This window comes from Pseudomonas sp. GW821-FHT07B01 (genome assembly GCF_059419065.1).
The window spans coordinates 57,101-151,025 of sequence record NZ_JBWKRA010000015.1 but is presented as its reverse complement, the minus strand read 5'-3'; the positions used below and the strand labels follow the sequence as shown (position 1 = coordinate 151,025).

Here is a 93,925-nt window from a genome sequence, read left to right as displayed (position 1 = left end):
TTCGCGCCCCAGCGGGAGCAAGCTCCCTCGCCACAGTTGCCGATTCTGTCTTAACTGACTGGCATTAGGGCTTGCCCACCGCTATCACAGGCAAGCCAGCTGCCACAGTTGATTGCATTTCGAATGTAGATCGCAAAAAAAACGCCAACCCTAGGGTTGGCGTTTTCGTGCAGCGCTTAGCGCATCACTGCGGCTTCTTGCGGCCAAAACCAGGACGCTGGCCGGAACCGGCCGGGGCGCCACGGCGCTTGCCCGAAGGCTCGTCCGCGACCAGTTTCGGGCCAGGGCGCTTGTTCGCCGCTGGCTTGGCTGGACGCTTGGTGCTGGCGTTGTCGGCCGGGCGATCCGCTTCACCACGGTTGCTGCGACCACCCGCCGGAGCAGGACGCGGCGTACGTGGCGCACGCTCGCCTTCCTGACGCGATGGCGTGGTGGGGCGGCGTTCACCTTCAATGTGCGGCTGACGCGAGATACGACCGCCGGTGGCCGGTGCATCCAGCGCAGGGCGCAGGGTGCGGGCAACACGTTCGGTACGTGGCACTGGGCGCGACGATTTGCGCTGCATACGCTCAAGCTTGTCTTTGCTCTTGGCGTTCATCTGCGGCATGGCAACCGGCGTCAGGCCCACTTCGGCGCTGAGGATATCGACTTCGTACTGGCTCATTTCGCGCCAGCGGCCCATCGGCAGGTCGGAGTTCAGGAACACCGGGCCAAAACGCACGCGCTTGAGGCGGCTGACCACCAGGCCCTGGGACTCCCACAGGCGACGCACTTCACGGTTACGGCCTTCCATCACCACGCAGTGGTACCAGTGGTTGAAACCTTCGCCACCCGGCGCCTGCTTGATGTCGGTGAACTTGGCCGGGCCGTCTTCGAGCACCACGCCCGCCTTGAGGCGTTCGATCATCTCGTCATCGACTTCACCACGTACACGCACGGCGTATTCACGGTCCATCTCGTAGGACGGGTGCATCAGGCGGTTGGCCAACTCACCGTCAGTGGTGAACATCAGCAAGCCGGTGGTGTTGATGTCCAGGCGACCGATGTTGATCCAGCGGCCTTCTTTAGGCTTGGGCATCTTGTCGAACACGGTCGGACGGCCTTCCGGGTCGTCACGGGTGCAGATCTCGCCGTCGGGCTTGTTGTACATGATCACGCGGCGCACCGATTCGGCGGCCTCTTCACGCTTGATGACCTTGCCATCAATGGTGATTGCATCGTGCAGGTCGACGCGCTGGCCGAGGGTTGCCTCGACGCCGTTGACCTTGATGCGCTTCTGGGTGATCCAGGCTTCGACGTCGCGGCGCGAGCCCACACCGATACGCGCCAGCACTTTTTGCAGTTTTTCGCCTGCTGGGCCGATTTCCTGGTCTTTCTGGTCTTGGTCATTCATCGTAAGCACCTCCCGGTGGGTCGATTCAGGCGTGGCCTGAGGGTATTGAAAGCGGGGCCTTGGCCAAATAGCTCGGCAAGGGGTCGCGAATCATACGCGCATGGCGCGTGTTGCGCATCACAGACTAGTCGATAACGCCCAGCTCATTTGCTTTTCCGCCGACCGGTGGCCCCCAGGGCCAGCAATCGCAGCTCGGCTTCGGCCAGCACCGTGCGCTTGTCGACTTTATCGAGTTTCTTCCAGGCGCGGATTTCACGCTTGCTGCGGCCACAGCCGACGCAGATGTCGTCGCTGAATTTGCAGATGCTGATGCACGGGTCTTTCAGGGCACTCATGGTCGATCCTCTGTGGGAGCTGGCTTGCCTGCGATGGCATCACCTCCTTGCATCTGAGAGACCGAGGTGTCTGCATCGCAGGCAAGCCAGCTCACACATGGGTGGCGCGGTGAAAGTCAGAGCCGGTCAGTCTTCGAGCTGGCGGCGTTCGTTCTCGATGGCCTCGGCCAGCGCCCGGGCTTCGTCTTCTTCGTCACTCAGGGGCGGCTGTTCGAGGGCGGCGACCGCGGCCAAGAGCTTTTCCCGGGCTAGGGCCACGCCAAGCACATCGTCTTCGGCTTCGACCTCAGGCTCGGATTCAACGTTCACCTGGGTTTCTGGCTCCGCCGCACCATCACGCAGCAAATCGTCGAAGTCGGTCTTGATCCCCTGCTCCATGTCGTCCAGCTCCAGCAACAACGTATGGAAACTGGTTTCGTCCTTGGGCTCCTCCGGCTCGGCGCTGGCGTCGGCCAGTTCCTGCAGGCTTTGCGGCACCGGCGCGTCGTCGAAGTCGAGCACCGGCTCGGCCTCCATTTCGCGCAGCTCGGCCAGGGGTGGCAGGTCGTCGAGGTTTTTCAGGTTGAAATGATCGAGGAACACCTTGGTGGTGGCGAACATGGCTGGTTTGCCCGGCACATCGCGGTAGCCAACAATGCGGATCCACTCACGCTCAAGCAGGGTCTTGACGATATGGCTGTTGACCGCCACACCACGCACGTCTTCGATCTCGCCCCGGGTGATGGGCTGGCGATAGGCGATCAGCGCCATGGTCTCCAGCATCGCCCTCGAGTAGCGCTGCGGGCGCTCTTCCCACAAACGCCCGACCCACGGTGAAAACTTCTCACGGATCTGCAGGCGATAACCCGACGCCACTTCGCGCAGCTCAAAGGCACGGCCCTCGCAGGATTTGCGCAGGATCTCCAAGGCCTTCTTGAAGACCGGCGGCTCCGGGCGTTCGGCCTCTTCAAAGAGTTCGAACAGGCGCTCCAGAGATTGCGGTTTGCCCGAGGCCAAAAGAAAGGCCTCCAGCAAAGGGGCCAGTTCGCGGGGTTCAGTCAGATTCATCGATTCAGCTCGTTATTCGGCTCGCGCCCGCACGTGGATAGCCGCAAAAGGCTCATTCTGCACCAGCTCGACCAAGGATTCCTTGACCAGCTCAAGGATCGCCATAAAGGTCACCACCACGCCCAGTCGGCCCTCTTCGGCAGTAAACAACTCGACAAAGGGCACAAACCCACCTCCCTTGAGACGTTCCAGCACATCGCTCATGCGCTCGCGGGTGGACAGCGCTTCACGGCTGACCTGGTGGCTCTCGAACATATCGCCGCGGCGCAGTACTTCGGCCATGGACATCAGCAATTCTTCCAGACTCACGTCCGGCAGCAACTTGCGCGCGCGCGCCTCGGGAGCGTCGAGCTTGGGCACCACCACATCACGGCCCACACGGCTCAGGCCGTCGATGCCTTCGGCGGCGGCCTTGAAGCGTTCGTACTCCTGCAGGCGGCGGATCAGCTCGGCGCGCGGGTCATCCTCTTCGGCTTCCACCGTCTCCGAACGCGGCAACAGCATGCGCGACTTGATCTCGGCGAGCATGGCGGCCATGACCAGGTACTCGGCGGCCAGTTCCAGGCGCACCGACTGCATCAGCTCGACATAGCCCATGTATTGGCGGGTAATTTCTGCCACCGGAATGTCAAGGATGTTGATGTTCTGCTTGCGGATCAGGTACAGCAGCAAGTCCAGCGGGCCTTCGAAGGCTTCAAGGAACACCTCCAGGGCGTCCGGCGGGATGTACAGGTCCAGGGGCATTTCCATGACCGCCTGGCCATACACCATGGCAAACGGCAGTTCCTGCTGGGCGCCAGCCTGGGGATCAGCGGCTTCCACGGCTGACATTCAGGCCTCGACCATGAACGGAGCCGGATCGCCACAACCCACACGCACCACTTCTGGTTCGCCATCGGCCAGGTTGATCACCGTGGAGGCCTTGTTGCCGCCGTAGCCGCCGTCGATGATCAGGTCGACGTGCTTTTCCAGCAAACGGCGCATTTCGTACGGGTCGTACAACGGCTCGGTTTCGCCGGGCAGGATCAACGACACGCTCATCAGCGGTTCGCCCAACTCGGCCAGCAGCGCCAGGGCAATCGGGTGTTCCGGTACGCGCAGGCCAATGGTGCGTTTCTTCGGGTGCAGCAACAGGCGCGGCACTTCGCGGGTGGCGTTGAGGATGAAGGTGTAGGGCCCAGGCGTGTGGGCCTTGAGCAGGCGGAACGTGCCGGTGTCGACCTTGGCGAACAGCCCGAGCTGGGACAAGTCGCTGCAGATCAGCGCAAAGTTATGCTTGTCGTCGAGTTGGCGCAGGCGTCTTACCCGCTCGACCGCGCCCTTGTCGCCGATCTGGCAGCCAATGGCGTAGGACGAATCAGTCGGATAGATCACCACGCCACCGGCGCGGATGATCTCTACGGCCTGCTTGATCAGGCGCGCCTGAGGGTTTTCCGGATGAATCTGGAAGAATTGGCTCACGTGCTCTACCTGTTCAGACGGTGGCAATAATGGGGTCATGCTTGAATCGCCCCCACAACAGCGGCAGATCTTCCGGGACCTGGCGATATTCGCCAATCTCGGACCAGCCGCCTGGGCCATGAAAATCACTGCCGGCACTGACCAGCAGACCAAATTCGCGGGCGAGGATCGCCAGGCTGCCGACCTGTTCCGCCGGTTGATGCCCGTTGACCACTTCGATGGCGTGGCCACCCGCACCAATATAGTCGCTGATCAGCTTGCGGCGCTTGCTGCGGGTGAAATCGTAATGCCAGGGATGCGCCAGGCTCACCCAGGCCCCGGAGGCCCGCAGGGTCTGGACGGTGTCTTCCAGGGTTGGCCAGTGCAGCTTCACATCGCCCAACTTGCCGGCGCCCAGCCATTTGCGAAAGGCCTCGGCGCGATCCTTCACATAGCCTTCGCGCACCATCCAGTCGGCAAAGTGCGGACGGGCCGGTGCGTTGCCGCTGTCGCCCAGTTCCTGCTGGATAGCACGGGCACCGTCGAGGGCACCTGGCATGCCTTTAAGGCTGAGCTTGCGGCTTATTTCTTCGGACCGCAGCCAGCGGCCATCGTGCAATTGGGCAATCGCCGCCACCAAGGGCGGGGCCTTTTGATCAAAACCGTAGCCCAGCACGTGGATGGTGGCGCCGCCCCAGGTGCAGGACAATTCCACGCCGTTGACCAGCTGCATATCCAGGGAGTGCGCGGCCTGGCGGGCTTCGTCGAGGCCTTCAAGGGTGTCATGGTCGGTCAATGCCAAAACTCGCACGCCTTTTTCGAACGCACGCGCAACCAGTACAGCGGGCGCCAGGGCGCCGTCGGAGGCCGTGCTGTGGCAGTGCAAATCAACATTCACGGGGGTGTGTAACCTCAAGTCAGCTGGCGCTATCGCAACCAAGGATGTTTGTTATTATGCCGACACATCCAGCTTCTGGCTCTTACTGTGAAACAATTCATCGACTTCATCCCGCTGTTGCTGTTTTTCATCGTTACCAAACTCGACCCCAGGGTCATCGAAATCGCCGGCCACGAGCTGTCGTTCGGGGGCATCTACAGTGCCACTGCCGTACTGATCATCAGCTCTATCGTAGTGTACGGCGCCATCTTCATCTCGCAGCGCAAGCTGGAAAAAAGCCAATGGCTCACCCTCGTCGCCTGCCTGGTGTTCGGCGGCCTGACCCTGGCCTTCCATAGCGAAACCTTCCTTAAATGGAAAGCCCCGGTGGTCAACTGGCTGTTCGCCCTGGTGTTTATCGGCAGCCACTTCATCGGTGACCGCCTGCTGATCAAGCGGATCATGGGGCATGCGCTGACCTTGCCGGAGCCGGTGTGGGTGCGCCTGAACGTGGCCTGGATCGTGTTCTTCCTGTTCTGCGGCGCCGCCAACCTGTTCGTGGCCTTCACCTTCCAGGACTACTGGGTCGACTTCAAAGTGTTTGGCAGCCTGGGCATGACCGTATTGTTTTTGATCGGCCAGGGCATCTACCTGTCACGCCACCTGCATGACACCACACCGAAAACCGAGGACTGACATGCTCTACGCCATCATTGCCACCGACATTGCCAACTCGTTGGAAAAACGCCTGAGCGTACGCCCGGCCCACGTCGAGCGCCTCAAACAGCTGCAAGCCGAAGGCCGCATGGTACTGGCCGGCCCGCACCCGGCCGTCGACAGCAACGACCCGGGCGACGCAGGTTTCAGCGGAAGCCTGATCGTCGCCGAGTTCGCCTCCCTGGCCGACGCCCAGGCCTGGGCCCAGGCTGACCCTTATGTCGCAGCAGGCGTCTACGCCGATGTGGTGATCAAGCCGTTCAAGCAAGTCTTGCCTTGAGCGCGGCTGCGTCGAACCTAATCGTTTCGGCGCACTCCTAATGGCTCACGGCGTCACCGGTGGGGCCTTCGCCGCCGACAATGGCTAAATTGAGTGAGTCATGAGCGAGCTGTTACTGATAGATGATGACCAGGAGCTCTGTGAGCTGCTGACCAGTTGGTTGAGCCAGGAAGGTTTCCAGGTACGCGCCTGCCATGACGGTTCGAGTGCCCGAAAAGCCCTGGCGGACAGTGCGCCGGCGGCCGTCGTACTGGATGTTATGCTGCCCGACGGCAGCGGCCTGGAGCTGCTCAAGCAATTGCGCAACGACCACCCGGAGCTGCCGGTGCTGATGCTCTCGGCCCGAGGCGAACCCCTGGACCGCATCCTCGGCCTGGAACTGGGCGCCGACGACTACCTGGCCAAGCCTTGCGACCCACGCGAGCTGACGGCGCGCCTGCGCGCCGTGTTACGCCGTAGCCACCCGGCCGCGGTATCGACCCAGCTGGAACTGGGCGACCTGTGCTTCAGCCCGGTGCGCGGCGTTGTCAGCATCGATGAACAGGAGTTCGCCCTCACCGTCTCCGAAAGCCGCCTGCTCGAAGCATTGCTGCGTCAGCCCGGCGAGCCCCTGGATAAACAGGAACTGGCGCAGATCGCCCTGGGCCGCAAGCTGACCCTGTATGACCGCAGCCTGGACATGCACGTCAGCAACCTGCGTAAAAAGATCGGCCCACACCCCGATGGCCGGCCACGGATCGTGGCGCTGCGTAGTCGTGGTTACTACTACAGCCTCTAAACATCACGCTCAACCCTGTGGGAGCTGGCTTGCCTGCGATAGTGGTGGGCCACTTAGCATGAGGGTGACTGACACACCGCTATCGCAGGCAAGCCAGCTCCCACCCGCGTTCTCATCAGCCTCGAGGGTTTTGTCAGTTCCTATCAAACTCGTCTTTACCGAAGCTTTACCCTCCCCTGACCGCCGCTGACCTTGCGCTGCGTAACCTACTCACATCCGGACTCACCGGAATAGAGACAGGAGAATCACCATGCGCAAGACCCTTATCGCTTTGATGCTCGCCACTGCCCTGCCCACCGTTGCCATGGCAATGCCGGAAGGCCCAGGCCCGATGGGTGGTCCTGAAAGCCACATGATGGGCGGCCCAGGCCACGGTGAACACGGTCCGCGTGGCAAAGGCGGCCCGTTCAGCCAGCTGGACTTGAGCAAGGAACAGCGCGAGCAGATCCGCAAGCTGATGGGTGACCAATGGCACGCCCGCAAAGACCTGGTCAAAAAGTACCTGGACAAACTGCCAGCTGCTGACCAGAAGGCGATGCAGGACGAAATCGCCGCCGGCAAGCAGAAAACCCAGACTGATATCCGTGCCGTGCTCAAGCCCGACCAGCAGAAGAAGTACGACGAAATCGTCAAGAAACAAGCCGAGCGCCGCGCCGAATGGAAAGAGTTCCAGGCCTGGAAAGCCCAGCAAGCGCAAAAAGCGCAATAATGACCTAGCTTCACCTCAGCCCAGTGGTTCGCGCCGCTGGGCTTTTCCTGTTTGAGGGTTTCCTGTGCGTTCATTGTTCTGGCGTATCCTGGCGAGTTTCTGGCTGGCCATCGCCCTGGTTGCCGGTTTGTCGATCCTGCTTGGGCACATGCTCAACCAGGACGCCTGGATTCTCAGCCGCCACCCTGGCCTCAACAACCTGGCCCAAGAGTGGACGCAGCTCTACGAAACCCAGGGCGAAGACGCCGCCCAGGAGTTGCTGCAGCAGCGCAAACGCCAGTACCACATCGACGTGCAAGTGCTTAACGAAAGCGGCGAGCCAGTGGTGCGCGGTACCTTCCCGCGCCGCGCCGCCGCCTTCGAAGCCCGCCAGAACGACAGCCAGGACGGCCACCTGCCGTGGCGACGCCTGACCGCCGAATACACCAGCGATAAAACCGGCGATACCTACCTGCTGATCTACCGTATTCCTCACCCGGAGCTGGACGCCTGGCACCGCAGCAGCCTGCTGTGGCCGCTCAGTGCATTGGCGATTACCCTGGTGGTGCTGACCCTGTTCAGCCTGCTGGTGACCTTGTCCATCACCCGCCCACTCAGCCGTTTGCGCGGCGCGGTGCATGATCTGGGGCAAACCACTTATCAACAGAACAGCCTGGCGCAACTGGCCAACAGGCGCGATGAATTCGGCGTACTGGCCAACGACTTCAACCGCATGGGCGCACGCCTGCAAAGCCTGATCGGCAGCCAGCGCCAGTTGCTGCGCGACGTCTCCCACGAACTGCGCTCGCCGTTGGCGCGCTTGCGTATCGCCCTGGCCCTGGCCGAACGCGCCAGCCCCGAAGAACGGGAAAAACTCTGGCCGCGCCTGACCCGCGAATGCGACCGCCTGGAAGCCTTGATCAGCGAGATCCTGGTGTTGGCACGGGTCGACGCCGACAACGCCAGCGCCGAAGACATCGACCTCACCTCGTTGCTTAAAACGCTGCAAAAGGACGCCCAACTCAGTGCCCCCGAGCAAGTGGTGCAACTGACGACTGCCAATGACTTGCAGCTTAAAGGCTGGCCGACCATGATCGAACGCGCCGTGGACAACCTGCTGCGCAATGCCCAGCGCTTCAACCCGGTGGGCGAACCGATTGAATTGCAGGCCCAGCATCAAGGCGGGCGCATTTTGATCAGCGTACGCGACCACGGCCCCGGCGTTGAAGCCGAGCACCTGAGCCAATTGGGCGAGCCGTTCTACCGGGCGCCAGGCCAGACCGCCCAAGGCCATGGCCTGGGCCTGGCCATCGCCCGTCGCGCCGCCGAGCGCCATGGCGGTAACCTAATCCTGGCCAACCATCCCGATGGCGGCTTTATCGCCAGCATCGAACTGCCCTTGATCCCTGGGGTTGCCACACCGGTGGGATGATCTTCTATAGTGGGCCTTCTCTTACGGAGGGCCTTTGATGACAGACCTGCTGACTCCCATCCAAGCCGCACTCGCTTTACCGCACGCCCCACTGCCCCAGACCCAGGCCGGCGCCTTGCCCTCGACCTTCGCCGTGACAGACCTGGCGGCCGCCAGCATCGGCGCCGCGGGCCAGGCTATCGCCCAGTTGATTGAGCAACAAACCGGGCGCCTGCCCAGCGTCAGCGTGGATCGGCGCCTGGCCTCGTTGTGGTTCTCCTCGTCGATTCGCCCCGTGGGGTGGCAAGTGCCGCCTTTGTGGGACCCGGTAGCGGGTGATTACGCCAGCGCCGATGGCTGGATCCGTCTGCACACCAACGCGCCCCATCACCGCGCAGCGGCCGAGCGGGTATTGGGGCCTGCCGCTGATCGCGCCGCCATGGAGAGTAGAGTCGCGACCTGGAAAGCCGCCGAACTGGAACAGGCGGTTGTCGATGCGGGCGGTTGTGCCGCGCAAATGCGTAGCTGGCAAGCCTGGCAGCAGCATCCCCAAGGCTTGGCGGTAAACGCCGAAGCGTTGATCCAGCGTCAGGTCTTCGAACCCGGCATCGACAAACCCTGGCTTGGCTCAGCCGCTCGCCCACTGGCCGGCATCAAGGTGCTGGATTTGACCCGGGTGCTAGCCGGCCCGGTGGCCAGTCGTTTCCTCGCAGGCTTAGGCGCCGACGTACTGCGCATCGACTCGCCCACCTGGAACGAACCTGGCGTCGTCCCGGAAATGACCCTGGGTAAACGCTGCGCCCGCCTGGATCTAACGAGCCACGACGACCGGCAAGTGTTCGAAGCGTTGCTCAAGGACGCCGACATCCTGTTCCACGGTTACCGCGCCGATGCCCTGGAGCAACTCGGTTATACCCTTGGCGAACGACAGCACATCGCCCCCGGACTGATCGACGTCAGCCTCAACGCCTACGGCTGGAGCGGCCCATGGCGTAATCGTCGTGGCTTTGACAGCCTGGTGCAGATGAGCAGCGGGATTGCCGAGGCCGGCATGGCCTGGAAACAGACGGATAAACCGCTGCCGCTACCGGTGCAGGCGCTGGATCACGCCACCGGCTATTTGATGGCCGCCAGCGCGATCCGAGCTTTGGCCGAGCGCCTGGACTCCGGACGCGGCGGTTCGGCGCGCTTGTCGTTGGCGCGTACGGCGAAGTTGCTGGTGGCGGCCGGGCAAGTGCCACAGCAAGCGGCATTGCGCGAAGAAGATATCAATGACCAAGGCCTGGTGGTGGAGCAGACAGCCTGGGGTCAGGCCCACCGGCTACTGGCGCCGCTGAGCATCAGTGGCACGCCGTTGCAGTGGGATTTACCGGCGGTGGAGTTAGGGTCACACCGACCTCAGTGGTGACCTGGGCACCGCTATCGCAGGCAAGCCAGCTCCCACTGGATCAGTGTGGGAGCCGGGCTTGCCCGCGATGGGGCCATCACCGTCGCTATCAATCCCCGCGGTTCAACGACGTCCACAAATGCTGCGCCGCATACGCCCTCAACGGCCGCCACGCCTCGGCCCGCGCCAATAACTGCCGCGCCGACACCGGCCCACCTTCCAAGGCTGCCAAAGCATTGATCAGCCCGATATCCCCCGACGCAAATGCATCCACCTCGCGCAACTGGCGCATGGCGATGTACTGCGCGGTCCACTCTCCAATCCCCGGCAACGCAACCAGCTGTGCAACGCCGTCCTGGAGGCTGGCCTTGGGTTCGAAAAGCTGAGGATCATCCAACAGCGCCTGGGCCACACCGGACAGAGTACGGCCCCGCGCCTTGGGCATGCCCAAGGTGGCTAGGTCTGCCGCCGCCAGCACTTCAGGTGTCGGAAACAGGTGGGTAATACCGGCGTGCGGGGTTTGCAGGGTCTGGCCATACTGCGCCACCAACTTGCCCGCCAGGCGAATCGCCGCCACCACGGTGATCTGCTGGCCCAGCACTGCACGAATCGCCAGTTCCAACCCGTCCCAGGTGCCTGGCAACCGCAGGCCAGGGCGGGCCGCAACCAGTTGCGCCATCAGGGGGTCTTGCGACAATTGCGCGTTGATCACCTCAGGCACCGCATCCAGATCAAACATCCTGCGCAAGCGCCGCTCGATCTCAGGCATCGCTGCAGGCTCGGGAAAGTCGACCGTCACCTCCAGCCAATCCCCCACGCCCGGTTCGAGGCTGACCCAGCCATGTCGGCCCGCCACACTGATACTGCGCCGATACACCCCGGCGACCACGGTTTCCAACCCGGTAATCGCCCGCGCCGATAGGAACCCCAGCATCGCCGCCCAGTCGTAGGGCGGTTGATACGCCAGTCTCACAGTGACAATACCCCGCTATACAGCCCATACGCGGCTAACCCGGCGCCCGCGATCACGCCGCTGAAAATGCCTTTTTCCACGGTGGTAAACAAGGGTTGGCCCTGCTCGCGCTTGGCCAGGGCAAACAGGATCACACCCGGTGCGTACAGCAACGCCGACAGCAGCAAGTACTTCAAGCCCCCCGCATACAGCAGCCAGATCGCATAACCGAGGGCAACCAGCCCCACCAGCAGATCTTTCATGCGCCGGCGCTGCCAGCCTGCATAGGTTTCGCCGCGCGCGCTCAACAGCACCGCATAGGCCGCCGACCACAAATAAGGCACCAGGATCATTGAGGAAGCCAGGTAGATCAGGGTGGTGTAGGTGCTGGCGGAAAACAGCGTGATCACCAGGAATGCCTGGATCATCACGTTGGTCAGCCATAAGGCATTGACCGGCACCTGATTGGCGTTTTCCTTCTTCAGGAACGCCGGCATGGTCTTGTCCTGGGCGGTGGCATAGAGGATTTCCGCGCACAGCAGCGCCCAGGAGAGCAACGCGCCGAGCAGCGAAACCGCCAGGCCGATACTGATCAATACCGCGCCCCAAGGCCCGACGATATGCTCCAACACACCGGCCAGGGACGGGTTCTGCAATTGCGCCAGCTCCGGCTGGCTCATGATGCCCAGGGACAACACATTCACCAGCACCAGCAAGGCCAGCACGCCCACGAAACCAATCACCGTGGCGCGCCCCACGTCCGAGCGTTTCTGCGCCCGCGCCGAATACACACTGGCGCCTTCGATCCCGATAAACACAAACACCGTGACCAGCATCATGTGGCGCACCTGCTCGACCACGCTGCCCATCTGCGGGTTACCCATTCCCCAGATATCGCGGGTGAAAATATCCGCCTTGAATGCAACGGCGGCGATCACGATAAACATCAGCAGCGGCACGATCTTCGCCACCGTCGTCACCTGATTGATGAACGCTGCCTCTTTGATCCCGCGCATCACCAGAAAATGTACGGCCCACAGCAACAGCGACGCGCAGCCGATGGCAAGCGGCGTATTGCCCTGGCCGAACGCCGGAAAAAAGTAGCCGAGGGTGCTAAATAGCAAGACGAAATAACCGACATTGCCCATCCACGCACTGATCCAGTAACCCCAGGCGGATGAAAAGCCCATGTAATCGCCAAAACCCGCCTTGGCGTAGGCATACACCCCGGAGTCCAGTTCGGGCTTACGGTTCGCCAACGTCTGGAACACAAAGGCCAGGGTCAGCATGCCGATGGCGGTGATCGCCCAGCCGATCAAGATGGCCCCCACTTCGGCACGGGCAGCCATGTTCTGCGGCAATGAAAAGATGCCGCCGCCAATCATCGAGCCCACCACCAGGGCAATCAGGGCACTGAGCCGAAGTTTCTGGGCGGGTTGGGACATGCAGCTTCCTCGAAATAAACGGTTGTGCGACAACTGCGCACATAAGTAATTCAGATTAATGACGTTGTCATAACATAAGGATATGTAAAGGTAGGAAGTTTAGGCTTATTTAGAATTTAAATACGTCAATTATGAAGCGATAGTCAAACAACGTACAAAAAATTTGCACATTCGCAAATACGAACTAGCGTCAACACCCATGTCCTCGACCAAATGATTAACCACAAAGCAAAGAGCGCTCTATCAAGCGCCTTTGCGGGACTTGTTCGCCCGCAAAAACCTCACCCTAAGTCGTTAATTCACAATGGAATGTGCCAATGAAGTGATCTGAGTCAGCTGTTTGATTAGCGCACGGAATTATTCTGTGGTCTCTCTTCTCCTGCATTGGAGTCATGCAATGTCTGAAACTCCCGGAAAACTTCGACTAGGCGCCCTGGTCGCACTTGTCGTCGGCTCGATGATTGGCGGCGGTATCTTTTCATTGCCACAAAACATGGCCGCCAGCGCCGATGTCGGTGCGGTGTTGATCGGCTGGGTGATTACCGCCATCGGCATGTTGACCCTCGCCTTCGTGTTCCAGACCCTCGCCAACCGCAAGCCTGACCTCGACGGCGGGGTCTACGCCTACGCCAAGGCCGGTTTCGGCGACTACATGGGCTTTTCATCCGCCTGGGGCTACTGGATCAGCGCCTGGCTGGGCAACGTCGGCTACTTCGTGTTGCTGTTCAGCACCTTGGGCTATTTCTTCCCGGTCTTTGGCGAGGGCAATACCCCGACGGCGGTGATCGCTGCGTCAGTGCTGTTATGGGCCGTGCATTTCCTGGTGCTGCGCGGGATCAAGGAAGCGGCGTTCATCAACCTGGTGACCACCGTCGCCAAAGTGGTGCCGCTACTGCTGTTCGTGCTCATCGCCCTGTTCGCGTTCAAGCTGGACATCTTCACCGCTGACATCTGGGGCGTTAAAAACCCGGACCTGGGCAGTGTGATGAACCAGGTGCGCAACATGATGCTCGTCACCGTGTGGGTGTTTATCGGCATCGAAGGCGCGAGCATCTTCTCGTCCCGTGCCGAGAAACGCAGTGACGTGGGCAAGGCCACCGTGATCGGCTTTATCACTGTGCTGCTGTTCCTGATGCTGGTGAACGTGCTGTCCCTAGGGATCATGACCCAGCCGGAACTGGCCAAACTGCAAAACCCGTCGATGGCCGCCGTGCTGGAGCATGTGGTGGGCCACTGGGGCGCGGTGCTGATCAGCGTGGGCTTAATCATCTCCCTGCTCGGCGCGCTGCTGTCCTGGGTGCTGCTGTGTGCGGAGATCATGTTCGCCGCCGCCAAGGACCACACCATGCCGGAGTTCCTGCGCAAGGAAAACGCCAACCATGTGCCGGTCAACGCCCTGTGGCTGACCAACGCAATGGTGCAGATATTCCTGGTGATCACGCTGTTTTCCGCCAGCACCTACCTGTCACTGATCTACCTCGCCACCTCGATGATCCTAGTGCCTTACCTGTGGTCGGCGGCCTACGCCCTGTTGCTGGCGGTGCGCGGCGAGACCTACGAGAACGCCCTCAAAGAGCGCAGGAAAGACCTGTTCATCGGCGCTATCGCCCTGATCTATGCGATCTGGCTGCTCTACGCCGGCGGCACCAAATACCTGCTGCTCTCCGCCCTGCTCTATGCCCCTGGCGCGATCCTGTTCGCCAAAGCCAAGCGTGAACTGGGCAAACCGATTTTCACCCCCGTCGAGAAGCTGATTTTCGCCGCAGTGGTCATTGGCGCCCTGGTGGCGGCCTATGGGCTCTACGACGGCTTCCTGACCCTGTAATTGTTGTTCACTGGAGGATCTGTAATGACCACGGAAAAAGTGAAGTACGGCGTACATTCCGAAGCCGGCAAACTGCGCAAAGTCATGGTGTGCTCCCCAGGTTTGGCCCACCAGCGGCTGACCCCCAACAACTGCGACGAGCTGCTGTTCGATGACGTGCTGTGGGTGGCCCAGGCCAAGCGCGACCACTTCGACTTCGTGACCAAGATGCGCGAGCGGGACATTGATGTGCTGGAAATGCACAACCTGCTCACCGACATCGTCGCCAACCCCGAAGCGCTGGACTGGATTCTGGAACGCAAGATCACCGCCAACACCGTAGGCCTGGGCCTGGTCGATGAAGTCGGTTCGTGGCTGCGCAGCCTGGAGCCGCGCAAAATCAGCGAGTACCTGATTGGCGGCGTATCGGCCGACGACCTGCCGAGCAGCTTCGGTGGCAAGACCATCGAGATGTTCCGCGATTTTCTCGGCCACGCCAGTTTCATCCTGCCGCCGCTGCCCAATACCCAGTTCACCCGCGACACCACCTGCTGGATCTACGGCGGCGTGACGCTCAACCCGATGTACTGGCCGGCGCGCCGCCAGGAAACCCTGCTGACCAGCGCCATCTATAAATTCCACCCTGAGTTCACCAACGCGGACTTCCAGATCTGGTACGGCGACCCCGACCAGGAACATGGCGCCGCGACGCTGGAAGGCGGCGACGTGATGCCGATTGGCAACGGCGTGGTATTGATCGGCATGGGCGAACGCTCGTCCCACCAGGCCATCGGCCAACTGGCGCGTAACCTGTTCCAGAACAAAGCCGTGGAACGCGTCATCGTTGCCGGCCTACCCAAATCCCGCGCCGCGATGCACCTGGACACCGTGTTCAGCTTCTGCGACCGCGACCTGGTCACCGTCTTCCCCGAAGTGGTCAACCAGATCGTGCCTTTCACCCTGCGCCCTGACGAGAGCAAGCCCCACGGCATCGACATTCAGCGCGAGAAAACCAACTTCCTCGAAACCGTGGCCGCAGCGCTCAACCTCAAGGCCCTGCGCGTCGTCGAGACCGGCGGCAACAGCTTCGCCGCCGAACGCGAGCAATGGGATGACGGCAACAACGTGGTGGCCGTGGAACCGGGCGTGGTGATTGGCTACGACCGCAACACCTACACCAACACCCTGCTGCGCAAGGCCGGTGTGGAAGTGATCACCATCAGCGCCGGTGAACTCGGCCGAGGCCGTGGTGGCGGCCACTGCATGACCTGCCCGATCATCCGCGACCCTATCGACTATTAAGGAGATTCCATCATGGCTTTCAATATGCGCAACCGCAGCCTGCTGTCGCTGATGCACCACACCACTCGCGAGCTGCATTACCTGCTGGACCTGTCCCGCGATCTCAAACGCGCCAAATACACCGGCACCGAGCGTCCGCACCTGCAAGGCAAGAACATCGCGCTGATCTTCGAAAAGACCTCGACCCGCACTCGCTGTGCCTTCGAAGTCGCGGCCCATGACCAAGGCGCCCACGTCACCTATATCGACCCGGTGTCGTCGCAGATCGGCCACAAAGAAAGCATGAAAGACACCGCCCGCGTACTGGGCCGGATGTTCGATGCCATTGAATACCGTGGCTTTGAGCAGGAAATCGTCGAAGAGCTGGCCAAGTTCGCCGGTGTGCCGGTGTTCAACGGCCTCACCGCCGAATTCCACCCGACCCAGATGATCGCCGACACCCTGACCATGCGTGAACACAGCGACAAGCCGCTGCATGACATCAGCTACGCTTACCTCGGGGACGCCCGCTACAACATGGGCAACTCGCTGCTGATGATCGGCGCCAAGCTGGGCATGGACGTGCGCATCGGCGCGCCCAAAGCGCTGTGGCCCCATGAAGATTTCATCAAGCAATGCCAGGCCTTTGCCGAGGAAAGCGGCGCACGCATCACCATCACCGAAGACCCGAAAGAAGCCGTGAAAGGTGTGGACTTCATCCACACCGATATCTGGGTGTCCATGGGCGAACCGGTGGAAGCGTGGGACGAGCGCATCGAGCAACTGCTGCCGTACCAGGTCAACGCCAAGATGATGAAAGCCTCGGGCAACCCTCGGGTGAAATTCATGCATTGCCTGCCGGCGTTCCACAACAGTGAAACCAAGGTCGGCAAGGACATCGCGGCACGCTATCCGCACCTGGCCAATGGCGTGGAAGTGACCGAAGAGGTGTTCGAGTCGCCGGCCAATATCGCCTTCGAGCAGGCGGAAAACCGCATGCATACCATCAAGGCGATTCTGGTGTCGGCGTTGGCGGATATCTAACACCACTCTGATCGTTCCCACGCTCCGCGTGGGAATGCAGCCAGTGGCGCTCTGCGCCACAAGAGCGGACGCAGAGCGTCCGGGGGGGCATTCCCACGCAGAGCGTGGGAACGATCATTCTAGAAGGACATTCTGTATGCGCATCGTCGTAGCCCTGGGCGGCAACGCCCTCCTGCGTCGTGGTGAACCCATGACCGCAGACAACCAACGCGCCAATATCCGCATCGCCACCGAACAGATCGCCAAGATCCACCCCGGCAACGAGTTGGTGATCGCCCACGGCAATGGCCCGCAAGTGGGCCTGCTGTCATTGCAGGCGGCGGCCTACACCAGCGTCTCGCCCTATCCGTTGGACGTGCTGGGCGCCGAGACAGAGGGCATGATCGGCTACATCATCGAACAGGAACTGGGCAACCTGCTGGACTTTGAAGTGCCGTTCGCCACCCTGCTCACCCAGGTCGAAGTGGACGCCAAGGACCCGGCCTTCCAGAACCCTACCAAGCCCATCGGCCCGGTGTATGCCAAAGCCGAAGCCGAGAAACTCGCCGCCGAGAAAGGTTGGGCCATCGCGCCCGATGGCGACAAATACCGCCGCGTGGTCGCCAGCCCGCGCCCCAAACGCATCTTTGAAATTCGCCCGATCAAATGGCTGCTGGAGAAAAAAGCCATCGTGATCTGCGCCGGTGGCGGCGGCATCCCGACGATGTATGGCGAAGACGGCAAGCTGCGCGGCATTGAAGCCGTGATCGACAAAGACCTGTGTTCCTCCTTGCTGGCCACGCAACTGGAGGCCGATTTGCTGGTGATCGCCACCGACGTCAACGCCGCCTTTATCGACTTCGGCAAGCCCACCCAGAAGGCCATCGGCCAGGCCCACCCCGACGACATGGAAAAACTCGGCTTCGCCGCCGGCTCCATGGGGCCCAAGGTCCAAGCCGCCTGCGAGTTCGCCCGCCAGACTGGCAAAACTGCGGTGATCGGTTCACTCTCGGACATCGAAGCCATCGTCCAGGGCAGCGCCGGCACACGCATCAGCACGGCCAAACCTGGCATCACCTACCTGTGAAGTTGAGGAGAAACGCCTATGGCTATCTTTGAACCCGGCCACCTGCATATCGAGCGACACGCGCTTAACAAGGACGATGTCAGCTACGACCTGTGCCTGGACTACGAAGTCGTCACGGATGACCGCGAAGGCAAAGGCATGCAGTTCACCCTGCATGGCAGCATCCAGGGCAAGGGCATGAAGGAAACCTTTTTCCTGCCCAAGGACCAGGCCTATAACTTCGCCAGCAATGTGACCAAGATTGTCGAAAAATACGGCATTCCCAAGACCCATAGCAGCGTCGGTTCACAGCACAAGCATTACGATCTGATGTTTGAGGATGTGCGCCACCAGTTGGATATGAAATCCGGCGACCCGGTCAAACCCGAACACCTGGAATAACCTGCCCCCCCAATCGAATGTGGGAGCTGGCTTGCCTGCGATAGCGACGTGTCAGACGATATTTTCGGTAACTGACCCACCGCCATCGCAGGCAAGCCAGCTCCCACATTTTGATCTCCACCGGCTCCAAGGCATACTGGCCACCCTCAGCACTCCAGAATCAAGATCCGCCCCATGCGTATCCACGTCAGCTTCATCGACCGCGTCGGCATCACCCAGGAAGTCCTGGCCTTGCTCGGTGGGCGCAATCTCAATCTGGATGCGGTGGAAATGGTGCCGCCCAATGTCTATATCGATGCGCCGACCCTCAGCGCCGAGGTGCTTGAAGAACTGCGCGATGCGTTGTTCAGCGTGCACGGCGTGCAGGCGGTAAAGGTCGTCGACATCCTTCCGGGCCAGCGTCGCCACTTGCAACTCGACGCCCTGCTGGCGGCCATGACCGACCCGGTGCTGGCCCTGGACAGTGCAGGCAAGATCCTGCTGGCCAATCCGGCGCTGATCGCCTTGTACGGGCGTGAACCGGCCGGTGAGAGCATCGCCGAGCTGTTCGAGGATCCGGCCTTGCTGGAAACCTTGCTGGACCAGGGCTTTCGATTGCCGTTGCGCGAGATCAGCGTCAACGGCCAGACCCTGCTGCTGGGCGCCACGCCAATCACCGACGCCGGCGCCCTGCTTACCCTCTACCAGCCCAACCGCATCGGCGAACAACTGTCGGCGCTGCACCATGACCATGCCGAAGGGTTTGATGCGCTGCTGGGCGAGTCCCCGGCGATCCGCACGCTCAAGGCGCGGGCGCAACGGGTGGCGGCGCTGGATGCACCGCTGCTGATCCAGGGCGAAACCGGTACCGGCAAAGAACTGGTGGCCCGCGCCTGCCACGCCATCAGTGCGCGCCACAGTGCGCCGTTTCTGGCACTGAACTGCGCGGCACTGCCGGAGAACCTCGCCGAAAGCGAATTGTTCGGCTATGCCCCTGGCGCCTTTACCGGCGCGCAACGCGGTGGCAAACCAGGGCTGATGGAGCTGGCCAACCAGGGCACGGTGTTCCTCGATGAGATCGGTGAGATGTCGCCGTACCTGCAAGCCAAGCTGCTGCGTTTTCTCAATGACGGCAGCTTTCGCCGCGTGGGTGGTGACCGCGAAGTGAAGGTCAATGTGCGCATCCTCAGCGCCACCCACCGCGACCTGGAAAAGATGGTCAGCGAAGGCACCTTTCGCGAAGACCTGTTTTACCGCCTCAACGTGCTCAACGTCGCCGTGCCGCCCTTGCGTGAACGCGGCCAGGACATCCTGCTGCTGGCGCGCTACTTCATGCAGCAAGCCTGCGCGCAGATCCAGCGCCCGGTCTGCCGCCTGGCGCCGGGTACCTATCCAGCCCTGCTGGGCAACCACTGGCCGGGCAACGTGCGGCAGTTGCAAAACGTGATCTTCCGCGCTGCCGCCATCTGCGAAAGCAGCCTGGTGGACATCGGCGACCTGGACATCGCCGGCACCTCCGTGGCGCGCCAGAGCGATGGTGAAGTCGACAGCCTGGAACAGGCCGTGGAAGATTTCGAGCGCAGCCTGCTGGAAAGCCTCTACAGCCGCTACCCCTCGACCCGCCAACTGGCCAGCCGGCTACAAACCTCCCACACGGCTATCGCCCATCGCCTGCGCAAATACGGCATTCCCAACAAACCCTGACGGAATAAACTCGGTTCAACTGTGGGAGCTGGCTTGCCTGCGATAGCGTCGGGTCATCCAACTCCTTAGTGACGGGTAGACCGCTATCGCAGGCAAGCCCCCACAGAAACCGCATTACAGATTTGGTCTGAGAACGACATTCCGTGTACTGAAAGCGCTACAGCGTAACGATATCGCTACAACCCTGTTTTTTGCGCGCCATGCAAGGCTTTGATCCACATAGGCTTTTTTTCACGCACTCGACTGTAGCGAAAACGCTACAGCACATTCGATTAAGCCTATGGCTGAATTTATTAACTCTTTGATCTATAACGACTTAATAACGTTGGCCGCGATATTGCTAAGCAACTCCTCATTATTCCAATCCCGTCCACCAGACGATTCTGGCCCTGAGGAGTTTCCATGAGCGAGTTGCGTTTCACTGAAGATCACGAATGGCTGCGCGCCGAAGCCGATGGCAGCGTCACCGTGGGTATCACCGCTTTTGCGCAGAACGCGCTGGGTGACGTGGTTTTCGTGCAACTGCCGGAGTTGCAGGCTTATACCAAGGGCGCCGAAGCCTCCACGGTGGAGTCGGTAAAAGCTGCCAGTGGTGTGTACATGCCGTTGGACGGTGAAGTCCTCGAAGTCAACGACAAGCTCGATGGCAGCCCGGAACTGGTCAACGAAGACCCGATGGGCGAAGGCTGGTTCTTCCGTTTTAAACCCGCCGATGCCGATGCAGTGGCTAAGCTGTTGGATCAGGATGCGTACGACCGCCTGATCAAAGCCAACGCTGAAGCCTGAGGAGCGCGCCATGACCGTTAATTTGACCACCGCCAACGAATTCATCGCCCGCCACATCGGCCCGCGCCAGGAAGATGAGCAGCAAATGCTCGCCAGCCTGGGGTTTGATTCCCTCGAAGCCCTGAGCGCCAGCGTCATCCCGGAAAGCATCAAGGGCACCAGCGTGCTCGGCCTGGAAGACGGCCTGAGCGAAGCCGAGGCCCTGGCCAAGATCAAGGCCATCGCCAGCCAGAACCAACTGTTCAAGACCTACATCGGCCAGGGCTATTACAACTGCCACACGCCGTCGCCGATCCTGCGCAACCTGCTGGAAAACCCGGCCTGGTACACCGCCTACACGCCGTATCAACCCGAGATTTCCCAAGGCCGCCTGGAAGCCCTGCTGAATTTCCAGACCCTGATCAGCGACCTCACCGGCCTGCCGATTGCCAACGCCTCCCTGCTTGACGAAGCCACCGCCGCTGCTGAAGCCATGACCTTCTGCAAGCGCCTGAGCAAGAACAAAGGCAGCCACGCGTTCTTCGCGTCGGTGCACAGCCACCCGCAAACCCTCGACGTATTGCGCACCCGTGCTGAACCTTTGGGCATCGATGTGGTGGTCGGCGATGAGCGTGAACTGACCGACGTCAGCGCGTTCTTCGGTGCCCTGCTGCAATACCCGGCCAGTAACGGCGATGTATTCGATTACCGCGAGCTGACCGAGCGCTTCCACGCCGCCAACGCCCTGGTCGCCGTAGCCGCCGACCTGATGGCCCTGACCCTGCTGACGCCGCCGGGTGAATTCGGTGCCGACGTCGCCATTGGCAGCGCACAACGCTTTGGCGTGCCACTGGGCTTCGGTGGCCCGCACGCGGCGTACTTCTCCACCAAGGATGCGTTCAAGCGCGACATGCCAGGCCGTCTGGTCGGTGTTTCCGTCGACCGCTTCGGCAAGCCGGCCCTGCGCCTGGCCATGCAAACCCGCGAGCAACATATCCGCCGCGAGAAAGCCACCAGCAACATCTGCACCGCGCAAGTGCTGCTGGCCAATATCGCCAGCATGTACGCCGTGTACCACGGCCCCAAGGGCCTGACGCAGATCGCCCAGCGCATTCACCAGCTGACCGCGATCCTGGCCAAGGGTTTGACGGCCCTGGGCCAGAAAGTCGAGCAGGCACACTTCTTCGACACCCTGACAATCCACACCGGCGCCCACACCGCAGCCCTGCACGACAAGGCCCGCGCCCAGCGCATCAACCTGCGTGTGGTAGATGGCGAGCGCGTAGGCCTGTCGGTCGACGAAACCACCACCCAGGCCGATATCCAAGCCTTGTGGGCCATCTTCGCCGACGGCAAAACCCTGCCACCCTTTGCTGCAACCGAAAGCACCCTGCCAAGCGCATTGCTGCGTCAGTCGCCGATCCTCAGCCACCCGGTGTTCAACCGTTATCACTCGGAAACCGAGCTGATGCGCTACCTGCGCAAGCTGGCCGACAAGGACCTGGCCCTGGACCGCACCATGATCCCGCTGGGCTCGTGCACCATGAAGCTCAACGCCGCCAGCGAAATGATCCCGGTGACCTGGGCCGAATTCGGTGCCCTGCACCCGTTCGCCCCCGCCGCGCAAAGCGCCGGCTACCAGCAACTGACCAGCGAACTGGAAGCCATGCTCTGCGCGGCCACCGGTTACGACGCGATCTCCCTGCAACCCAACGCCGGTTCCCAGGGTGAGTACGCCGGCCTCTTGGCCATCCGTGCCTATCACCAGAGCCGTGGCGAAGAACGTCGCGACATCTGCCTGATCCCGTCGTCAGCCCACGGTACCAACCCTGCGACCGCCAACATGGCCGGCATGCGCGTGGTGGTCACCGCTTGCGATGCACGCGGCAACGTCGATATCGAAGACCTGCGCGCCAAGGCCATCGAGCACCGCGAGCACCTCGCAGCACTGATGATCACCTACCCCTCTACCCACGGCGTGTTCGAGGAAGGTATTCGCGAAATCTGCGGGATCATTCATGACAACGGCGGCCAGGTGTACATCGACGGCGCCAACATGAACGCCATGGTCGGCCTGTGCGCACCGGGCAAGTTCGGCGGCGATGTGTCCCACCTGAACCTGCACAAAACCTTCTGCATTCCCCACGGCGGTGGCGGCCCGGGCGTTGGCCCGATTGGCGTCAAATCGCACCTCACGCCATTCCTGCCCGGCCACGCAGCCATGGAACGCAAGGAAGGCGCGGTGTGCGCTGCGCCGTTCGGCAGCGCGAGCATTCTGCCGATCACCTGGATGTACATCAGCATGATGGGCGGCGCCGGCCTCAAGCGTGCGTCGCAGTTGGCGATCCTGAATGCCAACTACATTTCCCGTCGCCTGGAAGAGCACTACCCGGTGCTGTACACCGGCAGCAATGGCCTGGTGGCCCACGAATGCATCCTGGACCTGCGCCCATTGAAAGACAGCAGCGGCATCAGCGTGGACGACGTGGCCAAGCGCCTGATCGATTTTGGTTTCCATGCGCCGACCATGTCGTTCCCGGTGGCCGGCACCTTGATGATCGAGCCGACCGAAAGTGAATCCAAGGAAGAGCTGGACCGCTTCTGCGACGCCATGATCGCCATCCGCGAAGAGATTCGCGCAGTAGAAAACGGCACCCTCGATAAAGACGACAACCCACTCAAGAACGCACCGCACACGGCAGCCGAACTGGTGGGCGAATGGAGCCACCCATACAGCCGTGAACAAGCGGTGTACCCGGTGGCTTCATTGATCGAAGGCAAGTACTGGCCGCCGGTTGGCCGGGTCGACAACGTGTTTGGCGATCGCAACCTGGTGTGTGCGTGCCCTTCTATCGAGAGCTACGCCTGATCTGACGGGAGATACGCGGCCAGTGTGGGAGCTGGCTTGCCTGCGATAGCGGTGTATCAGCCGACAGTGATGTTGCCTGACCCACCGTTATCGCGGGCAAGCCCGGCTCCCACATTGACCGAGTCGGCTTTCAGAAAATAATAAGAAACCGGAGAACAACCATGTCCCTTAGCGTGTTCGACCTGTTCAAGATTGGCATCGGCCCCTCCAGCTCCCACACCGTCGGCCCGATGCGTGCCGCCGCTCGATTCGTCGAGGGGCTCAAGCGTGACAACCTGCTGGAGGCCACCACAGGCATCAAGGTGGAACTCTACGGATCACTGGGCGCCACCGGCAAAGGCCACGGTAGTGACAAGGCCGTGTTGCTGGGCCTGGAAGGCGAACACCCGGACACCGTGAATACCGAAACCGTGGCAGCACGCCTGGCGCAGATGCGCAGCGACGGGCGCCTCAACCTGCTCGGCGAACACAGCATTGCGTTCAACGAGAAAGAACACCTGGCGATGATTCGCAAGCCCCTTGCCTATCATCCCAACGGCATGATCTTTCGTGCCTTTGACGCCGCCGGCATCCAGACCCGCAGCCGCGAGTACTACTCGGTCGGTGGCGGTTTCGTGGTGGATGAAGACGCGGCGGGCGCCGACCGTATCGTCGAAGATGCCACACCCCTGACCTTCCCGTTCAAACACGCCAAGGACTTGCTCGGCCACTGCACCACCTATGGCCTGTCTATCAGCCAGGTGATGCTGACCAATGAAAGCGCCTGGCGCCCGGAAGCGGAAACCCGCAGCGGTTTGTTGAAGATTTGGCAAGTCATGCAGGATTGCGTCGATGCCGGCTGTCGCAACGAAGGCATCTTGCCCGGAGGCTTGAAGGTCAAGCGCCGGGCTGCAGCCTTGCACAGGCAGTTGTGCAAGAACCCGGAGTCGGCGCTGCGCGACCCGCTGTCGGTGCTCGATTGGGTCAACCTGTATGCGCTGGCGGTCAACGAAGAAAACGCCAATGGCGGCCGCGTGGTCACTGCGCCCACCAATGGCGCGGCCGGGATCATTCCCGCCGTGCTGCACTACTACATGCGCTTCATCCCCGGCGCGAACGAAGACGGTGTGGTGCGCTTTTTGCTCACAGCCGCCGCCATCGGCATTTTGTACAAGGAAAACGCTTCGATCTCAGGCGCCGAAGTCGGTTGCCAGGGCGAAGTCGGCGTGGCCTGTTCCATGGCCGCAGGCGCACTCTGCGAAGTGCTGGGCGGCAGCGTGTCCCAAGTGGAAAACGCCGCCGAGATCGGCATGGAACACAACCTCGGCCTGACCTGCGACCCAATTGGCGGGCTGGTGCAGGTGCCGTGCATCGAGCGCAATGCCATGGGCTCGGTGAAGGCGATCAATGCGGTGCGCATGGCCCTGCGTGGCGACGGGCAGCACTTTGTGTCCCTCGACAAGGTCATCCGCACCATGCGCCAGACGGGCGCCGACATGAAAAGCAAATACAAGGAAACCGCCCGTGGCGGTTTGGCGGTCAACATTATCGAGTGCTGACGCCCACAAGCGCGTCGGCACGTTTTTCAGGAGCTGAATATGTCCACCGAAACCCTGTTGAAAACCCCATTGCATGCCCTGCACCTGGAACTGGGCGCACGCATGGTGCCCTTCGCCGGCTACGACATGCCGGTGCAGTATCCATTGGGCGTGATGAAGGAACACCTGCATACCCGTGAACAGGCCGGGTTGTTCGACGTCTCCCACATGGGCCAGATTCGTCTCACTGGCGCGAATGCCGCCAAGGCTCTGGAGACCCTGGTGCCCGTCGATATCATCGACCTGCCAGTAGGCATGCAGCGCTATGCGATGTTCACCAATGAGCAAGGCGGCATCCTCGACGACCTGATGGTCGCCAACCTGGGCAACGACGAATTGTTCCTGGTGGTCAACGCCGCCTGCAAGGACCAGGACCTGGCGCACCTGCGTACACATATCGGCGACCAATGCACCATCGAACCGCTGTTCGAAGAACGCGCCCTGCTGGCCCTGCAAGGCCCGGCGGCAGTGAAAGTATTGGCGCGCCTGGCCCCTGAAGTCACTCAGATGACCTTCATGCAATTCGCCACCCTGCGTTTGCTGGGCGTGGACTGCTACGTCAGCCGCTCCGGCTACACCGGTGAAGACGGTTTTGAAATCTCCGTGCCGGCCGCCAATGCCGAGAGCCTGGCCCGCAGCCTGCTGGCCGAAACCGAAGTGCAGGCCATCGGCCTGGGCGCTCGCGATTCGCTACGCCTGGAAGCCGGCTTGTGTTTGTACGGCCACGACATGAACACCGACACCACGCCAATCGAAGCCAGCCTGCTGTGGGCGATTTCCAAGGCTCGGCGTGCCGATGGCGCACGGGCCGGCGGCTTCCCGGGCGCCGACCGCATCTTCACTCAACAGCAAACCGGTGTGGCGCGCAAACGCGTAGGCCTGCTGCCGCAGGAGCGTACCCCGGTGCGTGAAGGCGCTGAAATTGTCGATGCGCAAGGTACGGTTATCGGCAGCGTCTGCAGCGGAGGCTTTGGTCCAACCTTGGGCGGCCCTCTGGCAATGGGTTACCTGGACAGCGCATTTGTCGCACTGGATACCGAAGTTTGCGCAATGGTACGTGGGAAAAAGGTGCCACTGCGTGTAAGTAAAATGCCATTCGTTCCGCAACGTTACTACCGTGGCTGATTGACTGTTTCTATAAGTAACGCGGTTGCGTTAATGTGCACTAAACTGTAACGCAACCGCCATAAAACAGTGCATTCACGATAGGCTTTTTATAGCTGACGCCCTATAACAAGTGAATAACTCTATCGAATAAGCCAGTATCAGAACATTCAACAAAGTGTCATGAGCCCCAGTAAAATCAGGGCCTGCACAAGGGCTTGTTTTTTTCATATTAGTTGGCGTAGAGTTTGCCCACTGTGTTTGCATGGGTCGCTTGGAACCTGGACCTGGGCAGTAGCTCAAGTAGTTGCTACAACCCGTTCGACGTCTCTTACTTTCCTGCAACCCAGCCCAGTACTCTTTCGTTTGAAAGGGGCTGTCATTAATTTTTAGCGTCAAAGGAAAGAAGAAAATGGCTGAGCGTCAGAGCGGTACCGTCAAGTGGTTCAACGACGAAAAAGGCTTTGGTTTTATCACTCCTGAAAGCGGCCCGGATCTGTTCGTGCATTTCCGCGCAATTCAGGGCAATGGCTTCAAGAGCCTGAAGGAAGGCCAGAAAGTGACTTTCGTTGCCGTGCAAGGCCAGAAAGGCATGCAGGCTGACGAAGTAAACGCAGAAGGCTGATCCTTTCTGCGACAAAAAGCCCCTGATATGACATCAGGGGCTTTTTTATGGGCGCCATTGCGTAAACTGCGTGCTTTCTCCAGAGAGCCCTGCCATGTCCAAACCCCTGTTGAGCCCCCAGGGCGAATTCCCCGCCGTTGGCCTGGGCCGTCGCCTGGCAGCGATGTTCTACGATTTCCTGCTGTGCACCGCCCTGCTGATCGTCACCGCGTTTATCTACAAGCTGGTGTGGATCGCCTTCGTGGGCGAAGCGAAGATGCGCACGCTCACCGAGTCCGGCGCGCTGGACGGTGACCCGTTGCTGTCGACTCTGCTGCTGTTCGTGCTGTTCGGGTTCTTCGCCAAGTTCTGGACCCATTCGGGGCAAACCCTGGGCATGCAGGTGTGGGGCGTGCGCGTGCAGAACGCTGACGGCTCGCGGATCAGCCTGTGGCAGGCACTGTTGCGTTTTGTGGTGTCGATTGCGTCATGGCTGTGCGTGGGGTTGGGGTTTATCTGGTCGTTGTTCGATAAACACAAACGCAGCTGGCATGACATCTATTCGGATACCCAGCTGGTGCAGATCCCGAAGCCAAAGAAGTAACTCAAGCGCATCACAGATCAACTGTGGGAGCTGGCTCCCACATTTTGATTTGTCTCAGCCTGAGGATCAGGCGTTGCCGGCCAGTTTCAACCGTGCTGCCTGGGTAAAGTCGAGCATGCGCTTGAGCGGCCGTACCGCCTGCGGAATCACCGCCGGTTCCACGAAGATCTCATTACTGCCCTCACGCAGGCATTGCAACGTGCGCTCCAGCGTATTCATCGCCATCCACGGGCAGTGCGCGCAACTGCGACAGGCTGCACCGTTACCGGCGGTAGGCGCTTCGACGAAGACTTTGTCCGGGCACAGCTGCTGCATCTTGTAGAAGATGCCGCGGTCGGTGGCGACGATAAAGGTTTTGTTCGGCAAGCGTTGCGCTGCGGCGATCAGCTGGCTGGTGGAACCCACCGCGTCCGCCAGTTCGATCACCGAAGTCGGTGACTCCGGGTGCACCAGGATTGCCGCATCCGGGTACAGCGCCTTCATGTCTTCGAGCTGCTTGGACTTGAACTCTTCGTGGACGATACAGGCACCGTCCCACAGCAGCATATCGGCACCGGTCTGGCGCTGGATGTAGGTGCCCAGATGTTTGTCCGGGCCCCAGATAATGGTCTCGCCGTTGTCCATCAGGCTTTCGACGATTTCCAGCGCGCAGCTGGAAGTCACCACCCAATCCGCCCGAGCTTTGACCGCCGCCGAGGTGTTGGCATAGACCACCACGGTGCGCTCGGGGTGCTGATCGCAGAACGCGGAAAACTCATCCACCGGGCAACCCAGGTCCAGGGAGCACGTGGCTTCCAGGGTAGGCATCAGGATGCGTTTTTCAGGCGTAAGGATCTTGGCAGTCTCGCCCATGAAGCGCACGCCAGCCACCAGTACGGTTTTGGCCGGGTGAGCGGCGCCGAAGCGCGCCATCTCCAGGGAATCGGAAACACAGCCACCGGTCTCTTCGGCCAGGGCCTGAATCACCGGGTCGCAATAAAAGTGGGCAACCAGCACCGCGTCCTGAGCCTTGAGCTCGGCGGCGATGGCGGTTCGCAGGCTCGCCTCTTCGGCAGCGCTGAGCACCTTGGGCTGCTTGGCGTCGAGGTGAGCTTGAACCAGTAGGCGTTCGGAAATGTGCGTCATGTTCGCAAGACCTGCAGGCGCAGTAGCGCGAAAGTCGAGTGTACCACCGGCTCAGGAGCCCTTCGGGCGCCGCCGGACGAAGTGTTTTTGTTCATCAAGCACGGGTACAGCTTAAAGCTGCGCAAGGCTACAGAATATCCAATGGATTCAAAAGCCTAATCTGGTGACCGGGCAAGGTGCCCAGTTCCTGGCCGCGGCACGCCGATTAGGTGACACCCAAACAACAATCAAAACCGCGCCGCCCCCTCCCGCCTCCTGAAAAATCAGGATTTTTGGGCTGAGATGCCTATTCGCGCACTGAATTTGTGCATTTGAGCACTGCATCACACGATTTTTCTTACAGAATGTGCAATAAATCCTACGGCGATGTAACAAACCGTTCAGCACTCACTCAAGTGGGGCAAGTCTGCGCTGAGTTCAAGGTTTAGCTCGTGCGGTGGATCGTGTGTATTTCTACGTTAAGGATGTCGAGTGCCAAATCAGCTCTCAACCGGACACTTGAGTTGTACCCGGAACCTGGGCATTGCCCTCCTCTGCCTGTGGGCGCTGCCCGTGGCTGGCGCCGAGGCGCCGCAGCCAGGCCAGGAAGCCCTGCGCTTGCAACAGCAACAGCAACGCGACCTGCAGCAATTACAATTGGAGCAGCGCCAACGCCAGATGCAACGTGGCAGTTTCGGTACGCCAGCGGCCACACCGGCCTTGCCAACAGACATCGCCAAGGACGAACGCTGCTGGCCCTTGAGCGGTACGCGCCTGGCCGGGGTCACGCTGTTCAGCCGTGCCGAGTTGGATAAACACATCGAGCCCTACGTGGCGCCTTGCATGGGCGTCACCCAGATCAACCGCCTGCTGGCAGAGATCACGCGGCTGTATGTCGAGGCCGGTTTTATCGCCAGCCGCCCCTACCTGCTCAGTGCGCCCGCCGCCGGGCAACCGCTGGATATTCGCGTCGAAGAAGGCTACCTGGAGGCTATCGAACTGGCCGACCAGAGCCTGCCGGTGTCATTGGGCGGGGCTTTCCCCGGGATGCTCGGCAAACCACTGAACCTGCGAGATCTGGAACAGGGCCTGGACCAGCTCAACCGCCTGCGCTCGGTGGACCTCACCGCCGACATCGCCCCAGGCAGCACCGCGGGCGCGTCGCGCATCATCCTGCGCTCGCGCAGCAGTGCCTCGCGCTGGGCCCTGGGCCTGGGAGTGGATAACCTCGGCAGCGCCGGCACCGGGCGTGATCGCAATGCGATCAACTTGAGCCTGGACAGCCCGCTGCAAATCAACGACTCGCTCAACCTGAGCTTCAGCGACACGCTTAACCATGGGCCACGCTACAGCCGCAGCCACAGCCTGTTCTACTCGATCCCCTACGGTTACTGGACCTACAGCCTGTTCGCCAGCCATGCCGAATACCGCTCGCCGTTCAAACTCAGCCGCACCACGTTTTACAACAGTGGCCGCACCGATCAGGTCAGCCTGCGTAGCGACCGTGTGTTGTGGCGCGACCAGGGCCACCAACTCAGCGCCAACCTGCAACTGGCCTACAAAGACGTCGACAGCTACCTACAGAAGGTACACCTGGACATCCAAAGCCCCACGCTGACCGTAGCCGAAGCGGGCCTGAACCTGTTCTGGCTCAACAGCGCGGTGTGGAACCTGGACGTCAATTACGCCCAGGGCCTGACCTGGTTCGGCGCCGATCGCGATGCCGACCAGGTGCAGAAAAACCGGCCCAAGGCGCAGTTTCAAAAGTACCGCGCCAACCTCACCCAATGGCGCAACGGCCAATGGGCAGCGCAGCCATGGCAGTGGCAGAGCCAGTTGTCGGTGCAGTACAGCCCGGATGCGTTGCCCGCCATCGAACAGCTGCTGATCACCGACGACTCGGCCGTGCGCGGCTACCGCGAAAACAGTAGTTCCGGTGCCATTGGCGCGGTATGGCGCAACACCTTGCGCCTGCCGTTCAACACTGACTTGCCGGTGAAGCTCACCCCGCGCCTGGGCCTGGACAACGGCTGGGTCAAGCACGAACACGGCGCCCAGAGCCAACGCCTGAGCGGCGCCAGCGCGGGGCTCAACCTGAGCTGGAAGAACGTGCAGCTCGACGTCGACTACCAACGCAACCTCAACACCCCCACAGGTTTTCGCCAGGAGCCGGAGGTCTGGCTGACGCGCCTTAGCGTGCAGATATGAGTGTGCACCGATGAGCCAATACCTGTTTTTAGCCTGAGTCACTGCCGTACCTGACCACCCCAGCAGCGCTGCAACGAACAACGCGCGTCGTGGATCAGCCAACACAGAGCGAGATTATTTATGCCGACTACTCCACACAGGTTCCACCTTTCACCCCAGGGCAAACTGCGCTGGGCCATAGCCAGCCTGTTCCTGCTGCCGCAGCTCGCGCTCGCCGCAGGCTTGACCGTCGTCGAAGGGCCTGGCGGCACGCCGCAACTGCAAAACCAGGGCGGTGTACCCATCGTCAACATCGTCGCGCCGAACGCCGGTGGCCTGTCCCATAACCAGTTCCTGGATTACAACGTCGACCGCCAGGGCCTGGTGTTGAACAACGCCTTGCAGGCTGGCCAGTCCCAACTTGCCGGGCAACTAGCGGCCAACCCGCAGTTCCAGGGCCAGGCGGCGAGCGTGATCCTCAACGAAGTGATCAGCCGCAACGCCTCGACCCTCAACGGCGCCCAGGAGATTTTCGGCCAGGCGGCCGATTACGTGCTGGCCAACCCTAACGGCATTTCGGTGAATGGCGGCAGTTTCATCAACACGCCCAATGCCAACCTGGTGGTGGGCCGCCCTGAACTCAACGACGGCAAGCTGCAAGCCTTGAGCACCCGCGATGCCAACGGCCAACTGACAGTGCAAGGCCAGGGCCTGCACAACCGCGAAGGGTCCATCAACCTGATCGCGCCGCGCATCGACAGCGAAGGTCGCCTCAGTGCCCGCGATCAATTGAACCTCACCGTCGGCCGCAACCAGGTCGATTTCGCCAGCGGGCAGGTACGCCAGGTGGACCCGGCCAGCAAGACCCAGGACCAACGCATCGACGCGCGCCTGTTCGGCGCAATGCAGGCCGGGCGCATCAACATCATCAGCACCGCCGAAGGCGCCGGTGTACGCGTGGGCGGCGTGCAGGTGCAAGGCACTGACGGGGTGAAGATCAGTTCGGCCGGCGACCTTGATATCAGCGGCCAAGTGCGTGCCGACAGCCTCGACGCCACTCGCGCTGGCGTGCACAGCCGCCAGGGCGATATCGACTTGCACAGCGCCAAGGACCTGAACCTGGCCGCCACCGACGTGAGCGGGCGCAACGTCAAACTCGACGCCAGCCGCAACCTGACCCTCAGCAGCCTGGAAAGCCGCAAGCTCCAGGAAAAGCGTGAACAGTGGGACAACAGCAACTTTCTGTTCACCTACGAAACCTACGACCGCACCACCAGCGACAAAGACTCGCGCCAGCACGGCAACAAGGTTGTGGCGCAACAGGATGCGGCGCTGTCTTCCGGTGCCAACACCGAGATCAAAGCCAGCCATGTGGAAGCGGGCAACACTCTGCGCGTCGACAGCGGTGCCGACCTGCACGTTAACGCCGCCACCGAAACCCATGAAACCCGCGACCAGGGCAACCATCGCAAGCACCTGTGGAAAGCCAACTGGGATAAATCCAGCAGCGAACAACGCAGCATCACCAGCAGCCTCAAGGCCGGAAAGACACTGGAGTTGACCAGCCAACAGAAGCTGCAATTGCAAGGCGCCGAGCTGAAAACCCCCGGCGATATTCAACTGGCCGCCCGGCACGTGGAAATCGCCAGCGCCAGCCGTACCCAGAGCAGCCGCGACAATGCCTACTCCGGCGACCTCACCGGTGGCAGCTTCTTCGGCAAGCAAGGCGACGGTAACCAGGGCAAGACGTCGAACACTGGTAGCAAGGTCAACGCCGACGGCAAGCTGATCGTCAAGGCCGACGACGTGCGCATCAGCGGCAGCCAGGCCCGTGGCGGCAAACAGGCCAGTGTCATCAGCGACAAAGGCTCGCTGGTGATCGACGGCGTCCAGGACACCTCCCACGACAACCGCTACAGCAATGACAGCAAGTTCTTCGGTATCTCCAAGGATGAAAGCCGCAAGAACCTCAAGGACAGCACCGTGGTTGCCAGCAACCTGCGCTCGGACAGCAACCTCAAGCTGCAAAGTGCCAAGGACATCACCGTCAGTGGCTCCCAGGTGTCCGCCGCGGGTGAACTGCAAGCGGATGCCAAGGGCGATATCAAGGTCGTTGCCGCCGAGAACACCACCCACGACACCACTCGCACCCATAGCCGTGGCTTCGATGGCTACGCCAAGGAAACCGAGGGTGTCAGCCGCCAGTACCGTGCGGGCCTGAGTTATGAAGACCAGCAGCAAACCCGCCAGACCGACACCGCGCAACAACAGGCTTCCAGCCTTAAAGGCGCCAGTGTGGCGGTTAACGCCGCAGGCGATGTCAGCATCACCGGGTCCAACCTCCAGGCCACCGAAGGCGATGCGAGCCTGAGCGGCAAAAACGTCGAGCTGTTGGCCGCCCACGACAAGCGCACCGAAGCCGTCGACAAAACCGCCACCGGCGGCAGTTTCTACTACACCGGCGGCATTGATCGGGCAGGCAGTGGCGCTCAGTTCAGCCACCAAAGCAGCCAAGACACCACTGAAAAAACCACCGCGCAAACCAGCACCGTGGCCGCGACCGGCAAGCTGACCATCAACGCTGGCAACACCTTCACCAGCGAGGGTGCACAGGCCAAGGCCGGCGCCGAACTGCAGGTCAACGCGGGTCAGATCGACAACCAGGCTGCCCATTCCACCGAGACCAGCACCCACAAGGAAAACGGCTGGACCGCCGATGTTGGCGCCAATGTGGAATACAAAGGCATTACCCGCCCGATCGAAAAAGCCGTCGAGGGCGTGGCCCAGGCCAAGTTCCATCAGCCCGGTTTGCTGGACGCGTTCGAGCAACCCAATGTCGGCCTGGACGTGGAAGTCGGGCACACGAACAAAACCGGCACAACGAAGGACAGCACCGCCGTGGTCAGCCAGTTCAGTGGCGCCACGGTGCAGGTCAATGCGGCCGGCACCTTGCAGGACGAGGGCACCCAGTACCGCGCCACCGAGGGCGGGCTGAACATCAAGGCGGGCGAGCAGGTTGCTACCGCAGCGGCCAACACCCACAGCAGCAGCGAGCAAGGCGTGGACGCCAAGGCTGGCGTGCGGGTCTATACCACCACCGGTGAAGACCTGAATGTGCGCGGCAGTGGCCTGGGCGGCAGCAGCGATGTGCGCGAGTCCAGCAGCACGGCGGTGGTCGGCAGCTATGTGGCCAGCCAAGGCGTGAGCATCGAAGCCAAGGGCGATGCCCGTTATGAAGGCAGCCAGTTCGACGGCGGCCAGGCCGGGGTCAACCTCAAGACCGGCGGTGAGCTGGCGCTCAACCAGGCCACCAACACCCAGAGTAAAAACAGCAGCACGCTGCGCGGCAACGGCTCACTGACGGTGGGCACCGCACCCGGCGCCAATGGCAGCAACGTCAACCTCGGTGCCGGCGTGCAGTTGGATAACAAGCGCCTGGACACCCAGGACAGCCAGGCCCAGGTCGCAACCATCAAGGGCAGCGGCCCCGTCCAGCTCAACAGCGGCGCTGACATGACCCTGCAAGGCACGCAGATCGGCAGCACCGGCGCGAAGGCTGGCGATATCAGCCTCAATGCCGGCGGCAAGCTAAACCTGCAAGCTGCCACCGATAGCCACGTCAGCAACGGCAGCAACCTGGGCGGCGGCCTGACCCTCGGTGCCGGCAAGACCAGCAGCGCCGAAAGCAGCAGCAAGACCGGCAGCCTCAGCGCCAATTTCAATATTGGCAAAGTGGCGGAAAATGACCAGAGCGCCGTCGTCGGGCAATTGCACAGCAGCGGCAAGGTCAGCCTCGCCAGTGGCGCTGAGGCAACCGATGCCATCCACTTGCAGGGCACTCAGGTCAGCGCAGCCAGCGTTAGCCTGGATGCGCAAAACGGCGGCATCCTGCAAGAGTCTGCGCAATCGACCCAGGCCCATGGCAACTGGGGCGTCACCCTGGGCGCAGGGGGCAGCGTCGGCAAAACCACCTTGGCCGACGCCGGTGAACATGAGACACCCAAGACCCAGCGCGGCATCAATGCGCGGGCCAAGGTCGATGTGGATCACTTGCAAGGTACCACCCAGCACAACAGCCTGATCACGGCGGGTGACGTCACCCTCAACAGTGCCGGCGATACCCATCTGGCCGGAGCGCGTATCGACGCCGACAAGGTGCATGGCACTGTGGGCGGCGACCTCGTCGTCGAAAGCCGCAAGGACCAGGTCAACAGCACCCAGGTGAATGTCGACGCCAGGCTGGATGTCGAGAAAAACCAGCCGGGGGTGGTGGATAAGCTGGCCAAAGCCAGCGGCCCATTGAAGGGCAAGGTACAAGCCAAGGCTGAAGGCGCGTTCGACAAGCATCGCGACAAGCTGGAGAACGTCGTCGACAAAGGCACCGGGCACCTGGCTTCGGCCAAGGACAGCGTGGTCAACAGCGTGGTCAATGCCAAGGAACGCTTGGGCGAAAAACTCACCCGCAGTGGCAGCTACGACGTGAACCCGCAACCCCGTGGCGCCTTCGGCACTCGTGTGGACAAGGCCAAGGCTTACCTGGCAGATAAGACCGATGCCCTGGGCACGCGCCTGTCTGGCTTCAAGGATAAGGTCTGGCCAAAAACCAGCGACAGCTACAACGTCAGTGGCAAAGACACCACCGGCAGCAAGGTGGCCAATACCGCCGAAAGCGTGTTGTTCGGCGACAAGAGCGGCAACACCAGCTACACCCCGACTCTGTATCTGGATGTCAGCCATGTGGCCAAGGACAGCGTCACCCAGGCGTCGGGCATTCGCGCAAGCCAAGGCGTCAACCTGCAGGTCAAGGGTGATACCCAGCTTACGGGCGCGCGGATCAGTGCGCCCAATGGCAAGGTTGAGCTCGGTGGCTCCAAGGTGACGGCAACCACACTGGCCGGCAGCGACTACCGCGCCGATGTCGGGCTGAACGTTTCGAAGTCACCGGTCAACCTGGCCCTGGGTGCCAAGGATGAACTGACCCAGAAACACGACGACGCCACGCGCAATGACCAAGCCTTCAACCTGGGCCCGCTACGCGCGGGTGGGCACAGTGAGAGCCAGGCCTTGCAGGCGGGAATTGATCAGGCCATCAATTAACGCTTAAGACAGCAGAATGCTTCTGTGGCGAGGGAGCTTGCTCCCGCTGGACTGCGCAGCAGTCCTATTCTCAGGGTCGCTTCGCGCTCCAACGGGAGCAAGCTCCCTCGCCACGGAATCAGCCACTGCCTGCTCTTCCTATGTCAGTTGAAGAGTGCCTGTACGTTCTTCATCGCGTCATCGGCAAAGCCTTGCAGGAAAGCTTCGAACGCCGGTACGTCTTCCTTGCCGCCCGTGTACGGCTGGCCAATGATGGTCCAGGTCACCAGGCTCTGGTTCGGGCCCTTTGGCACCACCTCCATCAGCGCCCACAGATTGCCGATGTTCAGCGAGGTGTAGATCAGCGACCAGGTCATGGTCATGGTTTGGTCGTCATGGCTGTTGAGTTGCTCGATCACCACATTGCCGTCCTTGAACACTTTCTTGCGTACCGAACGCACGCCCTCGCCGGTCATCTCGATATGGGACAAGGCCGGAATAAACTTCGCGAAACCGGCGAAATCTCCGACCACATTCCACACACTGCGAGCATCGGCCTTCACGCTGACGCGGGCGACGACAGGGTTGCCGATTGGATGACGGACCAGGGTATCGGGTTGTCGCATAAGAGAGCTCCTTTTTTCCGGGGAGCGCATGGTGAGCGCCTACCAAACGCAGTGGGCTGTATACATTCAACACCTGCCTGGCGTGGTTATCCGCTCTTGGCCGCCTGCCGTAATGCCAAGGCAGCTACCCCGCACACGATCAGCGCGATACAGGACACATAGAACGCGTCGCTGTAGGCCATCAGGTACGCCTCGCGCCGCACGGTGTGGATCAAGCCGTCGATCACCTGCTGTTGAGCAGGTAATAGCTGGTTGAAGATAAAAGCCTCGCTGTCGGCCATGCTGGCGCGCAGGCGCTCCTGAAAGGACGGGGAAAACAGGGTGATCGACTCCCCTACCCGCTCAGAGTGAAAGCGTTCGCGCATGGCCACGATCTGCGTCAAGCCCGCAGTGCCCACGGCACCACCCAGATTGCGCAGCATGGAGAACAAGGCCGAGGCCGAGCCGGCTTCATCTTTGGCCAGGCCAGACACCGCCAGCACGGAAAGCGCCACCATGATCAGCGGCTGCCCGATGCCCCGGACCACGGTGGACGGAATAATCACGTTGGCGGCGCTGTCCACGTCCAGGTGCGCGCCGAGGTAGCACCCCAGGGCCATGATGAAAAAGCCACTGGCGACCATCAGTTTCGGGTTGAGCCACTTCATCAGACGCGGCATGAACGGCGCCAGAACCAGTTGCACCATGCCGTAGGCAATCAGGCTGATGCCAATCTCCCGAGCGTTGTAACCCTGCAACTGAGACAGGTAATTGGGCACCAGGAACACCAGGCCGAAGGTGGCCGCGCCAAAGATGAACATCGCTGCGCTGGCCACGCCGAAGTTGTAGCTCTTGAGCAGGCGCAGGTTGATGAAGGAGCGACTGCCATACAACTGCGACAGCACGAAGTACACCAAGGCAGCGCCGGCAATCAGTGACATCCACACAATGAAATCGGAGCCGAACCAGTCCTTGCGGCCACCTTCTTCCAGCACGATCTGCAAGCCACCCAGGCCGACGATCATGGCGATGATCCCGCCCCAGTCGCCGCGCTTGAGCAGGCTCAACTGCATGGGCTTGGCATCGATGGACCATGCCACCGCCAACAGCAAGAGAATGCCGGGAGCCAGTTGCAGGTAGAAGATCCAGCGCCAGGAATAGGCATCGGTCAGCCAGCCGCCAATGGACGGCCCGGCGGCCTGGGCGACGCTGTTGGACAGCGCGAACAAGGCCATGCCCATCGCGATCTTGCTGGGCGGCAGTTCAGTGATGATCAGCTGGAATGACAAAGGAATCAGCACTGCGCCGGCAGCGCCCTGGATTACCCGAATGATGATCATCACTTCCAGGTTGGGCGCCCAGGAGCAGGCAATGGACGCCACCAAAAACACAAACGAGCCCACGAGCATCACTCGCCGCAGGGAGAACACCTGCACCAGCCACGCCGTCAGCGGAATCATCACGATTTCTGCGACCAGGTAGGCGGTGGAGATCCACGAGCCTTCCTCGAACGTCGCCCCCAGGGAGCCTTCGATCTCCGGCAAAGCGGCGCTGGTCACGTGCACGTTCATGCCAGCCATGAAACAACCGAACAGCCCACCGATCACCGCCACCCAGGCGCGAAAGGAGACGCTCTTTTCAGCCGCTTCAGTCATGTGCAGCGCCCTGCTCAGCTGGGCGGGTGTCCACCGTGGTGATCACCGACATGCCCGGCAGGATGGGCCCGCCTTCGTCATGCTCATCAATGACGATCTTGACTGGAAAGCGTTGCACGATCTTGGTGAAGTTGCCGGTAGCGTTGTCCGACGGCAAAAGTGCGAACACCGCCCCGGAGCCTGGCGAGAAGCTCACCACATGGCCTTTGAGCTTGCGTCCCGAATAACTGTCGACGCTGATATACACCGGTTGGCCGGCACGCATATCGCGCAATTGGGTTTCTTTGTAGTTGGCCACGACGTAAGCCTGCTGCAAAGGCACCACCGCCAGCAGTGGCAACCCTGGCGCGACGTATTGGCGGGTACGGACTTTGCGCTGCCCCACCACGCCGTCGATGGGTGAGCGGATCAAGGTGTCCTCCAACGCATGCGTCGCCAGGTTCAACTGCGCCTCGGCCTGGCTGCGCCGGGCTATCTGCTGCTGGAGCGAAGCCTGGGCCAGTTGACGGCGGGTGATGGCCACGGTCAAGCGGGTTTCCTGCTGGCGTTGCATCGCCTTGGCAATTTCCACCGCAGCATTGGCCTGGGTGTAACTGGCGGCGGCCGTTTCCAGACGCTGCGCGCTGGCAGCATGTTCGCGCACCAAGCCTTCGTAGCGACGCTGGTCGAGGCTTGCGCGGCGTAACTCAGCGGCCACACTGCGAGCATGGGCCTCAGCCTGGGCAACCCCGGCCTTTTGCTGGGCGATCAGGCTGTCAGTGACTGTCAAGTTGGCCTCTTGCGCTGCCACCGAGGCCTGGGTCTCGGCCAGTTCTGCGCGGGCTTGTGCCAAGCGGGCCTGGTAGTCACGGTCCTCGATGCGTACCAGCACATCCCCTGCCTTGACCGGCTGATCATCCTCTACCATCACCTCGGCCACGTAGCCTGAGACTTTCGGGCTGATGGGGATCCAGTCGGCCCGCACATACGCATCATCGGTCTGCTCCAGATAGCGGCCGACGGTCATCCAGTACAGGCCGAACACCGTCACCGCGATTAACAGCGCGGCGCCACCCAGCAGGATCAGATGTCTTTTGTGGCGTGTGTTGCGCGCAGGCACTTGTTCATCCTGGACAGCAGTTTTTTCATCAACGGCGATATTCATGGCTGGGTACCGGAAAAAGTGGTGTAAGCATGGGTGGAAACTGAAGACTGCCAACCACCGCCAAGGGCACGGAACAGGCTGATCTGGCGTTGCAGTAACCGGCCATCGGCGTCGGCTCGGGCGGCCTGCAAACGGATCAGTTCACGCTCACTGTCCAGTACGTCGAGAAAGTCGATGGCCCCCGCGTCATAGTTGAATTGGGCCAAGGTGTAGGCCTGGCGGCTGCTCTCCAGCGCCTGGCTCAGGGCCGCATGACGCTGCCGTTCGCCGTCGTACAACGCCAGGGCCTGGCGCACCTCCTTGAGGGCCTTGAGGACGCTGGCCTCGAACTGCGCGACCTCCACCTGCTCGAGTGCCCGTGCCTGCTTGACCCGCGCGCGGTTGGCCTGCCAATTAGGGAACTGCCAGGTAATCAGTGGGCCGATGCCGAACATCACCGCACTGCTGTCCCCCAGCTCATGGGGTTTGTTGGCCGAGGAGGACACTGAAGCGCCGAAGGTCACCTTGGGGTACAGGTCGGCCTGGACGATATCCACTTGCAGCGTGGCCGCCTGCAACGCGCGCTCGGCCTGACGTATGTCGGGGCGGCGCGCCAATAGTTGCCAGCCATCACCCACCGGCAACTCGGCATTGAGTTGGGGCACCACTTCACACGTTGCGGCGCCAGAGCCTTGGTCCAGTTCAGCGACGCCGGTCAGCATGGCCAATTCGTAGAGCGCGGCTTGTCGACGCGCCTCCAACATCGGCAGCAACGCCTGGGTTTCGCCTTGCAGGGCTTGCATGCGGCTGTATTCAAGGTCTGTCACCACACCGGCCTGGCGCTGGCGATCGGTCAACGCCAGGCTATGCCCGACCACGTCCAACGAATGGCGCTGTACCTTGGCACGCGCCCCCAGGGCGCAGGCATTCACATAGGCGCGAGTGGTTTGCGCCACGACCGTGATGCGCAGCAAGTCCTCGGCATCCTGCGCCGCTGCGGTTTGCACTTGGGCACGTTCAATGGTGCGCTGAACCTGGCCCCACACATCCACTTGATAAGCCAGCTCGAAGCCTGGGTTGAATGCCCACTCTGACGGCGCATGGCTATCGGTGGCCTTGGCCAGCGTCTGGTCATCGGCCGTCTTGCCATAAGCGGCCCCCAGCGACGCCTGGGTGGACGGCCAGCGCTCGGCATCGGCCTGCTGGATCCCGGCCAGCATCGCTTGCACATGGGCCTGGGCCGCCGCCAGGTCGCGGTTGTGCAGCAACGCCTGTTGCACCAGCGCATCGAGTTGCGGATCGTTATACAACTGCCACCAGCGCTCAGGTAACGCTTGGTCCGAGACACCTTGGGGCAGGTGGCTCAGGGCATTGATGCGTTCCGGATGTGGCTGTGCCGGCGTATGGGCGACCCAGGACGAACAACCCGCCAACACCACCGCCGCCACGCCGAGCAACGAGAGACGGCCATGCCGTGGGAAAAAAGAAGGCGAACCCATCGAAGAAATCCAGAAAGCCAAGTAGAGACGCAGGGTAAAAGCGCAACGGGGTGCGCATCTCCCGAGTTCTGGACAACCATCGTTTCGATTGGGACAAAGTAGGACGGCGCTTCTGAGTCGCGCGTCGAACTCGTTCAGAAATGTGGGAGCGGGCTTGCCCGCGAAGGGGGTGTGTCAGTCGGTGCATCGGTTACTGCACTAAAGCTTTCGCAGGCAAGCCAGCTCCCACATTGGATCTTCATCGCTCCCTCGCCAAAGTGCCAGTCACGGCTACCGCTGTGAATTCAGACCAGGCGACAGTGACTCGGGGTGTATCCCAGGGTGCGCTTGAACATCGCGGTAAATGCACTCGGGCTTTGGTAACCGTGCTCCAAAGCCACCTCCAAAATGGAGGCGCCACTGGCCAGCCGCTGCATGCTGAGCAGCAACCGCGTGCGCTTGCGCCACTCGCCATAACTCATGCCCAGCTCTTTCTGGAACAGCCGAGCCAGGGTGCGTGAACTCATATTGAGTTGCACCGCCCAACGCTCCAGTTTCGACTCCTGGGAAGGGTTATCGATAAACTCCGCGCACAGCGCCTTGAGCCTCGGCTCATCCGGAATCGGCACATGCGCCAGCACTCGCTGCGCGCGGTCAAGCTCCGAGAAAATCAGCTCGACAATTTGCACATGACGCAACGACGCCGCCTGGCTTTCAGGTTCATCGCCTGCAGCCACAATCAGCTCGCGCAGCAACGGTGAAACCCTGATCACCTCGCACTCCTGCGCCAACCGACCATGCGCCCCCGGCGAGATCAGCAAGGTGCGCATACGCACCTCGCCGGTCATGCGGATCTGATGCTCCATCGCCGGTGGCACCCACAGGGCATGCCCGGAAGGCAGCACCCAGGTTGCCTGCTGCACCGACACCAGCATCACACCGTTGATGGCATAGACCAGTTGGCCCTCGTCATGTCGGTGGGCAGGCACAATGTCGCCGTGAAGATAGTTACCGGCAAGGGCTGCCAAAGAGGTATGCGCGTTCATTTCAGGAGGCCGCGAACAGGTGAGGTCGGCCAGTGTTGGAAGGGTCCTGAGGTGTCATGTCGCTTCTCCTTTTCTTGAACAGCGTGACCCGTTGGGCCTCGATGGGCACTGGATACAATACTAAGCAAAGAAAGGGTGAGGGGAATTGCGTATTGGGGTGGGTAATTGGGATAAACGTCGAGGAAAAATTAAAAAACCCGGAATATTGGGGAGTGGATTTCAATAAACAAAGATTGTCGCTTTTGGGGATAATAGGGGCTCGTAAAAAGACCCTGTGAGCCTGTCACCTTTTTTCCTTTACTTAGGTTGATCGCCAGGAAACGTGTCGAAAACCGGCCGGGACGGATTGAGCCTCGCGCCATAAAACGAAGACCCAAACCTTACCCGATGCGGATGCTGATGCAATCGCGTTCGGCGGCAAGGGCCGAGGTCAGGAAAAATGGACAACCAAAGAAGGTTAAGTAAGTGCCATTCAAATCTGTCCCCTTTTTTTGTTTATTCAGAATAAATCAGAAAGAAAGCTGATCCAAAATCTCTCTCACTTTTACAGTATCTTCCGGATGAAGACTTACATACTTATCACATGCTAGCCGTATGTATTTAGAGCAAATTTCTTCACTTACAACAACTGTATCTTCATTTTTTGGCGGATAACCATAAGCGAACTCAACACCTTCAAAATGTTCCTCCTCAAAAAAACTATTTAAATCAGGAAAATTGCAGTACGCACCATCCGTACTGAAGCCCCACCTTTTCACCAATAGCTCAAGAGATTTTATAAAATTACCATCGTGATACATCCGATCAAAATACCCCTTCACTATCCAGTAAGGGTCTGAATCAGTATATGCCTGTCCAAATAGCTCTTTCATATCATTCCTCACTGTGGGTGAAAGTTAGTAACTGCCCCTGTAGCCTTGTCAAGGTAGACCCTAAAGCTAAGACAAAAAGGGGACCCAAAAAGGGGACAGATTTATTTACCACCATCCAACCTTGGCCGCCCTTGTCCTCGGCGCTCAATACGAACGCCTGCAATCCTCTCAACTTCTTCAATGAAACGAGCAGTTCCGGTAAGCTGCCCCCGTTGCAACGCCTCACGAATAATTTTCGTCTCATCACTCGAAACGGAATACTTCACAAATATCTTATAATTTTCGCGGCGCTTCAGCGTTGTATCTCCCAATATAGAAAAACAAGCATCAATATCAAGCCAGTCACTATCAGGCACCAGCCCTGTGCGGGCACTGTAACTTGACCATGGATAATCCGCCGCGTCAGTTACCATGCATGCACGAACCGGATTTAATTCAATGTACCGGCAGCAAGCTAGCAAGTAAGTCTCCGTTTGCACCACGCTTGATTTATACCGTCCCTCCCATAATGTACCTGTCCGCCCTTCTAACCTGTTTCGATACCGAGTGGCCCGAGCCGCGAGCGCCTTCATTAACTGCCCTAGCCCTGCAACCGAGTTACCCGGAGAAACCAGTAAATGGACATGATTAGTCATCAAACAGTAGGCGTATATTTTTATGCCAAATGCGTCCTTAAGCTCTCGAAGGTCTCTCACGTAGCGCTGGTAGTCCTCCTCGGCAGCAAAGACCACCTGGCGGTTGTGACCACGCTGTACAACATGATGAGGATAGTTGGGCAAAACGACACGTCCCACTCTGGGCATAGGTAACCTCCTACCTTAGAGAATTACAGCCTAGCAAATGGAAAACAAATAAATCTGCCCCCTTTTTCGCTTGTAGGAGATGGCGTTGTCCATCAGGTAACGGAACAGTTGGTCATCGCTGGCGATGCCGTTGATGTAGCGCTGGCCGGTACGGGCCACCACGGCTTCGCGGATCAGGCGCTGCTCGTACAGGCCGTCGCCCAGGCGCTTCCAGCTGGCATCGGGGTTGTAGCCGAGTTTGCCGAGCAGGTAGTCGGAGCTCATGAATTGCTTGAGGTCGGTGAGCGCCGGGTTGGTTTCGATCAGGTATTTGTGGCTGTTATCTACCGGAGTAATGTCCGGCAGGCCTTGCACGCGGGTAACCGATTGGGCGCTGCTGTCCAAGGCCAGCGGGCCCTGGCCGTTGACCGCGCCACTGACGGGCTGGCCGTCGAGGTTGAAGCCGCGCTCTTGCACGGCGGTGTAGTCGAGGGTTTTCTCGCGGCGATCAGGTAGAGTTGTTACAAGGATAGTTTGGTGCCTTGCACCGTCTCATACCGCAGGCTTATAGTCCGCCAGTCGCCCACATGGCGATTCAGGTTTGGCGACCTGACGGTAGAGAATGCGCAAGCTGATGGCTTTTTTGCAGCCACTTGCGCGCCTGCAAAGTCGTCTTATGACGGCTGTGCGCGGGAGACCTTCGGGTCTGCCGGTTTTCTCTACTGCCGGTTCGCCAACCTGCGTACAGCTGTCACCCACTCGTTTGGCGACGTTTGAGTGATGGCATTAATCACTTAAGTAGAGAGTTTTAAAATGACCCGATACATGCCCCTGACAGGCCACGATTCAACCATCCCCGCGCTGCTCATCGACACGCAAGCACCTCTAGATGTTCTCTACGATGCCGCTGCTTACCGTATTCGTGCAGTGACTCAATTTCTGGAAAACCTGGCGTTTCGAGAAGAGATCAGCAGCGATGCGGTTGTGCTTCATGACTTTGCGTTGTTACTAGCTATTCCATTGCGTGATGGTTGTGATTTGATGGATGTTATTGGGCGAAAACTGAGTTCGCAAGCCTCATAAATAAACATGGGCGGCTTATAGCCGCCCTATCTGGTTGAGTTTAGAGTCCCCATACACAAGAAAACAAAGCCAAATATTAAAGAGCGAGATTTCACAAAAAACAAACTATTCGTCTAACCTCCATTATCGCCCTAGAAAAATTGTGATCTGACCCCGTCCTCCCTGAAACCAAAGAAACATGCAGGAAATCATGAACAATAAGCAGATAAACGAAACAAGCAAGTTCCTAAGTTACATCTTGCGTCATGAGCCTCACGCTATCGGATTGCAACTCGATTCAGAAGGCTGGGCAGAAATCAACTCTTTGATCATCGGCGCAGCGAAAGAAGGCCGGATACTTGACCAAGCAATAATTCAGACCGTAGTCAATAGCAGTGATAAGAAACGCTTTACCCTCTCCGACGATGGCCAGCGTATTCGAGCTGCACAGGGACATTCAGCGTCAGACGTAAACCTCCAACACATAGAGAAAGAACCGCCAGAATTCCTCTACCATGGCACTGCAACACGCTTTCTTGAATCTATTCTTCAGCAAGGATTGATTGCAGGTTCACGCCACCATGTGCATTTATCGCAGGAGTTTCTGACGGCTATAGTTGTCGGACAGCGCTACGGTAAACCAGTGGTTCTGAAAATTGAATCCCTGAAGATGTACCAACAGGGATTTAAACTTTTTCAGGCTGAAAACAATGTTTGGCTAACTGAAGCGGTTCCCGTTAATTTTATTTCAATACAAAATCAACTACCCGATAGCTCATTGGATAAAAACACATCTACAGCCAGCACATGAAAAGTAAGATTTTCTGACAAAAACTGAATACTGAAATGCCTCACCTTTGGCGGTTCGTGACTCGATACGGAACGCCAGGCTTTCAGGTTATTTCTTACCAACTCGGAATCTATAAACTCGGTCAACTTACCCAGCCGAAACTCACTTGGACCACCATCAAACACAAAAATAGCCCCCCCAGGGAATGGCTCCCGAATAAAGCATCGCACAGACTTGAACGCAAGCTCCCGCCTTAAATTCAGTACAACCTCTTCGCTATCAACTACAACCTCCTTCTCATACTCAATATCAAGTATCACGTCCGAGCCAACGGAACGGAATGATACTCTTGACTCACCATAACCTGGCAGCCACTCATATGGATCTAGTATTAATTTTGGCTGACTTATTTTCATGGACGCACCGACTTTAATTGCTCTGCGCCTGTCGGCGGCAATTTGTTATTTTTTAACTGATCTGCTGCCAAATCATTGAATGTCTTACCTGGGTAAGCCTCAACACCTGTCTGATTTCGCCCGAACCACTCACTTCGAGGGATAGCTGCCTGCTCAAGTGCGGTAGAAGTTCGCGTATTCAAAATAAGGCGACCCCCATTCATATCTACATAATCAACGGGAAGCTGATTCGGCTTAATTGTCCCAGCCCTCAAAGCGCCCGCTAAGTCATCAACTGTTCTGATCGGTGTGCCAGCCAGCTCTGAGTATACCTTTTGTCCATCCTCACTAAAGGAACGATCAGACTTGATTTTATTTTGAGCAAAATTTGCTTCTGTTAACGTCCCTCTCTCCGCAGTAGCAAGGGTACCTGCACCTTTTGCACCGCCGGTTTCCGCTTTAACCTTACTCCAGTACGCCTCTGATTTACCAGCCTGCGCACCTGCTGTCTCACCCTCTCGAAGCGTAGGTTGCCTAGGACGCACGCCTCCAGCAACACCACCAGCTATGCCTGCAACATAAGGTTCATAGGTGTTAACCAACGTATGGAGCTTATCCAGATTCTCATACGCCCTAGCCTCCAATGTCTGCTTGTAGTTAAAACACACATCTGTTTGGCAGTTGAGCGATTTAAGCGCAAACAAACCACCTTCGAGCGTTGTTATCTGAAACTTTGCCCACGCCGGGCCAGCGGTTTTCATGGCCTCTTCATAATTTCCAAGGCTGATATCGTCGTACTTACCTGCCTTCCACGTTTTCTGCTGGCATGTCACGTCTTTCCCGCAGATATTCATATCTGCTACAAAATCGGCGGCATCTTCATGATTTAAGCTGTTGTAATTGGTGGCATTCTGAGCAGCCCATGCGGCAACTTGAAGATTTTTCGGGTCGGCGCCACCATCAACAACTGCTGCTGCAGCGACACCAATCAGTTGAGCGGCGGTGGTTAGAAGGACGTCCCGCTTCTCAGGGCTTATATCGGTAGCCAAGCGGCGTAGCTGGTTTGCCAGTGCTTCGTTAGCTCCGGCGGCGATAGCCCCGCTAACAAAATCTCCTCCGGCCACCTCCGCGATAAATCCACCAACGAGCGCGTGGGTAGCTACTTTTTCGATACTGCCCGTCTTCAAACCTATTTCACCAACTGCGTTAAAGCTGGTGGCCGCCAATGTGTTGAATAAAACGCTGGTGAGCGCATCACCCAAATCGGCATCCTGCCCCAGCGCTTTTTTAAGCACGGCCGAGGTGCCGTTCTGTAGCGTCTGGTTGGCCGCAAACTGCCCTACGCCCTTCAGCGTATTAAGTTGTAAGTCGATTTTTCCGGAAGCTTGAGTCGTTTTACTTCCCGTCCAACCGTCAAAATATGCCGCCGTGAAACCTGCTGTGAGGCCAGATACTGCGTATCCCTTCATCGCATCAGACGAAGTGACGTCTTTAAATACCGCGCCGAGGTTGCCGCGATTATTAACCGCACTCACCGTGGCATTAGTCGCAGCACCTGCGGCAATAGCGCCCGTGCCAGCCGCGACGCCAATACCAGCCCCTGCGGTGGTCATTGCCCCCATGGCTGCAGGTCCAACAAATGCAGCCATCACAATCGCAATAATGATCTGCGACGCAGGCCCCAACCCCGAGTTGCTGTACTTGAAGCTGTCATGAATCTCCTTGACCTGCCTCCAGTCCACATCCCCGCGTGCTTCGGCGTCTTTGATCCAAGCCAGTTGCGGATCAGCCTTGACCATCGCATCAATCGATTGGCTGACGGTTTGCTGGTCGACCTGATTCACGTCGATCTTCAGGCCTTCCACCGCCTTGATCACAATATTGCCTTCGGCCAGCATCTGCGTCTGGCGCAGGGTCTCATCGGTATTGCCCTTACCTTTTGATGCTGTCCAGAACGCGTCACCCTTGCTCTTGGTGTGGCTCTCGTCGTGCAGATCCTTCACCGCCTCAAACTCGACCGCCCCTCCACTGACAATCGCAATATCCCCGCCACTCTCAAGCTTCGCCGCCTGATACTTCTGATCCCCACCACTCTCCAGCGTCAAATCACCCCCAGTCTTGACCTCACTCCCGACATTCTTCACATCGGTCACTTCATCACGCTGAGTCTTCTTGCTGCCCCAACTGCCCTTCTTGCTCATGTCATACAGCGAGTAGTGGCTGTCCTGCGCCGCCAGCATTTGCAGTTCGTTATCAGCGTGCACATAGGCTTCGTTGCCCGCGCTGATTTTGCTGGCGACTAGCGTGAGGTCTGTACCAGCGATGGCGATCAGGTCGCCGCCGGCTTTGAGTTCGGCGCTTTGTTGGGTGACGTCGTCCAGTTGGGTGGTGGTTTTGGTGCCGCCTTTTTTGCCTTTGGAGTAGTCGTGTTGTTCGTTGGCGGCAGCAGCCAGGGTCAGATTTTCTCCGGCTTTGACGCTGAGGTCTTTGGCGGAGCTGACGGTGCTGGCGACCACGGCGATGTCGCGGCGGGCGTCGATGGCGAGGTTGCCGCCCACGTCCACGGCGGAGGTGTGTTGCAGGATGGTTTGCTCGGTGCCGCTGATGCGGCGGCGTTGGTAGGCGTAGTCGTCCTGTTCGGTCTGGCTGGCGATCAGTACGTCGCGCCCTGCGGTTACGCTGGCGTTGCCACCGGCCTTGAGGTTGCTGCCGAGGTTGAGCACGTCGCGGCCGGCGTTCAGTTTGAGCGTGTCGGTGGCTTCGAAACGGGAGGCTTCGCTGGCCACGTCGTTGCGCAGTTGGTAGCCCTGGCCGTCCTGTTTGAAGGTGGTGACCGTGCGCTCGTTGATGATGTCGCCGATCACGGCGGTGGCGCTGATGTCGCGTCCATTGATGATGCCGCCACGGGTGTTGCGGATCGAGTCGGTGGCGAGCATTTCCAGGCGGTTGCCGGCTTGCATCAGGCCGCTGTTGTCGATGTTGCCGGCCACCATGTTCAGGTTGTTGGTGGCGCGCAAGGTGCCGCTGTTGCGCAGGTCGCCGCCGCTGATCAGGCTGACGTCCTGGCCCTGGATCAGCGCGCCGTTGGGGGCCAGGCGGTTGTTGGCCTGGGCCAGGTAGAGCACGGGGGTGAGGACTTTCTGGCCGTTGATCTCGGCTTCTTCCATCCACACGATGTCGTGGGTCAGTGCCGCGACTTGCTCGGCAGTTAGCGACACGCCCAGTTGCAGGTTGAGCGAGTCCTTGTACGAGATGGCGTTGTCCATCAGGTAGCGGAACAGTGCGTCGTCGCTGGCGAGGCCGTTGATGTAGCGTTGGCCGGTACGGGCCACAACGGCTTCGCGGATCAGACGTTGCTCGTACAGGCCGTCGCCCAAGCGCTTCCAGCTGGCGTCGGGGTTGTAGCCCAGTTTGCCGAGCAGGTAGTCGGAGCTCATGAACTGCTTGAGGTCGGTGAGCGCCGGGTTGGTTTCGATCAGGTATTTGTGGCTGTTGTCTACCGGAGCGATGTCCGGCAGGCCTTGTACGCGGGTGACCGATTGGGCGCGGCTGTCCAAGGCCAACGGGCCTTGGCCGTTGACCGCGCCACTGGCCGGTTGGCCGTCGAGGCTGAAGCCGCGCTCTTGCACGGCGCTGTAGTCGAGGGTTTTCTCGCGGTCGGCGGCGGTGATGACACGTCCGTTTGCGTTGAAGTCACCCTTGGCGGTATCCGCTTTACCCGCTGCACCGGCCTTCGCGGCCTGGCCGCTGAGGCGGAATAAGCCGTTCTCACCCGTTGGCAGGCTGAAGCCCGGCAAGGTCACCGGATTGACTTGGCGTTGGGCCAGGTCTGGCGGTAGCTGCGCAGTGATGGCCGGTTTTACGGTAGAGGCAAATACATCCGAGTTGGTGTTGCGGTTGGCCACCGGGGTGTCGATGTCGGTGGCGTTCGGGCGGATGACGCTGTTGTTGATTTCTTTGGTTGCGTTAACGGTGACCGAGCCGGCTGCCTGGATCACCGCTTGGGCGATCACGCTGCCAGAGGTGGGGACGGTGTAGTCGATAGGTGACGTGAAGAAGGTGTCCGAGAACCTCGTCTTCTCAACAAACTGGTCGAACGTGTACGCACCCGGCTTATAGTCACTTGAGTTGGGATCGTTGCTGCGGTTGAACTGTTCGACTTCGCTCATCAGCAACGAGTAAGCCGACCGGTTGCGTGTGTAGTAGGCGTAACCGAAATTACGCTGTTCACCGCCGGCAGCGCCGGTGTTGTTCAGCACGTCGGTGTTGATCAGGATGTTTTTAGCGGCCGATACCGAGCTGTAGAGGTTATCGAAGGTCTGGCTGCCCACCGTCAGGTCGCCACCGGCATTGATGAATGCGGAGGCGGAGCTGCCTTTGATAACGTCCTCATAGGTTTCGACGCCGCTGAACTTCAGCTCACAGCCTTTGCCTTTGCAGTAGTCGTTGCCGTACACACTGATGCTGGCGGAAACCAGGCTTTTCTCGGTGGTGAACTGGTCGCGCCGGTTGCTCAGGGTATCGGCCAGCAAACGCATATTGCCGTCGCTCTCCAACGTACCGGAGACGTTTTCGATCAGCGCACTGCGCCCATTGGCATCATCGCGAGCAATGTCGAGGCCGCCCAGGCTGTAGACATCGCCAAAGCGGTTACTGAAGTCGTTGACCCGCAGGGTCATCTCTTCGCCGCTGAACAGCAGGCCTTTTTCGTTGAGCAGATGGGTGGCGTTGAGGCGAACGTTTTCGGAGCCGCCCAGGGTGCCGTAGTTGTTCAAGGTGGCGGCGTTGACCGTCAGATCACCTACGGACGTCAGGCGACCACGGTTGTTCAAGACGTTGGTGCTCGTGATTTGAGTAAGCGCGCCACCGGCAATACGACCATTCTCGCCCAGGTCCATGTTGGCCGCCGCGAGGGTCATCTCGCCCAGGCTGCTGACCCGTCCGTTGCCGCTGTAACCGCCGGTGAGGGTCAGCTTGAGGGTGCCGTCACTGGCCAGCAGGCCGTCGTTGGTCCAGGTGTCGCCCGTGCCGGTCAGGCTTTGTGCGCCGAGCAATTGCCCGCTGGCGGTCTGGGTGAATTGGCCGATGTCGAGGTTCAGGCGCCCGGCCTGGATCACGCTGCTGTTGGCCCAGCTGGCAGCCTTGATGTCCAGTTGGCCGTTGGTGACGAAGCTGCCGCCGGCGCGGGTGACTTGATCGGACGTGAGGTCGAATTTACCGCCGCCAGTGTGGACGATACGCCCGCCGTTGTTATCCAGGCTGGCCGCTTGCAGGTTGAGGGTTTCGTTGGCGCTTTCCAGCGCGCCGAAGCGGTTATCGAACAGGCCCGTGGTGCGAATATCAGTGGTGCCAACCCGGCCCATGGCGCGCAGGTTGCCGCTGACGTTGTCGATGGTCTGCGCGACAAGGCTCAGGGTGTCGTCGCTTTCGATCAGGCCATTGCGGTTGCTCAGGGTGCCGGTGAGGCCGAAGTCAATGGTGCGCGCACCGACCTTGCCACCGTTGTTGGCCGCTGTGCCCTGGTTGTCGAAGTCCTGGGCGGTGACTTTGAGCAAGGTGTCGGCATACACACCGCCGCCCTGGTTATTCAGGGTAGTGGTGACAATCCGGCTGTCACCGCCAAGGGCCGACAGATGCCCCAGTTGGTTGAGCAGGCCGCCTTTGGCTTCGATGTTCAACGACTGCGCCTGGGTGATGCCGCTGCCGTTGTTGAACAGCCCAGTGACCAGCTTGATCCAGCCTTTGCTGCTGTTGAGGATGCCACCTGCGGTATTGGCGACGCTGGCCGTTTGCAGGTCCAGGTTGCCACTGAGGCTGTCGACGCGGCCGCCCTGGTTGTTCAGGGCGCCACTGAGGCGCAGGCGATTATCGGTCTGGCTTTGCAGCGTGCCTTGATAGTTGGTGAGGGCGCGAGCGGTAAGGTCGAGCTTGCCCTTCTGGCTGAACATCAGGCCGTCTTGCTGGTTTTGAACGTCACCGGCCAACAGCTTGATCATTAGGTCTTTCTGGCTGGCAAGCGTGCCTTTGGCGCTGTTATCCAGGTCGCCATTGGCGAGGGTCAGGTCAAGGCGATCCTGGCTGACCAGTTGGCCGCCTCGGTTGTCCAGTCTGGCGGCTTTCAGCAACAGGGCTGCGCCACTGGCCAGGCGCGCATTGTTGGCATTGATCAGCGCGCCACTGAGGGTGCCGTTCAAAGTACCTTGGCTGATCAGTTGGCCAGCACTGTTGTCGAGACTCTCGCCGATAAAGGTGATGTTGGCGGCGTTGATCCGCCCACCACGGTTGAGAATTTGACTCTGGGCGTTATTGAAGTCCAGGCGCTGAGCAGCCGAGATCAAGCCGTTGTTGCTGTTTTCCAGGCGGCCGGCCACGTTGAGGCTGACATCAGCCTGGCCGGAGATGATTCCTTGATCATTGTTCAGGCTGCCCGCGATGAGGGTTTGTTTGCCTTCGCTGACCAGAGCACCCGCTGCGTGGTTATCCAATACACCTGTGAGGTCGGTGTGCAGGGCGCCGCTCCTGCTCGACAACGTGCCTTCGCCGCTGTTGTCGAGGCTATTGCCGACCACCGTCAGACCATTCCAGCCGGAGATCAAGCCCTTGGTGGCGTTGACCACAGCATCTGCTTCAAGACGCAATTGATCGGCACTGAGGATGACCCCACGATCACCGTTATCGATGCGTTTGGCGGCGACGGTGAACGCCGTCTGGCTGGAAATCTCACCTTGTTCGCGGTTGGTCAGGTTGGCCAGGCGTGCGAACGTCAGCGGGCCTCTGGCGCTGATCAAGCCTGCGCTGTTATCGAGATTGCCGCCTTGCAGGTCGAGGGCTACGGCGCGCTCGCCGATCAAGCGGCCCTGGCGCTGGATCAGCTGTTGGACGATGAGTTTCAAGTCGCCCTTGGCCGAGATTTCCCCATCCAGGCTTGAGTCGACTGTTTGCCCGGTCAGGGTCAAATCAGCCTGGCTGTTGATCAACCCGGCAGTGTTATCGAGGTTGGCAGTGGTCAGGTTCAACGCCTGTTGACTGCCGATCACACCCGCGCGGTTATCCACATTGGCGGCGGTGACCGTCTGGCTACCATCGCTGACGATTCGCCCGCCCTGGTGATTGTCCAGCGCGCCGGTGTTGAGCGTCTGTAGCGTGCCGGCCGAGAGGCTGCCCTTGTCGCTGTTGTTCAAGGAGCCTGAAGTGGTATTCAAAACCGTAGCGGCGGATATCTGCCCCTGGTTATGGTTATCCAGCACGCCGGTAACCTTCAGGTCCAGCGCACCACGGCTGGCGAGCGCGCCACCGGCCTGGTTGTCCAGGCTGTCAGCTGCCACCTGCAGAACGCTCCTGGCGGACAGTACACCTTCCACGCTGTTATCCAGCGCCTTGGCGATACGTACCTGCAGGCTGTCGCCACTGATGACTTTGCCGCCGCGGTTATTCAGCGCATCGGCCATCAACAGGAATGATTGGGTGCTGGAGATTTCACCGCCCTGACTGTTGTCGACGGTGCCCAGGTTGTTCAGCAGCAGTTGGCCCGGTGTCGCGATCAGGCCGTGGTCACGGTTGATCAGTTGCCCATGGCTCAAGTCCAGGTCGATGCTGGTATTGCTGATCAGTTCGCCACGATCATGTTGGTCCAGCCCGGTCAGGGTTGCCTTGACCGTGGACTTGGCGAAGATCGAACCTTGTTGGCTGTTGTCCAGTCGCCCTGTGTTGAGGGTGATGCCAGCGTCACTGCTGATGCTGCCGCGCTGGCTGTTGTCCAGGCCGGCGCTGCGCACGTCCACCTGTTGCTTGGCGCTGATCACGCCGCCCTGGCTGTTGTTCAGCGCCGTGCTGGCCAGCGTGGCGATGCCATCAGCCAGCAGCTTGCCAGCCTGATTGTTCAGTTGGCCCTGAGTGGTGATCGACAGCGCATTGGCCGCAGAAAGAATACCGCCCCGGCTGTTATCCAGGGTGCCAGCCCTGACGGTCAGTCCGCCCTCGCTCAGCAGCGTGCCCTGCCCTTGGTTGAGCAAATCGCCGGTCAGGGTAATGGTCAGGTCTTTTTGGCTAGTAACGCGGCCACCCTGGCTGTTGTCCAGCTGGGCACCGTTCAGCACAAGGCTCTCACGCCCCGCCAGCAAGCCTTTGCTCTGGTTGAGCAGGCGTTGCACCGTGAGGGTCAAGCCGCTGTCGCCAATGACCTTGCCGGTGGTGTTGTTCAGTTGATCGGCGACCACCAGCACCTTGGCCTGGCTAGAGATCTCGCCTTGCTGGTTGAGGATGGTCTGGCTGCGCAGGTCCACGCCGTTGGTGGCAGCGATAAGGCCGCCGTTGCGGTTATCCAGGGACGCGCCGGTCAGGTTCAGCGCACCGTCGCTGACGAGTTCGCCCGCTTGTTGATTGAGCACACCGACGGTTGCCTGCAGGTCGCCCTTGGCGCTGATGCGACCGGCGCTGTTTTCGAGCTGGTTGGCGTGGAGGGTCAGCGCACCATCGCTGCCCAACTTGCCGCCATTGCTGTTGTTCAACTGGTTCAGTTGCACGTGCGCGGCGGCTTTGGTGCTGATCACGCCCGCTTGGCTGTTATCCAGATCGCCGCCGGTGAGGGTCAGCGCGCCGTCGGCAATGACCAGGCCACCCTGGTTGACCAGGCTGTCGCCGTGCAACGCCAGGGTGGTTTTGCTGGACACCAGGCCGCCCTGGCTGTTGTTCAACTGCCCTGCGGTTATTTGTTGAGCCCCCTGGCTGACAAGGTTTCCTTCATTGCGATTGTCCAGCAGCCCGGCGACGGTCAGGTTCATCACGCCTTGGGCGGCGATGGAACCTTTGTCGCGGTTATCCAGGCTGGCCGCCTGTACTGTCAGGCTGGTCGCAGAGAACATCCCCAGGCGGTTATCGATGGCACCGCTGGCGGTTACGTTGAGGTTGCTGCCCAGCAATTTGCCTGAACGGTTATCCAGGTTCGTGGCAATCACGGTTGTCTGGCTGGCAGAGATTTCACCCGCCTGGTTACTCAGTTGCCCTGCGGTTACACGGGCCTGCGCCTGGCTGGCGACCAGGCCGTTATCGTTAGTCAGCTGGCCGGCGTTAAGCGTCAGGTTCTTGAGGCCGATCACGCGACCGTTCTGGTTATCCAGCGCAGCGGTCACCGTAACGTCGGTGCTGTTTTCACTGTGCAGCAGACCGTTGGTGCGGTTATCCAGACCGGTGGCCGTGACCTTGAGCGAGTCCGTACCCAGTACACGACCGCCACGGTTGTCGAGTTGACCGGCGTTAATCACGGCGGTGGTACCGCTCAGAGTGCCGCCTTGATTGTTCAAGGTTTGGTTGGCCGTGGCGGTAAGGGTTCGGCTGGCAACCACGCTGCCGCTATTGCTCAGGTTTGCCGCGCGCAGACTGACATCGCCACCAGCATTGCGGCTTTCATCGGCGTTGACACCGGCTTCGATGATGCCGCTGTTGACCAGCGCCCCACCGCTGGTCACGGTGATGCTGTCGCGGGCCGCCAGGCTTTTCTGGTTGCTCAGGCCTGTAGAGGTTTGTACATCGACTCGCGTGCCGGCATACACCGCACCCGCAGCGTCCAATTGACCGGCCTTGATCACCACCGCTTCGCTGGCTTTGGCATTAGCCAAACTCAGTCGTCCATTGGCATCGAGCTGAATATCACCGCCACTGGCCATTAACGTACCGTCGAGCTTCACGCCCACCCCGGCCTCGGTGCCCACCAGTTTGATCGCCCCGGCATACATCCCACCCAACGCCGTCGAATCAATCGCGAGCTCGGGCTTAGCGCCGCCGTCGTCGGCCCGGGCAGTGGCTTGCAGGCTTTTAGCATCGACGTCATTGCGCCCGGCAACCACACTCAAGTTGCGCGCATTGATCTGTGCATTAATCCTGGCCGAGCGGGTGATGATTTCGAAGCGGTCGACGTTATCGGCGTTCAAGCCCTGGCCGTCGATGGTCACGGCGCCGCCATCGACCTGGTAACGCTGCAGTTGGCCGCTTGCGTCGAGTATCGGTTTGCCAGTGGTCAGGGTAACGTTGGGGGTGTTGATAAAGCCGCAGCCGCTGCAGGTGATGCCGTAGGGGTTGGCGACGATGACCTTGGCCGACTGCCCCGCCACTTCGGTGTAGCCCCGCAGTTGGCTGGGGCTGCCGCCGTTGACTTCGTTGAGGATGACGTTGGCGGCGCGGCCTTGCAGGTTCGGGTTGCCGAGGATGATGCCGCCCAGTTGCGTCGATTGGGTACGGTCGGTGGCGTTGTTGAGAATCACGCCGTTGGCGCCGACGTTGTAGTCCTTGAACTGGTTGTGGGACAGGCCACTGCCATTGGGGGCGGCGATGTTTACCACCGGCACGCCATTGCCCGCCTGGCCGACCGTGGTGCCCGGCGCGCTGACCACAATGCCTTCGGCCTGGGCCAGCAGCGGTTGCCAGAACAGCGCGTTGGCCAGGATCAGCGCCACACCACGTTTGGGCAGGCCGAGGAACGCGTCACGGCTTTTCAGGGCAGCAGAAGGCTGGCGAACCAGGAAGGCAAATTGGCGAACATCCATTTCAAATTCTCGTTGCAACTGGGCGTTGAATTACAGGAAGAAATCCATGCGGAAGTAGATCGGTGCCTCGCGCTCAAGCAGCGCGGCCGGTCGTTCCAAGGAGTGGGCGAAGGTCACGCTGGTGCTCACGTGCTGGCCGCGGGCGAACAGCTCAAGGGAGTTGCTCGAGACGCGGCCGTGCACCTCGCCGTTGTAGCGACCATTGCGGATCACGCCCTGGTCGTAGCCCACGCTGGCACCGTACTCGCCGAACACCGGGCGCAGCCAACCGAGGGTCACCGGGCGGCTCCAGCGCAGGTCATTGCGCCAGTAACCGCCGCTGTCGCCGGTCAGTTGCTGATCCTTGTAGCCGCGTACCGACGCCGAGCCACCGAGGCTCATGCGCTGGGGGCTGAACAGCACGTCTTCGCTGCGTTGGCCGGTGGCCAGGCTGGTGAAACTGAACGACTCGCCCCACAGCGTGAAGGGTTGCAGGTAGCTGACGGTGGCGGTGTATTTGCGGTAGCGCGCATCCGGCACGCCAGGCAGGGGGTTGTGATTGCCTTGGGCGTCGAAGGCGCCGGTGCCGTTTTGCATGCCCACATCGACGTTGACGAACGCACTGCCGATACGACGACCATGGTTGATGCCCAACTGCAGTTCACTGAGGCGGTTGCTGCTCTCTTTGAGGCGGCTGCTATCGATGTAGTTGTTGGTGCGCAGGTGGGACAAGCCGACGTTGAGCGACGTCTTGCTCACGGCATCACGGTGGATCACCCGCTCAGCGCGTAACTGATGGTTTTCACTGTCACCGGTTTGCTTGAAGTCGAAACCGTCGCCCTGGACGACCGAACGGTAGTCGCTCTGGTTGTAGCTGTAGCTGAAGTTCCACCAGCCCCAGGGCACGTTGTAGTAGAGCATCGCATTCTTGGAGGTTTTCTGATGGTCGCTGACCGCGTCATGGCCGCCACGCAGAATCAGCTGATCGGCCAGGCCCAGCGGGCTGTCCCACTCAAAGCCGGTGCCCCACTGCTGTTCGCCGGTGCTTTTCTGGCCATCGTTGTTACGTGAAAGGCTGGCGCGCCATGGCTTCTGCGGGTTGTTTTTGACCAGCACCGAACTGCCGCCCACGGCATCGCCTGGGGTCAGTTCCATTTGGGCTTGGTTGGATGGCAAACGGTTGAGCTGGTCGACGGCCTGTTCGATTTCTCGCAGGTTCAATATCTCGCCGCTTTTGCCGGGGAAGGCCATGGCCAGTTCGCGGTCCGACAGCTTGCTGGTGTCGGCGCCCTTCAAGCCTTCGAGTTTGCCTTCCACCACCAGCACTTGCAGGTGCCCCTTGGACATATCTTGCTGGGGCAAGTAAGCGCGGCTGGTGACTAGGCCTTTGTCGATGTAGAAGTCGGTGAGGTCTTTGAGCAGGGCGTTGAGTTGTGAGACGCCCAGGCATTGACCGGTGTACGGCTTGAGCAACCGCCCGCGTTCAGTGGCAGGCAGGTGCTCGGCACCCTGCAGTTCAATGGTTCGGATCGGGAAACAACGGCTGTCCACCGGGGCCGCCGGTGCTTCGGGCCTGGCCTCTTTACCGGGCAGCTCTTTGAGCTGTTCCAGGCGCCGCTGCTGGTCTTCCAAAAGGCGGTTTTGCCGCTCGCGGATCAGGTCCTGATCACCCGGGAGGGTTGCCGCCATCACGCTGTGGGAAACGAGGCAGGCAAGCAGGGCAATACTCAGTGAATACCGAGTCCGTGGCAGTTGGGAAGACATGTTCGATCCATCGAATTTACGAAGGGTGGCAAACTAACATCGTCCGCTCTTCACGCCAATAAACCGACTGCATTTTAGGAAATTTCTTAAAAAATTCGTAAACATCTGACACATAAGAAAAAATTAAAAAAACAGGAAAGAATTTCGTTTGAAGTTCCGGGTTAGTTTCCGACCAGCGGTATCCGGTTTGATACACATGAAGGCGCATACGAACGACCGGGCTCTTCGGTCCGCGCCGGTCTGCGTATGAATATTGAATTTAAGGAATGCTTTTTGGACGGCGACGGAGTCTGGGCAAGGGACGACTCGGACCTGCCAAATGACAGGCAAAAAAAAACCCGGAAATCCTCACTTGCGTGGGCCTTCCGGATTTTCTAAACCGCCAAAAATGGTGGGTCGTGTGGGATTCGAACCTACGACCAATTGGTTAAAAGCCAACTGCTCTACCAACTGAGCTAACGACCCGCTGTGTGGTGGCGCGTATAATACTGATTTCTAAGGATTATTCAACACCTTATTTTAAATAAATCAGAAAAAACGCATTTGAACGGTAATTCGGTGGGTAGAACGCCTCTCGCAGCCGCCTGATCAGCGCCCTGGCTCGTCGTTCCACAGGTACTTGTGCAGCTGCAATTGCAGGCGTACCGGCAGGTTGTCGGCCACTATCCAGTCGGCCAGCTCCCGGGCGTTCAGGTCGTGATGGCTGGGCGAGAACAGCACCTCGCCCGCACGACGCTCCAGGCCATACTGGATCAGCTTGGAGGTGGCCCAGTCGTAATCGTCGCGAGAACAGATGACGAACTTGACCTGATCGTTGGCCGTCAGCAAGTCGATGTTCTCGTAGCGGTTGCGGTGGGCTTCCTTGGAGTCCGGGGTCTTGAGGTCGACTACTCGGCTGACACGCGGGTCGACCGCAGAGATGTCCAGGGCGCCGCTGGTTTCCAGTGAGACCTCGTAGCCGGCGTCACACAGCCGCTTGAGCAATGGGATGGCATTGGGTTGCGCCAATGGCTCACCGCCCGTCACGCAGACGTAGCGCGGCCGGTAGCCGGCAACCTGTTCCAGGATGTCGTCGAGGGTGCGTACGGTACCGCCGCTGAAGGCGTAGGCGCTGTCGCAGTATTGGCAGCGCAATGGGCAGCCGGTCAACCGTACAAAGACAGTGGGCAGGCCAGCAGTGCGCGTTTCACCCTGCAACGAGTAAAAGACTTCGGTAATACGTAATGTGTCTTGCATAGTCGCCACGGGCGTAACAGCTAAACAGGCTGTCCGCCTCCGTCAGGCACTTCAAGGGATTGCGCCAACGCGTCAACCCCAGGAAGCGTGTTTCATAAAAGGGCGTGGATTCTAACGAAAAAACCCGCGACAAGCGCGGGTTTCTTCTGAACGGGCTGCACTGCTTACAAGCGTTGCAGGTCCCGTTGGGCCAACTGAGCCGCGGAGGTACCCGGGTACTGGGCAACCACCTGCTGCAGAATGCCTTTGACCTTGTCGGTATGACCCAGGCGGCGTTCTACATCAGCGAGTTTGTACAGCGAATCCGGCACCTTGGCGTGCTTGGGGTACAGCTGGCTGACCTTGGCAAAAGCCTGGCCCGCGCCCTGCAAATCACCCTTTGCCAGGTTGACCTCACCCAACCAGTACTGGGCATTGCCCGCGTATTGGCTGTTAGGGTATTTGCGCAGGAAAGCGGTAAAAGCCTGGCTGGCTTTATCGAAGTCCTTGGCCTTGATCAGGTCGAAGGCTGCATCGTAATACAGTTTTTCCTTCGCTGGATCACCCGGCTCGCTGCTGGCAGCAGGGGCAGCCGCGGCGGCCCCCGCTGCTGCGCCACCGGCAGCGGCACTGGGTGCGCCACCGGTAGAAGAATTATCAGGAGTAGCGGCAGGTGCAACACCGGCTCCAATACGACGGTCAAGATCCTGGTAACGCTCCAGGCCTTCTTGCTTCAGCTGGTTCACTTGGTTCTGCAGAACTTCAATGGCGCCTTGTTGCTGGGCCAATTGATCCTGCATGCGTTGCAGCTGGTTGAACAGTTCGCCCTGTGCCGAGGGAGCGGACGTAGCCGCTCCCCCCGCATAGGCGCCGTTCGTGCCATAACCTGCTGGCGGATAACTGCTCCCGCTATTGTTATAGCCTGAGTTGCTATCCGTTACAGGAACCGCAGCCCACACCGCAAGCGGTGCGAAGCTGAGAGCCAATACAGTTAGAGCACGACGGCACGTTCGCATGACGAATTACTTACGCAGTTCGACGCGACGGTTCTGAGCCCACGACTGTTCGTCGTTGCCAGTTGCAACTGGACGCTCTTTACCGTAGGAAACCAGTTCCAGCTGGCCTGGAGCAACACCTTGCAGTACCAGGTAGCGCTGAACGGCTTTCGCACGACGCTCGCCCAGTGCCATGTTGTACTCACGAGTACCACGGGCGTCAGTGTTACCTTCCAGAACAACGCGAGCGCCGTTAGCTTTCAGGTCCTTGGCGTGAACGTCCAGAGCGCGCATGGCTTCTGGCTTCAGGTCCGAACTGTCGTATTCGAAGTAGAAAGTGGTGATAGCGCGCAGAGCAGCTTCTTCGCTCAGGGAGCCGTCGACCGCACCAGTGTTGGCGCCGTAACCAGCGTTTGGATCAACAGCTGCGCCTTCACCGGCATTGTCGCCGCCTTTAGAGGAGCAACCAACGGCTACGGACAGAGCCAGAGCCAGAGCAGCAAACTTACCAAACTTCAGCATTTCCATCGTGAAACTCCTAATGAACCCCAGTGTGTTAAGTACTTCTTTTTGTAGCGCCGCGTCAGTTCAGGTAAGGGGACCAGGATGGTTCTCTGACTTCGCCTTGTGCGGTAGGAAGTGGGAGCCTTACGCGTCCATTGATGGACACGAGCATCAAGACTCCCCGGCCCTGCTGGCGGGTGGCGTAGATTACCATGGTGCCGTTGGGCGCAACAGTGGCTGACTCATCAAGGTTGGTATCTGTAAGGATTTTTACGGTTCCGCGCTGCAAATCCTGGGCCGCAACCCGGAAATTAGTGAAACCATCCTGACGGTGAATCATCACCAACGTCTTTTCATCGGCCGAAAGCTTGGGGTTGGCGTTGTAGTTACCAATAAAGGTCACACGTTCCGCACCGCCGCCGTTCACATTTGCCTTGTAGACCTGAGGCTTGCCGCCACGGTCGGAGGTGAAGTAGATGGTCGAGCCATCCTTGCCCCAGAACGGTTCGGTGTTGATGCCCGGGCCGCTGGTCACACGCGAGAGTTGACGCGAGGCCATGTTCATCACGTAGATATCCGGGTTGCCGTCCTTGGACAGCACGAAAGCCAGGCGCGAACCATCCGGCGACCAGGCTGGCGCACCATTGAGGCCTTCGAAGTTGGTGATCTGCTCACGACGGCCAGTATCGATGTGCTGCACAAAGATGCGCGGACGACGCTGTTCGAACGATACGTAGGCAATACGCTTGCCATCCGGCGCGAAGCGCGGCGACAGGATTGGCTCACGGGACTGCAGCAAGGTCACTGCACGTGCACCGTCGTAGTCCGAGCGCTGCAGGGTGTAGCGGGTGTTGTCTACCGAGAAGCGCTCAGCGGTGACGTACAACAGGCGCGTCGAGAACGCCCCTTTGATACCGGTGAGTTTCTCAAACGACTGGTCCGAGATGTAGTGGGCCATGTCGCGCAGTTGCTCGGCGGTACCCGATACGCTGCCGGTCAACACCTGCTGCTCGGTGGCCACGTTGAACAACGTGTACTGGATCTGCAGGCGACCGCCGGCCGGCGTGATGCTGCCGACCATCAGGTACTGGGCACCGACGGCCTTCCAGTCACGGAAGATGACTTCGCTGGCCTGGGTTGGCTGGCTGATCATGTTGCCTTTTGGAATCGGCGCGTAGTAACCGGAGTTACGCAGGTCGTCGCTGACGATCTGGGCCATGTCGTCCGGCAGCACGCTGCCGCCCTGCCAACCGAACGGCACGACTGCAATCGGGGTGGCCCGATCACTGCCGCTGGTTACCAGGATGTTCTTTTCATCCGCCGCCGCTATCCCTGCCATACAGCAAATAACGACAAGCATTCCTCGAAGAAGGTTTCTCACAAGGCTAGATCCTCAGGTGTGAATGTCATCTTGAATGAACGATAGGGAGCGAAGTCACTTGGTTTCATTCCCTGCATCTCGGTCAACCGGCCAATATTCTTGACCGCGGCAACCGCCGAACTGTCGAACGAACCGTCACCACTGGACTTGGCCACGCTGACCGAAGTCACCGTACCGTCCGGCAACATGCCGATCTGCAGCACTACTGTCATGCCTTTACGTGCCGAAGGTGGACGTGTCCAACCTTCCGCTGCCCGCGCCCGAATCAGGTCGTCGAAACTGCCCGCGACTTCATCGCCACGCTCATCGGCCAAGGCTTGCTGACGCTGCGGCGTGTCGGAAAGCAAATCTGCCAGGGCCTGGGCCTTTTTCTCTTCGGCGGATTTGCGTGCTGCTTCCTGTGCCTTTTTCTTGGAGGCGTCGGCGGCAGCTTTCTTCTTCGCTTCGTCGGCGACTTTCTTCTTCGCCTCGTCTGCTTCAGCTTTTTTCTTGGCGTCTTCGGCGGCTTTCTTCTTCGCGTCTTCGACTATCTTTTTCTTGGCTTCTTCAGCGGCCTTTTTCTTGGCCTCTTCTTCGGCAGCCTTCTTGGCTTCTTCTTCCGATTTCTTCTTGGCTATATCAGCCAATTGTTTCTCTTCGGCCTTTTTCGCTTCGGCAGCTTTCTCGGCTTTCTTGGCTTCATCAGCCTTTTTCGCCTCGTCGGCCTTCTTGGCTTCGTCAGCCTTTTTCGATTCCTCGGCCTTTTGAGCCGCCTCTTCTTTCTTTTGTTCCGCAGCAGCCTTCACCGCTTCCTGCTCGACCTTCTTCTGTTCCATCTGCTCGACTTCAGTCTGGCGCGCGGCCGACTTCTGGGCCTCACCCGCAATCTTCTGATTGGTCTGGGTGGTGGCCTGACTTTTCGATTTCAGCTGATACAGGGTCGCCTGCACGATCGGCTTGGCTGGCGGCAGGTCCGGGGTCATGGCAAAGCTGACGAACAGCATGCCGAACACCAGGACGTGCAGGGCAATTGCCCACACGCCAGGCCAGAAGTAGCTTTCCGAGGCGGACGGCTCTCGCTGTTGCTGCATCAGGGCGCCTCGGTAATCAAGCCAACGTTACCGACGCCGGCCTTCTGCAGCCCGCCCATGGCGCCCATGACGGAGCCGTAGTCGACCGATTTGTCACCCCGGATAAACACCTGGGTGTGCTTGCCGCCTTCGTTGCCGGAGCGAATGATCTTGGTCACCGCATCGGTCATGGCAGGCAAGGTCAGGGCCTTGTCCTGCTGCTTTTGCGTGTCGACTTCGCTGCCAAGGTTCCAGTAATAGGTCTTGTCAGCCTTGATCGAAATGGTCAGGACCTGAGTGTTGTTGTCCTGCGGCAAGGCTTCACTGGAAACCTTGGGCAGATCAACCTTCACGCCCTGGTTGAGCATCGGCGCGGTCACCATGAAGATCACCAGCAGCACCAGCATCACGTCGATGTAAGGCACTACGTTCATCTCGGCGACCGGCTTGCGCTTTTTGCGAGCTCGAGCGATTAAAGCCATTGGGAATTACCTGCTTATTCTTCGCTGGTGTGCACTTTACGGTGCAGGATCGCCTGGAATTCATCGGCGAAGGTGTAGTAACGGCCGATCAAGGTTTCGCTGGTTGCGGCAAAACGGTTATAGGCGATTACTGCGGGGATAGCGGCGAACAGGCCGATCGCGGTGGCGATCAGGGCTTCGGCAATACCCGGGGCCACGGTGGCCAGCGTGGCTTGCTGCGCCTGGGCCAGGCCGCGGAAGGAGTTCATGATCCCCCATACGGTACCGAACAGGCCGATATACGGGCTGACGGAACCGACGGTGGCGAGGAACGGCAGGCCCTGCTCAAGTTTCTCTTCTTCGCGGGAGATGGCCACGCGCATGGCACGGGCCACACCTTCCATCACCGCTTCAGGATCGACACCCGGCTGCTGGCGCAGGCGCGAGAACTCCTTGAAGCCGGCACGGAAGATCTGCTCGACGCCCGAATCCGGGTCCGGGTTGCTGCCGGCCTGGCGGTACAGTTTGGACAGGTCGATACCCGACCAGAAGCGCTCTTCAAAGCTCTCCAGGGCACGTCGACCGGCGCGCAACATGTTGCTGCGCTGAAAAATCATGACCCAAGAGGTAACCGATGCGGCTACCAGTGTCAGCATGACCAGTTGAACCACGACACTGGCATTACTGACCAGGCTCCACATGGAGGAATGGTCGACGACGGTAGGTTCCACGCTAAATCTCCTGCTTTGATTGTTGACCCGCGCCGCTCACGGCGGCAAAGGCCGCGCGTAGAGTTTCGGGAATGGCCCGAGGTTTCAAGCTATTGGTGCGCACACACGCCACCAGGAACTGCCCCTCACAGAGCAGCGTTGCATCCGTGGCCCGCCTGACCTGCTGTTTGAAACGCAGGCTGGCACGGTTCAATTCGATGACTTCAGCACTGACCAGCAACTCATCGTCCAGTCGCGCCGGCGCGTAATACCGCGCCTCGCTGGAATGCACGACGAATAACAGGTCCTCGCCTACCAGCTCGGACTGGGCAAAACCCAACTCCCGCAGCCGCTCGGTTCGAGCCCGTTCCATGAATTTCAGGTAATTGACGTAATAAACGATGCCGCCGGCATCGGTGTCCTCGTAATAAACGCGACAGCGATGTGCGAACGACTGATCCCCGTTTTGCGCGCGCATACTCTAGTGCTTACTCCTCAGGTTGCCAATTGGCTGGGCAACTGTTTTTTCATTCCTGAACGCTTTTGCAGTGACTCAAATGACGACGCCAGACACTGGGACAGCACAAAGCTCAGATAAATCGTCCGGCGTAAGCTTTTTAATCGTCTACCGCATCGAGGAATTCGTCTACCACGGGCATCTCTCCCAATCGTGACGGAATGTTTAGCCCAAAGTGCAGGTAAGCATGACGCGTCACCACCCTGCCCCGCGGGGTTCGCATGATGTAGCCCTGCTGAATCAGGTACGGTTCCAGCACATCCTCAATGGTATGGCGCTCTTCACTGATGGCTGCGGCCAGGCTGTCCACGCCCACCGGGCCACCGTCGAATTTCTCGATCATGGTCAAAAGTAGGCGTCGATCCTGGTGATCAAAACCATGTTCGTCCACATCCAGCAGGTTCAAGGCAAGGTCCGCCACGGCCTTGGTGATATGGCCCTTGGCACGCACCTCGGCAAAGTCTCGCACGCGGCGCAGCAAACGGTTGGCAATTCGTGGCGTACCGCGAGCGCGTCGAGCGATTTCAAAGGCGCCTTCCGGGTCCAGGGGCAAGCCGAGGATGCTCGCCGACCGGCTGACAATGGTCGCCAGATCGGCGGTGCTATAGAACTCTAGACGTTGAACAATGCCGAAACGGTCTCGCAGCGGGTTGGTCAGCATGCCCGCACGGGTGGTCGCGCCCACTAGGGTGAATGGCGGCAGGTCGAGCTTGATCGAGCGGGCCGCAGGGCCTTCGCCAATCATGATGTCGAGCTGAAAGTCCTCCATGGCCGGGTACAGCACTTCCTCGACAATCGGTGATAACCGATGGATCTCGTCGATAAACAGTACGTCATGGGGTTCAAGATTGGTCAGCAGCGCCGCCAGGTCTCCAGGACGCTCCAGCACGGGGCCGGAGGTGGACTTGATCGACACGCCCATTTCCTGGGCGATGATATTGGCCAGGGTGGTCTTGCCCAAACCCGGCGGGCCGAAGATCAGGGTGTGGTCCAGGGACTCACTGCGCCCGCGAGCGGCCTGGATAAACAGCTCCATCTGCTCGCGCACGGTGGGCTGGCCGATGTATTCGGCCAGGCTCAACGGGCGGATGGCCCGGTCCTGGACTTCTTCACGGTCACGCGGGCCGGTGGCCGCGATCAGACGATCGGCTTCAATCACTTAAATCATTCCCTTCAAGGCACGGCGAATCATGTCTTCAGCGCTCAGGTTCTTGTCCTTGATGGCCGATACGGCCTTGCTGGCTTCCTGAGGCTTGTAGCCCAGGGAGATCAGCGCATTGACCGCATCGCTTTCCGCGCTGGCGACCTGGGCCGCCGGCATATCCGGCTGGTTCGGTACCAGGGCGAACATGCTCGGTACCACCTCCCAGGCTTTGAAGCGGTCCTTGAGCTCGACCAGCAAGCGCTCGGCAGTTTTCTTGCCGACGCCCGGCACCTTGGTCAGGGCCGAGGTATCCTGGGCCGATACAGCACGCACCAACTCATCCACTTCCAGGCTCGACATCAAGGCCAGGGCCAATTTGGGCCCCACGCCATTGAGACGAATCAGCTCGCGGAAGAAATCGCGGTCACGCTTGCCGATGAAACCATAGAGTAGTTGCGCGTCTTCGCGCACCACTAAATGAGTGTGCAAGGTTATCGGCTCGCCGACCGACGGCAGGCGATACAGGGTGGTCATGGGCACTTCCAGCTCATAACCCAACCCATTCACATCCAGAATCAGGTGCGGCGGCTGTTTCTCAGCCAGGGTGCCGCGCAAGCGTCCAATCACGGTTCAGATCCTTAAAGCTGGGGGGTCAGATCGGAGCCTGACCGCAAAAATAACGATTGCGCTGATGCTATCAGAGACGCAGGCGCCCGCCACGACTACGTGCTGCGCCCAAGCCGTGAGGCAACAGGCTGGAGCGGGTATGGGCATGGCAAATGGCGATGGCCAGGGCATCCGAGGCGTCGATCTGTGGCTTTGAAGTGAGCTTGAGCATGTGCATGACCATCATCTGCACCTGCTCCTTGTTGGCGCCACCGGTGCCGACCACGGCCTGCTTGACCTGGGTCGCGGTGTATTCAGCGATCTCCATGCCCTCCTCGGCAACCGCCACGATGGCGGCGCCACGGGCTTGGCCAAGCTTCAACGCCGAGTCGGCATTCTTGGCCATGAAGACTTTTTCGATGCCCATGGTGACCGGGCCGTAGGTCTGGATGACTTCACGTACGCCGCGATAGACGATCTGCAGCCGCTCGGCCAATTCCCCTGCGCCAGTGCGGATGCAGCCCGAGGCGACGTACACACAGCCGCGTGGGGTCTGCTGCACCACGCCAAAACCGGTGATGCGCGAACCGGGGTCGATACCTAGGATTAAAGTCATAACGCCTGCGGGTTGGATTTACAACGGTATGTGCCAGGCACACATTTGTGTAACAGCATAGAACCCCCTGTGGGAGCTGGCTTGCCTGCAATGCGGGCACCTCGGTGCTTCTGTCAAATCGAGGTGATGCTATCGCAGGCAAGCCAGCTCCCACAGCGGATATTCATCGTTCTTAAGCGAGCTGTTCGGCCACAGACTCAGGGATGTCGGCATTCGAATACACATTCTGCACGTCATCCAGATCTTCAAGCATGTCCAGCAGCTTCAGCACCTTCTGGGCACCGTCCAGGTCCAGTTCGGCACTGGTGGTCGGCAGCATCACGATTTCCGCGTCGGTGCCGTTGAAACCAGCGGCTTCCAAGGCGTTACGCACGGCGTAGAAGCTGGCAAACGAGGTGAACACATCGATGGAGCCGTCTTCGTTGGTCACGACGTCATCGGCATCCGCTTCCATTGCGGCTTCCATCAGCGCGTCTTCATCGGTGCCCGGTGCGAAGGTGATCTGCCCCTTGCGCTCGAACAGGTAGGCCACCGAACCATCCGTGCCGAGGTTGCCGCCGCACTTGCTGAACGCATGACGTACGGCTGCCGCGGTACGGTTGCGGTTGTCGGTCATGCATTCGACCATCACCGCCACGCCGCCCGGGCCGTAGCCTTCATAGGTCAGCTCGACCATATCGTCGGTGTCGGCCGCACCAGCACCACGGGCCACGGCGCGGTCGATGATGTCGCGGCTCATGTTGGCGCCCAGCGCCTTGTCCAGCGCCAGGCGCAGACGCGGGTTGGAGCCCGGGTCACCGCCACCCTGGCGGGCCGCGACGGTTAGTTCGCGAATCCACTTGGTGAAGATTTTGCCTTTCTTGGCATCCTGACGCTCTTTGCGGTGCTTGATGTTCGCCCACTTGGAATGGCCAGCCATAACACAACTCCGAATTCTCTAGAAACCTTATCAATCTCGCCCCAGGCGAGATTTCCCTCTTTTAAACGCAAAGGCGCATCCGAAGATGCGCCTTTTTGACTGCGTACAACCTTATCGCGCTTTCACGCTGCAGCCTTACTCAGCCTTCGGCGTCTCGCGCAGGCGGATGTGCAGCTCGCGCAGGGCCTTGGCATCCACCACCCCCGGAGCCTGGGTCATGACGTCCGCAGCGCTCTGGGTTTTCGGGAAGGCGATCACTTCACGGATCGACTGGGCGCCGGTCATCAGCATCACCAGACGGTCCAGGCCGAACGCCAGGCCACCGTGCGGCGGCGCGCCGTATTTCAGGGCGTCGAGCAGGAAGCCGAATTTCTCTTCCTGTTCCGCTTCGTTGATGCCCAGCAGGCGGAATACCGCTTGTTGCATCTCTTTGCGGTGGATACGGATCGAACCGCCACCCAGTTCAGTACCGTTCAACACCATGTCGTAGGCACGGGATAGCGCGCCTGCAGGGTTGGCTTCCAGCTCTTGCGGGGAGCACTTAGGCGCGGTGAACGGGTGGTGCAAGGCGCTGAAGCTGCCGTCGTCGTTCTCTTCGAACATCGGGAAGTCCACAACCCACATCGGTGCCCATTCGCAGGTCAGCAGGTTCAGGTCGTGACCGAGCTTGATCCGCAGCGCGCCCAGGGCCTCGCTGACGATCTTGGCCTTGTCGGCGCCGAAGAATACGATGTCGCCGTCAACCGCACCGACGCGATCAAGGATCGTGTTCAGGTTGGCTTCAGGGATGTTTTTCACGATCGGCGATTGCAGGCCGTCGACACCGTTGGCGCGCTCGTTGACCTTGATGTACGCCAGGCCCTTGGCACCGTAGATGCCGACGAACTTGGTGTAGTCGTCGATCTGCTTGCGCGGCATGCTCGCGCCGCCAGGCACACGCAGGGCGGCGATGCGGCATTTCGGGTCGTTGGCCGGGCCGCTGAACACCTTGAAGTCAACGTCCTTGAGCTGGTCGGCCACGTCCACCAGTTCCAGCGGGTTACGCAGGTCTGGCTTGTCGGAACCGTAGCGGCGCATGGCTTCTTCGAAGGTCATGTGCGGGAATTCGCCGAACTCCAGGTCCAGCACTTCCTTGAACAGGTTGCGGATCATCTGCTCGGTCAGGCCCATGATCTCTTTTTCATCGAGGAAGCTGGTCTCGATGTCGATCTGGGTGAATTCCGGCTGGCGGTCAGCGCGCAGGTCTTCGTCACGGAAGCACTTGGCGATCTGGTAGTAGCGGTCGAAACCGGCCACCATCAGCAGTTGCTTGAACAGCTGTGGCGATTGCGGCAAGGCGAAGAAGCTGCCCGCGTGGGTACGGCTCGGTACCAGGTAGTCACGCGCGCCTTCCGGGGTGGCCCGGGTGAGGATCGGGGTTTCGACGTCGAGGAAGCCGTTTTCATCCAGGAAGCGGCGGATGCTGGTGGTCATGCGCGAGCGCAGGCGCAGCTTCTCGGCCATTTCCGGACGACGCAGGTCCAGGAAGCGGTAGCGCAGGCGGGTTTCTTCGCCAACATCAGAGTATTCGTTGAGCGGGAACGGCGGGGTTTCCGACTCGTTCAGCACTTCCAGCTCATAGCCCAGCACTTCGATGCCGCCGGACGCCATGTTCTTGTTCACGGCACCGGCCGGACGCAGGCGTACCTTGCCAGTGATCTTCACTACGTATTCGCTGCGCACGCGGTCGGCGGCGGCGAAGCTTTCGGCGCGGTCCGGGTCGAACACTACCTGGGCCAGACCATCACGGTCACGGATATCGAGGAAGATCACCCCGCCGTGGTCGCGGCGACGGTGAACCCATCCGCAAAGGGTGATTTCCTGACCTTCCAGGGTCTCGTTCAGTTGGCCGCAATAGTGGCTGCGCATCATGGTCGTGGTTTCACTTCTCGTAATTCGAAATTCGGTGGCAGGCCCGCCTCGTCACCGTACATTAAAGCAGGGGACGGATAATGCAGGAGCCTGCGCGTAGAGTTCAACTCAGTCTGCTTTGTCGCCGCCGGCCAGGTTCTTCTTGGCACCGGTCTTGAAATCAGTCTCGTACCAGCCGCTGCCGCTCAGGCGGAAGCCCGGCATGGACAACATCTTCTTCAACTCAGGTGCCTGGCAGGCAGGGCAATCGACCAGCGGCGCGGCGCTGATCTTCTGAATGGCTTCCAACTGATGACCACAGGAAGCGCATTGATAGTCGTACATGGGCATGGAGATGTCTCGGCGATCAGATCGTTACAGCGCCACGCCCTGCCCTGTGCATAAAGCCCGGCATGCGCAGCAAAGCGCGGGATTATATCTGGTAAATCAACACAGCGCAGCCGGCTTTGTGCCCAGGACCCGGCCCGTCGGGCTGAAGGGCCGGCCATCGGACTACTGCGCGAGCGTATCCCCGGAAGTGAGGGCGCCCCGACCTTTGAGGACGTGAACCACGCACACCACCCTCACCAGCCCACTGAAGTTCTTCACGCCTCCATAACGCAAATGCACTTCCCGATCGACATAGGACAACAGCGCACTGACCGAACAGGTATTGAGCCTGGCGATTTCCGTCAGGATATTCCAATAGATCTGCTCAAGCCGCAGGCAGGTAGAAAACCCATTGAGCCTGACCGAACGGGACAGTGGCTTGGCCAGCTCCATATCAAAACCCTTGGTAAAAGGGTCGACCTTTATCTTGTGAAAACCACAGGCTTCCATCATTCCCTTACCCACTCCACGTGACATACACCTGACACTCCATTGCCAAACAGCAGCCAATGGGCTTCTCCCATTGGACGATGGCCTATAAAACAGCAGCCAGCGCAGGGCAGCCAGAAGACGGGGAGTTGTTAGTTGTAGGACAACGCCAGGAAGCGCAGGGAAACCAGCAGGCGGCGCCGAAAAGGCGCCGCCTGGGTTCGACAGTTACTGGTTTTCAAGCAGGGAGCGCAGCATCCACGCGGTTTTCTCATGAACCTGCATACGCTGGGTCAAGAGGTCCGCCGTCGGCTCATCACTGACTTTGTCGAGCAATGGGAAGATGCCTCGCGCGGTACGCGTGACCGCTTCCTGACCGGCCACCAACTGCTTGATCATCTCTTCGGCGCTCGGCACACCCTCTTCTTCCTTGATGGAGGACAGGCGGGCGTAAATCGAATAGGCACCCGGCGCCGGGAAGCCCAGGGCACGGATACGCTCGGCAATGGAGTCCACTGCCAGCGCCAGCTCGTTGTACTGCTCTTCGAACATCAGGTGCAGCGTACGAAACATGGGGCCTGTGACGTTCCAATGGAAATTGTGGGTCTTCAGATACAGAACATAGGTATCGGAGAGCAGGCGGGAAAGTCCGTCGACGATGGATTTACGGTCTTCTTCACTGATACCAATATCGATTGCCATGTGTTTCCCCTTCAATTGACGAGCATTCATTGATCAGGTGCAGCTCCACTCTAGCAAGAGAGTGCGCCACGTGCAGCCCGACACACTCGGGCGGCATGCGGCAAATCGCCCCGCACCGCCTGCGGGATCTGACTTGGCAAGCCTGTTTACCTGTAGGAAGGGTCTTGGCCGCCACTGAAAAATCCCGCACCTGTCTAGGACAAGCGTTTGACGCGGAAATGCCGTGGCCGTGGCAACACCCCGAAATGCTTGATTTGAGTAGGCACAGCCTTTGCTGTTAAATAGACGCGGTGTGGCTGCCGTTTATTCCTGCGGCACGTCACATAGGCTGATACCCGCGCACGTGCTCAACGCCTCCCATTGTTCAGAAGCGAACCGTGCCAGTCAGCTCTTCCTTGTGATCCGTCTTAACGTGAGTTAACCAAAATGTTGAAAATCGTCCACCTGCTAACGGGCGTTGCAGCCTTGCTGCTGTCCTTTATTCCGAGCCTGCAGCCTGAAAGCCTGCCGTACCTGGAACAACACGACGCCCTGTACCTGGCCTTGTTCGGCCTTCTTAACCTGACGCTCGCACCGGTAATCCCTTACTGGAACAAAGGCACGCGTCATCAACTGCAAAACTTGGTCAGTGCGCTGCTGGTGCTGACTGTTGTCGTACAAACCCTCACCCTCCTGGCGCCCATGCCTGAAGTCGGGGGCCATCCGGCCATCCTGCTCAGCCTGGTGATCGCTGTGGTCGCCATCGTTCTTCACCTGGCCATCAGCTTCTACCGCTCGTCTCCAGCGGCCGCGTCGCAAAACTATGACATGACCAACCGGGATACCGGGACCGTCAAGTGGTTCAACACCTCCAAGGGCTTCGGCTTCATTTCCCGCGACTCGGGCGACGATATCTTCGTCCACTTCCGAGCCATTCGTGGCGAAGGCCATCGCGTCCTGGTCGAAGGCCAGCGCGTAGAGTTCTCGGTGATGAACCGTGACAAGGGCCTGCAAGCCGAAGACGTCATCGCTGCCCTGCCGCGTCGCTGATCCCAGCCCTCGCAGCAAAAAAACCGCGATCCAGCCTTGGCTGGGTCGCGGTTTTTTATTGCTTGCGCACTCAATAGTGTGGCGGCGGCGCTTCTTCTTCGGATGACTCGAACTGCCCGCCCATTTCTTCCTGGCGCTTGAGCAGTGCAGTCATTTGCAATTGCAGGCGTTCGACAGCCCGCTGCTGGGTGACCAGGATGTCATTGAGGGTTTCAATGGTGTCGTCCTGGAAGGCCAGGCGGCTTTCCAGGTCGGTGACGCGTTCTTGCAGGTCCATGGTTCAGTCCTGGGTAAAGATGAAGTCGGCAGGCAATAGCTCGCGCAATCGGCTGCGAATCGCGACCACCTGCTCTTCGGTGTAGGGCCGGGCCGGGTGCTTGCCCCACACGGGGGCTGGCCAGGCGGCGTCATCGCGCTTGCGCACAATCACATGCACATGCAACTGGCTGACCACATTACCCAACGCGCCGATGTTCATCTTGTCGGCCGCCAGCCCCTCGTTAAGCAGCTGCGCCAGGGCCGTCGTTTCTTGCCACAAGGTTTGTTGATCTGCGACATCCAGTTGAAACACTTCGCTGATACCTTCGATGCGCGGCACCAGGACGAACCAAGGGTAATTGGCGTCATTGGACAGCAGCAGGCGACAGAGCGGGAAGTCCCCAATGGCCAAGGTATCTTGTTGCAGGCGTTGATCTAAGGCGAACACGTGGCACTCCGTTCGGCAGGTCGGTAACAGGTGCCCAGCATACCTTCGAATGCCCAAGGCTTCACGGGCAATGCTGGCGGCCTTGAGGCATCCAGGCAAAAAAATGCACCCTTTAGAGGCAATAGCCCAGGTGAGCAACGCTAGGCCGGGCCTCAACGGGATGCACCAAAATAACCCACCTGTGCCTCAAAGGGATCCGCCGATTACCCACTGATAAGGGTCAACCGGTAACGTTTTACCCAGGTACAGGATTCAGGTACCACCGAACCGGGGTAACACCCTGGCGTCAAGCCCAACCCAAATGGCGTAAAACCCCCGTGCTTATGCGGTTTTTACAGGTTCATCACACTTTTCACGAAAAAATGACATTCGGTAAGTGGTTTGAGCACGCTTGTTGCATTCACCCCCATATCGTCGGCAACGACACCCGTTTGGACACAGGTGTTTCGCGATAAAAACAGTGGCGTTTCAATGTGTATCAGGGATGCGTTCAAACTTTGAAAGAAGTCTGAAAACAGCATTGAAGTTGTCAGCCTGGATACATTTCAGGCTGTGAATTTGCGACATGGATCTAGCGATTTACGACAGCCTCGTAAAGAAGCTGAAAGGATAATTGAGTAAGTATCGTCAATAGGGTCTGCGTGAGCTAACTTTGCGCCGACACAAAAAGAAAGAGCCGCCCAGATAAAAATACAGGTGGGACGGCAGTACTCTTCCTAAAACCAAAGGAGCAAATCACGATGCGCGTGATGAAGTGGAGCATGATCGCCCTGGCTGTTTCAGCAGGCACCTCGCAGTTCGCAATGGCGTCCGCCCAGGACGATTCCAAGGGCTTTGTTGAAGACAGCACGTTCAGCATCAATACTCGCGCGCTGTACTTCAGCCGTGACTTCCGTAACAACCCGTCGGGCCCAGGCTCCAAAAGCCGTGCTGAAGAAACCGGCCTGGGCTTCAATGCCCTCTACGAGTCTGGCTTCACCCAGGGCACCATTGGTGTCGGTGTGGACGTGATCGGCCTGATGGGCGTCAAGCTCGACAGCGGCAAGGGCCGCGCCGGCACCGGCCTGTTCCCAACCGGTTCCGACGGTCGCTCGCAAGATGACTATTCCAAAGGCGGCGGCGCGGTGAAGTTCCGCATCTCCAACACTGTGCTGAAAGTCGGTGACCAATACACCACAGCCCCAGTGTTTGCCTCCGACGACAGCCGCCTGCTGCCAGAGCTGCCGCAAGGTATCTCCATCACCAGCAACGAAATCAAGGGCCTGAAGCTTGAAGGCGGTCACTTCACTTCCAGCGTCGCGCAGAACCAGACCTACCACGACAGCCTGGGCCTGACCAAAACCGACTTTGTCGGTGGCGTGTATGCCTTCACTCCAGAAGTCACCGGCAGCCTGTACTACGCGAAAACCGAAGATTACTTCCGCAAGTACTACAGCAACCTGAACTGGACCCACGCCCTGAGCGATGATCAGTCGTTCGCCCTGGACTTCAACATCTACGACACCAAGAGCGACGGCGCCGGCCTGCAACGCGCAGAGAAAGATGGCGTGACCAAGCTCGACAACCGCGCCTTCAGCTTGCAGGGCGCGTACACCATCGGTGCTCACACCTTCACCCTGGCAGCGCAGAAAGTCACCGGTGACGGCGACTACGGTTACGGCGTAGACGGCGGCGGCACTGTGTTCCTGGCCAACTCTATCGCCCGTTCCGACTTCAACGCCGAAGGCGAAAAGTCCTACCAGGCGCGTTATGACATCAACATGGCAACCTTCGGCATTCCGGGCCTGAGCTTCATGACCCGTTATGTAACCGGTAGCGGCGCCAATACGGGCACCACCTCGAATGGCAAAGAGTGGGAACGCGACATCGAAGCCAAGTACGTGATCCAGAGCGGCCCGGCGAAAGACCTGAGCCTGCGTCTGCGTCAAGCGACTTACCGTTCCGGTGATGGCGTGTACTACGGTTCGCCGTCGATCGACGAGCTGCGTCTGATCGCCAACTACCCGCTGAACATCTTGTAATTGCCGGTTCAATTACAACGATGACTTGAGGCCTCGGCCTTAAACAAAAAGCCGCTCCTCTGTTTAAACAGGGAGCGGCTTTTTTATTGCAGTTTTATTTCAACCAGCAAAACAACTAGCAAGCTAAGTAACTAGTTTTTCAAAGCTGACCTTTCGGCCAACTTCGATAGCATCACGCCAAGTTACTTCGGCGCACTTTCCTGCATCACCCGAATAACCCGTTGCGGAAAAGGAATATCAATCCCGGCCGCTTTCAAACGGTCACGCGCCAGTTCATTGAGCATAAACATCACGTCCCAATAATCCGGGGTGTTGGTCCAGCAACGCAGGGAGACGGTGATGGAACTGTCGCCCAAGGTCGACACCACCGCCACGGCGGCAGGGTCCTTCAGTACACGCGGGTCTTCAGCCAAAGCCAGCAGCACTTCACGGGCCTTCTGCAGGTCCGCCTCATAGTCCACACCCACGTCAAACACAACCTTGCGGGTCGGCTGGCGGTTGGTGTTGGTGATAAGGCCGTTGGACAGGCTGCCGTTGGGAATGATCACCGTCTTGTTGTCGCCGGTGCGCAGCACCGTGTGGAAGATCTGGATGCTGTCGACGGTACCCGAGGTACCCTGGGCTTCGATCCAGTCACCGATACGGAACGGGCGGAACAACAGAATCAACACGCCGCCGGCAAAGTTCGCCAGGCTGCCTTGCAAGGCCAGGCCGATAGCCAGGGTAGCGGCACCGATCGCCGCAACGAACGAGGTGGTGGCCACACCGATCATCGAGGCCACGTTGACCACCAGCATGACTTTGAGCGCGATGTTCGCAAGGCTGGTGATGAAGTGTTGCAGTGCCAAGTCTGCGTTACGCATGGCCAGCAGACGGCCCACGCGGTGAGTCAAGACGTTGATCAGCCACCAGCCGATGGCCAGGGTGACCAACGCCAGCAATACGCGGCTGCCGTATTCCATGATCATGGGGAGCCAAGACTGGGAGGTCTTGATCAGGTGATCCATTTCAGCGTTCAAATCCATCTACTTTCTCCTGTTGTGCGGCGATAAGGCTGTATTGACTGCCTGAAAACGCAATTGAGCCCCGAAGGGCTCAATTGTAGGCACTGATGCTGGGGCGTGGGACGTCAAAAGTGCCCACAGGTTCCCCAAAGTGCCATCAGTCGCGGAAGTTATTGAACTGCAGCGGCATGTCAAATGTCTTGGCGCGCAGGGCCGCGATAGCCTCTTGCAGGTCATCACGCTTCTTGCCGGTGACGCGAACCTGCTCGCCCTGGATGGCGGCCTGGACTTTGAGCTTGGCGTCCTTGATATGCGCCACGATCTTCTTGGCCAGCTCTTTGTCGATGCCTTCCTTGAGCACGGCTTCCTGCTTCATCAGTTTACCTGAGGCGTAGGCGTCCTTGACCTCCAGGCACTGCACGTCGATCTTGCGCTTGACCAGGGCCAGCTTGAGGATCTCGATCATCGCTTCCAGCTGGAAATCGGCTTCAGCGGTCAGGTTGACGGTCAGTTCCTTTTCCTTGAATTCGAAGCTGCCCTTGCCTTTCAAGTCATAGCGACGGTCCAGTTCCTTGACGGCGTTCTCGACGGCGTTGGTGACTTCGTGTTTGTCCAGTTCAGATACCACGTCGAACGAAGGCATGTGATTTCTCCAATATAAGGGGCGGGCTCAGTAGAGATGGAGCGCGCCCGAGCTAAAATGCCGGGGCATTATAGCGGTTCTTTCGCGCCGTTCACCGCTGGCGACCTTATGGAGTACACACTGATGTCGACCCCCTGGCATATTCTTGGCGCTGGCAGCCTGGGCACCCTCTGGGCCACGCGGCTGGCGCGCGCGGGGGTGCCCGTCAGGCTGATCCTGCGCAATGAGGCGCGCCTGGCCGACTATCGAGCCGGCCAAGGGCTGACCCTGGTCGAGCAGGGTGTGGAACAGACTTACCCGGTAGTCGGTGAAACGCCTGGCAGCCCGGAGCCGATTCATCGCCTGCTGGTCGCGTGCAAAGCCTACGATGCTCAAAGCGCTATCGCCCAGTTGCACCCTAGACTTGCGCCCGACGCCGAACTGATCCTGCTGCAAAACGGCCTTGGCAGCCAGGACGCAGTGGCTGCACAAGTGCCGTTGGCCCGCTGCATCTATGCCTCAAGTACCGAAGGCGCGTTTCGCGAAGGCGACTGGCGGGTGGTATTTGCCGGCCATGGTTACACCTGGCTGGGGGATGCGGGCCACCCCACGCCACCGCTGTGGCTGGACGACCTGCAAGCGGCCGGCATTCCCCACGATTGGGCCAGTGATATCCTCACGCGCCTGTGGCGCAAGCTGGCGCTCAATTGCGCCATCAACCCGCTGACCGTGCTTTACCAGTGCCGCAACGGCGGTTTGCAAGCCCACGCGTGTGAAGTGGCAACCTTGTGCGCTGAATTGGCCGAGCTGCTGGAATGCTGCGGCCAGCCTGCTGCCGCACAGGACCTGCACAGCGAAGTGCAGCGGGTGATCCAGGCCACGGCGGCCAATTACTCGTCCATGCACCAGGACGTGGCCAACCACCGACGTACCGAGATCAGCTACCTGCTGGGCTATGCCTGCCAGGCGGCGGCCCGCCATCAATTGGTGTTGCCGCACCTGCAACAGTTGCAAGCGCGCCTGGTCGAATATCTGCGCGCACGCGGATTGGCCAGCGACTGAGGCACGCGCTACCCTGCCTACCTGTCTATCACCTGGGAAACCCCTGATGCCATTGCGCCAGCGTCTTGAAAATCTACCGGTAGGGCAGAAACTGCTGGCGGCCCTGCTGGTGTTGTTGACCACCGTATTGCTGGTGGCCAACCTGACGTTTATCAGCGCCGCCTACTGGATCTCCCAGGAAAGCATGGCCCCCCAGGCCTTGCAGTCCATTGGTCGACTGGTGTCCAACCCCGCGCTTGCCGCCGAGGCTCTTGAGTCTCCGACCAAGGCCGAGGCGCTGCTCAATGAGCTGACCAGCTATTCACCGTTGCGCGCCGCCGCTTTGTACGATGGCGAAGGCAACCGCCTGGCGCAGATGCAGCACGGCGACCGCCTGCACCTGCCGGACCACTACCGGCATATCGAAGCGTGGCGCCTCACTGAATTTCGAAGTAACCAGGTCATCACCCTGCCCCGTGGTACTCAGCCTTCGGGGCATTTGTTGCTGGTGGCCAGCAGTGAGCTGCCGGTGGCGTTCTATACCGGCACGCTGACCGCCAGCCTGGGCATCCTGATTTTCAGTGTGTTGTTGTGGCTGGTCATCGCCCGGCAGATCAAACGCCTGATCACACGGCCAATTCATGAACTTGAAGAACTGTCCCGCCAGGTGACCCGCGAGGAGAACTACGCTTTACGCGCCGGGCGTGGCAACCGTGATGAAATCGGCAGCCTGGCCGAAGCGTTCAACACCATGTTGTCGCGCATCGAAGCCCGCGAGCAGCAACTCAAACGCGCGCGCGACGACTCCCAGGCCGCGTATGACCAGGCCCAGGGTTTGGCCGAAGAAACCCGGCATACCAACCGCAAGCTGGAACTGGAGGTCCAGGTACGCAGCAAGATCGAGAAAAAGCTCACGGGCTTCCAGAACTACCTGAACAGCATCATTGACTCGATGCCCTCGGCGCTGATCGCCCTGGACGAACAACTCTATGTCACCCAGTGGAACCAGGAAGCTACCGCCCTCTCCGGTACGCGTCTGGACGAAGCCCTGAACCAGCCGGTGTTCCTGGCCTTCCAGCCGCTCAAGCCGTACCTGCCACAGATCAAGGCCACCGTGGAGCAGCACACAGTGGAGCGGATAGAACGGGTCACCTGGATCAAGGACGACGAGCCCAAGCATTATGCGCTGACGTTCTACCCGTTGATGGGCGGCGCCGGGCGCGGTGTGGTGATCCGAATCGACGACATCACCCAGCGCCTGTCCCTGGAAGAAATGATGGTGCAATCGGAAAAAATGCTCTCCGTGGGCGGCCTGGCCGCAGGTATGGCCCATGAGATCAACAACCCGTTGGGCGCGATCCTGCATAACGTGCAGAACATTCGGCGGCGCCTGTCCCCCGAGCTGCCCAAGAACCTTGAACTTGCCGAACAGGTGGGCATCGAGCTGGAGACGGTCAACCGATACCTGCAAGGCCGCGAAGTCCCGCAACTGCTCGACGGCATTCAGCAGGCCGGGGCGCGTGCCGCGAAAATCGTTACCCACATGCTCAGCTTCAGCCGCCGCAGCAATCGCCAGATGGCGCCCTGTGATTTGCCAGCGCTGATCGACCAGGCCGTGGACATCGCCGGTAACGACTTTGACCTGACCATCGGTTTCGATTTCAAGGGCCAGGCGATCATCCGCCAGTTCGATCCGCAACTGGGCCCGGTGCCCGGCACCGCCAACGAGCTGGAGCAAGTGCTGCTCAACTTGCTGAAAAACGCTGCCCAGGCGATTCACCTGCGCGAGGACGACAGCGAGCCGGGGCGCATCATCCTGCGCACCCGCCTCAACCCGCCGTGGGCGGAAATCCAGGTGGAAGACAACGGCATCGGCATGAGCGAAAACGTGCGCAAACGCACGTTCGAACCGTTCTTTACCACCAAGGAAATCGGCCAAGGTACCGGGCTTGGGCTGTCAGTGTCGTATTTCATCATCACCAACAACCACAAGGGCCAGATGGAAGTGCATTCCACCCTGGGCCAGGGCACCTGCTTTACCTTGCGCCTGCCTTTGGCCGGCAGCCAATTGCCCCCCCACTGAACTTACCCAACTGGAGCACTGACCATGGGCTTTCGCCTGTCGAAGATCTACACCCGTACCGGCGACAAAGGCGAGACCGGCCTCGGCGACGGCCGCCGCGTGCCCAAGGACCATCCACGCGTGGAAGCGATTGGCGAGGTGGATACGCTGAACAGCCAACTTGGCCTGCTGCTGGCCAACCTTGAAGAACAAAGTGGCAAGCACCCGGCGTTGAAGGATGTGATTGAGGTGCTCACACCTTGCCAGCACCGTCTGTTCGACTTGGGCGGTGAGCTGGCCATGCCGGTGTACAAGGCATTGAACGCCGCAGAAGTGGATCGGCTGGAAGCGGCGATTGACCGCTGGAATGAGGAGGTTGGGCCGCTGGAGAACTTCATCCTGCCTGGCGGTTCAGCGTTGATCGCTCAAGCCCATGTGTGCCGCAGCCAGGCGCGCAGCGCCGAACGCCGTTGTCAGCACCTGAATGCGGTGGAACCGTTGGAGGGTGTGGGGTTGGCGTACATCAATCGGTTGTCGGATTTGCTCTTTGTGGCGGCAAGGGTGATTGCCAAACGCCAAGGTGTTGCGGAAGTGTTGTGGCAGGCGGCGGCCAAGCCACACTGACCTGATCGTTCCCACGCTCTGCGTGGGAATGTATCAAGGGACGCTCCGCGTCCAAAACGTGACGCAGAGCGTCACAGGAGGCATTCCCACGCAGAGCGTGGGAATGATCATCACACCTGCGGCCAGAACGCTCGAATACCTGCCACACCTTGCGCACCAGCCTCCCAGGCCTGCTCCCGCTGCGCCGGCCCAACCCCGCCCAACAGAAACACCGGCTTGCTGAACCCGGCGATCAACTGCTGCGCCTGCTCCCACCCCAACGGCTGGGCATCCGGATGGGTCTGGGTCGGCTGCACCGGCGACAGGGTGACGAAATCCACGTCCATCATTTCTGCCAGGGCCAGCTCTTCAGCGTTGTGGCACGAAGCCGCCAGCCAACGGTCTTTGGGCAGTGGGCGACCCTTACTGGCGTATTTGCGCAACTGCACCGAGGTCATATGCCAGCCGGCAGCGGGGAAATCCCCCAGCCACTCGAACGGCCCCTTGAGCATCAATTGCGCCTTGCCGGCACACAGGCCCACCGCATCTACCGCCAGGTCACGGTATTTGGGGTCATAGCCGTTGGGCGCACGCAGTTGAACCAGCTTGATGCCACCGGCAATAGCCTTCTGGATACCGCGCAACAGCGTCGGGGTTTCCAGCTCGCCAGGGGTGATCAGATATTCGGCGGGCAAGCGTGCCGCGGCGACAATCGGCGCATTCGCCGCCGGGAATTCATAGTTGACCAGGTCCCGCGGTGCCACCCACGCCAACGGCTGCCCTTCAGCGCCATGGGGCTCGCCGGTAAAAGCCGAGACTTCCCAGACATCCAGCAATACCTGCTTGTCCGGATAGTCATGTTGCACCTTGATCAGCGGCCGCGCCGTAGTGACCTGGATGCCCAGCTCTTCCTGCAATTCACGGGACAAAGCCGTGGCAACCGACTCATCAGCCTCCACCTTGCCGCCGGGAAATTCCCAGAGGCCGCCTTGATGCTGAGTATCGGCACGGCGCGCCAGCAGGATCCTGCCATCGACACCGCGGATCACCGCTGCTGCTACATGTACTCGTTTCACCGCCAGTTTCCTCTTGGTATCAGGTACGGTATTCCGCGTTGATCTTCACGTACTCGTGGGACAGGTCGGTGGTCCAGATGGTTTCGCTGCAGTCACCACGACCCAGTTCGATACGGATGGTGATTTCTTCCTGCTGCATCACCGCCGAGCCCTGGGCTTCGGTGTAGGTTTCGGCGCGGGCGCCACGGCTGGCGATGCACACGTCACCCAGGAACACGTCGATCTTGCTCACGTCCAGGTCCGGCACGCCAGCACGGCCGACGGCCGCGAGGATACGGCCCCAGTTCGGGTCCGAAGCAAACAGCGCGGTCTTGATCAGCGGCGAGTGCGCCACGGTGTAGCCCACATCCAGGCATTCCTGATGGTTGCCGCCACCGTTGACTTCAACCGTGACGAACTTGGTCGCGCCCTCGCCGTCACGCACGATGGCCTGGGCCACGTCCATGCACACTTCAAACACTGCCTGTTTCAACGCCGCGAACAATGGACCTTCGGTGGAGGTGATTTCCGGCAGGTTGGCCTGGCCGGTGGCGATCAGCATGCAGCAGTCGTTGGTGGAGGTGTCACCGTCGATGGTGATGCGATTGAACGACTTGTTGGCGCCGTCCAGCATCAGGCGTTGCAGCACATCACGGGAAACTTTGGCGTCGGTGGCGATATAGCCGAGCATGGTGGCCATGTTCGGGCGGATCATGCCTGCGCCTTTGCTGATACCGGTGACGGTGATGGTCACGCCCTCATACACGAACTGGCGGCTCGCGCCTTTGGGCAAGGTGTCGGTGGTCATGATGCCAGTGGCCGCAGCCGCCCAGTTATCCACAGACAGATCATCGAGCGCGGCTTGCAGGGCGCCTTCGATTTTTTCCACCGGCAGCGGCTCACCGATCACACCGGTGGAGTACGGCAGCACCTGGCTGGCATCGACGCCGGTCAACTGGGCCAGCTTGGCGCAGGTGCGCGCCGCCGCCACCAGGCCGGGCTCGCCGGTGCCCGCGTTGGCGTTGCCGGTATTGGTCAGCAGGTAGCGAATCGACCCGGCCACGCGCTGCTTGGCCAGAATCACCGGCGCGGCGCAGAAGGCATTGAGGGTGAACACGCCCGCCACGGTCGAGCCTTCCGCACAACGCATCACCACCACATCCTTGCGCCCCGGGCGCTTGATGCCCGCCGAAGCGATACCGAGTTCAAAACCGGCAACCGGGTGCAACGTGGGCAAAGGACCAAGACCAACAGCCATGAATGCGCTCCTCAAAAATAGGTGATGTCTGTGCCGTCGCTATCGACGGTGGGAATTAATGGCAAAACGCCGCGACGGCAAAGGCCGGTCGCGGCGCGGGGTGTTGCAGCGTCAGGCGAAAATCTTATTCGATCTGGCCGTGGCAGTGTTTGAATTTCTTGCCCGAACCGCAGTAGCACAGCTCGTTGCGGCCCAGCTTCTGGTCATTGCGAACCGGGGTCTGGGCCAGGGCCACATCGACCTCTTCACCCAATGCTTCAGGCTCATCCAGGCCCGGCGCTTCGTCATGCTGGAACTGCATGCGCGCCGCCAGTGCTTCGGCTTCCTGACGCAGGCGTGCTTCTTCCTCGATCGGGTCTTCGCGACGCACCTGAACGTGGGACAGCACGCGGATCGAATCGCGCTTGATCGAATCCAGCAATTCGGAGAACAGCGTGAACGACTCGCGCTTGTACTCCTGCTTCGGGTTCTTCTGGGCGTAGCCACGCAGGTGGATACCGTGGCGCAGGTGGTCCATGGTCGACAGGTGGTCTTTCCACAGGTCATCCAGCACGCGCAATACGATCTGTTTCTCGAAGGTGCGCAGTGCTTCGGCACTCGCTTGCTCTTCTTTCTCGTTGTACGCCGCCAGCAGCTCGGCCATCAGTTTTTCGCGCAGGGTTTCTTCGTAGAGGTGGTCGTCTTCGTCCAGCCATTGCTGAACCGGCAAGTCCACACCGAAGTCGCTCTTCAATGCCGCTTCCAGGCCGGCAACATCCCACTGCTCAGGCAACGATTGTGGCGGAATATGGGCGCTGACAGTGGCGTTGAGCACGTCCTGACGGAAATCCGCGATGGTCTCGCCAATGTTGTCGGCGGCCAGCAACGTGTTACGCATGTGATAAATCACTTTACGCTGTTCGTTGTTGACGTCGTCGAACTCGAGCAGTTGCTTGCGAATGTCGAAGTTACGGCCTTCTACTTTGCGCTGGGCCTTCTCGATGGCGTTGGTCACCATGCGGTGCTCGATCGCCTCACCGGACTGCATGCCCAGGGCTTTCATGAAGTTCTTCACCCGGTCCGATGCGAAGATACGCATCAGGCTGTCTTCCAGCGACAGGTAGAAACGGCTGGAACCGGCATCACCCTGGCGGCCGGCACGGCCACGCAGCTGGTTGTCGATACGACGCGATTCGTGACGCTCGGACGCGATCACCTGCAAGCCACCGGATTCCAGCACAGCCTGGTGACGCTTCTGCCAGTCGGCCTTGATCTGGGCGATCTGCTCAGGCGTCGGGTTGTCGAGCGAGGCCACTTCCACTTCCCAGTTGCCGCCCAACAGGATGTCGGTACCACGACCGGCCATGTTGGTGGCGATGGTCAATGCGCCTGGGCGACCGGCCTGGGCAATGATCTCGGCTTCTTTTTCGTGGAACTTGGCGTTCAGTACCTTGTGCTCGATGCCTTCCTTGTTGAGCAGGTTGGACACGTGCTCGGAGGTCTCGATGGTGGCGGTACCCACCAGGATCGGACGGCCCTTGGCCATACCGTCCTTGATGTCGTTGATGATCGCCGCGTATTTCTCTTCGGCGGTCAGGAACACCAGGTCGTTGTAGTCTTTACGCGCCAACGGTTTGTTCGGCGGAATGACCATCACGGCCAGGTTGTAGATCTGGTGGAATTCGAACGCTTCGGTGTCGGCCGTACCGGTCATGCCGGACAGCTTGTTGTACAGACGGAAGTAGTTCTGGAAGGTGGTGGACGCCAACGTCTGGCTTTCGGCCTGGATGTTGAGGTGTTCCTTGGCTTCGATGGCCTGGTGCAGGCCTTCGGACAGACGACGACCGGGCATGGTACGACCGGTGTGCTCGTCAACCAGTACCACCTGGCCGTCCTGCACGATGTATTCGACGTTGCGATGGAACAGCTTGTGGGCGCGCAGGCCAGCGTACACGTGGGTCAACAGGCCCAGGTTGTGCGCCGAGTACAGGCTTTCGCCTTCGGCCAGTTCGCCGATCTGGGTCAGCATTTCTTCGACAAACTGGTGACCGGCTTCGTTGAGTTCGACCTGGCGGGTCTTCTCGTCGATGGTGAAGTGACCTTCTTTGGTCACCACGCCTTCCACTTCCTCGATGTGCTGCTCAAGACGCGGGATCAACTTGTTGATCTCGGTGTACAGGCGCGAGCTGTCTTCGGCCTGGCCGGAGATGATCAGCGGGGTACGGGCTTCGTCGATGAGGATGGAGTCGACTTCGTCGATCACGGCAAAGTTGAGTTCACGCTGGAATTTTTCATCCATGCTGAACGCCATGTTGTCGCGCAGGTAGTCGAAACCGAATTCGTTGTTGGTGCCATAGGTGATGTCGCAGGCGTACGCGGCGCGCTTCTCTTCCGGCGGCTGGAACGGCGTTACCACGCCGACGGTCAGGCCGAGGAATTCATACAGCGGGCGCATCCAGTTGGCGTCCCGGCGAGCCAGGTAGTCGTTCACCGTCACAACGTGCACGCCCTTGCCGGACAGTGCGTTGAGGTAAACGCCCAGGGTTGCCACCAGGGTCTTGCCTTCACCGGTGCGCATTTCGGCAATCATGCCTTCATGCAAGGTCATGCCGCCGATCAACTGGACGTCGAAGTGGCGCATGCCCATGACGCGCTTACCGGCTTCACGGGCAACCGCGAAGGCTTCGGGCAGCAGCTTGTCGAGGGTTTCACCTTTGGCTATGCGGGCCTTGAACTCTTGGGTCTTGGCGCGCAATTGCTCGTCCGACAGAGCAACCATCTGCTCTTCGAAGGCATTGACCAGCTGCACCGTCTTGAGCATGCGTTTGACTTCGCGCTCATTCTTGCTTCCAAAAAGTTTCTTTAACAAAGGCGCAAACATATCGGCAGGTTCTTCCACACATAGGGATGGAGGGCGCACCGTGAGTGGCCCGAGCAGCCCTCACGGCCGCATTGCGAACGCGCATTCTACCCGGAATCGTGGGTGAGGAAAGTGGCGTTGTTCCCTGAGACAGGCACGGCATAGTGAGAGGGCATGTTTAAAATAAGGGCTTTTGCTGGAACTTCAACCCACTAGGCGCAGAAGTTACTTATTGATTTGACGGAGAAAGCCCTGCCGACGCAGAGCCTCGGGGCATACAGGCGCTTTCTGCTAAGATAGCCGCTCTGTTACCTAAGGTGTCTAAACATGGCATTTCGCCCTCTCACAGCCCGCGCCCCCGGCGCGTTGCTCCGCGAAGCCAAACCGCTGAAAGCTATCTTCGGCCAGGCGCAACGCTTGGGCCATCTGCAACGCCTGCTGGAAAGCCAACTGCAGCCGGCCGCCCGGGAACATTGTCACGTCGCCTCCTGGCGTGAAGGCAACCTGCTATTAATTGTCACCGATGGGCATTGGGCCACCCGCTTGCGCTACCAACAGAAGCGCTTGCAGCGCCAGTTGATGGCGTTCGACGAATTTGCCAATTTGACGCGCATTCAGTTCAAGGTACAGCCACCCACCGTGCCGCAAGGCGCAGTGGGGCATACCATGGACCTGTCGGAAACGGCCGCCGAAACCCTTCAGGCCACTGCTGAAGGGATCAACGACCCGGGCTTGCGCGCTGCCCTGGAACGGCTGGCCGCCCATGCCCGGCCCAAAGCCTGAAGCGCTATTTGCGTTTGCTGCCGCCCAGCAACGAACCCAGCAACCCCCGCACCAACTGGCGCCCCATCTGATTGGCGGCCTGCTGCATGGCTGATTTCAACGCCTTGCCCGCCGTGGTCCCCAGGAATGCACCCGCCTTGTCGGTGAAGCTCGGCTCTTCGGCGGCCGGAGCAGCCTGCTCAGCAGGCCCAAGCTCCTTGCGGGCCATCAGCACCTCATAGGCAGACTCACGATCCACCGGCTTGTCATAGCGCCCCAACAGCGGCGAACTGGCAACCAACGCTTTACGTTCGGCTTCGGTGAGCGGCCCGATCCGCGATTGCGGGGGAGCAACCAGTACGCGCTGGACGACTTCCGGCGTGCCCTTTTCCTGCAAGGTTCCCACCAATGCCTCACCGGTGCCCAACTCTGTAAGCACTGACAAGGTATCGAACGTCGGGTTGGGCCGAAAACCGTCCGCAACCGCTCGCAGGGATTTCTGCTCTTTGGCGGTGAATGCGCGCAAACCGTGCTGGATGCGCAGGCCCAGTTGCGCCAGCACCGTATCCGGCAGGTCGCTCGGCGACTGGGTGACGAAGTACACGCCAACCCCTTTGGAACGGATCAGGCGCACCACTTGCTCCAGACGCTCCTGCAAGGCTTTTGGCGTATCGGCGAACAACAAGTGCGCTTCATCGAAAAACAACGCCAGCAACGGTTTGTCGGCATCGCCGCGTTCCGGCAATTGTTCAAACAACTCTGCCAGCAGCCACAATAGGAAGGTCGCGTAGACCTTCGGCGCTTCATGCACCAAGCGGCTGGCGTCCAGCAGGTGGATGCGCCCACGCCCATCACTGGCGGGCTGCAAAATATCCTCCAGTTGCAGGGCCGGCTCGCCAAACAGGGCTTCGGCGCCCTGCTGCTCCAGCACTGCCAAACGCCGCAACAAGGCCTGGCTGGAACCGGTGGTCATCAAGGCGGCGTCTTCGCCCAGCAGTTCCGGGTGATAGCGCAGGTGATTGAGCAGTGCCTTGAGGTCCTTGAGGTCCAGCAGCAACAGGCCTTCGCGGTCGGCTACTTTGAACGCCGCATAGAGCGCCGATTGCTGGCTGTCGGTGAGTTCCAACAGGCTGCCGAGCAAGAGCGGGCCCATTTCACTGATGGTGGTGCGCAACGGATGACCGGATTGGCCGTGGATATCCCACAGGGTGACCGGGTACGCCTGGGCCGTGTAATTAAGGAAGGGCATACCGGCGATGCGCTCGGCCACTTTGCCCTGGGGGTTGGCGGCGGCGCCCAGGCCGCAGAGGTCGCCTTTGATGTCGGCAGCGAACACCGCCACACCCGCATCACTGAAGGCTTCCGCCAGGCGCTGCAAGGTGACGGTCTTGCCGGTGCCGGTGGCGCCGGCGATCAACCCATGACGGTTGGCCAGGCGCATGGACTGGGCGATGGGCTGGCCGTCAAGGCCTGCACCGATAAGCAGTTGTGTGGAGTCAGGCATTTCGTCACCTATGGTTAATCTTTAGTGCCGCGAGGTCGATATAGACGGATGTAAGCCCGACAAAGACTAAAAAACGGTCAGATAATTCCGATACGGACCAACGGAGCTATCACCAGAAATACCACACCTTTTTTAACGCTGCCATTTCGCGCCTCCCGCATTGGATGCGCCTCGGATATTAAGACCTTAGCGGACCCTTCAAGCCATGAACAAAAATCTGCGCTTCAGCCACAAGATCCTGCTTGCAGCCTCCCTTATCGTCATCGCCGCCTTTGCGTTGTTTACCCTCTACAACGACTATCTGCAGCGCAACGCGATTCGCGACGACCTCAACAACTATCTGCACGAGATGGGCGACGTTACCGCCAGCAACATCCAGACCTGGCTCACCGGACGTATCGCCCTGGTGGAAAACGCCGCACAGAACATCGCCATCAACCCTGAACAAAGCGTGGTCGCCAGCCTGCTGGAACAGAAAGCGCTGACCTCGTCATTCATGGCCACCTACGTCGGTGACAGCCAGGGCACCTTCACCATTCGTCCTGACACCAAGATGCCCGACGGCTTCGATCCGCGTGTTCGCCCCTGGTACAAGGGCGCCCAGGCCAGCAACGGTTCAACCCTGACCGAACCCTATATCGACGCGGCGACCGGGCAACTGATCATTTCTGTCGCCACGCCCAGCGCCAAGGGTGGCCAGAGCATCGGCGTAGTCGGCGGCGACCTGAGCCTGCAGACCCTGGTGGACAACATCGGCGCGCTGGATTTTGGCGGCATGGGTTATGCGTTCCTGGTCAGCGCCGACGGCAAAGTGCTGGTGCACCCGGATAAAGCCCTGGTGATGAAGACCCTGGCGGACGTTTATCCAAAAGACACGCCGAAGATCAGCGGCGACTTCAGCGAAGTGCAAGCCAACGGCAAGACCAATATCGTGACGTTCACACCGATCAAGGGCCTGCCCTCGGTAAACTGGTACCTGGGCGTTTCGGTGGATAAAGACAAGTCTTTCGCCATGCTCAGTGAGTTTCGCACCTCGGCGGTGATCGCCACGATCATCGCGGTGGTGATCATCATCGCCCTGCTCGGCATGCTGATCCGCGTCTTGCTGCAACCTTTGCACCTGATGACCCGAGCCATGCAGGACATTGCCGACGGTGAAGGCGACCTGACCCGCCGCCTGACCATCCAGAACAATGATGAATTCGGCACCCTGGGCAATGCTTTCAACCGCTTCGTCGAGCGCATTCATACCTCGATTCGCGAAGTGTCTTCAGCCACCGAGCACGTCAATGAAGTGGCCCTGCGGGTGGTCAGCGCCTCCAACTCGTCGATGGTCAACTCCGACGAACAGGCCAACCGCACTAACAGCGTCGCCGCCGCCATCAACCAACTGGGGGCCGCGGCCCAGGAGATCGCACGCAACGCCGCCCAAGCCTCCAGTCAGGCCAGCGATGCCAGGCACTTGGCCGAAGACGGCCAGCAGGTGGTTGAACGCAATATCAAGGCGATGACGCAGTTATCCAGCATGATCAGCACCTCAAGCACCAATATCGAAGCACTTAACAGCAAAACGGTGAATATTGGCCAGATCCTTGAAGTGATCACCAGCATTTCCCAGCAAACTAATCTGCTGGCGCTCAATGCGGCGATCGAAGCGGCGCGCGCCGGGGAAGCCGGGCGTGGCTTTGCGGTCGTGGCCGATGAAGTGCGCAACCTCGCTCATCGCACTCAGGAGTCGGCGCAACAGGTGCAGACGATGATCGAAGAGCTACAGGTGGGTGCCCGGGACTCGGTGACTACCATGAGCGAAAGCCAACGCCACAGCCTGGACAGCGTGGAAATCGCCAACCTGGCAGGCGAGCGCCTGAACAGCGTGACCCAGCGCATTGGCGAGATCGACGGCATGAACCAGTCGGTCGCCACCGCCACTGAAGAACAGACCTCGGTGGTGGAGTCGATCAATATGGACATCACCGAGATCAACACCCTCAACCAGGAAGGGGTGGAAAACCTGCAATCGACCCTGCGCGCCTGCTCGGACCTGGAACAACAGGCCTCGCGCTTGAAGCAATTGGTGGGCAGCTTCCGGATCTGAGGGGCAATACCGACCATTACAGCGAACGCAATGCGATCCAATGTGGGAGCGGGCTTGCTCGCGAAAGCAGTCTATCAGTTGAAGATGTACTGACTGATTCACCGCTTTCGCGAGCAAGCCCGCTCCCACAGGGGACCTGCGCTTAACCGAATGGCATAAGGACAAGCCCTCTCCCACACCAATCCCAATCGAACATCTATCCTTACCTCAGGTCCATCTAGGGAGAGCAATGGATCGGAGGGATGTTCATCGTGCATATCGCTGACATAACCATGTTCTACGCCCCGGCCAGCGGTGGCGTACGCACTTACCTTGACGCCAAGCACCGGCGTCTGGCGCTCAAGCCGGGCATTCGCCACAGCCTGTTGATTCCTGGCGCACACTTGAGCGAGCAGGACGGTATCTTCAAAGTACCGGCGCCCGCCCTGCCCTTCGGCAAAGGCTATCGCTTCCCCCTTCGTTTGGCGCCTTGGCGAAATGTCCTGCACGATTTACAGCCCGACCTGATCGAAGTTGGCGACCCTTACCTGACCGCCTGGGCCGCGCTGGATGCCCGACGCCAATTGGATGTGCCGGTCATCGGCTTTTACCACTCCGACCTGCCACTGCTGGTGAGCAACCGCATGGGGCCTTGGTTTACCCCCAATGTTGAAGCCTATGTGCGCAAACTCTATGGGAATTTTGACCGGGTGCTCGCCCCCAGCCAGGTAATGGCCGACAAGCTCACCGGGCTTGGCGTCAGAAATGTCTTCGTTCAACCCCTGGGCGTAGACCTGCAAACCTTCACCCCTGAGGTACGTGACCCCGGCCTGCGCGCCGAACTGGGGATTGGCGAAGACACTCGGCTACTGATCTTCGCCGGGCGCGGCTCCAGGGAGAAAAACCTGCCGGTGCTGCTCAACTGCATGAAACGCCTGGGGGAAGGCTACCACTTGCTGCTGGTGGGCTCCGGCATGCCGGCCAGCGTGCCAGACAATGTCACCGTGGTTGACGGATTCCGGCCCGCCCAACATGTCGCTCGGCTGATGGCCAGCGCCGACGCCTTACTGCATGGTGGTGACCAGGAGACCTTCGGCCTGGTGATCCTGGAAGCCATGGCCTGCGGTATTCCAGTGGTCGCCGTGGCGGCCGGGGCCTTTACCGAGATTGTCGACGAGCGTTGTGGCCTGCTGTGCGCGCCAAACAACCCCAAAGCCATGGCCGAGGCGGTGCGCGAGCTGTTCAGTACCGACAGCCGACGCCTGGGTGCTCAGGCTCGGCGCCATGTCGAGCAGCATTATGCGTGGAACACGGTAGTCGACAGCCTGCTGGGGCATTACTGCGCCGTGCTGGGCAGCCATGAACCGATGCTCGCCCATGGCTGAGCGCGCGCTGATGCTGGTACTGCACGACGTGGCCCCGCACACCTGGGCCGACTACCGGCCCTTCGTCGAGGCCGTCGATGCACTGGGCAACGTGCCCATCACTTGGCTGGTGGTGCCAGACTTCCATCACCATGACGACCTGGCCGCCCACCGCGATTTTCGGCGCCTGCTCGACAGCCGTGTCGCCAAGGGCGATGAGCTCACCTTGCACGGTTACTACCATTGCGACGACCAACCTCAGCCGCGTACGCCAAAAGAATGGTTTATGCGGCGCATCTATACCCACGAAGGCGAGTTTTACCAGCTGTCCGAAGCCGAGGCGTTGCGGCGGTTGACCGCCGGCATTGAGGTATTTGAGCGCAATGACTGGCCGCTGCATGGCTTTGTTGCGCCCGCCTGGTTGATGAGCGACGGCACCCGGCAGGCATTGCGCCAGTTGCCGCTGAGCTACACCAGCGACCCACAACATCTTTATCGCCTGCCGGACTTCACGCCTATCAAAGCCCCTGGCCTGGTGTGGAGCGCCCGCAGTGCCTGGCGCCGGGGATTGTCCAAAATCCTCAGTGATCGCCGTGAACAGCGGTGGCAGGAGGCCCCGCTGATCCGACTGGGTTTGCACCCGGTGGACATGCGCCACAGGTTTTCCCGCGATTATTGGCTAGACACCCTGCAACGCCTGCTCAACGCGGGGCGCGTCCCCCAAACCAAGGCCGCCTGGCTGGCGACGCAGCCATGGGCCGACTGATCTGGTTAGTGTTGGCGCTCTTGGTGGCGCTGGTGATCCCATTGTGGCTGGGCGGCGGCGAAAGCATTGCGCGCCTGCGCCAGTTTCCGTTGCCCCAGTTACTGGGGATGTTCGCCATGATCATTGGCTGCTGGCTGATCAACAGCCTGCGTATCCGCCTGCTGCTTGGCGAGCATCGCGGCGAGTTAGGCCCGCTTAAAAGCCTTGGCGTGGTGATATCCACCGAGTTCGCCATGTGTGCAACACCCGGCGGCAGCGGCGGGCCGTTGACCCTGATGGCCCTGCTGGCACGCAATGGCATCCGCCCCGCCCAAGGCAGCGCGGTGTTTGCCATGGACCAGTTGAGCGACCTGGTGTTTTTTCTCTGCGCACTGGTGGGGATCTTGCTATATGCGCTGTTCCATAGCCTCAGCCCGCGTCTGGAGTGGTTGCTGGGGCTCAGCGCCGTGTCGATGGTGGGTGGGGTACTCAGTGGCTGGGCCGTGGTGCATTTTCACCGACGGCTGATTCGCCTGGCGGGTTTGGTACTCAAGGCCATGAAGGTCAGTGCTATCACCCGCCGACGCTGGGCACGCCGGTTGCTGCGTTTTCTTGCGGCGTTCAGCGCCACCCTGAAACTACCCCGGAGCACCTTGCTTGGGGTCTTTGCGCTGACCAGCCTGCATTGGCTGCTGCGTTACAGCGTGCTGTACCTGGCGCTGCGCGGGTTGGGGGGCGAGGTGCAGTGGGCCTGGAGCTTTCTGATCCAGATGTTATCCCTGACTGCCGGGCAGTTCAGCCTGGCGCCAGGCGGGGCCGGCGCTGCGGAGTTGACGTCAGCGGCACTGCTGGCGCCCATGGTGGGCACATCCACAGCGGCTGCGTCGATTCTGATCTGGCGCGCGGTGACCTACTACTTCTATTTGCTGGCCGGTGCGCCAGTGTTTCTATTGATGGTCGGCAAACCGCTGCTCAAGCGTCTTTTTCAGGGGCGGCAGGCGGCTGGTCCTGCGCCTGTGTCTGTTCCCATAAACGCGCCGCGCCTGGAAAATCAGTACCATCCTCGGCATCCAGCGCGTCCGGGTCGTAACGACTCAAACAGCCCTCGCCCAAGGTAGCAGGCGCCCGTGAGGTGGCTTTATCCAGCGGGTCGCTCATGGGAATCTCCTGAAACAGAAATAAAAAAGGGCCTGGAGAGTTTTACCTCCAGGCCCCGGTGTCTTCAATCAAAACCGCTGGGTCAGAAGACCACGGTCTTGTTGCCGTGCACCAACACGCGATCTTCCAGGTGGTAGCGCAAGCCACGGGCCAACACCATCTTCTCGACATCACGGCCGAACCGCACCATGTCTTCAATACTGTCGCTGTGGCTGACGCGCACCACGTCCTGCTCGATGATCGGGCCGGCGTCCAGCTCTTCGGTCACGTAGTGGCAGGTTGCACCAATCAGCTTCACGCCACGCAGGGAAGCCTGGTGATAAGGCTTGGCACCAACAAAGGACGGCAAGAAGCTGTGATGGATGTTGATCACCTTGCCAGCGTATTCGCGGCACAGCTCCGGTGGCAGGATCTGCATGTAGCGCGCCAGCACCACTACATCCGCGTCATGCTGCTTGACCAGGCGCGACACTTCGGCGAATGCCGGCTCCTTGTCCTGTGGGTTGACCGGCACATGGTAATAAGGGATGCCATGCCATTCGACCATGCTGCGCAGGTCGTC

General features: G+C 60.0%; 75 protein-coding genes, 1 tRNA gene and 3 pseudogenes (1 of these 79 only partly in view). 34 read left to right on the top strand and 45 right to left on the bottom strand.

What is annotated here, in order from left to right; all coding sequences use genetic code 11:
- Positions 1–184 precede the first annotated feature (184 nt).
- The 6 genes from rluB to AC07S6_RS18000 form a co-directional block, all read right to left on the bottom strand.
- Positions 185–1,393, bottom strand: coding sequence for a 23S rRNA pseudouridine(2605) synthase RluB (gene rluB, locus AC07S6_RS18025; protein WP_014719681.1), 1,209 nt, complete (start codon positions 1,391–1,393; stop codon positions 185–187).
- 143 nt (positions 1,394–1,536) lie between these two features.
- A complete protein-coding gene (locus AC07S6_RS18020; RefSeq protein ID WP_495112724.1) occupies positions 1,537–1,728 on the bottom strand; it encodes a DUF1289 domain-containing protein in 192 nt (63 codons plus the stop codon).
- Positions 1,729–1,854: 126 nt separating this feature from the next.
- Positions 1,855–2,775: an SMC-Scp complex subunit ScpB gene (gene scpB, locus AC07S6_RS18015; protein ID WP_495112723.1), complete on the bottom strand. Its 921-nt coding sequence runs from the start codon at positions 2,773–2,775 to the stop codon at positions 1,855–1,857.
- Positions 2,776–2,787: 12 nt separating this feature from the next.
- Entirely contained in the window at positions 2,788–3,606 is an 819-nt protein-coding gene (locus AC07S6_RS18010; protein ID WP_014719684.1) for a segregation and condensation protein A, read from the bottom strand.
- Positions 3,607–4,236 (bottom strand): L-threonylcarbamoyladenylate synthase, encoded by a 630-nt coding sequence (locus tag AC07S6_RS18005; protein WP_003193796.1) that lies wholly within the window; start codon positions 4,234–4,236, stop codon positions 3,607–3,609.
- 13 nt (positions 4,237–4,249) lie between these two features.
- Positions 4,250–5,113, bottom strand: a complete 864-nt coding sequence (locus AC07S6_RS18000; protein WP_495112722.1) for a PHP domain-containing protein — start codon at positions 5,111–5,113, stop codon at positions 4,250–4,252.
- An 87-nt stretch (positions 5,114–5,200) separates the two neighbouring features.
- Between AC07S6_RS18000 and AC07S6_RS17995 the strand changes: the two genes are divergently transcribed.
- The 6 genes from AC07S6_RS17995 to AC07S6_RS17970 all read left to right on the top strand — a co-directional run bounded on the left by AC07S6_RS17995 (position 5,201) and on the right by AC07S6_RS17970 (position 10,374).
- On the top strand, positions 5,201–5,788 hold the full coding sequence (locus AC07S6_RS17995) for a septation protein A (RefSeq protein WP_034128542.1): 588 nt from the start codon (positions 5,201–5,203) through the stop codon (positions 5,786–5,788).
- Between the two features lies 1 nt (position 5,789).
- On the top strand, positions 5,790–6,089 hold the full coding sequence (locus tag AC07S6_RS17990) for a YciI family protein (RefSeq protein ID WP_495112721.1): 300 nt from the start codon (positions 5,790–5,792) through the stop codon (positions 6,087–6,089).
- Positions 6,090–6,189: 100 nt separating this feature from the next.
- Entirely contained in the window at positions 6,190–6,867 is a 678-nt protein-coding gene (locus AC07S6_RS17985; protein ID WP_495112720.1) for a response regulator transcription factor, read from the top strand.
- Positions 6,868–7,117: 250 nt separating this feature from the next.
- Positions 7,118–7,576, top strand: a complete 459-nt coding sequence (locus AC07S6_RS17980) for an LTXXQ domain protein (RefSeq protein WP_197882986.1) — start codon at positions 7,118–7,120, stop codon at positions 7,574–7,576.
- A gap of 64 nt (positions 7,577–7,640) precedes the next feature.
- Positions 7,641–8,987, top strand: a complete 1,347-nt coding sequence (locus AC07S6_RS17975; protein ID WP_495112719.1) for a sensor histidine kinase — start codon at positions 7,641–7,643, stop codon at positions 8,985–8,987.
- Positions 8,988–9,024: 37 nt separating this feature from the next.
- Positions 9,025–10,374, top strand: coding sequence for a CoA transferase (locus AC07S6_RS17970; RefSeq protein WP_495112718.1), 1,350 nt, complete (start codon positions 9,025–9,027; stop codon positions 10,372–10,374).
- Positions 10,375–10,462: 88 nt separating this feature from the next.
- Here the strand turns inward: AC07S6_RS17970 and AC07S6_RS17965 are convergent, their stop codons facing one another.
- Both AC07S6_RS17965 and arcD (AC07S6_RS17960) read right to left on the bottom strand, forming a co-directional pair.
- Positions 10,463–11,326, bottom strand: coding sequence for a DNA-3-methyladenine glycosylase family protein (locus tag AC07S6_RS17965; RefSeq protein WP_495112717.1), 864 nt, complete (start codon positions 11,324–11,326; stop codon positions 10,463–10,465).
- Positions 11,323–12,750 (bottom strand): arginine-ornithine antiporter, encoded by a 1,428-nt coding sequence (gene arcD, locus AC07S6_RS17960; RefSeq protein ID WP_495112716.1) that lies wholly within the window; start codon positions 12,748–12,750, stop codon positions 11,323–11,325. The genes AC07S6_RS17965 and arcD (AC07S6_RS17960) overlap by 4 nt, the downstream gene beginning before the upstream one ends.
- A 397-nt stretch (positions 12,751–13,147) precedes the next feature.
- Here arcD (AC07S6_RS17960) and arcD (AC07S6_RS17955) point away from each other — a divergent pair, with 397 nt between their 5' ends.
- The 12 genes from arcD (AC07S6_RS17955) (at position 13,148) to AC07S6_RS17900 (ending at position 27,532) form a co-directional block, all read left to right on the top strand.
- Positions 13,148–14,575: an arginine-ornithine antiporter gene (arcD, locus tag AC07S6_RS17955; protein WP_014719693.1), complete on the top strand. Its 1,428-nt coding sequence runs from the start codon at positions 13,148–13,150 to the stop codon at positions 14,573–14,575.
- 24 nt (positions 14,576–14,599) lie between these two features.
- Positions 14,600–15,856, top strand: coding sequence for an arginine deiminase (gene arcA / locus AC07S6_RS17950; protein WP_014719694.1), 1,257 nt, complete (start codon positions 14,600–14,602; stop codon positions 15,854–15,856).
- Positions 15,857–15,868: 12 nt separating this feature from the next.
- Complete coding sequence (locus AC07S6_RS17945) at positions 15,869–16,879, top strand: ornithine carbamoyltransferase (RefSeq protein ID WP_014719695.1); 1,011 nt, start codon at positions 15,869–15,871, stop codon at positions 16,877–16,879.
- A gap of 136 nt (positions 16,880–17,015) precedes the next feature.
- A complete protein-coding gene (gene arcC, locus AC07S6_RS17940) occupies positions 17,016–17,945 on the top strand; it encodes a carbamate kinase (RefSeq protein ID WP_014719696.1) in 930 nt (309 codons plus the stop codon).
- Between the two features lie 18 nt (positions 17,946–17,963).
- Complete coding sequence (locus AC07S6_RS17935; RefSeq protein WP_014719697.1) at positions 17,964–18,326, top strand: DUF5064 family protein; 363 nt, start codon at positions 17,964–17,966, stop codon at positions 18,324–18,326.
- 174 nt (positions 18,327–18,500) lie between these two features.
- Positions 18,501–20,009 carry a transcriptional regulator GcsR gene (gcsR, locus tag AC07S6_RS17930; protein ID WP_034128551.1) on the top strand — a complete coding sequence of 503 codons (1,509 nt, stop codon included), beginning with the start codon at positions 18,501–18,503 and terminating at the stop codon, positions 20,007–20,009.
- A 402-nt stretch (positions 20,010–20,411) separates the two neighbouring features.
- Entirely contained in the window at positions 20,412–20,795 is a 384-nt protein-coding gene (gcvH, locus tag AC07S6_RS17925; RefSeq protein WP_014719698.1) for a glycine cleavage system protein GcvH, read from the top strand.
- Between the two features lie 10 nt (positions 20,796–20,805).
- Positions 20,806–23,643 carry an aminomethyl-transferring glycine dehydrogenase gene (gcvP, locus tag AC07S6_RS17920; protein ID WP_495112715.1) on the top strand — a complete coding sequence of 946 codons (2,838 nt, stop codon included), beginning with the start codon at positions 20,806–20,808 and terminating at the stop codon, positions 23,641–23,643.
- A 161-nt stretch (positions 23,644–23,804) separates the two neighbouring features.
- Positions 23,805–25,181, top strand: a complete 1,377-nt coding sequence (locus tag AC07S6_RS17915) for an L-serine ammonia-lyase (RefSeq protein ID WP_034128553.1) — start codon at positions 23,805–23,807, stop codon at positions 25,179–25,181.
- A gap of 39 nt (positions 25,182–25,220) precedes the next feature.
- The gene (gene gcvT, locus AC07S6_RS17910; protein WP_054898393.1) at positions 25,221–26,345 is read left to right on the top strand and encodes a glycine cleavage system aminomethyltransferase GcvT; all 1,125 of its coding nucleotides are present in this window, start codon (positions 25,221–25,223) and stop codon (positions 26,343–26,345) included.
- 391 nt (positions 26,346–26,736) lie between these two features.
- Positions 26,737–26,949 (top strand): cold-shock protein, encoded by a 213-nt coding sequence (locus tag AC07S6_RS17905; protein WP_197882998.1) that lies wholly within the window; start codon positions 26,737–26,739, stop codon positions 26,947–26,949.
- Positions 26,950–27,043: 94 nt separating this feature from the next.
- Entirely contained in the window at positions 27,044–27,532 is a 489-nt protein-coding gene (locus AC07S6_RS17900; protein WP_197883000.1) for an RDD family protein, read from the top strand.
- A 66-nt stretch (positions 27,533–27,598) separates the two neighbouring features.
- Here the strand turns inward: AC07S6_RS17900 and nadA are convergent, their stop codons facing one another.
- A complete protein-coding gene (nadA, locus tag AC07S6_RS17895; protein ID WP_003193840.1) occupies positions 27,599–28,657 on the bottom strand; it encodes a quinolinate synthase NadA in 1,059 nt (352 codons plus the stop codon).
- 471 nt (positions 28,658–29,128) lie between these two features.
- On the opposite strand from nadA, the gene AC07S6_RS17890 reads away from it, so the two are divergent.
- Together AC07S6_RS17890 and AC07S6_RS17885 are read left to right on the top strand one after the other, a co-directional pair.
- Positions 29,129–30,844 carry a ShlB/FhaC/HecB family hemolysin secretion/activation protein gene (locus tag AC07S6_RS17890; protein ID WP_495112714.1) on the top strand — a complete coding sequence of 572 codons (1,716 nt, stop codon included), beginning with the start codon at positions 29,129–29,131 and terminating at the stop codon, positions 30,842–30,844.
- 120 nt (positions 30,845–30,964) lie between these two features.
- Positions 30,965–35,920 (top strand): hemagglutinin repeat-containing protein, encoded by a 4,956-nt coding sequence (locus AC07S6_RS17885; RefSeq protein WP_495112713.1) that lies wholly within the window; start codon positions 30,965–30,967, stop codon positions 35,918–35,920.
- A 143-nt stretch (positions 35,921–36,063) separates the two neighbouring features.
- Here AC07S6_RS17885 and AC07S6_RS17880 read toward each other — a convergent pair whose 3' ends face one another.
- The 5 genes from AC07S6_RS17880 to AC07S6_RS17860 form a co-directional block, all read right to left on the bottom strand.
- Entirely contained in the window at positions 36,064–36,525 is a 462-nt protein-coding gene (locus AC07S6_RS17880; protein ID WP_495112712.1) for an SRPBCC family protein, read from the bottom strand.
- Positions 36,526–36,611: 86 nt separating this feature from the next.
- Positions 36,612–38,159: an MDR family MFS transporter gene (locus tag AC07S6_RS17875; RefSeq protein WP_495112711.1), complete on the bottom strand. Its 1,548-nt coding sequence runs from the start codon at positions 38,157–38,159 to the stop codon at positions 36,612–36,614.
- A complete protein-coding gene (locus tag AC07S6_RS17870; protein ID WP_495112710.1) occupies positions 38,152–39,303 on the bottom strand; it encodes an HlyD family secretion protein in 1,152 nt (383 codons plus the stop codon). Before AC07S6_RS17870 ends, AC07S6_RS17875 begins: the two co-directional genes overlap by 8 nt.
- On the bottom strand, positions 39,300–40,781 hold the full coding sequence (locus AC07S6_RS17865; protein WP_495112709.1) for an efflux transporter outer membrane subunit: 1,482 nt from the start codon (positions 40,779–40,781) through the stop codon (positions 39,300–39,302). Before AC07S6_RS17865 ends, AC07S6_RS17870 begins: the two co-directional genes overlap by 4 nt.
- Before the next feature lie 284 nt (positions 40,782–41,065).
- Positions 41,066–41,806: an AraC family transcriptional regulator gene (locus AC07S6_RS17860; RefSeq protein WP_495112708.1), complete on the bottom strand. Its 741-nt coding sequence runs from the start codon at positions 41,804–41,806 to the stop codon at positions 41,066–41,068.
- Positions 41,807–42,103: 297 nt separating this feature from the next.
- On the opposite strand from AC07S6_RS17860, the pseudogene AC07S6_RS17855 reads away from it, so the two are divergent.
- Positions 42,104–42,271 (top strand): annotated as a pseudogene (locus AC07S6_RS17855) (IS4 family transposase); the annotation flags it as partial.
- Between the two features lie 44 nt (positions 42,272–42,315).
- On the opposite strand, the gene cdiI reads toward AC07S6_RS17855, so the two are convergent.
- From cdiI to AC07S6_RS17840, 3 genes and pseudogenes are all read right to left on the bottom strand, one after another.
- Positions 42,316–42,678 carry a ribonuclease toxin immunity protein CdiI gene (cdiI, locus tag AC07S6_RS17850; RefSeq protein WP_495112707.1) on the bottom strand — a complete coding sequence of 121 codons (363 nt, stop codon included), beginning with the start codon at positions 42,676–42,678 and terminating at the stop codon, positions 42,316–42,318.
- A gap of 101 nt (positions 42,679–42,779) precedes the next feature.
- Positions 42,780–43,481, bottom strand: coding sequence for a transposase (locus AC07S6_RS17845; RefSeq protein ID WP_495112706.1), 702 nt, complete (start codon positions 43,479–43,481; stop codon positions 42,780–42,782).
- A 69-nt stretch (positions 43,482–43,550) separates the two neighbouring features.
- Positions 43,551–43,934 (bottom strand): annotated as a pseudogene (locus tag AC07S6_RS17840) (hypothetical protein); the annotation flags it as partial.
- A 351-nt stretch (positions 43,935–44,285) separates the two neighbouring features.
- Here AC07S6_RS17840 and AC07S6_RS17835 point away from each other — a divergent pair.
- Together AC07S6_RS17835 and AC07S6_RS17830 are read left to right on the top strand one after the other, a co-directional pair.
- On the top strand, positions 44,286–44,543 hold the full coding sequence (locus AC07S6_RS17835) for a hypothetical protein (protein WP_495112705.1): 258 nt from the start codon (positions 44,286–44,288) through the stop codon (positions 44,541–44,543).
- A 190-nt stretch (positions 44,544–44,733) separates the two neighbouring features.
- Entirely contained in the window at positions 44,734–45,333 is a 600-nt protein-coding gene (locus AC07S6_RS17830) for an RNA 2'-phosphotransferase (protein WP_194439074.1), read from the top strand.
- A 391-nt stretch (positions 45,334–45,724) separates the two neighbouring features.
- Here AC07S6_RS17830 and AC07S6_RS17825 read toward each other — a convergent pair whose 3' ends face one another.
- The 19 genes from AC07S6_RS17825 to AC07S6_RS17735 form a co-directional block, all read right to left on the bottom strand.
- A complete protein-coding gene (locus tag AC07S6_RS17825) occupies positions 45,725–56,245 on the bottom strand; it encodes a two-partner secretion domain-containing protein (RefSeq protein WP_495112704.1) in 10,521 nt (3,506 codons plus the stop codon).
- Positions 56,246–56,275: 30 nt separating this feature from the next.
- Positions 56,276–57,988, bottom strand: coding sequence for a ShlB/FhaC/HecB family hemolysin secretion/activation protein (locus tag AC07S6_RS17820; RefSeq protein WP_495112703.1), 1,713 nt, complete (start codon positions 57,986–57,988; stop codon positions 56,276–56,278).
- 389 nt (positions 57,989–58,377) lie between these two features.
- A tRNA-Lys gene (locus AC07S6_RS17815) sits at positions 58,378–58,453 on the bottom strand.
- A gap of 123 nt (positions 58,454–58,576) precedes the next feature.
- The gene (gene queE, locus AC07S6_RS17810) at positions 58,577–59,224 is read right to left on the bottom strand and encodes a 7-carboxy-7-deazaguanine synthase QueE (protein ID WP_495112702.1); all 648 of its coding nucleotides are present in this window, start codon (positions 59,222–59,224) and stop codon (positions 58,577–58,579) included.
- 164 nt (positions 59,225–59,388) lie between these two features.
- Entirely contained in the window at positions 59,389–60,219 is an 831-nt protein-coding gene (ybgF, locus tag AC07S6_RS17805) for a tol-pal system protein YbgF (protein ID WP_054898000.1), read from the bottom strand.
- 6 nt (positions 60,220–60,225) lie between these two features.
- A complete protein-coding gene (pal, locus tag AC07S6_RS17800) occupies positions 60,226–60,726 on the bottom strand; it encodes a peptidoglycan-associated lipoprotein Pal (protein WP_003193861.1) in 501 nt (166 codons plus the stop codon).
- Between the two features lie 55 nt (positions 60,727–60,781).
- On the bottom strand, positions 60,782–62,062 hold the full coding sequence (gene tolB / locus AC07S6_RS17795; protein WP_032874245.1) for a Tol-Pal system beta propeller repeat protein TolB: 1,281 nt from the start codon (positions 62,060–62,062) through the stop codon (positions 60,782–60,784).
- A gap of 17 nt (positions 62,063–62,079) precedes the next feature.
- Entirely contained in the window at positions 62,080–63,153 is a 1,074-nt protein-coding gene (gene tolA / locus AC07S6_RS17790; protein ID WP_003193863.1) for a cell envelope integrity protein TolA, read from the bottom strand.
- Positions 63,153–63,605 (bottom strand): protein TolR, encoded by a 453-nt coding sequence (gene tolR / locus AC07S6_RS17785; protein ID WP_161793227.1) that lies wholly within the window; start codon positions 63,603–63,605, stop codon positions 63,153–63,155. Before tolR ends, tolA begins: the two co-directional genes overlap by 1 nt.
- Before the next feature lie 23 nt (positions 63,606–63,628).
- Entirely contained in the window at positions 63,629–64,324 is a 696-nt protein-coding gene (gene tolQ / locus AC07S6_RS17780; RefSeq protein WP_003193865.1) for a protein TolQ, read from the bottom strand.
- A 1-nt stretch (position 64,325) separates the two neighbouring features.
- A complete protein-coding gene (gene ybgC / locus AC07S6_RS17775; protein ID WP_014719714.1) occupies positions 64,326–64,781 on the bottom strand; it encodes a tol-pal system-associated acyl-CoA thioesterase in 456 nt (151 codons plus the stop codon).
- Positions 64,782–64,920: 139 nt separating this feature from the next.
- Complete coding sequence (ruvB, locus tag AC07S6_RS17770) at positions 64,921–65,979, bottom strand: Holliday junction branch migration DNA helicase RuvB (RefSeq protein ID WP_003193867.1); 1,059 nt, start codon at positions 65,977–65,979, stop codon at positions 64,921–64,923.
- A complete protein-coding gene (gene ruvA, locus AC07S6_RS17765) occupies positions 65,980–66,591 on the bottom strand; it encodes a Holliday junction branch migration protein RuvA (RefSeq protein ID WP_003193868.1) in 612 nt (203 codons plus the stop codon). It lies immediately after the preceding gene.
- Positions 66,592–66,661: 70 nt separating this feature from the next.
- The gene (gene ruvC, locus AC07S6_RS17760) at positions 66,662–67,186 is read right to left on the bottom strand and encodes a crossover junction endodeoxyribonuclease RuvC (protein WP_495112701.1); all 525 of its coding nucleotides are present in this window, start codon (positions 67,184–67,186) and stop codon (positions 66,662–66,664) included.
- Between the two features lie 172 nt (positions 67,187–67,358).
- Positions 67,359–68,105, bottom strand: a complete 747-nt coding sequence (locus AC07S6_RS17755; RefSeq protein WP_105228200.1) for a YebC/PmpR family DNA-binding transcriptional regulator — start codon at positions 68,103–68,105, stop codon at positions 67,359–67,361.
- Between the two features lie 135 nt (positions 68,106–68,240).
- Positions 68,241–70,016: an aspartate--tRNA ligase gene (aspS, locus tag AC07S6_RS17750; RefSeq protein WP_005790914.1), complete on the bottom strand. Its 1,776-nt coding sequence runs from the start codon at positions 70,014–70,016 to the stop codon at positions 68,241–68,243.
- A gap of 108 nt (positions 70,017–70,124) precedes the next feature.
- Entirely contained in the window at positions 70,125–70,346 is a 222-nt protein-coding gene (locus AC07S6_RS17745) for an FmdB family zinc ribbon protein (protein ID WP_003193872.1), read from the bottom strand.
- Between the two features lie 162 nt (positions 70,347–70,508).
- Positions 70,509–70,862: a ribbon-helix-helix domain-containing protein gene (locus AC07S6_RS17740; protein ID WP_197882523.1), complete on the bottom strand. Its 354-nt coding sequence runs from the start codon at positions 70,860–70,862 to the stop codon at positions 70,509–70,511.
- Between the two features lie 180 nt (positions 70,863–71,042).
- Positions 71,043–71,516, bottom strand: a complete 474-nt coding sequence (locus tag AC07S6_RS17735; RefSeq protein ID WP_003193874.1) for a Dps family protein — start codon at positions 71,514–71,516, stop codon at positions 71,043–71,045.
- Between the two features lie 426 nt (positions 71,517–71,942).
- Between AC07S6_RS17735 and AC07S6_RS17730 the strand changes: the two genes are divergently transcribed.
- Complete coding sequence (locus AC07S6_RS17730) at positions 71,943–72,545, top strand: cold-shock protein (RefSeq protein WP_003193875.1); 603 nt, start codon at positions 71,943–71,945, stop codon at positions 72,543–72,545.
- Positions 72,546–72,615: 70 nt separating this feature from the next.
- Here AC07S6_RS17730 and AC07S6_RS17725 read toward each other — a convergent pair whose 3' ends face one another.
- Together AC07S6_RS17725 and AC07S6_RS17720 are read right to left on the bottom strand one after the other, a co-directional pair.
- Positions 72,616–72,822 carry a SlyX family protein gene (locus AC07S6_RS17725; protein WP_005790924.1) on the bottom strand — a complete coding sequence of 69 codons (207 nt, stop codon included), beginning with the start codon at positions 72,820–72,822 and terminating at the stop codon, positions 72,616–72,618.
- Between the two features lie 3 nt (positions 72,823–72,825).
- Positions 72,826–73,251 (bottom strand): HIT domain-containing protein, encoded by a 426-nt coding sequence (locus AC07S6_RS17720; RefSeq protein WP_495112700.1) that lies wholly within the window; start codon positions 73,249–73,251, stop codon positions 72,826–72,828.
- A gap of 740 nt (positions 73,252–73,991) precedes the next feature.
- Between AC07S6_RS17720 and AC07S6_RS17715 the strand changes: the two genes are divergently transcribed.
- Complete coding sequence (locus AC07S6_RS17715) at positions 73,992–75,272, top strand: OprD family porin (RefSeq protein ID WP_034128586.1); 1,281 nt, start codon at positions 73,992–73,994, stop codon at positions 75,270–75,272.
- Between the two features lie 182 nt (positions 75,273–75,454).
- On the opposite strand, the gene AC07S6_RS17710 is transcribed toward AC07S6_RS17715, so the two are convergent.
- Together AC07S6_RS17710 and AC07S6_RS17705 are read right to left on the bottom strand one after the other, a co-directional pair.
- On the bottom strand, positions 75,455–76,297 hold the full coding sequence (locus AC07S6_RS17710) for a mechanosensitive ion channel family protein (protein ID WP_014719720.1): 843 nt from the start codon (positions 76,295–76,297) through the stop codon (positions 75,455–75,457).
- A 136-nt stretch (positions 76,298–76,433) separates the two neighbouring features.
- Positions 76,434–76,919 (bottom strand): YajQ family cyclic di-GMP-binding protein, encoded by a 486-nt coding sequence (locus AC07S6_RS17705; protein WP_003193880.1) that lies wholly within the window; start codon positions 76,917–76,919, stop codon positions 76,434–76,436.
- 123 nt (positions 76,920–77,042) lie between these two features.
- Here AC07S6_RS17705 and AC07S6_RS17700 point away from each other — a divergent pair, with 123 nt between their 5' ends.
- The 3 genes from AC07S6_RS17700 to AC07S6_RS17690 are packed head-to-tail and all read left to right on the top strand — an operon-like array spanning position 77,043 to position 80,625.
- Positions 77,043–77,960: a putative 2-dehydropantoate 2-reductase gene (locus AC07S6_RS17700; protein WP_495112699.1), complete on the top strand. Its 918-nt coding sequence runs from the start codon at positions 77,043–77,045 to the stop codon at positions 77,958–77,960.
- A gap of 46 nt (positions 77,961–78,006) precedes the next feature.
- The gene (locus AC07S6_RS17695) at positions 78,007–80,022 is read left to right on the top strand and encodes a sensor histidine kinase (RefSeq protein ID WP_495112698.1); all 2,016 of its coding nucleotides are present in this window, start codon (positions 78,007–78,009) and stop codon (positions 80,020–80,022) included.
- A gap of 24 nt (positions 80,023–80,046) precedes the next feature.
- Entirely contained in the window at positions 80,047–80,625 is a 579-nt protein-coding gene (locus AC07S6_RS17690) for a cob(I)yrinic acid a,c-diamide adenosyltransferase (protein ID WP_495112697.1), read from the top strand.
- Between the two features lie 110 nt (positions 80,626–80,735).
- On the opposite strand, the gene AC07S6_RS17685 is transcribed toward AC07S6_RS17690, so the two are convergent.
- From AC07S6_RS17685 to secA, 3 genes are all read right to left on the bottom strand, one after another.
- The gene (locus AC07S6_RS17685) at positions 80,736–81,680 is read right to left on the bottom strand and encodes a Nudix family hydrolase (protein WP_495112696.1); all 945 of its coding nucleotides are present in this window, start codon (positions 81,678–81,680) and stop codon (positions 80,736–80,738) included.
- Positions 81,681–81,699: 19 nt separating this feature from the next.
- A complete protein-coding gene (gene argJ, locus AC07S6_RS17680) occupies positions 81,700–82,917 on the bottom strand; it encodes a bifunctional glutamate N-acetyltransferase/amino-acid acetyltransferase ArgJ (protein WP_014719725.1) in 1,218 nt (405 codons plus the stop codon).
- 124 nt (positions 82,918–83,041) lie between these two features.
- Entirely contained in the window at positions 83,042–85,777 is a 2,736-nt protein-coding gene (gene secA, locus AC07S6_RS17675) for a preprotein translocase subunit SecA (RefSeq protein WP_014719726.1), read from the bottom strand.
- Between the two features lie 306 nt (positions 85,778–86,083).
- On the opposite strand from secA, the gene AC07S6_RS17670 reads away from it, so the two are divergent.
- Complete coding sequence (locus AC07S6_RS17670; protein ID WP_034128591.1) at positions 86,084–86,539, top strand: DUF721 domain-containing protein; 456 nt, start codon at positions 86,084–86,086, stop codon at positions 86,537–86,539.
- Between the two features lie 4 nt (positions 86,540–86,543).
- Here AC07S6_RS17670 and AC07S6_RS17665 read toward each other — a convergent pair whose 3' ends face one another.
- On the bottom strand, positions 86,544–88,022 hold the full coding sequence (locus tag AC07S6_RS17665; RefSeq protein WP_495112695.1) for a helicase HerA-like domain-containing protein: 1,479 nt from the start codon (positions 88,020–88,022) through the stop codon (positions 86,544–86,546).
- Positions 88,023–88,227: 205 nt separating this feature from the next.
- Between AC07S6_RS17665 and AC07S6_RS17660 the strand changes: the two are divergent.
- From AC07S6_RS17660 to gpgF, 5 genes and pseudogenes are all read left to right on the top strand, one after another.
- Positions 88,228–89,259, top strand: a pseudogene (locus tag AC07S6_RS17660) (HAMP domain-containing protein); the annotation flags it as partial.
- A 93-nt stretch (positions 89,260–89,352) separates the two neighbouring features.
- Entirely contained in the window at positions 89,353–90,117 is a 765-nt protein-coding gene (locus AC07S6_RS17655) for a methyl-accepting chemotaxis protein (protein ID WP_370694806.1), read from the top strand.
- A 242-nt stretch (positions 90,118–90,359) separates the two neighbouring features.
- The gene (gpgS, locus tag AC07S6_RS17650) at positions 90,360–91,481 is read left to right on the top strand and encodes an N-acetylglucosaminyl phosphatidylglycerol synthase (protein ID WP_294204726.1); all 1,122 of its coding nucleotides are present in this window, start codon (positions 90,360–90,362) and stop codon (positions 91,479–91,481) included.
- Entirely contained in the window at positions 91,474–92,226 is a 753-nt protein-coding gene (gene gpgD, locus AC07S6_RS17645) for an N-acetylglucosaminyl phosphatidylglycerol deacetylase (RefSeq protein ID WP_495112694.1), read from the top strand. The genes gpgS and gpgD overlap by 8 nt, the downstream gene beginning before the upstream one ends.
- Positions 92,214–93,323, top strand: coding sequence for a glucosaminyl phosphatidylglycerol flippase (gpgF, locus tag AC07S6_RS17640; RefSeq protein WP_495112693.1), 1,110 nt, complete (start codon positions 92,214–92,216; stop codon positions 93,321–93,323). The genes gpgD and gpgF overlap by 13 nt, the downstream gene beginning before the upstream one ends.
- Before the next feature lie 122 nt (positions 93,324–93,445).
- Here gpgF and purU read toward each other — a convergent pair whose 3' ends face one another.
- Positions 93,446–93,925: the 3' portion of a formyltetrahydrofolate deformylase gene (gene purU, locus AC07S6_RS17635; RefSeq protein ID WP_019821236.1), read on the bottom strand. Its footprint extends 369 nt past the window's final position; the window shows 480 of its 849 coding nt (coding positions 370–849); its start codon lies beyond the right edge, outside the window; its stop codon occupies positions 93,446–93,448.

Bases quoted from the DNA above. Each gene is read 5' to 3' on its own strand.
- rluB (WP_014719681.1), bottom strand. From the start codon at position 1,393: ATGAATGACCAAGACCAGAAAGACCAGGAAATCGGCCCAGCAGGCGAA.
- AC07S6_RS18020 (WP_495112724.1), bottom strand. From the start codon at position 1,728: ATGAGTGCCCTGAAAGACCCGTGCATCAGCATCTGCAAATTCAGCGAC.
- scpB (WP_495112723.1), bottom strand. From the start codon at position 2,775: ATGAATCTGACTGAACCCCGCGAACTGGCCCCTTTGCTGGAGGCCTTT.
- AC07S6_RS18010 (WP_014719684.1), bottom strand. From the start codon at position 3,606: ATGTCAGCCGTGGAAGCCGCTGATCCCCAGGCTGGCGCCCAGCAGGAA.
- AC07S6_RS17990 (WP_495112721.1), top strand. From the start codon at position 5,790: ATGCTCTACGCCATCATTGCCACCGACATTGCCAACTCGTTGGAAAAA.
- AC07S6_RS17985 (WP_495112720.1), top strand. From the start codon at position 6,190: ATGAGCGAGCTGTTACTGATAGATGATGACCAGGAGCTCTGTGAGCTG.
- AC07S6_RS17980 (WP_197882986.1), top strand. From the start codon at position 7,118: ATGCGCAAGACCCTTATCGCTTTGATGCTCGCCACTGCCCTGCCCACC.
- AC07S6_RS17970 (WP_495112718.1), top strand. From the start codon at position 9,025: ATGACAGACCTGCTGACTCCCATCCAAGCCGCACTCGCTTTACCGCAC.
- arcD (WP_495112716.1), bottom strand. From the start codon at position 12,750: ATGTCCCAACCCGCCCAGAAACTTCGGCTCAGTGCCCTGATTGCCCTG.
- arcD (WP_014719693.1), top strand. From the start codon at position 13,148: ATGTCTGAAACTCCCGGAAAACTTCGACTAGGCGCCCTGGTCGCACTT.
- arcA (WP_014719694.1), top strand. From the start codon at position 14,600: ATGACCACGGAAAAAGTGAAGTACGGCGTACATTCCGAAGCCGGCAAA.
- AC07S6_RS17945 (WP_014719695.1), top strand. From the start codon at position 15,869: ATGGCTTTCAATATGCGCAACCGCAGCCTGCTGTCGCTGATGCACCAC.
- arcC (WP_014719696.1), top strand. From the start codon at position 17,016: ATGCGCATCGTCGTAGCCCTGGGCGGCAACGCCCTCCTGCGTCGTGGT.
- AC07S6_RS17935 (WP_014719697.1), top strand. From the start codon at position 17,964: ATGGCTATCTTTGAACCCGGCCACCTGCATATCGAGCGACACGCGCTT.
- gcsR (WP_034128551.1), top strand. From the start codon at position 18,501: ATGCGTATCCACGTCAGCTTCATCGACCGCGTCGGCATCACCCAGGAA.
- gcvH (WP_014719698.1), top strand. From the start codon at position 20,412: ATGAGCGAGTTGCGTTTCACTGAAGATCACGAATGGCTGCGCGCCGAA.
- gcvP (WP_495112715.1), top strand. From the start codon at position 20,806: ATGACCGTTAATTTGACCACCGCCAACGAATTCATCGCCCGCCACATC.
- AC07S6_RS17915 (WP_034128553.1), top strand. From the start codon at position 23,805: ATGTCCCTTAGCGTGTTCGACCTGTTCAAGATTGGCATCGGCCCCTCC.
- gcvT (WP_054898393.1), top strand. From the start codon at position 25,221: ATGTCCACCGAAACCCTGTTGAAAACCCCATTGCATGCCCTGCACCTG.
- AC07S6_RS17905 (WP_197882998.1), top strand. From the start codon at position 26,737: ATGGCTGAGCGTCAGAGCGGTACCGTCAAGTGGTTCAACGACGAAAAA.
- AC07S6_RS17900 (WP_197883000.1), top strand. From the start codon at position 27,044: ATGTCCAAACCCCTGTTGAGCCCCCAGGGCGAATTCCCCGCCGTTGGC.
- nadA (WP_003193840.1), bottom strand. From the start codon at position 28,657: ATGACGCACATTTCCGAACGCCTACTGGTTCAAGCTCACCTCGACGCC.
- AC07S6_RS17885 (WP_495112713.1), top strand. From the start codon at position 30,965: ATGCCGACTACTCCACACAGGTTCCACCTTTCACCCCAGGGCAAACTG.
- AC07S6_RS17880 (WP_495112712.1), bottom strand. From the start codon at position 36,525: ATGCGACAACCCGATACCCTGGTCCGTCATCCAATCGGCAACCCTGTC.
- AC07S6_RS17875 (WP_495112711.1), bottom strand. From the start codon at position 38,159: ATGACTGAAGCGGCTGAAAAGAGCGTCTCCTTTCGCGCCTGGGTGGCG.
- AC07S6_RS17870 (WP_495112710.1), bottom strand. From the start codon at position 39,303: ATGAATATCGCCGTTGATGAAAAAACTGCTGTCCAGGATGAACAAGTG.
- AC07S6_RS17865 (WP_495112709.1), bottom strand. From the start codon at position 40,781: ATGGGTTCGCCTTCTTTTTTCCCACGGCATGGCCGTCTCTCGTTGCTC.
- AC07S6_RS17860 (WP_495112708.1), bottom strand. From the start codon at position 41,806: ATGAACGCGCATACCTCTTTGGCAGCCCTTGCCGGTAACTATCTTCAC.
- cdiI (WP_495112707.1), bottom strand. From the start codon at position 42,678: ATGAAAGAGCTATTTGGACAGGCATATACTGATTCAGACCCTTACTGG.
- AC07S6_RS17845 (WP_495112706.1), bottom strand. From the start codon at position 43,481: ATGCCCAGAGTGGGACGTGTCGTTTTGCCCAACTATCCTCATCATGTT.
- AC07S6_RS17835 (WP_495112705.1), top strand. From the start codon at position 44,286: ATGCCCCTGACAGGCCACGATTCAACCATCCCCGCGCTGCTCATCGAC.
- AC07S6_RS17830 (WP_194439074.1), top strand. From the start codon at position 44,734: ATGAACAATAAGCAGATAAACGAAACAAGCAAGTTCCTAAGTTACATC.
- AC07S6_RS17825 (WP_495112704.1), bottom strand. From the start codon at position 56,245: ATGGATGTTCGCCAATTTGCCTTCCTGGTTCGCCAGCCTTCTGCTGCC.
- AC07S6_RS17820 (WP_495112703.1), bottom strand. From the start codon at position 57,988: ATGTCTTCCCAACTGCCACGGACTCGGTATTCACTGAGTATTGCCCTG.
- queE (WP_495112702.1), bottom strand. From the start codon at position 59,224: ATGCAAGACACATTACGTATTACCGAAGTCTTTTACTCGTTGCAGGGT.
- ybgF (WP_054898000.1), bottom strand. From the start codon at position 60,219: ATGCGAACGTGCCGTCGTGCTCTAACTGTATTGGCTCTCAGCTTCGCA.
- pal (WP_003193861.1), bottom strand. From the start codon at position 60,726: ATGGAAATGCTGAAGTTTGGTAAGTTTGCTGCTCTGGCTCTGGCTCTG.
- tolB (WP_032874245.1), bottom strand. From the start codon at position 62,062: ATGCTTGTCGTTATTTGCTGTATGGCAGGGATAGCGGCGGCGGATGAA.
- tolA (WP_003193863.1), bottom strand. From the start codon at position 63,153: ATGCAGCAACAGCGAGAGCCGTCCGCCTCGGAAAGCTACTTCTGGCCT.
- ybgC (WP_014719714.1), bottom strand. From the start codon at position 64,781: ATGCGCGCGCAAAACGGGGATCAGTCGTTCGCACATCGCTGTCGCGTT.
- ruvC (WP_495112701.1), bottom strand. From the start codon at position 67,186: ATGACTTTAATCCTAGGTATCGACCCCGGTTCGCGCATCACCGGTTTT.
- AC07S6_RS17755 (WP_105228200.1), bottom strand. From the start codon at position 68,105: ATGGCTGGCCATTCCAAGTGGGCGAACATCAAGCACCGCAAAGAGCGT.
- aspS (WP_005790914.1), bottom strand. From the start codon at position 70,016: ATGATGCGCAGCCACTATTGCGGCCAACTGAACGAGACCCTGGAAGGT.
- AC07S6_RS17745 (WP_003193872.1), bottom strand. From the start codon at position 70,346: ATGCCCATGTACGACTATCAATGCGCTTCCTGTGGTCATCAGTTGGAA.
- AC07S6_RS17740 (WP_197882523.1), bottom strand. From the start codon at position 70,862: ATGTCACGTGGAGTGGGTAAGGGAATGATGGAAGCCTGTGGTTTTCAC.
- AC07S6_RS17735 (WP_003193874.1), bottom strand. From the start codon at position 71,516: ATGGCAATCGATATTGGTATCAGTGAAGAAGACCGTAAATCCATCGTC.
- AC07S6_RS17730 (WP_003193875.1), top strand. From the start codon at position 71,943: ATGTTGAAAATCGTCCACCTGCTAACGGGCGTTGCAGCCTTGCTGCTG.
- AC07S6_RS17725 (WP_005790924.1), bottom strand. From the start codon at position 72,822: ATGGACCTGCAAGAACGCGTCACCGACCTGGAAAGCCGCCTGGCCTTC.
- AC07S6_RS17715 (WP_034128586.1), top strand. From the start codon at position 73,992: ATGCGCGTGATGAAGTGGAGCATGATCGCCCTGGCTGTTTCAGCAGGC.
- AC07S6_RS17710 (WP_014719720.1), bottom strand. From the start codon at position 76,297: ATGGATTTGAACGCTGAAATGGATCACCTGATCAAGACCTCCCAGTCT.
- AC07S6_RS17705 (WP_003193880.1), bottom strand. From the start codon at position 76,919: ATGCCTTCGTTCGACGTGGTATCTGAACTGGACAAACACGAAGTCACC.
- AC07S6_RS17700 (WP_495112699.1), top strand. From the start codon at position 77,043: ATGTCGACCCCCTGGCATATTCTTGGCGCTGGCAGCCTGGGCACCCTC.
- AC07S6_RS17695 (WP_495112698.1), top strand. From the start codon at position 78,007: ATGCCATTGCGCCAGCGTCTTGAAAATCTACCGGTAGGGCAGAAACTG.
- AC07S6_RS17690 (WP_495112697.1), top strand. From the start codon at position 80,047: ATGGGCTTTCGCCTGTCGAAGATCTACACCCGTACCGGCGACAAAGGC.
- argJ (WP_014719725.1), bottom strand. From the start codon at position 82,917: ATGGCTGTTGGTCTTGGTCCTTTGCCCACGTTGCACCCGGTTGCCGGT.
- secA (WP_014719726.1), bottom strand. From the start codon at position 85,777: ATGTTTGCGCCTTTGTTAAAGAAACTTTTTGGAAGCAAGAATGAGCGC.
- AC07S6_RS17670 (WP_034128591.1), top strand. From the start codon at position 86,084: ATGGCATTTCGCCCTCTCACAGCCCGCGCCCCCGGCGCGTTGCTCCGC.
- AC07S6_RS17665 (WP_495112695.1), bottom strand. From the start codon at position 88,022: ATGCCTGACTCCACACAACTGCTTATCGGTGCAGGCCTTGACGGCCAG.
- AC07S6_RS17655 (WP_370694806.1), top strand. From the start codon at position 89,353: ATGGTCAACTCCGACGAACAGGCCAACCGCACTAACAGCGTCGCCGCC.
- gpgS (WP_294204726.1), top strand. From the start codon at position 90,360: ATGTTCATCGTGCATATCGCTGACATAACCATGTTCTACGCCCCGGCC.
- gpgD (WP_495112694.1), top strand. From the start codon at position 91,474: ATGGCTGAGCGCGCGCTGATGCTGGTACTGCACGACGTGGCCCCGCAC.
- gpgF (WP_495112693.1), top strand. From the start codon at position 92,214: ATGGGCCGACTGATCTGGTTAGTGTTGGCGCTCTTGGTGGCGCTGGTG.